Source organism: Actinocorallia aurantiaca, from assembly GCF_039533685.1.
Lineage (GTDB): Bacteria > Actinomycetota > Actinomycetes > Streptosporangiales > Streptosporangiaceae > Actinocorallia > Actinocorallia aurantiaca.
The window spans coordinates 217,525-317,417 of record NZ_BAAATZ010000034.1 but is presented as its reverse complement, the minus strand read 5'-3'; the positions used below and the strand labels follow the sequence as shown (position 1 = coordinate 317,417).

At 70.6% G+C, this 99,893-nt stretch carries 102 protein-coding genes and 1 pseudogene; 40 read left to right on the top strand and 63 right to left on the bottom strand.

Going from position 1 to position 99,893, the window contains the following annotated elements:
* The coding region (locus tag ABD327_RS34160) for an aldehyde dehydrogenase family protein (protein ID WP_344457150.1) at window positions 1–217 on the bottom strand (217 nt) is incomplete at its 3' end.
* A 354-nt stretch (window positions 218–571) separates the two neighbouring features.
* Between ABD327_RS34160 and ABD327_RS34155 the strand changes: the two genes are divergently transcribed.
* Window positions 572–1,732 (top strand): DUF5925 domain-containing protein, encoded by a 1,161-nt coding sequence (locus ABD327_RS34155; protein WP_344457148.1) that lies wholly within the window; start codon window positions 572–574, stop codon window positions 1,730–1,732.
* Between the two features lie 116 nt (window positions 1,733–1,848).
* On the opposite strand, the gene ABD327_RS34150 is transcribed toward ABD327_RS34155, so the two are convergent.
* On the bottom strand, window positions 1,849–2,142 hold the full coding sequence (locus tag ABD327_RS34150; protein WP_344457146.1) for a GlsB/YeaQ/YmgE family stress response membrane protein: 294 nt from the start codon (window positions 2,140–2,142) through the stop codon (window positions 1,849–1,851).
* Window positions 2,143–2,446: 304 nt separating this feature from the next.
* On the opposite strand from ABD327_RS34150, the gene ABD327_RS34145 reads away from it, so the two are divergent.
* Both ABD327_RS34145 and ABD327_RS34140 read left to right on the top strand, forming a co-directional pair.
* Window positions 2,447–3,862 carry a hypothetical protein gene (locus ABD327_RS34145; protein WP_344457143.1) on the top strand — a complete coding sequence of 472 codons (1,416 nt, stop codon included), beginning with the start codon at window positions 2,447–2,449 and terminating at the stop codon, window positions 3,860–3,862.
* Complete coding sequence (locus tag ABD327_RS34140; RefSeq protein WP_344457139.1) at window positions 3,859–5,040, top strand: ARPP-2 domain-containing protein; 1,182 nt, start codon at window positions 3,859–3,861, stop codon at window positions 5,038–5,040. The genes ABD327_RS34145 and ABD327_RS34140 overlap by 4 nt, the downstream gene beginning before the upstream one ends.
* Here ABD327_RS34140 and ABD327_RS34135 read toward each other — a convergent pair.
* From ABD327_RS34135 to ABD327_RS34125, 3 genes are all read right to left on the bottom strand, one after another.
* The gene (locus ABD327_RS34135; protein WP_344457137.1) at window positions 5,000–5,887 is read right to left on the bottom strand and encodes an LLM class flavin-dependent oxidoreductase; all 888 of its coding nucleotides are present in this window, start codon (window positions 5,885–5,887) and stop codon (window positions 5,000–5,002) included. The genes ABD327_RS34140 and ABD327_RS34135 overlap by 41 nt on opposite strands.
* Before the next feature lie 108 nt (window positions 5,888–5,995).
* Complete coding sequence (locus ABD327_RS34130; RefSeq protein WP_344457133.1) at window positions 5,996–7,153, bottom strand: cation:proton antiporter; 1,158 nt, start codon at window positions 7,151–7,153, stop codon at window positions 5,996–5,998.
* A 5-nt stretch (window positions 7,154–7,158) separates the two neighbouring features.
* On the bottom strand, window positions 7,159–7,638 hold the full coding sequence (locus ABD327_RS34125) for a cation:proton antiporter regulatory subunit (RefSeq protein ID WP_344457130.1): 480 nt from the start codon (window positions 7,636–7,638) through the stop codon (window positions 7,159–7,161).
* Between the two features lie 89 nt (window positions 7,639–7,727).
* Between ABD327_RS34125 and ABD327_RS34120 the strand changes: the two genes are divergently transcribed.
* Window positions 7,728–8,462 carry an SDR family oxidoreductase gene (locus ABD327_RS34120; RefSeq protein WP_344457128.1) on the top strand — a complete coding sequence of 245 codons (735 nt, stop codon included), beginning with the start codon at window positions 7,728–7,730 and terminating at the stop codon, window positions 8,460–8,462.
* Window positions 8,459–9,283, top strand: coding sequence for an SDR family oxidoreductase (locus ABD327_RS34115; protein ID WP_344457126.1), 825 nt, complete (start codon window positions 8,459–8,461; stop codon window positions 9,281–9,283). The genes ABD327_RS34120 and ABD327_RS34115 overlap by 4 nt, the downstream gene beginning before the upstream one ends.
* 112 nt (window positions 9,284–9,395) lie before the next feature.
* Here the strand turns inward: ABD327_RS34115 and ABD327_RS34110 are convergent, their stop codons facing one another.
* A complete protein-coding gene (locus ABD327_RS34110; RefSeq protein ID WP_344457123.1) occupies window positions 9,396–10,076 on the bottom strand; it encodes a TetR/AcrR family transcriptional regulator in 681 nt (226 codons plus the stop codon).
* A gap of 80 nt (window positions 10,077–10,156) precedes the next feature.
* Between ABD327_RS34110 and ABD327_RS34105 the strand changes: the two genes are divergently transcribed.
* Window positions 10,157–11,053, top strand: a complete 897-nt coding sequence (locus ABD327_RS34105; RefSeq protein WP_344457121.1) for an alpha/beta fold hydrolase — start codon at window positions 10,157–10,159, stop codon at window positions 11,051–11,053.
* A gap of 354 nt (window positions 11,054–11,407) precedes the next feature.
* On the opposite strand, the gene ABD327_RS34100 is transcribed toward ABD327_RS34105, so the two are convergent.
* Window positions 11,408–11,989: a TetR/AcrR family transcriptional regulator gene (locus ABD327_RS34100; protein ID WP_344457119.1), complete on the bottom strand. Its 582-nt coding sequence runs from the start codon at window positions 11,987–11,989 to the stop codon at window positions 11,408–11,410.
* 91 nt (window positions 11,990–12,080) lie between these two features.
* On the opposite strand from ABD327_RS34100, the gene ABD327_RS34095 reads away from it, so the two are divergent.
* Window positions 12,081–12,941 carry an NAD(P)-dependent oxidoreductase gene (locus ABD327_RS34095; protein ID WP_344457117.1) on the top strand — a complete coding sequence of 287 codons (861 nt, stop codon included), beginning with the start codon at window positions 12,081–12,083 and terminating at the stop codon, window positions 12,939–12,941.
* A gap of 311 nt (window positions 12,942–13,252) precedes the next feature.
* On the opposite strand, the pseudogene ABD327_RS34090 reads toward ABD327_RS34095, so the two are convergent.
* Window positions 13,253–13,841 (bottom strand): annotated as a pseudogene (locus ABD327_RS34090) (IS5 family transposase); the annotation flags it as partial.
* 295 nt (window positions 13,842–14,136) lie between these two features.
* Between ABD327_RS34090 and ABD327_RS34085 the strand changes: the two are divergent.
* A complete protein-coding gene (locus tag ABD327_RS34085; RefSeq protein ID WP_344457115.1) occupies window positions 14,137–14,724 on the top strand; it encodes a 3'-5' exonuclease in 588 nt (195 codons plus the stop codon).
* 83 nt (window positions 14,725–14,807) lie between these two features.
* Window positions 14,808–15,899: a hypothetical protein gene (locus ABD327_RS34080; protein WP_344457113.1), complete on the top strand. Its 1,092-nt coding sequence runs from the start codon at window positions 14,808–14,810 to the stop codon at window positions 15,897–15,899.
* 178 nt (window positions 15,900–16,077) lie between these two features.
* Here ABD327_RS34080 and ABD327_RS34075 read toward each other — a convergent pair whose 3' ends face one another.
* Complete coding sequence (locus ABD327_RS34075) at window positions 16,078–16,563, bottom strand: carboxymuconolactone decarboxylase family protein (protein WP_344457112.1); 486 nt, start codon at window positions 16,561–16,563, stop codon at window positions 16,078–16,080.
* Window positions 16,564–16,734: 171 nt separating this feature from the next.
* Here ABD327_RS34075 and ABD327_RS34070 point away from each other — a divergent pair, with 171 nt between their 5' ends.
* Window positions 16,735–17,673 carry an RNA polymerase sigma-70 factor gene (locus ABD327_RS34070; protein WP_344457109.1) on the top strand — a complete coding sequence of 313 codons (939 nt, stop codon included), beginning with the start codon at window positions 16,735–16,737 and terminating at the stop codon, window positions 17,671–17,673.
* A gap of 12 nt (window positions 17,674–17,685) precedes the next feature.
* Here ABD327_RS34070 and ABD327_RS34065 read toward each other — a convergent pair whose 3' ends face one another.
* Together ABD327_RS34065 and ABD327_RS34060 are read right to left on the bottom strand one after the other, a co-directional pair.
* Entirely contained in the window at window positions 17,686–18,381 is a 696-nt protein-coding gene (locus ABD327_RS34065; protein WP_344457107.1) for a hemerythrin domain-containing protein, read from the bottom strand.
* Window positions 18,374–18,718: a hypothetical protein gene (locus tag ABD327_RS34060; RefSeq protein ID WP_344457105.1), complete on the bottom strand. Its 345-nt coding sequence runs from the start codon at window positions 18,716–18,718 to the stop codon at window positions 18,374–18,376. Before ABD327_RS34060 ends, ABD327_RS34065 begins: the two co-directional genes overlap by 8 nt.
* 84 nt (window positions 18,719–18,802) lie before the next feature.
* Here ABD327_RS34060 and ABD327_RS34055 point away from each other — a divergent pair, with 84 nt between their 5' ends.
* The 3 genes from ABD327_RS34055 to ABD327_RS34045 all read left to right on the top strand — a co-directional run bounded on the left by ABD327_RS34055 (window position 18,803) and on the right by ABD327_RS34045 (window position 22,576).
* A complete protein-coding gene (locus ABD327_RS34055) occupies window positions 18,803–19,672 on the top strand; it encodes a LysR family transcriptional regulator (RefSeq protein ID WP_344457103.1) in 870 nt (289 codons plus the stop codon).
* A 104-nt stretch (window positions 19,673–19,776) separates the two neighbouring features.
* A complete protein-coding gene (locus tag ABD327_RS34050) occupies window positions 19,777–20,709 on the top strand; it encodes an aminoglycoside phosphotransferase family protein (protein WP_344457101.1) in 933 nt (310 codons plus the stop codon).
* Between the two features lie 316 nt (window positions 20,710–21,025).
* Window positions 21,026–22,576, top strand: a complete 1,551-nt coding sequence (locus ABD327_RS34045; RefSeq protein ID WP_344457098.1) for an AAA family ATPase — start codon at window positions 21,026–21,028, stop codon at window positions 22,574–22,576.
* A gap of 176 nt (window positions 22,577–22,752) precedes the next feature.
* Here the strand turns inward: ABD327_RS34045 and ABD327_RS34040 are convergent, their stop codons facing one another.
* From ABD327_RS34040 to ABD327_RS34030, 3 genes are all read right to left on the bottom strand, one after another.
* Entirely contained in the window at window positions 22,753–23,700 is a 948-nt protein-coding gene (locus tag ABD327_RS34040) for a MerR family transcriptional regulator (protein ID WP_344457096.1), read from the bottom strand.
* A gap of 70 nt (window positions 23,701–23,770) precedes the next feature.
* Entirely contained in the window at window positions 23,771–23,899 is a 129-nt protein-coding gene (locus ABD327_RS34035) for a DUF397 domain-containing protein (RefSeq protein WP_344457169.1), read from the bottom strand.
* 626 nt (window positions 23,900–24,525) lie between these two features.
* Window positions 24,526–25,371 (bottom strand): metal-dependent hydrolase, encoded by an 846-nt coding sequence (locus ABD327_RS34030; protein ID WP_344457093.1) that lies wholly within the window; start codon window positions 25,369–25,371, stop codon window positions 24,526–24,528.
* Between the two features lie 475 nt (window positions 25,372–25,846).
* On the opposite strand from ABD327_RS34030, the gene ABD327_RS34025 reads away from it, so the two are divergent.
* On the top strand, window positions 25,847–26,485 hold the full coding sequence (locus ABD327_RS34025; protein WP_344457091.1) for a class I SAM-dependent methyltransferase: 639 nt from the start codon (window positions 25,847–25,849) through the stop codon (window positions 26,483–26,485).
* Window positions 26,486–26,687: 202 nt separating this feature from the next.
* On the opposite strand, the gene ABD327_RS34020 is transcribed toward ABD327_RS34025, so the two are convergent.
* Window positions 26,688–28,202 (bottom strand): FAD-binding oxidoreductase, encoded by a 1,515-nt coding sequence (locus ABD327_RS34020; RefSeq protein ID WP_344457089.1) that lies wholly within the window; start codon window positions 28,200–28,202, stop codon window positions 26,688–26,690.
* Between the two features lie 224 nt (window positions 28,203–28,426).
* The gene (locus ABD327_RS34015) at window positions 28,427–28,759 is read right to left on the bottom strand and encodes a nucleotide pyrophosphohydrolase (protein ID WP_344457087.1); all 333 of its coding nucleotides are present in this window, start codon (window positions 28,757–28,759) and stop codon (window positions 28,427–28,429) included.
* 67 nt (window positions 28,760–28,826) lie between these two features.
* Here ABD327_RS34015 and ABD327_RS34010 point away from each other — a divergent pair, with 67 nt between their 5' ends.
* The 4 genes from ABD327_RS34010 to ABD327_RS33995 all read left to right on the top strand — a co-directional run bounded on the left by ABD327_RS34010 (window position 28,827) and on the right by ABD327_RS33995 (window position 31,843).
* Entirely contained in the window at window positions 28,827–29,300 is a 474-nt protein-coding gene (locus tag ABD327_RS34010; RefSeq protein WP_344457085.1) for a hypothetical protein, read from the top strand.
* The gene (locus tag ABD327_RS34005; RefSeq protein ID WP_344457083.1) at window positions 29,290–30,123 is read left to right on the top strand and encodes an alpha/beta fold hydrolase; all 834 of its coding nucleotides are present in this window, start codon (window positions 29,290–29,292) and stop codon (window positions 30,121–30,123) included. Before ABD327_RS34010 ends, ABD327_RS34005 begins: the two co-directional genes overlap by 11 nt.
* 129 nt (window positions 30,124–30,252) lie before the next feature.
* Window positions 30,253–30,828, top strand: a complete 576-nt coding sequence (locus tag ABD327_RS34000; RefSeq protein ID WP_344457081.1) for a Pycsar system effector family protein — start codon at window positions 30,253–30,255, stop codon at window positions 30,826–30,828.
* Window positions 30,829–31,078: 250 nt separating this feature from the next.
* A complete protein-coding gene (locus ABD327_RS33995; RefSeq protein ID WP_344457079.1) occupies window positions 31,079–31,843 on the top strand; it encodes a hypothetical protein in 765 nt (254 codons plus the stop codon).
* Window positions 31,844–31,898: 55 nt separating this feature from the next.
* Here the strand turns inward: ABD327_RS33995 and ABD327_RS33990 are convergent, their stop codons facing one another.
* Together ABD327_RS33990 and ABD327_RS33985 are read right to left on the bottom strand one after the other, a co-directional pair.
* Window positions 31,899–33,233 carry a lipase family protein gene (locus ABD327_RS33990; RefSeq protein WP_344457078.1) on the bottom strand — a complete coding sequence of 445 codons (1,335 nt, stop codon included), beginning with the start codon at window positions 33,231–33,233 and terminating at the stop codon, window positions 31,899–31,901.
* A gap of 170 nt (window positions 33,234–33,403) precedes the next feature.
* A complete protein-coding gene (locus ABD327_RS33985) occupies window positions 33,404–34,030 on the bottom strand; it encodes a TetR/AcrR family transcriptional regulator (protein WP_344457076.1) in 627 nt (208 codons plus the stop codon).
* A 77-nt stretch (window positions 34,031–34,107) separates the two neighbouring features.
* Here ABD327_RS33985 and ABD327_RS33980 point away from each other — a divergent pair, with 77 nt between their 5' ends.
* Window positions 34,108–34,515, top strand: a complete 408-nt coding sequence (locus ABD327_RS33980) for a RidA family protein (RefSeq protein ID WP_344457074.1) — start codon at window positions 34,108–34,110, stop codon at window positions 34,513–34,515.
* A 151-nt stretch (window positions 34,516–34,666) separates the two neighbouring features.
* On the opposite strand, the gene ABD327_RS33975 is transcribed toward ABD327_RS33980, so the two are convergent.
* Both ABD327_RS33975 and ABD327_RS33970 read right to left on the bottom strand, forming a co-directional pair.
* Window positions 34,667–35,917 carry an erythromycin esterase family protein gene (locus ABD327_RS33975; protein ID WP_344457072.1) on the bottom strand — a complete coding sequence of 417 codons (1,251 nt, stop codon included), beginning with the start codon at window positions 35,915–35,917 and terminating at the stop codon, window positions 34,667–34,669.
* Window positions 35,918–35,962: 45 nt separating this feature from the next.
* The gene (locus ABD327_RS33970; RefSeq protein WP_344457070.1) at window positions 35,963–36,991 is read right to left on the bottom strand and encodes a helix-turn-helix transcriptional regulator; all 1,029 of its coding nucleotides are present in this window, start codon (window positions 36,989–36,991) and stop codon (window positions 35,963–35,965) included.
* Window positions 36,992–37,055: 64 nt separating this feature from the next.
* On the opposite strand from ABD327_RS33970, the gene ABD327_RS33965 reads away from it, so the two are divergent.
* Window positions 37,056–38,261 carry an epoxide hydrolase family protein gene (locus tag ABD327_RS33965; RefSeq protein ID WP_344457067.1) on the top strand — a complete coding sequence of 402 codons (1,206 nt, stop codon included), beginning with the start codon at window positions 37,056–37,058 and terminating at the stop codon, window positions 38,259–38,261.
* 180 nt (window positions 38,262–38,441) lie between these two features.
* Here ABD327_RS33965 and ABD327_RS33960 read toward each other — a convergent pair whose 3' ends face one another.
* Together ABD327_RS33960 and ABD327_RS33955 are read right to left on the bottom strand one after the other, a co-directional pair.
* Window positions 38,442–39,185 carry a hypothetical protein gene (locus tag ABD327_RS33960; RefSeq protein ID WP_344457064.1) on the bottom strand — a complete coding sequence of 248 codons (744 nt, stop codon included), beginning with the start codon at window positions 39,183–39,185 and terminating at the stop codon, window positions 38,442–38,444.
* 53 nt (window positions 39,186–39,238) lie between these two features.
* On the bottom strand, window positions 39,239–39,463 hold the full coding sequence (locus ABD327_RS33955; RefSeq protein WP_344457062.1) for a hypothetical protein: 225 nt from the start codon (window positions 39,461–39,463) through the stop codon (window positions 39,239–39,241).
* A 233-nt stretch (window positions 39,464–39,696) separates the two neighbouring features.
* Between ABD327_RS33955 and ABD327_RS33950 the strand changes: the two genes are divergently transcribed.
* Window positions 39,697–40,428: a hypothetical protein gene (locus tag ABD327_RS33950; protein ID WP_344457059.1), complete on the top strand. Its 732-nt coding sequence runs from the start codon at window positions 39,697–39,699 to the stop codon at window positions 40,426–40,428.
* 284 nt (window positions 40,429–40,712) lie between these two features.
* A complete protein-coding gene (locus ABD327_RS33945) occupies window positions 40,713–40,916 on the top strand; it encodes a peptidoglycan-binding domain-containing protein (RefSeq protein ID WP_344457057.1) in 204 nt (67 codons plus the stop codon).
* Window positions 40,917–41,029: 113 nt separating this feature from the next.
* On the opposite strand, the gene ABD327_RS33940 is transcribed toward ABD327_RS33945, so the two are convergent.
* Both ABD327_RS33940 and ABD327_RS33935 read right to left on the bottom strand, forming a co-directional pair.
* A complete protein-coding gene (locus ABD327_RS33940; RefSeq protein ID WP_344457054.1) occupies window positions 41,030–41,608 on the bottom strand; it encodes a hypothetical protein in 579 nt (192 codons plus the stop codon).
* Between the two features lie 175 nt (window positions 41,609–41,783).
* The gene (locus ABD327_RS33935; RefSeq protein ID WP_344457051.1) at window positions 41,784–42,596 is read right to left on the bottom strand and encodes an SAM-dependent methyltransferase; all 813 of its coding nucleotides are present in this window, start codon (window positions 42,594–42,596) and stop codon (window positions 41,784–41,786) included.
* Between the two features lie 252 nt (window positions 42,597–42,848).
* On the opposite strand from ABD327_RS33935, the gene ABD327_RS33930 reads away from it, so the two are divergent.
* Entirely contained in the window at window positions 42,849–43,202 is a 354-nt protein-coding gene (locus ABD327_RS33930; protein WP_344457049.1) for a YidH family protein, read from the top strand.
* The gene (locus ABD327_RS33925) at window positions 43,199–43,537 is read left to right on the top strand and encodes a DUF202 domain-containing protein (RefSeq protein ID WP_344457047.1); all 339 of its coding nucleotides are present in this window, start codon (window positions 43,199–43,201) and stop codon (window positions 43,535–43,537) included. The genes ABD327_RS33930 and ABD327_RS33925 overlap by 4 nt, the downstream gene beginning before the upstream one ends.
* A gap of 217 nt (window positions 43,538–43,754) precedes the next feature.
* On the opposite strand, the gene ABD327_RS33920 is transcribed toward ABD327_RS33925, so the two are convergent.
* The 4 genes from ABD327_RS33920 to ABD327_RS33905 all read right to left on the bottom strand — a co-directional run bounded on the left by ABD327_RS33920 (window position 43,755) and on the right by ABD327_RS33905 (window position 47,179).
* Entirely contained in the window at window positions 43,755–45,116 is a 1,362-nt protein-coding gene (locus tag ABD327_RS33920; RefSeq protein WP_344457045.1) for a cytochrome P450, read from the bottom strand.
* A 12-nt stretch (window positions 45,117–45,128) separates the two neighbouring features.
* Complete coding sequence (locus ABD327_RS33915; protein WP_344457043.1) at window positions 45,129–45,320, bottom strand: ferredoxin; 192 nt, start codon at window positions 45,318–45,320, stop codon at window positions 45,129–45,131.
* Window positions 45,321–45,428: 108 nt separating this feature from the next.
* On the bottom strand, window positions 45,429–46,094 hold the full coding sequence (locus ABD327_RS33910) for a response regulator (RefSeq protein ID WP_344457041.1): 666 nt from the start codon (window positions 46,092–46,094) through the stop codon (window positions 45,429–45,431).
* On the bottom strand, window positions 46,091–47,179 hold the full coding sequence (locus ABD327_RS33905) for a sensor histidine kinase (protein ID WP_344457039.1): 1,089 nt from the start codon (window positions 47,177–47,179) through the stop codon (window positions 46,091–46,093). Before ABD327_RS33905 ends, ABD327_RS33910 begins: the two co-directional genes overlap by 4 nt.
* Window positions 47,180–47,499: 320 nt before the next feature.
* On the opposite strand from ABD327_RS33905, the gene ABD327_RS33900 reads away from it, so the two are divergent.
* Genes ABD327_RS33900 through ABD327_RS33890 form a run of 3 tightly spaced genes read left to right on the top strand, consistent with a single transcriptional unit; the run spans window position 47,500 to window position 49,733 of the window.
* The gene (locus ABD327_RS33900; RefSeq protein ID WP_344457037.1) at window positions 47,500–47,901 is read left to right on the top strand and encodes a DUF427 domain-containing protein; all 402 of its coding nucleotides are present in this window, start codon (window positions 47,500–47,502) and stop codon (window positions 47,899–47,901) included.
* On the top strand, window positions 47,898–48,752 hold the full coding sequence (locus tag ABD327_RS33895; protein ID WP_344457035.1) for an acyl-CoA thioesterase: 855 nt from the start codon (window positions 47,898–47,900) through the stop codon (window positions 48,750–48,752). Before ABD327_RS33900 ends, ABD327_RS33895 begins: the two co-directional genes overlap by 4 nt.
* Window positions 48,753–48,785: 33 nt before the next feature.
* Window positions 48,786–49,733, top strand: a complete 948-nt coding sequence (locus ABD327_RS33890; RefSeq protein ID WP_344457033.1) for a LysR family transcriptional regulator — start codon at window positions 48,786–48,788, stop codon at window positions 49,731–49,733.
* A 57-nt stretch (window positions 49,734–49,790) separates the two neighbouring features.
* Here ABD327_RS33890 and ABD327_RS33885 read toward each other — a convergent pair whose 3' ends face one another.
* Window positions 49,791–50,663 carry a LysR family transcriptional regulator gene (locus ABD327_RS33885; protein ID WP_344457031.1) on the bottom strand — a complete coding sequence of 291 codons (873 nt, stop codon included), beginning with the start codon at window positions 50,661–50,663 and terminating at the stop codon, window positions 49,791–49,793.
* A gap of 95 nt (window positions 50,664–50,758) precedes the next feature.
* Between ABD327_RS33885 and ABD327_RS33880 the strand changes: the two genes are divergently transcribed.
* Window positions 50,759–51,868: an FUSC family protein gene (locus ABD327_RS33880; RefSeq protein ID WP_344457029.1), complete on the top strand. Its 1,110-nt coding sequence runs from the start codon at window positions 50,759–50,761 to the stop codon at window positions 51,866–51,868.
* 167 nt (window positions 51,869–52,035) lie between these two features.
* Here the strand turns inward: ABD327_RS33880 and ABD327_RS33875 are convergent, their stop codons facing one another.
* From ABD327_RS33875 to ABD327_RS33855, 5 genes are all read right to left on the bottom strand, one after another.
* Window positions 52,036–52,626, bottom strand: coding sequence for a dihydrofolate reductase family protein (locus ABD327_RS33875; RefSeq protein ID WP_344457026.1), 591 nt, complete (start codon window positions 52,624–52,626; stop codon window positions 52,036–52,038).
* A gap of 29 nt (window positions 52,627–52,655) precedes the next feature.
* Window positions 52,656–53,387, bottom strand: a complete 732-nt coding sequence (locus ABD327_RS33870) for an SRPBCC family protein (RefSeq protein WP_344457024.1) — start codon at window positions 53,385–53,387, stop codon at window positions 52,656–52,658.
* Window positions 53,384–53,971 carry an ArsR/SmtB family transcription factor gene (locus ABD327_RS33865; protein WP_344457022.1) on the bottom strand — a complete coding sequence of 196 codons (588 nt, stop codon included), beginning with the start codon at window positions 53,969–53,971 and terminating at the stop codon, window positions 53,384–53,386. The genes ABD327_RS33870 and ABD327_RS33865 overlap by 4 nt, the downstream gene beginning before the upstream one ends.
* A gap of 105 nt (window positions 53,972–54,076) precedes the next feature.
* Window positions 54,077–54,913 carry a helix-turn-helix domain-containing protein gene (locus ABD327_RS33860; protein WP_344457020.1) on the bottom strand — a complete coding sequence of 279 codons (837 nt, stop codon included), beginning with the start codon at window positions 54,911–54,913 and terminating at the stop codon, window positions 54,077–54,079.
* 88 nt (window positions 54,914–55,001) lie between these two features.
* Window positions 55,002–57,359 (bottom strand): glycoside hydrolase family 3 protein, encoded by a 2,358-nt coding sequence (locus tag ABD327_RS33855; RefSeq protein ID WP_344457018.1) that lies wholly within the window; start codon window positions 57,357–57,359, stop codon window positions 55,002–55,004.
* Window positions 57,360–57,585: 226 nt separating this feature from the next.
* On the opposite strand from ABD327_RS33855, the gene mftR reads away from it, so the two are divergent.
* A complete protein-coding gene (gene mftR / locus ABD327_RS33850) occupies window positions 57,586–58,239 on the top strand; it encodes a mycofactocin system transcriptional regulator (RefSeq protein WP_344457016.1) in 654 nt (217 codons plus the stop codon).
* On the opposite strand, the gene mftG is transcribed toward mftR, so the two are convergent.
* The 11 genes from mftG to ABD327_RS33795 all read right to left on the bottom strand — a co-directional run bounded on the left by mftG (window position 58,165) and on the right by ABD327_RS33795 (window position 68,667).
* Window positions 58,165–59,691: a mycofactocin dehydrogenase MftG gene (gene mftG / locus ABD327_RS33845; RefSeq protein ID WP_344457014.1), complete on the bottom strand. Its 1,527-nt coding sequence runs from the start codon at window positions 59,689–59,691 to the stop codon at window positions 58,165–58,167. The genes mftR and mftG overlap by 75 nt on opposite strands.
* Before the next feature lie 138 nt (window positions 59,692–59,829).
* Window positions 59,830–60,312: a hypothetical protein gene (locus tag ABD327_RS33840; RefSeq protein WP_344457012.1), complete on the bottom strand. Its 483-nt coding sequence runs from the start codon at window positions 60,310–60,312 to the stop codon at window positions 59,830–59,832.
* Between the two features lie 11 nt (window positions 60,313–60,323).
* A complete protein-coding gene (locus ABD327_RS33835; protein ID WP_344457010.1) occupies window positions 60,324–60,929 on the bottom strand; it encodes a TetR/AcrR family transcriptional regulator in 606 nt (201 codons plus the stop codon).
* A gap of 195 nt (window positions 60,930–61,124) precedes the next feature.
* Window positions 61,125–62,291 (bottom strand): acyl-CoA dehydrogenase family protein, encoded by a 1,167-nt coding sequence (locus ABD327_RS33830; protein ID WP_344457008.1) that lies wholly within the window; start codon window positions 62,289–62,291, stop codon window positions 61,125–61,127.
* A 9-nt stretch (window positions 62,292–62,300) separates the two neighbouring features.
* Window positions 62,301–63,026: an enoyl-CoA hydratase-related protein gene (locus ABD327_RS33825; protein ID WP_344457006.1), complete on the bottom strand. Its 726-nt coding sequence runs from the start codon at window positions 63,024–63,026 to the stop codon at window positions 62,301–62,303.
* 109 nt (window positions 63,027–63,135) lie between these two features.
* Window positions 63,136–63,444, bottom strand: a complete 309-nt coding sequence (locus ABD327_RS33820; protein WP_344457004.1) for a hypothetical protein — start codon at window positions 63,442–63,444, stop codon at window positions 63,136–63,138.
* Entirely contained in the window at window positions 63,441–63,794 is a 354-nt protein-coding gene (locus tag ABD327_RS33815; protein ID WP_344457002.1) for a hypothetical protein, read from the bottom strand. Before ABD327_RS33815 ends, ABD327_RS33820 begins: the two co-directional genes overlap by 4 nt.
* Window positions 63,791–64,498 carry an ABC transporter ATP-binding protein gene (locus ABD327_RS33810; protein ID WP_344457000.1) on the bottom strand — a complete coding sequence of 236 codons (708 nt, stop codon included), beginning with the start codon at window positions 64,496–64,498 and terminating at the stop codon, window positions 63,791–63,793. Before ABD327_RS33810 ends, ABD327_RS33815 begins: the two co-directional genes overlap by 4 nt.
* Window positions 64,495–65,181: an ABC transporter ATP-binding protein gene (locus ABD327_RS33805; RefSeq protein ID WP_344456998.1), complete on the bottom strand. Its 687-nt coding sequence runs from the start codon at window positions 65,179–65,181 to the stop codon at window positions 64,495–64,497. The genes ABD327_RS33810 and ABD327_RS33805 overlap by 4 nt, the downstream gene beginning before the upstream one ends.
* Window positions 65,182–65,185: 4 nt before the next feature.
* Window positions 65,186–67,300, bottom strand: a complete 2,115-nt coding sequence (locus tag ABD327_RS33800) for a branched-chain amino acid ABC transporter permease (protein WP_344456996.1) — start codon at window positions 67,298–67,300, stop codon at window positions 65,186–65,188.
* Window positions 67,300–68,667, bottom strand: a complete 1,368-nt coding sequence (locus ABD327_RS33795; protein WP_344456994.1) for an ABC transporter substrate-binding protein — start codon at window positions 68,665–68,667, stop codon at window positions 67,300–67,302. Before ABD327_RS33795 ends, ABD327_RS33800 begins: the two co-directional genes overlap by 1 nt.
* Before the next feature lie 324 nt (window positions 68,668–68,991).
* Between ABD327_RS33795 and ABD327_RS33790 the strand changes: the two genes are divergently transcribed.
* From ABD327_RS33790 to ABD327_RS33760, 7 genes are all read left to right on the top strand, one after another.
* Window positions 68,992–69,522 (top strand): carboxymuconolactone decarboxylase family protein, encoded by a 531-nt coding sequence (locus tag ABD327_RS33790; RefSeq protein ID WP_344456992.1) that lies wholly within the window; start codon window positions 68,992–68,994, stop codon window positions 69,520–69,522.
* A 4-nt stretch (window positions 69,523–69,526) separates the two neighbouring features.
* A complete protein-coding gene (locus ABD327_RS33785; protein WP_344456989.1) occupies window positions 69,527–70,798 on the top strand; it encodes an aromatic ring-hydroxylating oxygenase subunit alpha in 1,272 nt (423 codons plus the stop codon).
* Complete coding sequence (locus tag ABD327_RS33780; RefSeq protein WP_344456986.1) at window positions 70,785–71,105, top strand: hypothetical protein; 321 nt, start codon at window positions 70,785–70,787, stop codon at window positions 71,103–71,105. Before ABD327_RS33785 ends, ABD327_RS33780 begins: the two co-directional genes overlap by 14 nt.
* Window positions 71,106–71,107: 2 nt before the next feature.
* Complete coding sequence (locus tag ABD327_RS33775) at window positions 71,108–72,316, top strand: metal-dependent hydrolase family protein (RefSeq protein ID WP_344456984.1); 1,209 nt, start codon at window positions 71,108–71,110, stop codon at window positions 72,314–72,316.
* The gene (locus ABD327_RS33770) at window positions 72,306–72,725 is read left to right on the top strand and encodes a nuclear transport factor 2 family protein (RefSeq protein ID WP_344456982.1); all 420 of its coding nucleotides are present in this window, start codon (window positions 72,306–72,308) and stop codon (window positions 72,723–72,725) included. Before ABD327_RS33775 ends, ABD327_RS33770 begins: the two co-directional genes overlap by 11 nt.
* Window positions 72,726–72,731: 6 nt before the next feature.
* Window positions 72,732–73,823 carry an acyl-CoA dehydrogenase family protein gene (locus ABD327_RS33765; RefSeq protein ID WP_344456979.1) on the top strand — a complete coding sequence of 364 codons (1,092 nt, stop codon included), beginning with the start codon at window positions 72,732–72,734 and terminating at the stop codon, window positions 73,821–73,823.
* A 121-nt stretch (window positions 73,824–73,944) separates the two neighbouring features.
* Window positions 73,945–74,757, top strand: coding sequence for an acyl-CoA dehydrogenase family protein (locus ABD327_RS33760; protein WP_344456976.1), 813 nt, complete (start codon window positions 73,945–73,947; stop codon window positions 74,755–74,757).
* Window positions 74,758–74,814: 57 nt separating this feature from the next.
* On the opposite strand, the gene ABD327_RS33755 is transcribed toward ABD327_RS33760, so the two are convergent.
* Together ABD327_RS33755 and ABD327_RS33750 are read right to left on the bottom strand one after the other, a co-directional pair.
* On the bottom strand, window positions 74,815–75,597 hold the full coding sequence (locus tag ABD327_RS33755) for an enoyl-CoA hydratase (protein WP_344456973.1): 783 nt from the start codon (window positions 75,595–75,597) through the stop codon (window positions 74,815–74,817).
* Between the two features lie 10 nt (window positions 75,598–75,607).
* Window positions 75,608–76,783 (bottom strand): acyl-CoA dehydrogenase family protein, encoded by a 1,176-nt coding sequence (locus ABD327_RS33750; RefSeq protein ID WP_344456970.1) that lies wholly within the window; start codon window positions 76,781–76,783, stop codon window positions 75,608–75,610.
* A 161-nt stretch (window positions 76,784–76,944) separates the two neighbouring features.
* On the opposite strand from ABD327_RS33750, the gene ABD327_RS33745 reads away from it, so the two are divergent.
* Both ABD327_RS33745 and ABD327_RS33740 read left to right on the top strand, forming a co-directional pair.
* Window positions 76,945–77,631 carry a TetR/AcrR family transcriptional regulator gene (locus ABD327_RS33745; RefSeq protein WP_344456967.1) on the top strand — a complete coding sequence of 229 codons (687 nt, stop codon included), beginning with the start codon at window positions 76,945–76,947 and terminating at the stop codon, window positions 77,629–77,631.
* Between the two features lie 48 nt (window positions 77,632–77,679).
* Window positions 77,680–78,519: an acyl-CoA thioesterase gene (locus tag ABD327_RS33740; RefSeq protein ID WP_344456965.1), complete on the top strand. Its 840-nt coding sequence runs from the start codon at window positions 77,680–77,682 to the stop codon at window positions 78,517–78,519.
* A gap of 452 nt (window positions 78,520–78,971) precedes the next feature.
* Here ABD327_RS33740 and ABD327_RS33735 read toward each other — a convergent pair whose 3' ends face one another.
* Window positions 78,972–80,420 (bottom strand): ATP-binding protein, encoded by a 1,449-nt coding sequence (locus ABD327_RS33735; protein ID WP_344456963.1) that lies wholly within the window; start codon window positions 80,418–80,420, stop codon window positions 78,972–78,974.
* Between the two features lie 259 nt (window positions 80,421–80,679).
* On the opposite strand from ABD327_RS33735, the gene ABD327_RS33730 reads away from it, so the two are divergent.
* Window positions 80,680–81,435, top strand: a complete 756-nt coding sequence (locus tag ABD327_RS33730; RefSeq protein ID WP_344456961.1) for an SGNH/GDSL hydrolase family protein — start codon at window positions 80,680–80,682, stop codon at window positions 81,433–81,435.
* Window positions 81,436–81,610: 175 nt separating this feature from the next.
* Here the strand turns inward: ABD327_RS33730 and ABD327_RS33725 are convergent, their stop codons facing one another.
* The 4 genes from ABD327_RS33725 to ABD327_RS33710 form a co-directional block, all read right to left on the bottom strand.
* A complete protein-coding gene (locus tag ABD327_RS33725) occupies window positions 81,611–82,099 on the bottom strand; it encodes a GNAT family N-acetyltransferase (protein ID WP_344456959.1) in 489 nt (162 codons plus the stop codon).
* Window positions 82,100–82,155: 56 nt separating this feature from the next.
* Window positions 82,156–83,055 carry a methylmalonyl Co-A mutase-associated GTPase MeaB gene (gene meaB, locus ABD327_RS33720; RefSeq protein WP_344456957.1) on the bottom strand — a complete coding sequence of 300 codons (900 nt, stop codon included), beginning with the start codon at window positions 83,053–83,055 and terminating at the stop codon, window positions 82,156–82,158.
* 303 nt (window positions 83,056–83,358) lie between these two features.
* Window positions 83,359–84,501 carry a thiolase family protein gene (locus ABD327_RS33715; RefSeq protein ID WP_344456955.1) on the bottom strand — a complete coding sequence of 381 codons (1,143 nt, stop codon included), beginning with the start codon at window positions 84,499–84,501 and terminating at the stop codon, window positions 83,359–83,361.
* Window positions 84,494–85,921, bottom strand: coding sequence for a class I adenylate-forming enzyme family protein (locus tag ABD327_RS33710; RefSeq protein WP_344456953.1), 1,428 nt, complete (start codon window positions 85,919–85,921; stop codon window positions 84,494–84,496). Before ABD327_RS33710 ends, ABD327_RS33715 begins: the two co-directional genes overlap by 8 nt.
* Before the next feature lie 78 nt (window positions 85,922–85,999).
* Between ABD327_RS33710 and ABD327_RS33705 the strand changes: the two genes are divergently transcribed.
* The gene (locus ABD327_RS33705; RefSeq protein ID WP_344456951.1) at window positions 86,000–86,761 is read left to right on the top strand and encodes an SDR family NAD(P)-dependent oxidoreductase; all 762 of its coding nucleotides are present in this window, start codon (window positions 86,000–86,002) and stop codon (window positions 86,759–86,761) included.
* A gap of 199 nt (window positions 86,762–86,960) precedes the next feature.
* Here the strand turns inward: ABD327_RS33705 and ABD327_RS33700 are convergent, their stop codons facing one another.
* The 11 genes from ABD327_RS33700 to ABD327_RS33650 all read right to left on the bottom strand — a co-directional run bounded on the left by ABD327_RS33700 (window position 86,961) and on the right by ABD327_RS33650 (window position 99,798).
* Window positions 86,961–88,514, bottom strand: a complete 1,554-nt coding sequence (locus ABD327_RS33700; RefSeq protein WP_344456949.1) for an AAA-like domain-containing protein — start codon at window positions 88,512–88,514, stop codon at window positions 86,961–86,963.
* Window positions 88,515–88,608: 94 nt separating this feature from the next.
* The gene (locus tag ABD327_RS33695; protein WP_344456947.1) at window positions 88,609–90,159 is read right to left on the bottom strand and encodes an AAA family ATPase; all 1,551 of its coding nucleotides are present in this window, start codon (window positions 90,157–90,159) and stop codon (window positions 88,609–88,611) included.
* Window positions 90,160–90,199: 40 nt separating this feature from the next.
* Window positions 90,200–90,967, bottom strand: a complete 768-nt coding sequence (locus ABD327_RS33690; RefSeq protein ID WP_344456945.1) for an enoyl-CoA hydratase/isomerase family protein — start codon at window positions 90,965–90,967, stop codon at window positions 90,200–90,202.
* 1 nt (window position 90,968) lies between these two features.
* Window positions 90,969–92,057, bottom strand: coding sequence for an acyl-CoA dehydrogenase family protein (locus ABD327_RS33685; RefSeq protein WP_344456943.1), 1,089 nt, complete (start codon window positions 92,055–92,057; stop codon window positions 90,969–90,971).
* On the bottom strand, window positions 92,044–92,955 hold the full coding sequence (locus tag ABD327_RS33680) for an acyl-CoA dehydrogenase family protein (RefSeq protein WP_344456940.1): 912 nt from the start codon (window positions 92,953–92,955) through the stop codon (window positions 92,044–92,046). Before ABD327_RS33680 ends, ABD327_RS33685 begins: the two co-directional genes overlap by 14 nt.
* Entirely contained in the window at window positions 92,933–94,336 is a 1,404-nt protein-coding gene (locus ABD327_RS33675; RefSeq protein ID WP_344456938.1) for a class I adenylate-forming enzyme family protein, read from the bottom strand. Before ABD327_RS33675 ends, ABD327_RS33680 begins: the two co-directional genes overlap by 23 nt.
* Window positions 94,337–94,489: 153 nt before the next feature.
* Window positions 94,490–95,683: a cytochrome P450 gene (locus ABD327_RS33670; protein WP_344456936.1), complete on the bottom strand. Its 1,194-nt coding sequence runs from the start codon at window positions 95,681–95,683 to the stop codon at window positions 94,490–94,492.
* 73 nt (window positions 95,684–95,756) lie between these two features.
* Complete coding sequence (locus ABD327_RS33665) at window positions 95,757–96,809, bottom strand: CaiB/BaiF CoA transferase family protein (protein ID WP_344456934.1); 1,053 nt, start codon at window positions 96,807–96,809, stop codon at window positions 95,757–95,759.
* A complete protein-coding gene (locus ABD327_RS33660) occupies window positions 96,806–97,762 on the bottom strand; it encodes an LLM class F420-dependent oxidoreductase (RefSeq protein ID WP_344456932.1) in 957 nt (318 codons plus the stop codon). Before ABD327_RS33660 ends, ABD327_RS33665 begins: the two co-directional genes overlap by 4 nt.
* Window positions 97,763–97,819: 57 nt before the next feature.
* A complete protein-coding gene (locus ABD327_RS33655; RefSeq protein ID WP_344456930.1) occupies window positions 97,820–98,221 on the bottom strand; it encodes a cobalamin B12-binding domain-containing protein in 402 nt (133 codons plus the stop codon).
* Window positions 98,221–99,798 (bottom strand): methylmalonyl-CoA mutase family protein, encoded by a 1,578-nt coding sequence (locus ABD327_RS33650; protein ID WP_344456928.1) that lies wholly within the window; start codon window positions 99,796–99,798, stop codon window positions 98,221–98,223. The genes ABD327_RS33655 and ABD327_RS33650 overlap by 1 nt, the downstream gene beginning before the upstream one ends.
* Window positions 99,799–99,893 lie beyond the last annotated feature (95 nt).

The window sequence follows — 99,893 nt, the reverse complement described above, 5'->3', positions numbered from 1 at the left end:
CCGCGGCCCGCCGGGGGTGCGGCAGCGCGGCCCACTCGCGCTGCGCGGCGGCGGCGCCCTCCGCGGCCCGCGCCAGGTCCGCGGCGTCGGCGATGCCGATCGAGCCGAGGGACGCGCCGGTGGCGGGCTCGGTCACCTCGGCCGTCCCGCCGGAGCCGGGCTCCCACCTGCCGTCGACGAAGATCTTGTCCTGCCACTGGGCCGCGTCGAGGAGCATCCCGGGTCCTTTCACTCGGTCGGAGAGCACCGATCGAACCGAATGTAGGCCGGGACGTTCCGGCTTTCAATCAAGCATTCCCCCTGCTCAGGCACGCTCGAGGTCACGGATGGAGATCACCTCTCGGAGCTCCTGGTCCTGCTGGAAGGACGCCTCGGCGGCCTGTGATCGCGGGACGTTCGCGCGCGGGGTCCCGCGCGCGTCAAAAGTCGTCTATTCTTATGGGAAATGTAGAGAAACCCCGCCACGGCGGAACAGACTCGGCCATCGGGCGAACGGCGCCGCCCGGTGGCCGTCCGCTTTCTCCGGAAAACAGCTGGACGGGCCGCCGCCTGCGGGGCGATCATCGAAGCCATGTCCAGTTCACAGGGGAATCTCCGGCTTCTTGATACGCAGCTCCCCCAGGACGAGCGGGAGCTCTCCTGGGTGATGAACGTCGACGACGCCGACTCCCCCCGTGACGTCATCGACGCGCTGGCGCTCCAGCGGTTCATCCGCGGGGAGCACCCGTACGCCAGGTCCACCAGGGTGGAGCGGGTGCGGGCCGACGCGCCGCTCCGCCCCGCCGACTCCACCGTGCTGCGGAGCGCGGAAGAGGACGGGGGCGGGTCCGTCCTGGCCGCCGGCGAGGGCTACTCGCTGCGGGCGGTCCGGTGGCCGGGAGGCTCCGCGCAGGTCGAGGTCACCGCGGTGAGCCGGGAACTGGCGGCCTCCGTGCTGGAGGAGGCGGTGCGCGACGCCGCCGAGCCCGTGCCCGAGGACGAGGACCGCGTGGAGATGGGGTTCTGGCACGCCGGGATGAACGGCTCCCCCGTCCGCAGGGAGCGTTCGATCTCCGCGCCCTCGTGGGCGGACATCCGCGGCAACTACCCGTCCGTGGCGGTGCCGGCCCTGGACCGGCTCATGGAGCTCACCGCGCGGGACCTGACCGGGCGGCTCCTGCTGCTGCACGGCCCGCCCGGCACCGGCAAGACCACCCTGCTGCGGGCGCTCGCCCGGGAGTGGTCCGACTGGTGCCAGGTCGACTGCCTGCTCGACCCCGAGCGGCTGTTCTCCGACCCCGGCTACCTCATGAGCGTCGCGGTCGGCGCGGACGGGAACGACGACGCCCCGCGCTGGCGGATGCTCCTCCTGGAGGACTGCGACGAACTCATCCGCGTCGAGGCGAAGCAGAACACCGGGCAGGGCCTGTCGCGGCTGCTCAATCTGACGGACGGGATGCTCGGCCAGGGGCGCGACGTCATCATCGCCATCACCACGAACGAGGACCTCTCCCACCTCCACCCGGCCGTCATCCGCCCCGGCCGGTGCATGGCCCAGCTGGAGATCGGACGCCTCCCCCGCGACGAGGCCTCCGCCTGGCTCGAGCGTTCCGAGACCGTCCTCCCGCCCGGCGCCCGGCTCGCCCCCGAGGGTTCGACCCTCGCCGAGCTCACCGCCCTGGCCGCGGCCTCTCAGCAGATCACCACGGCCCCGCCCGCCCCCGAAGCCCCCTCTTCGGGCAACTACCTGTAGAAACGGCGAGGCCCCGCTCTCCGGACTGTTCCGGAGTTCGCGGGGCCTCGCCGTACAGAGTCAGCAGCCGGATTCAGGCACTGACCCCGTGGGGGTCTGCTCGTCGTGCGGCCTGTTTAGAAGCGGCCGCGGTTGTGGGTGTGGGTGCGGCCACGGCCGGTCAGAGCGGCGGCGATACCGACACCCACGGCGGCCAGGATCACCTGAAAGGCGAGCTCGATCCAGTCGACGCCATTGGTGGTGGCGACGCCGACCTGCTGGGCGAGGACGGTGCCGATCAGGGCGGCGACGATACCCACGCCCACGGTCAGCAGGACGCCGATGGACTGCTTGCCGGGCAGGACCAGGCGGCCGAGCATACCGACGATCGCGCCGATGATGATGGCGGTGATGATTCCAGTGACGGTCATTTTTGCCTCTCCGAACGCGAAATCAAGTGTTGATGTTGACAATTTGAGATCTGCCCGCCCCGCCGAGTCCTGACGCAGAATTTACACAGAAGAGATCTATGTCACTTGACACGGGAAGGTGTTTACTGATCGCGGATCCTGGCAACCCCGCGCGTAATCCAGGTGAGCCGGGAGCTCCCGGAGTGCTAGCGTTCAGCGGCCGGCCGCGGGACTCCGGTGCGACTTCCGGAACCCGTCTATAAAGCGATGCTTCGCAGTTCGCGCCCCCATTCCCCGGCCGGCCCCACGCCATCGGGAGGGCTCCATGCAGGACGAGGACGACCTCGTCGCGGCCGAGGACGTGCTGCTGTTCGTCAACGCGGCCATCACCTCGACGGGGCAGCGCGAGTTCCACTCCGGGGGCGGTGAGCAGGGGCTCTCCCTGGACTTCCTGCACCGCTACCTGATGGGCAACTACCGCGACCTGTACGCCGCGGCGCTCGCTCTGGACGTCAACGACCACAACGCCGCACTGATCATCCGCAACCTCCTCCGCACCTCGCGCGAAGCGGCGGACCCGCGGGCCGAGGGGCGGCTCATCGCGCGGAGGCTGGAGGCGCTGCCGCCCCAGCGCGTCTACCGGCTGTTCCGGGAGCTGCGGCGGGCGAAGGTCAACAACCGGCGGACGCGGGCCGTCATGCGCGACTGGCTGGCAGGCCGTCCCGACCCCGCCTTCGAGGCGGTGAAGTACCGCGGCGCGTTCAAAAGTGCGGTGCGTCACATTCATCTCGCGCCTCAGGGCGAACTCGGTCCCTTTCTCTTCGACCCGCACCGCGGCGGCCCCTACGCCACACCGATTCTGAGCGCCTGGATGCGCGCGCACTATGAGCAGTCCGCAATTTATGAATTGCCTTACACGGTGGCGGAGGGGTTTGCGGCCAAGCACGGTGTGGGAAGGGATGCCTTTCTCGAGCGGATCGCGCCCCGGCTCACCCGCCTGGAGAGGCTGCGGTTGCAGGAGTCGGCGCGCGGCAGGGATGTGAAGTCGGTGAAAGCCGACCTCTCGACGATGCCGCTGACCCGGCTCGCGTCCTACGCGCTGTCCCTCGACCTGAACGAGCGGGCCCGCCGCCACGACGAGCTGGCCGGGGCGCTGCGCGCGGCCGCCCGCAGGTGCGCGGGCGGGCTCGCCGGGAGCTGGGGAGCGGTCGCCGCCGTCCTCGACGACAGCTTCTCCGCGTCCGGCTCGGCGCAGAAGCGCCGCCGTCCGCTGGCTGTGGCACTCGCCTGCCACTACCTGCTGGAAGCACTCGCGTCCCGCTACACGCCCCTGTGGCTGTCGGGGCGGAAGGACGCGCTCATGGTCCGCCCGTACGGGGCGACGCCGCTGGGCGAACGCGTCCTCGACGCGCTGGAAACGGGCCCCGACCGGCTCGTCATCGTCTCCGACGGGTGGGACAACTCCCCTCCCGGACTCGCCGGTGAGGTGCTGCGGGTGTGGCGTACACGGCTCGACCCGGCCGGCGCCTGCGCCGTCGTCCACCTCAACCCGGTGTACGACGCGGCCGACTTCGACGTGCGCCGCCTCTCCCCCACCGTCCCGACTGCGGGGATCCGCGACGCCGAGAACCTCGTCGCGCTGGTGGAACTGGCGGGTTTCGCCGAAGGACGCACCGACCTGCCCGAACTGCGCGCCCACCTGGCCCGCCGCGTCTCGGACTTCCTGAAGGAGAAGGCATGACCGGCCTCGCGCTGAAGGGCCTTCGCACCCTTCCCGCGCAGACGTGGGGCGGCGTCCGGCTCGTCCCCCTGGTCCGTGACGAGCCCATCACGGACCTCCGCCTGGACTCCCGCGTCTACGGCGGGCACGGCATCGTGGCCCTCGACGACCGGACCTCCTACTTCTCCTACATCCCGCACGGGTTCGTCGCCTCCTGGACGTCCGACGGCACGGCCGCCGCCGCGTACGGCACCCAGTTGCGCGCCCCGGACGAGCCCGAACGGCCGCCCGCCCACATGCCGTTGCACTTCCACCGGCGCATGGCCCGCCGCACGGACCGCAACCGCCTGCGTTTCCTGCCGCTGCACCTCTCCATGGAGGGTTACCTCGCACTGCACTTCGGCGGCCCCACGATCGTCTGGGAGGAATGGTCGCGTCGCGCCGTGACGCAAGGCCTCTCCCCGCGCGTGGAGGAGGCGTACACGGGCGCCGTCATCACCGGCCTGGAGGACGCCCTGCGCGTCTTCGAGATCCACCACGGCCAGTGCGGCGTCCTCGTCTACGCCGCGGACGCCCTGGCCGCCGCCTTCGTCGTCCCCCATCCCGCCGACTACCGGGCCCTGCACATCACCCTCGTCAACGACCTGTACGGCGAGCTCATCTACCACTACGCGATGCTCAGCGGCCCCGTCCAGGACTTCCGCGCCCGGCTGGACGAGACGAGGATCCGTTCCCTGGCGGACCTCCGCGCGCAGGTCCGCACCCAGCAGGACGGCTGGGCCCGCTTCCACGACGACCTCATGGCGGGCGCCCTCCTCACCGGCGAGTACACCCGCCAGACCGTCCACGACATGGGCCCCTACCGCCTGTCCCGGCTCCTGCCCTCCTTCGAACGCCGCCGCGAGAACCACCTGGCCGAGACCATCACCGACGCCTCCGGCGTCCTCGCCTACCTGAAGACCTTCCGCCTCTCGGAGAACCAGGTCCGCCGAGGCCACCTCCTGAGCAGCCTCGCCGCCTCGGACTGGCATCTCGCCGACACCGCCGCCGCCCTCGGCCTGACCCCGCCCGCCCTCGCCGCCCGCATCAAGTCCGCGGGCTTCGGCCACCTGCTCCGCCAGGACGTCCTCGACCGCTACCGCGCCGAGCGACGCCGGCTCACGTCTGAAGGGAAAGCGCGGCGTCGCGAACCTCGGTGAGCTCGGTCTCCCAGTCAGCGGGGCTGTGCACCGGGGCCAGGACGAACTTGGAGATCCCGGCGTCGACGAAGCGGCGCAGGTGGGCTTCGAGGCCGTCCAGAGACGGGACGAGATCGTCGAGAGGGGCCGGGCCGTGGACGGTGCGGGCCTTGGCCAGACGCTCTTCGGAGACGACCCCCCGGTGGTAGGGGATGGTCGCGCCGAAGTGCTCGGGGTCGATCTCGCGGCCGGCCTCGGCGGCGGCGCGGGCCACTTTCTCCCGCCCCGCCGCGGCTTCGGCAGGAGTGACGAAAGCCGCGAGCCAGCCGTCGGCCAGCCGCCCCGTACGCCGCAGTTCGGCGTCCGAGCTGCCGCCCATCCACACGTCGAACCCGCCCTTGACCGGTTTGGGAAGCACGTTCAGCCCGTCGAAGTGGAACCGCTCCCCGTGATGGGTGACGGCGTCCTCCGCCCAGAAGCGCCGCAGCAACGGCAGCAGCTCCTCGAACAACGCCACCCGCTCCTCACGCCGCACCCCGAACGCCTGATGTTCAGCCTCCCGCCGCTGCCCCAGCCCGAACGCGGGAAGCAGCCTCCCGCCCGCCAACCGGTCGAGGGTGGCGAGCTGCTGCGCGAGCAGCGCCGGCCGCCTGCCGGGAAGCGTCATCACCGCCGTCCCCAGCTTGATCCGCGACGTCACCGCCCCCGCGTGCGCCAGCAGCGCCACCGGATCCCCGCCGATCCCGGTCGCCCTCTCCGTCACCCACAGCGAGTCGAACCCCAGCCGCTCCAGCCCCGTCACCAGCGCGGTGAAGTCCTCCCGCTGCGGCTCCCTGGCCCCCGGCGCATACCCGATCCGAACTTTCATACCTTCGACGCTAAGCCCCGCGACCCCACCCGGCAAGAAGAGGCCGTCCCGTCCTCGACACGGCCCCGGCGCAGCGGTTCGCCGACGCTCCCTGATCCGGGTCCGCCGTCAGCGGGCCTGTTTCCGGAGGCCCGGGGAGAGGGCTCCGGCGAAGCGGGTCAGGAGGGGGCCGACCACGGCCAGGATGAGGACGTAGGCCGATACCAGGGGGACGAGGCGCTCCTCCTGGCGGCCGATCAGGCCGACGATGATGATCGAGAACTCGCCGCGGACGATCAGGGCGGTTCCGGCTCGAACGCGGCCGCGCCGGGCCACCCCGTCCCGGGAAGCGGCGTACCAGCCGGTCGCCACCTTCGTCATGGCGGTGAGGGTGGCCAGAACGGCGGCGGCGGGCAGCAGGGGGAGCATCTCGGAGAAGCTGACCAACAGGCCGATCGACACGAAGAACACGGCGGCGAACAGGTCTCTCAGCGGTTCCATCACCGCACGGGCTCGGTCGGCGGCCTCGCCGGTGAGGGTGAGCCCGACCAGGAACGCGCCGACCGCCGCCGAGACGTGCACGGATTCCGCCAGCGCCGCCACCACCAGGGTGATGCCCAGGACCCGGAGCATCGACTGCTCGGCCTCGGGATGCGTCACCACCCGTCCGACGTGGTGGCCCCACCGGTAGGAACCCGCGAACGCCGCCGCCAGCGCGCTGACGGCGACGGCCACCCACAGCACCGCCTGCCACCAGGCGCCCCCGGCGGCCACCACGGACAGCAGCGGCAGGTAGGCGGCCATGGCGAAGTCCTCCAGCACCAGCACCGCCAGCACCGCGGGGGTCTCCCGGTTGCCCAGCCTGCGCAGGTCGCTCAGCAGCCGGGCGATGATCCCGGACGAGGAGACGTAGGTGGCTCCCGCCAGCGCCAGGATCCCGACCCCGTTCAGACCCAGCACCCACCCGGCCAGGGCTCCCGGCGCCGCGTTCAGCACGATGTCGACGCCCGCCGAAGGGATGTGCCTACGCAAGCTGGTGGTGAACTCCTCGATGGAGAACTCCAGGCCCAGCGCCAGCAGCAGGAGGACCACCCCGATCGCGGCGCCGATCTCCACGAACTCCCCGGCCTCGGGGACCTGCACGATCCCGCCGTCCCCCAGGGCCAGGCCGGTGAGGAGGTAGAGCGGGACCGGCGACAGCGTCCAGCGCCGTGCCAGCGCGCCCAGCAGGCTGAGCACGACCAGGATCAGGCCGAACTCCAGCAGAAACGCGACCGAGACGCCCAAGCCGCTCAGCCTTCGAAGAGTCGTTCCACCCCGAGGATGCCCTCGGCGGTGCCGATCACCACCAGGACGTCGCCCGCGTTCAGCCTCTCGTCCGGTCCCGGGGAGGCGATCACCTCCTCACCCCGCACGATGGCCACGATCGACGCGCCCGTCAGGGTCCGGGCCCGGCTGCTGCCCAGCCGCCTCCCCGCGTAGGGACTGTTCTCCAGCACCTCCACCTGGCCCGCGTTCAGGCCCGGCACCTCGCGGGTCAGATCGGCGAACCGCTCGGCGATCCGCGGCGCCCCCAGGATCTGCGCCAGCGTCTCGGCCTCCGCGCCGCTCAGCCGGAACACCGGACGTGACTCGTCGGGATCTCCCTCGTCGTAGAGGACCACCTCGAAGTCCCCCGACCGCAGGGCGATCACCCCGATCCGGTCCCCGTCCCGGTTGGTGAACTCGTACCTCAGCCCCACCCCCGGCAGGAGCACCTCATTCACGTCCATCACCCCATGGTTCCACACGGCGTCCGTCTGGTTTCGCTCAGTGACCATCGGGGATGTCTGTGCCGGATGCGGAAGAACGGGGGCCGGGGATGCAGGTCGATCTGCGGGGCAGGAGCGCGCTGGTGACGGGCGCGGCGCGGGGGCTGGGGGCCGCCATCACACGGCGGCTCGCCGAGGCGGGGGCCATGGTGTGGGCCGCGGACGTCAGGGAGGGGGAGCTCAAGGAGCTGGCGCGGAAGCTCGGGGAGGACGGGTGGACGGTGCAGCCCCTGGTGTTCGACATCCGCGACAGCGGGCAGGTGGCGTCCGCGGTGGGCGACATCTGGAACGCCTCCGGGAACCTGCACATCCTGGTGAACAACGCCGCGGTCGACGTGAGCAAGCCGATCGAGCACCTGTCGGCCGAGGAGGCCGACCGGGTGATCGGCACGAACCTGCTCGGGCCGATCCACCTGTGCCTGGAGAACTACCGGCGGATGATCAAGCAGGGCGGCGGGCACATCATCAACATCCTGTCGACCGCCGCCAACCGCACCTGGACCGAGGCGGGCCCCTACTCCGCCAGCAAGACGGGTCTGCGCGCGTTCACCCACACCCTGTTCCAGGAGGCCCAGCGCGACTGCATCGGCATCGGCGTGACGGGCATCATCGCCGGGGGCATGGAGACGCAGTTCATCCTGGAGCGCTTCCCCGACGCTGACACCTCCAAGCTGCAGGACCCCGCGATCGTCGCCGACACCGTCATGTACGCGCTGTCCGTCCCGGCGGGGAGCGTCGTCGGCGAGCTCGTCATCGTCCCGCGCAACGAGCCGTCCTGGCCGTGAACGCACCCCGCGCACCCATCTCCGAGGCCCGCTACGACCGGATCGCGGTCATCACCGGGGCGGACTCCGGCATCGGCAAGGCCACCGCCGTCACCCTCGCCGAGCAGGGCTTCGACGTCGGCGTCACCTACCACTCCGACGCGCTCGGCGCCGAGCAGACGGCACGTGAGATAGCGGCGCACGGCCGCCGCGCCGCCGTCCGCCGCCACGACCTGACCGACCCCGTCACCGCGTCGGCCGCCGTCGACGAACTGGCGGACGAGCTCGGCGGCCTCGGCGTCCTGGTCAACAACGCGGGCACCGGCAGCAGCCGCCCCCTGCTGGAGATGGACTTCGCCGAATGGCGCTCCGTCCTGTCCGTCGACCTGGACGGCGCGTTCCTGTGCTCCCAGCGCGCCGCCCGCCGCATGGTCGAGCGAGGCGCGGGCGGCCGCATAGTCAACGTGACGAGCGTCCACGAGGAGTACCCCCGTGTCGGCGCGGGCCCCTACTGCGCGGCCAAGGGCGGCCTGCGTCTGCTCTCCCGGGTCCTGGCCCTCGAACTCTCGTCCCACCGCATCACCGTCAACACCGTCGCCCCGGGCGAGATCGCGACCCCCATGACGGGCCAGCACGACCAGCCTCCTCAGGACGACACCCGTCCCGGCTACCCCTTGGCCCGCCCGGGCGACGCCCGCGAGGTCGCCGCCGCCATCGCCTTCCTGGCCTCCCCCGCCGCCTCCTACATCACCGGCGCCTCCCTGTTCGTCGACGGCGCGCTGGGCCTCATGGGCCCCCAGGCCGCCGGCGCGCTCGCCTCGCCGGACTGGCGCGAGGGATAGCTCCGCTTCGGACGGCGGGCACCGCGAGCGGGACGCCGTCCCCTTCGCTCAGAACCTGCGCCCGGAGGCGGGCCGCCCGGAGACGGACCGGCCGGGGACTGCGGTCCTGGGATCAGGCGATCAGGGCGGTGATCGTGCGGTGGAGGACGTGGTCGAAGAGGGTCGTGCGGTCGTCGTGGGGGTGGGGGGTCTGGTCCGCGAGGGCCGCGGCCAGGCGGGGGCGGGTGCCGTCGGTGGCGGCGCGGGCCAGGTAGGCGGCCTGGGCGGCGTGGCGGGCGGGGGCCCGGGTGGCGGTGTCCTCCTCGCGGGCGAACTGGACCGCCAGGGCGGTGGTGACGCCGATGACCTCGAGTTTGGTGCGGTCGCCGGCGGGCGCGGGGGCCAGGAGGGCGAGCGCGTACTCCAGGTGGTCCAGGGCGTTCGGGCCCAGGCGCGCGGGGTCCGGCGGGAGGTCCAGCAGCCAGCGGTGGCGCAGGTGCAGGGCCTTGACGGCGCGGGCGAGGCGGACGAGGTCCGCGGCCCAGTCTCCGGTCGGGGCGGGGCGCTCGATCCGTCCGGTGAGGGCGTCGACCATCAGGTCGACGAGGTCGTCGCGTCCGGAGACGTACCGGTAGAGGGATGCCGATCCGGTGCCCAGGAGGGCGGCGACGCGCCGCATCGACACGGCCTGCAGGCCCTCCTCGTCGGCCACGGCGATGGCCGCGTCGGTGATCTGCCCGCGGCTGCGCTCGGGCGCCGGACCGCGTGCGCCGCGCTCCGGGCGGTCCCACACCGGCACGGTGTCACGGGTCACCGGGTCTCCTCGTCGTCGGCTCCTCACATCCTGCTGTAGTTTAATACTGCGATCAGCGATCGCAGTATTAGGGAGAGCACATGGACGGGATCTGGACTCCGATGCGCTTCGCCGACAACGGCGGGGTGAAGCTGGCCTACGACCGGTGGGGCGGGGCCGAAGGCGAACCGCTTCTCATGATCATGGGGCTCGGAGTGACGCGGCACTGGTGGCCGGACGGACTGTGCACGGCGTTCGCGGCCCGGGGCTTCGCCGTCGCCCGTTACGACCAGCGCGACGCCGGGGACTCGACGCGGCTGCCTCCGGCTCCGGTCGGCAATCCCGTCAAGGCCCTGTTCCGCAAGAAGGGCGAGGCCTACACGGCCGAGGACATGGCGGACGACGCGGTCGCCGTCATGGACGCCCTCGGCTGGCCGTCGGCCCACCTGTTCGGGCACTCGATGGGCGGCGCCGTCGCCCAGCGGGTCGCACTGCGCCACCCGTCCCGCGTCCGGACGCTGACGACCTCCGCCTCCGTCCCCTGCGACGCGGCGGGACTCGGCACCCTGCGGTACGTGCGGCTCGGAACGCTGGCCAAGTTCACCCGGCTCGGGTTCCCCGACACCCCGGCCGGGCAGGAGGAGGCCGCCGTCGCCGTGGCCCGCCTCCTGGCCTCGCCGGATTACCCCCTCGACGAGGAGCAGGTGCGCGCGGCGGCGCGCCGAGGCTCCAGTGGCGTCCAGGACAATCAAGCGCAGAGCCGTCAGATCGGCGCCCAGTGGAGCGGCCCGCCGCTGACCGAGATGCGGACGCCGACCCTCGTCCTGCACGGGGACCGCGACCCGCTCATCCGCCCCTCCGCCGCGCGGGCCGTCGCCGCCGCCGTCCCCGGCGCCAAGCTGGTGCTCCAGCCCGGGGTCGGGCACGACCTCCCCGCTCCGGTCTGGGACACCCTCGCGGACCACGTCCGCGCCCTGGCCGACGGGAAGACCGCTTAGAGCTCATAACACGACCGGACGTTCCGAAGTGCACGTCGCCGCAGACCCATCGCCTCGGCATCAGTCATGCCACCTGCGACAGGCCGCAGTGGTCACCCGGCCTCGAAGGGATTGAAGGCGGGAGGGTCTGCGACGAGGTGTTGTGAATCGATGGCGGTCTTGGCCCTCCGCTCGGGTTCGTGTCACCACCCGCAAAGTAACCGTGCGCGACGGCGGTAACGCTTCGTGTTCTCATAAATGGGTGATGATGAGAGTTCTGCGAGAGCTTGCTCGGCGGGACCGGATAGACCCGTGGCGTGTTGTGGCTGTGTCCGACCGGTGGTCGAGAGCCTGGGGAGGCTGCTGGACGGACGATCAGCGGTAGGAGTTGACGAGCCGGGCCAGATGCCTGCCGGCGAGTTGCAAGGGTGTCTCGCTCCGCGACACCTGGGCGGACATCTCCGCGCCTTCCAACGTGTTGATCACCGTGTGGGCGAGATCGCACGCGACGTCCTCGGGGAAGCCGGAGCGGTGGAGCTTGTCGCTGACCAGGCCACGCCAGTTCGCGAAGGCCTGTTCGGCGGCGCGCTGGATGTCCGGCACGCGCCCGGCGTTTTCCAGCGCGGTGGTGGTGATGGGGCAGCCGTCCAGCCATCCGGAGTCGCGTAGCCCTTCCGCCAACTCGTCGGCGCACGCGATGATCGCCTCTGCCGGATCGTCCACCCGCTCCAGCACGGCACGTAGGAGGTCGGCGAACTCCCTGTCCCCGTGGTGGATGGCCGCGACCGCCAGCTCCGTCTTGCCGCCCGGGAAGAAGTGATAGACCGAGCCGAGGGTGGCCTGGGCCTCCTGCGAGATCTGCTTGAGGCCGGTCGCCTCGTAACCCTGCCGCTGCATGAGGCGGGACGTGGCCCGGACGATCCGTTCTTTGGTGCCGATCTCGTGCGTGGTCCTCATGACGACACCCTACTAAATAAAGCGTTCGTTCTAGTAGCGTGCTAGCGTCTCACTGAGTAGAGCGTTCGTTTTATTTCTAAGAAGGAGATCCATGGCTGCCACTTCCGTAACCGTGATCGGCCTCGGCCCTATGGGGCAGGCGATGGCCGGCACCTACCTGGACAAGGGCTATGAAGTCACCGTGTGGAACCGCACGCCGGGCAAGGCCGACGAGCTGGTGGCTCGCGGTGCGAGCCGTGCCGGCACCGTGGAGGCCGCACTCAACGCCAACGACCTGGTGGTGCTCAGCCTGACCGACTACACCGCCGTGTACGCCATCCTGGAGCAGGCTCCCGCTGCCCTGGCCGGTCGGACCGTGGCCAACCTCACCTCCGACACCCCCGCCCGAGCGCGCGAGGCGGCCGAGTGGATCACCGCCCGCGGCGCGGTGCAGATCACTGGTGGCGTGCAGGTGCCGCCCCCGGGCATCGGCACTCCGGAAGCCCTGACCTACTACAGCGGCCCCAAGGAGGCGATCGAAGCCCACCGGACCGCCTTGGAGGTCCTGACCGGCATCGACTACCTCGGCGAGGACCCGGGCCTGGCCGCGCTGTACTACCAGATCGGGATCGACATGTTCTGGACCGGCCTGGTCGGCTACCTGCACGGCCAGGCGGTGGCGCAGGCCAACGGCATCTCGGCACAGGAATTCCTGCCCCACGCCATCAAGACCATGGACTTCCGGTACTTCCTGGAGTTCTACGCTCCGCGCATCGACGCCGACGACCACCAGGGAGACGTGGACAACCTGGCCATGGGCATGGCCAGTGTCGAGCACGTGCTGCACACCGCGCAGGCGTCCGGCGTGGACGGCTCCCTTCCTGCAGCAATCCTGGACCTCTTCCGCCGTGCCATCGCCGCCGACCACGGTCGAGACAGCCTGACCAGCCTGACCAAAATATTCAAGCTGTAACGTTCCGGGAGAAAGAGCCGGCACGCCCCAGGGCGTCGAGAACCTTATTGCCTTCCATCTGGATCGGCCCTGGGTTTCCTTCAGCTCCTGCAGGAGGCTGCGTATCCCGCTGACGGATGCGCCGTCGGGATCGGGGCATCGACCGAGGTGAGCTCACACAACTCGGTGATGCCCGACGTGGGCGGCGGCAGCGCGGACCCCGGCCGGGTCACGCCCGATTTCGAGATACCACTCACAGTTCGATTGCAGCCCAAACCCCAACAAACGGTCGACGGCCTTAACGGTGTAAGAGGTCCTAACAAAGTGCGGGCGAGGCGTCTCCAGCAGATCAGCGCCGCGGCCAGGAGCAGGAAGGCCTCGTGGATATCGTCGCGGATCTCCCAGCGGATGCGCAGACGGCGGAACCAGTGCAGCAGGCCGATCGTGCGCTCCACCACGTAGCGCTGGGTGCCCAGTCCGGAGCCGTGCGGGGTGCCGCGGAGGGCGATGACGGGCTTGATGCCGCGCTGCCACAGCAGGCGCCGGTACTTGTCGTGGTCATAGCCCTGGTCTGCCAGCAGCTTCTCCGGCCTGCGGCGGGGCCTGCCCACCCGTCCGCGCACCGATGGGACCTTGTCCAGCAGCGGGACGAGCTGGATGACGTCGCCCGCGGTTGCCGCCGGTCAGCGACACGGCCAGCGGGATGCCGCTCCCGTTGGTCAGGACGTGGTGCTTGGAGCCCACTCGGCCTCGGTCGACCGGGCTCCGGCCGGTTTTGGGCCGCCCTTGAGCGCCCGCACGTGGCTGCTGTCGCTTCCCCGCCCGCGACCAGTCCAGCTGCCGCGCGGTGTGCAGCTCCACCAGCAGGGCCTGGTGCAGGGCGTCCCACACGCCGGCCTCGTGCCAGTCCCGTAACCTGCGCCGCTCAACCTTCGGCAGTAGCGGCTCGATCTGCTCCCACAATCCATCGGAGACGATCCACGGGGGTTGCTCGCCCTTCTTCACGAGACCACCACACAGCAGACCGTCACCTGTTGTGGCGAGATAGATGCATTTTGTTATGGGCTCTTGGTACGACGGCGATCGGGAACGGTCGCCGAATCCCAGAGCAGTCTCACGAAAGCACCGCCCGCCCTCACGGGCCTCATCATCGACAGGGCGCCCTCTCGTACCGCCGCCCCGCTGACGTCCCGTCCCTGTCGAAAGAGAGAAATCCATGCGTGGTTACGCCGTGGTCGATGTCGAGACGACGGGTTTCCATCCCAATCATGGTGAGATCGCGGAGATCGCCATCGTGCACACCGATCTGAAAGGGAACGTCACCGAGACCTGGGACACCCTGGTCCGGCCTCGGGGCCGGATGGCGGGGACGAACGTGCACAGGATCACCGCGTCCATGGTCCGTTCGGCACCGTCGTTCGACGAGATAGCGCACGAGGTGCGGACCCGTCTCACCGGTCGCGTGGCCGTGGCGCACAACCTGCCCTTCGACGCGCGTTTCCTCACGGCGCAGCTGGACCGGGTCGAACTGCCCGCCCCGCAGGTCTCCTCAGGCGTCTGCACGCTCAAGCTGGCCCGTCGGCAGCTGCGCGGTCCTTCTTTCAAACTGGAGCACTGCTGCGACGAGCTGGGCATCCCGCTGTCCGGCGCGCACGCCGCGCTGGCGGACACCCTCGCGACGGCGAGCCTGCTCCAGCACCTCATCTCCTGGCAGGGCGCCCCCTCGGGAGAGACCGTTCCCGCTCTCTCCGTACCCGCCCCGCGCCACCCGATCCGCGTTCTCTCCCGGGCCGCCCCGGCCTGATCGGACGGTGGCCCCGACCGACTCCGATTCCTTCTGGAATGTCCTGAACGCCATGGCCGGTCCGAGACCACTACGATCCCCTGATGATCATTGATCTGGTGTCCCGCGGACGTCGGCGGGTGGCGCTCTGCGCGGGGACCGTGATGTTGTGCGTCGCGGGCGGCGGTGCGCCGGCGGTCGCCGCGCCCCATCGCTGGACGGACATGCGGCTGCCTGCGCTGGCGAAGAGTATGCGGGTGACGGCCGTCAATGCCTTCCGGCCGAAGGACGTGTGGGTGTTCACCGCCGACACCCGATCGGGCATGATCACGGCCGCCAAGCCGAAGGCCTTCCACTGGAACGGCGTGAAATGGCGGCGGTTCACTCTGCCGCGCCGGGGTCAGGTCCTCGAGGTCGCGGGGCGGTCCCGGGACTTCTGGACGACGGTGGACAGCGGCGGCATGTCAGCCTCCGGGTGGAACGGGCTCCTGCGCTGGAAGAACGGGCGGTGGACCGTCGCCAAGAGCCTGCCCCGGCCGATGGACGGCAGCTACCCCCACACGGGTCTGACGGTCCTCGCCCGCGACGACGTCCGCGTCTTCACCCGGCAGGAGCGGCAGAAACCGACCCGCGCCTGGCGCTACGACGGACGCACCTGGAAGAGCAAGGGGTTCGGCAGGTTCCTGACCGCGTTCGAGGTCCTGCCCGGCGGCAGGATGTGGGCCGCCGACACCACCGGGGGCGAGGACGAGTCCTTCCTGTACCGGTACGACGGCAAGCGCTGGAAGAGGCAGGCGGTGCCCTCGTCGCTCGGCTGCCCGAAGGACCACTGCTCACGACTCATCTGGTTCATCGAAGCGACGTCGGAGAAGGATCTCGTCGTCGGCTATGGCGACCGGCTCCTCAAGTGGAACGGCGCCGCACGGTCGCTTTTCGCCCGAGGCCCGCTCGGAGGCCCGGTATCCGACGGCGCCGGCGGGTTCTGGTCGGTCGAGACCGACGGCATCGATCTGACCTGGGACGGACTCGTGCGCGTCGCACCGACCGGCCGGCTCACCACGCACCCTTACAGGGGCCCGGCCAAGGGGATCTCCCTGCACGGCCTGGCCGTCGCGCCCAAGGGCCCGGTCTTCGTCTACGGCAGCGCCAAGTCTTCGACGGGTCGGCGCTTCCACCTCTGGCGGGTCAGCCCCTGAGACAGGACTCCGAGGCGGCTCGTTCCGGCTGCGGCCGCGTCTCCGCCCCGACTTCTGGGACCTCTTCCAACGGCCCGGGCCCGGCCGGGCGACCTCACGCTGATCACCGTGCGCGGACATGGAGCACGCGCGGGCCCGGCCCGGGTGGCCCCGGGCCGGGCCGTGGTCCGTCCGACGGTCAGCCGAGCGCGGCGGCGAACATGCCGGGCTCGTAGGAGCCGCCCGGGTTGCGCACGATCACGTTCATCCGGTTGGCCGCGTTGATCATGGCGACCAGGCCGACCAGCGTGCCGAGCTGGTCGTCGTCGTAGTGCTCGCGCGCACGGGCCCAGGTCTCGTCGGACACGCCGTGGTGGGCGTCGGCGAGCCGGGTGCCCTCCTCGGCGAGCGCCAGCGCGGCCCGCTCGGCCTCGGTGAACACGGTGGCCTCGCGCCAGACGGCGACCAGGCCGAGCCGGAGCGCGGTCTCACCGGCGGCCGCGGCCTCCTTGACGTGGACGTCGACGCAGAAACCGCAGCCGTTGATCTGGCTGACGCGCAGCTGCACCAGTTCCCGCGTGGTCTTCGGCAGCGTCGACTGCTCGAGGACCGACCCGGCACTGTGGAGCCGCTTGGCGAACTTCATGACGGTCTGGCTGTCGAACAGGTTGAATCGGGCGTCCATGGTCTCGTCCTCACTCACGGTTGCGTACCGGACGAACACGAGATGCCGGCGGCCCGATCCTTGTGACGGCGCAGCCATGTGACGTACGCCACCGGGCGCGGGTGTCACAAAGCGGCTGGGAGCGGCGTCTTGTGCGTGACACAGTCAAGAGCGCACAGGTAGGAGCCGGCCATGGGTGAGCGCAGCGAGCGGACGAGGGACACTGCCGGGCCGCCCGCTCACGACGGCCGCATGGACCCGGCCACCGAGGTGTTCGTCGCCCACCGCAACCTGCTGTTCACCGTCGCCTACGAGATGCTCGGATCGGCCGCCGACGCGGAGGACGTCCTGCAGGAGACCTGGCTGCGGTGGGTGGGCGTCGATCTCGACGCGGTGCGGGAGCCCCGCGCCTACCTGGTCCGGATCGCCACCCGTCAGGCACTGGGACGGCTGCGCACACTCGGCCGGCGCAAGGAGTCCTATGTCGGCCCCTGGCTGCCCGAGCCCCTGCTGACCGCGCCCGACGTGGCCGATGACGTGGAGCTGGCCGACAACGTCTCGATGGCGATGCTGCTGGTGCTGGAAACTCTCGCACCGACCGAACGGGCGGTGTTCGTGCTGCGCGAAGTGTTCGACCTGGCGTACGACGAGATCGCGGAAGCCGTCGACAAGAGCCCGGCCGCGGTCCGCCAGATCGCTCACCGGGCACGCGCCCACGTCGCGGCGCGCAGACCGCGCGGAACCGTTTCCCCGTCCGAGATCCGAGACGCGCTCGCGGCGTTCCAGCGCGCCGTCGAAACGGGCGACCTGCAGAACCTGCTCGACCTGCTCTCTCCGGACGTCGTCCTCCTGGGTGACGGCGGCGGAGTCAAGCAGGCCGTGCTGCGGCCCATCGTGGGCGCCGACCGGGTGGCCCGCCTGCTGGCGGCCGGCCTGCCCAAGGTCGACGGCAAGGCCTCGGTCGAACCGGTGCAGATCAACGGCCACCCCGCCCTGATCGTCCGCCTCGACGGGCAGATCGACGACGTCGTGGCGGTGCGGATCGACGACGGCATGATCACCGGGCTCTACATCGTGCGCAATCCCGAGAAACTGTCGCGTATCGAGCGGGAGACCGTCGTGAGCCGCTGAGTTCCGGGAGGGTCACGCGGACGCCACCTGGCTCTTGACCCGGGCGGCGGGCGTGCCGGCCCAGACGCTCGGTCCGGGAACACGGGCGATGAACGACAGCGGTCTCACCACCGACCAGTAGAGCGGGGCCGACAGACCGGTCCGCCGGCGGATCGGCTCCCGCCACTCGACGCCGTCGGCCATCCATGCGAGGAAACGGACGGATTGCGCCGCGGTGAACCCGTCGATCCACGCGCGCTGCTCGAACTCGTTCCACTCCTGGTGGCTGAGTACACGGGACACGATTGCCATGCCCTCGCCTTCCTCATGCGCCAGGTGCTTCATGAGCGGCTTGTCGAGGGCGTCCAGTGCGGTGAGCACCTCACTCGGTCCGATGCGACCGGCGATGAGTCCGCGGGCCCGGGATTCGAGCCGCAGCAACGGCTCGTCGAGCGTGTCGTGCTCGGATTTCATTGCGTCGAGCACAGCCGAACTGCCCGGGTCGCGTTCGAGGAGCAGCGGCCACAGATAGTGGTCCTCTCCTTCGTGGTGCCAACGGAGGTTGCCCATCAGCCAGAGAAGGTGGCGTCCGAGGCGGCGGATCCGGCGCGGTGAGAGCGTGCCAGGACTCTCCAGCAGAATCCGGGCACGCTCGAGGTCGCGGCGCAGCGCCGAATGGAACAGCGACATCGTCAGGGTGTCCGCAGGTCTCGTCAGGTCGTCAGCCATAGTTCCTCCGCAGCCTTAGCAGGCCGGCCGCCACGACCATGGCGCCCGCCGTCCGTCCGACGGCCGAGGGCCACCGGGTACGGTCCCGGGCGGCTTCGATGCCGCCGAAAACCGGTTGCAGCAGGGTGGCCAGGTACAGCGCCCACCAGCCGGTCGGCCGCCGGCGGGCCAGCGGCAGGGCGGCGGCCGCATACACGACCGCGTCCAAACCGAACGCCACCCGGTTCACTGCGTCGAGCTTCGGCCACTTCGCCACGACCACCCCGCTCATGGCGACGGCCCCGGCAGCCGAAAGCCACGGCAGCCCGGCCGTCACCCTGTTCTCAAGTTCTGACATTTCACTCTCCCTCGCGTGGGCCAAGTCTGGACGGCCGGGATCGATTAATCCAACCGATCAAATTGATTGCTAGGATCGAAAAACATGATGGATATCCTCAAGCTCGAGGCGTTCGTCGCGGTGGCCGAGGAGGAGTCCTTCGGCGGTGCCGCCGCCCGAATCGGCGTGGCGCAATCGACCGTCAGCTCCCGGATCAAGGAGCTCGAGTCCCACCTGGGGCAGCGGCTGTTCACCCGGACGAGCCGTCAGGTCCGGCTCTCGCCCGCCGGCGAGGCGGCGCTGCCGAGGGCCCGTGCGGCGCTGGCCGCGCTGGACGGCGTGCGTCAGGCCGTGGACGACGTCGCGGGAATCCGCCGCGGAAGGGTGCGGCTTGGCCTGGTGTCCGGTGCCGACATCCCCGAGCTGGGCGAGATCCTCGCCGCGTTCGCGACCGAGTTCCCCGGCATCGAACTCGTCATCACCTCCGCCTCGTCCTTCGACCTGGAGCAGGCGGTGTCCGACGGGACCCTGGACATCGCCGTCGTGGTGCGCACCGGCCGAACGCCGCTGCGCTGGAAAGAACTGCTGCGCGACCCGCTCACGGTGGTCGGCCTGACGGCCGCGACGGCCACCGTCCCGGTCACGGACCTGCGTGCCCGGCCACTGGTGGTCCTCGACGCCGGTGCGGGCTCGCGCACCGCCCTGGAATCCGCCGCGCGGCGGGCCGGCGTCCGCCTCGAGATCGCCGTCCAAGTCTCGACGCCCGGCATGGCATGGGACCTGCATTCCCGCGGCATGGGCCTGCTGGTCGTCCCGCGCAGCCTCGCCCCGAACGGCGGGACCGTGGTCGTCGACGCCGAAGGAGCCGAGACGGCCGTGCGGGTCGGCCTGATCAGCCACCCCGACGTACGCACCTCCGCCACCGAACTCCTCCTGGAACGTCTCGCGGCACTCATGAGCCCGACCACCGCGTGATCTTTCTCCAGCAAGGACTCGCTTTCGCCCACCATTTCCAGACGGCCTCGGTGGAACGCCTCCAGGCCGACGGCAACGGTTCACCCGGTGCGTAAGGTGCCCGGGTGATCGAGATACCGGAGGCGTTCTCGCGGAGCACCGTCGAGCGCGAAGGAGAGTCCGGAGCGGCTTGGCTCGGCGGGCTGGCCGGGATCGTGGAGGAACTGCTCGGGCGCTGGGAGTGCGTGCCGGACGGGAAGGTCATGCACGGGGGCGTCGGGATCGTCGTTCCGGTGCGGCGGCGGGACGGGGGTGCCGCTGTGCTGAAGGTGTCGTTTCCGCACCCCGGCAACGTCCACGAGCCGGACGCTTTCGCGGCGTGGGGCGGGCGGGGCGCGGTCCTGCTGTACGAGCGTGACGATGACCGATTCGCGATGCTGCTCGAGCGGGTTCGGACGTCGACCCTGGCCGAGGTCGAAGACGGCGACGAGGTCGTGGCGGTCGCGGGGCGGATCAGTCGCCGACTGGCCGTCCCCGCGCCGCCGGGCCTGCCCCGGCTGAGGGAGCAGGCCGACGTCTGGGAGGAGCGGCTGCGTGAGGACGCCGAGGAGCTGACACACGCATTGCCGCGCCGCGTGGTGGACGCCGCCGTGGCAACCGTCCACGAACTGGGCCGCGTCCAGCCGGACACCCTCGTCCATGGTGACCTGCACGCCGGGAACATTCTGCGCGCCGACCGTGAGCCATGGCTGGCCGTCGACCCCAAGGGATATGCGGGAGATCCCGCTTGCGACGGCGGCACGCTGCTCAAGTCACGCGCGCGGACACTCCTCGAGGCGGATGACCTGCGCAGGGCCGCCCACCGCGCTCTGGACGTCTTCGCCGAGGCCGCTGAAGTCGATCGCGAACGCGTCCGGCGCTGGGCCCAGTTCCACGCCGTCCAGGCCGCGTTCTGGGGCCGCCGCCACGGATTCCGCATCGCCCGCAGCGGACCGCTGCTGGACCGGTTCACCGAATTCGCCGACCGTCTGGCGGAGTCGCTCACCGAACGCCCGTAGGTCATGATCTTTCCATGCGGGCACTCGGGTCGCCGTCGAAGAAGAGTCCGCCCTCGAACTCCTCCTTTTCGACCTCGCCTGATACCGGTAGCCGAGCGCGGACGGGCTCACGCAACGATCACACAGATCCCGCAGGTGCTCGGATGCACCGGCGGCAGGGTCGGGACCGGGCGCCCGGCCGGAACAGTGCCCCTTTGGAGAGCCCGGCGTTCAGCAGCAGACCCGGCAGCGTGGAGCCGAACGCCAGGGATCCCCAGCTCTAGCCTCTTCCACAGACGCAATACGCTACGTTCTGTCGCCTTGTAGTGTGCAGAGCGTGAAGTACTTCAACACGACCGGCCGCTGCCGGGAGGAGCTGCACTACATGCTCCCCCCGGAGCCCCGGCTGCCCGAGGCGCGGAAGTACATCGAGCGGGGCTTCTACTTCGTCGTCCACGCACCGCGCCAATCGGGGAAGACCACGGTGCTGGAGACGCTGGCCCGCAACCTCAACGCCGAGGGAAAGTACGCCGCTGTCTGGTTCTCCTGCGAACAGGCGCGCATCGCACAGACCGTCGAGGCCGCAGAAAGCCAGCTCTTGGAGCTCCTCGCGAAGGCAGCCGAGAGACAGATCGCGCCGGAGTGCCGTCCGCCCTGCCCGTGGCCGGACGCGAGGCCCGGTAACCGGCTGTACGAGGGGCTGCGGGCCTGGGCGATCCGCTGCCCGCTCCCGCTGGTGCTGTTCTTCGACGAGGTCGACTCGCTGCAGGGCGACATCCTGATCAGCGTGCTGAGCCAGCTGCGCAACGGCTACCAGAGCGAAGAGCGGGAGGAGTTCCCCTACTCGGTCATCCTGTGCGGAATGCGGGATGTGCGCGACTACAAGGCGGTCTCAGGCGGCGACCCGAACCGGCTGGGGACATCCAGCCCGTTCAACATCAAAGTCGCGTCCCTTCGTCTCGCCGACTTCACCCACGCGCAAGTTGCGGAGCTGTACGAGCAGCACACCGAGGCCACGGGCCAGAAGTTCTCACCCGAGGCCGTCCAGCGCGCCTTCGAGGCCAGCCAGGGCCAGCCCTGGCTGGTCAACGCGTTGGCCTGTGAGGTCGTCGACGAGATGCGGGTGCCGGTGTCCGAGCCGGTCACCGACGAGCACATGGACGAGGCCGTGGAACGCCTGATCGTCGCCCGCGCGACGCATCTGGACTCCCTGGTCACCCGACTACACGAACCACGGGTCAAACGCATCATCGAACCGATGCTCGCCGGCACCGAGACCACCGCCGACCCCGCCTACGACGAGGACCTGTCCTACGTCCGGGACCTCGGCCTGATCGGATCCGGCCGCTACATCCAGATCGCCAACCCGATCTACCAGGAGGTCATCGCCCGCGTCCTCACCGGACACGTCGAAAGCAACATCAACGTCGACCCCCGCTCGTTCATCACCCCGCAAGGCCACCTGAACTTCCACAAGCTCCTGGAGGAGTTCCTCGGCTTCTGGCGGCTGAACGGCGAGATCCTCGCCCGCCAGCAGACGTATTCGGAAGCGGCCTGCCAGCTGGTGTTCATGGGCTGGCTGCACCGCGTCGTCAACGGCGGCGGTCTCATCGACCGCGAGTACGCCGTCGGCCAGGGCCGCATCGACCTCCTGGTGCGCTGGCCCCTCCCGGACCGCGCCGAGCAGTGGGAAGCCATCGAACTCAAAGTCCACCGCCCCGGCCGCCCCGACCCGCTTCCCCAGGGCCTGGCCCAACTCGACGGCTATCTCGACCGCCTAGGCCTGAGCCAAGGCACCCTCGTCGTGTTCGACCAGCGCTGCGAGCCCCCGTCCCTCACCGAGACCTCCAGCCCGTCCGGCCGCACCATCACCCTGCTCCGCATCTGAGTCCGCGCCACCGGGCGCTGGACGGCATCACCACTGTCCGAGCCCGCACGACACCTCCAAAGCGGTCAGCCTTCGGCGGCTGGTGGCGGCGTCGCTCACCGAACGCCGTAGGCCGTGATCTCGCCGATCGGGGCGTGTCCTGGAGTCCGCGAGGCGACGATCCGCTCTCCTCGGTGTCAGGGCGCCTTCGGCTGCGGGGGTGTCGTGGTGAGGGCGGTGTGGAACCAGTCGAGTTCGCGGCGGGGGTGGTCGGGCGAGGACCAGCCGTTGATGGTGGAGAGGAGTTCGAGGTAGCGCTCGCGGCGGGGGTCGTTGGCGGCGGCCACATAGGTGGCGAGGTCCTGGCGGAGAGCGGGGTCGTCGTGGCGGTTCCGGGAGGCGGCGTAGGCGGCGGCGACCTGCGCGACGATCCGTGCCGCTTCGGGGGAGGCAGGGGCGACGTCCGCCGCGAGGAGCGGGGGGACGGTTTCGGAGATCAGGCCGATGGTGTGTTTGCGGGGCGGGGCCGTGGGGGTGCCGCGTTCGGCGGTGTGGGTGGTGAACAGGGTGCGCATCAGGGAGCGGAACGAAGAGTCCTGGGCGAGTTCGGCGAGTTCCACCCAGGCCTCCAGTTGGGCGGAGGTGGGGTCGTCGGGGAGTTCGGGGGTGAGGGAGCGGTGGACGACCCGGGAGAGCGGGTCGGCGGCGGGGGCGCCGAAGGCGCTGTCGAGGAAGTCGGCGATGAGGGTGTCGCGTTCTGCGGCGGAGAGGTGCGCGAGCCGGTACATGAGGTTGATCTCCTCGGGGGTGGAGCCGCGGCGGGCGGCGGCCGTCAGGACCGCGTGGCGGAGCCGGAGCAGCCGCATCTGCACGGCGACGGCCTCGGCGTGGACGGCGGCGACCTCGGCGGCCGGCACCTCGCGGTCGATGATCCTGCTGATGGCGGCGAGGTCGATGCCCAGCTCACGCAGGGTGCGTACCAGGCCGATTCGGGTCAGGGCCTCGGCTCCGTACCGGCGGTGACCGGACGCGGTCCTGCCGGTCTCCGGCACGATGCCCCGGTCGGAGTAGAAGCGCACGGCCTTCACCGTGAGGCCGCTCAGCCGCGCGAGCTCGCCGATCGAGTAGAAGCCCTCACCGTCCATGCCCGCACCCTGACACCTCCCCTCGGGGGAGATGCAAATCCCGCGATGACGCCCGGGGAGGCGACCCGGTTCAGCCGTGCTCCTCGAGATGGCGGTTCAGCAGGGCGAACTGCTCGCGGGTCAGCGCGAGATGCCCGACTTCGGGGTTCTTGGAGTCTCGGACGCCGACGGCCGCCGGAAGCGGGCCGGCTCGACGCAGGTCTCGTCGTGCACACCGCCGCTGTGAGAGCTCTTACGCCACCGAACACTCATGTAAGGGTCTCCGGCTTCCTTGCCATCAAGGCTCGAGATTCCTCAATGGACATGGCCTTGTCACTGAGGAATTCCCAATCTAGAGCCACTTCGCGGACCTCGGAAAAATTCGATCAGGCACCCGCCACGTTGTGCACCGACGTATGCGACTTCCCTTTCCTCCAAGCTGACGAGCTGGATCGGGCCATCGGATCCGTTGTGCGCTCCAGCGGCTGCGCGGATGGGGCCACGACGTGCTGCTCGTGGCGAGCGAGCTGATCATCAACGCCGCCGAGGCGACCCCGGACGAGCGGATCCGCCTCCGGCTCGGCCGCAACACCCGGGGTGTCTTCCTCGGGGTGCGGGACTCCTCCCCCGCCCGTCCTCACGCGAAGCCCGTTGTCGTCCTCACCCCGAGGACCTCGACGCGACCGACGAGACCTTCGACCACGGCGGCGGCTGGGGCCTGCCGATCGTCCGGGCGCTCTCCACCGCCTGCGGGATCCAGGAGGACGGGCAGGGCGGCAAGTGGGTCTGGGGGATGTTCGACGCGCGGGCCTGAGGGCCGCGACCTCCTCGGCGGAGGCCGGGGGCTCAGGTGAGGCGGTCGAGGAGGGCGCCCTCGGGGCCGAAGAGTTCGGCGCGCCAGTGGGTCAGGGTCTCGGTGGCGTCGAAGTCGTCGGGGTGGAAGCCGGGGCGCTGGTAGGCGCGGATGCGGGCGCGGACCTTGCGGTCGAGGAAAGGGGAGCGGCGCAGGGCGCGGAGGCTCGCGGCCAGGCGGCGGAGGTCGTAGGTGGCGGGATCCGCGAGCATCGACAGGATCGTGGCGATGACGGTCACGCCGAGGAGGCCGGCGCTCGCCTCCAGCATGGTGCGGCGGCGCATGCGCTCGGTGCCGCCGACGGCGCGGTAGACGTCGAAGGCGACCGACTTGTGTTCCGACTCTTCCAGGGCATGCCAGAGCAGGACGTTGCGGACCTCGGTGTCGCCGAGGAGGGCCTGGGCGCGGGGGTCGGTGAGCAGGCATTCGGCGAGGGTCGCCGTGTAGTGCTCCAAGGCCGCGGTGTGGCCGAGGCGGGTCGCCGGCGACATCAGCCGCTCGCCGAGTGCCAGGCTGCGCTTGACGAAGGCGTCCACCCGGTGTGTCGGGTAGCCCATGCGGCGCAGCGCCTCGTTCAGTGTCTCGTGCTCGCGGCCGTGCACGACCTCCTGGCCGATGAACGCCTTCGTCTGCTTCTTCAGCTCCGGGTCGGCGATCCGGTCGGAGTAGTGGTGGACGGAGCGGATGAAGAACTCCTCGCCCTTGGGGAAGGTCGCCGACAGGACGGCCACCACATGGCTCATGATCAGGTCGCCGCCCACGTAGTGGCGGCGCAGGGAGCCTTTCGGGTAGCCGAAGTGAACGCGGCGGACTTTCATGGTGCGCTCGGGGACGGTCATACGGGCCTCGTCTCGCAGGTGTGGTCGTCCGGGGGGGGCAGGACGGCGGCCGCTCAGCCGACCCGGTGATCGCGACCTCGGACTCCGGGGTCGGCCGCCCTCCGGCTGCCGAAGAGCTCGCCCGATGATCGCCGCATGTAACAAATCTCGTCAATGTGAGAGATGCGACGCTTTCTCACCAAAGCCGACCCCCGAGACGGTCACCCCGCTCGACGACTTGGTCGGCCGTCGCCGCCTCATCGACCTGTACCTGGCTCCCTTCGTCTGCCACTTCCGCTCGGACGCGTGACCCGGCCACCTTCGAGGCACCTGCTCCCGAGCCCGACTCCCCGTCTTGGCCGTCCACGCGATCCCGACGGTGGGCCTCCGAAGCGGATCGGCACACGCGACGGCGGACGTCCGTGCCCCACCGCAGTTTTTGCAGAAACGGCAACGTTTCTTGCGTGAAAGAGACCGGTGGTCGCACCCTTGCGACATGAGCAACGACATGCAAGCCGCAGACGAAGCCGCACGGTTCTGGGAAGACCGCTATCGCAGCCACGGCAGGCGGTGGAAGGGCACGCCCAACGTGGTGCTCGCCGAGACCGTCGCGGGGATGGCTCCCGGCAGGGCGCTGGATCTCGGTTGCGGGGAAGGCGGCGACACGGCGTGGCTGGCCGCTCGGGGCTGGCGGGTCACCGCCGTCGACATCGCTCCCGCCGCCCTGGAGCTCACCGCGGAGTACGCGGCCCAGGCCGGGGTCGCCGACCGCGTCACCACCGAGTTGCACGACCTCGCCGCCGGGTTCCCGGCCGGCGTCTTCGAACTCGTCTCGGCCCAGTACCTGCAGACGCCGTTCGACCTGCCGCGCTCCCGCGTCCTGCGGCAGGCCGCGCACGCCCTCGCTCCGGGCGGCCTTCTGCTCGTCGTCGAGCACGGCTCGAGGCATCCCTGGTCGAGCATCGACCCCGACACCCGTTTCCCCACCCCGGAGGAGATCTACGCGGAACTCGGCCTCGACCCGGCCGGGTGGTCCCCCGAACGCCTCGGCACGCCACGGCGCGAAGCCACCGGGCCCGACGGGCAGACCGCCGTAGTCACCGACACCGTCATCGCCGTCCGCCGCACCGCCTGACTCCGCCCGGAGGAGCCTCCCGCCTCACGCGGAGCGGGCTCCTCAAAACGCCTGAAGTCGGAACACCGGCACCCGGCGAAAAACGAGGCGAGCGCCCGAATGAGCTCGCTGAACCGGGTGAGCAAGGCGAACGGCGCCGGGTGCACCGCCGGAGTGAACGACCCGGACGCGGCCCGAGGTACCAGATAGGCGAAGCGCGTCCTCAGGACGCGAGGTCCTCGGCGACGAGGGGTGAGCCGATGCTCTGGCCGTAGCGGAAGACGCCGGACGGGTCGTAGCGGGACTTGACCTCGGCGAGGCGGTCGTAGTTCGCGCCGTAGTAGGCGGTGTGCCAGCCGGGCAGGTCGGGATCGGGGAAGTTGACGTAGGCGGCCGAGGTCCGCAGCTTCCGGGCCAGGACGTCGTAGATGGCGCGGATCTGCCGGATCAGGCCGTCCACCACGTCGACGGAGGACTTCACGGACCAGGAGGCGCCGATGTCGATCACGAAGACGGCGCGGCGGTGGGGGAAGGCGGTCTCCGAGGGGGCGAGGGCGGAGACCGCGCCGCCCATCGCGAACAGCGTGACGTGTCCGGAGTTGCCGGGCAGGCCCGGCCGCCACCGGCCTATCCTCTCCATGACGGCCGTGATCGCCTCCTCGTCCGGCCACCGGGTCGGCACCAGGGACTTGGCGGCCATCGCCTCCCTGCCGGACTTCAGCGCCAGCCGATCCTGGGCCCGCCAGAAGCCGCGCTGCTCGATGAACCGCCGGGTGGGTGACAGCGCCAGCAGCGGGGCCAGGACCTTCCGCAGCCGGTCGTCGGTGCCGAGGTACTGTCCGAGCACCGCGATCGAGGCCTTCCCTTCGCCGGGGTGGGCGAACCCGACGCGGACGTCGAGGCGGCCCGCGCGCTCGTCCCGCTGGAGCATCTCGCGCACGGCGTCCATCACCTCGACCCCGCGCTTCAGGGAGAAGGACAGGTCGAAGACCGTGGAGACCTGGCGGTCGACCCTGACGGCGTCGAAGACGAAGGCCGTGTTGACGCCGAAGTTGCCTCCGGCGCCGCCGCGGCAGGCCCAGAACAGGTCGGCGTTCTCCCGCTCGGTGGCGCGCACCAGGGTCCCGTCGGACAGGACGACCCGGGTCTCCACCAGCCGGTCGCAGGTCAGCCCCCACCTGCGGTCGTTGAACCCCAGCCCGCCGCCGAGCGTCAGCCCGGCGACGCCCACTCCGGGGCAGCGCCCGCCGGGGAAGTACAGGCCGGTGCCGCCGGTCCCGGCCCGGTACACGTCGGAGTTGGTGGCGCCGCCTCCCACCGCGAGCCGGTCGCCCCGCGGGCTCACCGCCCTGATGCGCCGCAGGTCGATCAGCAGGCCGGTCGTGGTGGAGTACCCCGCGTAGTTGTGGCCTCCCGAGCGCGGGGCCAGCGGCATGCCGTGCCTGACGGCCCAACGCACGGCCGTCTGGACGTCTCGGGCGCTGCCGCAGGAGACGATGCCGGCCGGGCGCAGGGCGGAGTAGCGCAGGTTCTGCGGGAGGGCGAGCGCGGTGTAGCCGGCGGTACTGGAGAAGTACAGACGCGAGGCGGGACTGAGCGCCCGCCGAAGGTTCCGCCAGGCCGAGCGGTCGGGGACGGCGCGGCGGAGCGCGTCCGCGGCGGTGGGGTCGAACAGCCCGGTGGCCAGCCCTCCGGCGGCCAGCAGGCCTGCCCGCAGAAGATCACGTCGATCGTGCACGGGTCCACTCCTCGGGCATTGCAGGGACGCGTCGGCGGGCACCGACGCCTCCGGCTGCGTGGCGGCTTGACCATCTCCCCAATGATCACCTGATGTGATCTTTCGATAACTTTTCGTGCGAGAAAGTTCCGGTCATGGAACAGGACGCGCCCGGCAGTGGACGCGAGGACCGGCCAGGAGAGCGAGCAGGCCTGCCGATTCGCGCCCGCAGGCGAGAAGTGGCCTCAGTCCCCGTAATACCCCTCGGCATACCGGCGCGCCACGATGTCCGCTTTCTTGTTCGTCGCCTCGATCAGGTCGACGCCGAGCACGTCGGCGAGTTCCAGCAGGTAGCTGAATACGTCCGCCAGTTCCGAGCGGACGGCCTCGGCCTTCTCCGGCGAGTCCATCACCCGGCGCGACTCCTCCGGTGTCAGCCACTGGAACTCCGCCAGCAACTCCCCCGCCTCGCCCGCGAGCGCCATCGCGAGGTTCTTGGGGGTGTGGAACGGCGCCCAGCCCCGCTCGTGCACGGCCTGCCGCAGCCGGGCGGTCAGCTCTTCCAGTCCTGTCTCCATGGAGGGAATCCTTCCGAAGAAGTCACTACTTGACGAATCAGAGCAAGTACTTGCTATCGTTCGTCAAGTGAGTACGAGGGAACACGTCGCGCTGGTCCGGGAGCTGATCGAGCTGGTCGAACGGCGGATCGTCGATCCGCTGGAGATCCTCTTCGGGTCGGACGAGCAGGTGGAGCCGGTCCGCGACCGGCTGCGGATCGAAGCCGAGGTGTGGGCGGCGCAACTGCTGGGGCCCGACGAGGCGCTCGCCGTCCGGATGGCGGCGCGGCTGGTCGCGGCGGCCTTTCCGGGAGACGGGCCGTTCGACCCGCCCGACGAGTGGTGGCGCACGGCCTTCGGCCGGGCCGTCGCCCGGCGCGCGGGGCATCCGGGCAGGGACTCGGTGCCGTTCGCCACGGCGGGCGCGATGCTCGGCATCACCCGCCAGGGCGTCCACGACCTCGTCAAACGCGCGAAGCTCGACCGCCACCCCGACGGCGGGGTGACGACGCGGTCGATACACGAACGATTGAACCGACCCCGGGAGCGTCATGTCACATGATCTGACCATCACCGACCACGAAATCCCCCTCGCCGTGCGCGACTCCGGCGGAGACGGCGCACCCGTGCTCCTCCTCCACGGGCTCGGCGGAACCCTGGAAGCCTGGGACCCGCTCGACCTCGACGACCGCCGAACCGTGGCCGTGGACCTGCGCGGCCACGGCCACTCCGGCGACGGCCCCTGGGAGTGGGCGAGCATCCTGAACGACATCGAAGCCGTAGTGAAACACCTCGGACTCGACGAACCGGTGGTCGCCGGACACTCGCTGGGCGGCATGATCGCCGTACTGTGGGCGCTGCGCCACCCCGCATGTCCGGGCATCGTCGACCTGGACGGCCTGCGCTCCGCCGAGAGCGACCCCGGCAACTACCCGGGAATGGACCCCGCCGCACGGGACCGGGAACTCGCGAAGCTCAAGGCCGCGTTCGACGCGCAGGCCGCGGCCATGGGGCAGCCCCTCCCCGCCGAGCTCCGAACGATGTTCCCAGCCCGCGCCCTCACGAAAAGGGACGGGGAGACGTACGCGCGGCCGGACGTGAAGCTCCTCGAAGAGATCCGGTACACACCCGAGTTCCGCGACACGATCCCCCTGCTGCGTCAGGTCGCCTGCCCCACGCTGGTCGTGATCCCGACGCAGGACCCGCCCGGCATGTCGGGCGGAGAGCTCATGGAGGCGTTCCGCAGAGGCGTCCGCCGCGACCTCGCCGAACTGCCGCCCAACATCCGGGTCGAGGAACTCGAAGCGGGCCACGACATGCTCACCGCGCAACCGCAGGCCGTCGCCGCACTCATCACGGCCTTCCTCGGCCGCAGGACGGGCTGACGGCCGTTCCCGGTTTCAACCCGGTCTGTCCGCAGCAGGCCAGGTATTGCCGGAAAGGAACCTCGAGCCGCTGGCCGGAGGTCCAAAGGACGACACTCCTCGGACCTCCGGACAGTAGGGAGTTCTACGGTGACGGACCTTCGATCGTCCGATCCCGCCCGTTCCTCGCATCTGCCGGCGGCTCTCCCCGTCGAGGAACAGCTCGAAAGGGTGAACTGGCACATCCTGCGGAGCGATCAGATGCGTACCGGGGTCTCCGCCCGGGCGGGCGCGGTGCTCAGCACCAACGCCCTCCTGATCGCCGGGATCGCCCTGGCGTTCTCGTTGCGAAACCAGAAACCGGACACCGTCCTCGTGGTGATCGCCCTGGTCGTCCTGGGCTGCGTCGTCTTCTCCGTCGGCAACGCCGCGCTGGCCCTGGTGACCGTCCGAAACTGGGAGAGCCAGTTCGGGGAACCGGAGACGCCCGCTGCTTTTCTCTACTGCTACGCCGAACTCGACAAGCGCGTGAGCACGTTCGACGAGTTCAGGCACAAGGTGGTCACGACATCGCCCGAGGAGTCCCTGGAGTTCGCCCTCGCCGAGCTGTGGCGATGCGGACGCCTTCACGGATACCGGTACAGGAGGCTCCGCAGCGCCATGCTCTGGCTCCTGGCCGCCCTCTTCCTCCTCCTGGTCGCCGCCGCGGCCTCGGCACTCCGCTGAGCACGCGGTCCGGCGCCGCCCGAGCAGGGACAGGGGATGCTTGATCGGCGCCGACTCGGCCGATACCGACGGTGCGATCGGTCGCTCGCGTGCGCGTAGAGCGTGTTCCACGGGTCCCGGAACCGGGACATAGGCTGCCGGGGAAGCAACGCAGGTATGAACGGCGAACGTCATGAGGGGCATGAGGCTCTTTGCAGGTGTGCTCCTTCTCTCTTTGATCACCACGGCTTGCGGGTCGGAGACGTCATCCATGTCGGCTTCCGTGCCGCGTTATACGGCGACCGGAACCGTGCTCGAAGACGCGAGCCACGGTCCCCGGTTCTGCAAGATGGTCCTTAATTCAATGCCGCCGCAATGCAGTGGCACTGACCTCGTGGGCTGGGACTGGAGCTCCGTGAAGCATGAAGCCCGTGACGGCGTGAAGTGGGGCGAGTACGCCGTCGTCGGTACGTGGGACGGTACGCGGATCACGCTGACCGAATCCCCGAAGGCGCCGCGGCCTGACGATTCCGGCAACGAGTCCACCTTCGCCTCACCGTGCCCGACGCCGGAGGGGGGCTGGAAGCCGGTCGACCCGGCGAAGGCGACCGAGGAAGCGTTGCAGGCCGCTATGGAGATCGCCCGGAAGTCTCCCCAGTACGCGGGCACCTGGGTCGACCAGAGCTACCTCGGTGACGGCCCGATCAAGGAATCCGAAGCCAACGACCCCACGAAACTCGTGCTCAACATCAGGTTCACCGGTGATCTCGAAGGCCATGAGCAGCGGGTGCGGAAGGTCTGGGGAGGCGCGCTCTGCGTCTCCCCCGCGAAGTACACCGAGGCCGAGCTCCATGACATCCAAGGGGAGGTGAGCAAGGAGGTCCCGGGAATGCAGAACAGCAGCGTGAACGTCTTCGAGAACCGGGTGGGCGTGACCGTGTTCGTCGCTACCGAGGAACTGCAGCGGGAACTCGATTCCCGTTACGGCCCGGGGACCGTCCGCGTCTGGGGTGTCTTCGAACCCGTCTCCGAATGACGGAGCGGGCCCCGCCGTGGTGCTGTGGCGGGGCCCGCCGGGCCTGACGGGCCCGTCAGGGCTGGACGGGCAGCTTCCAGCAGCCGGAGGTCGTCGTCTTGCCCGCGAGGCGGTCGGCCATCCAGGCCACCGCGTCGCCCTGGTCGGTGAGGAGGGGGGCTAGGTGGTTCGTGAGGAGCTTGTCTCCCAGGTTCGGCAGGACGACCGGCACGTAGGTGACCTTGGCGCCCTTGCGGCACCAGTCCACGGCCAGCTGGCGGGCCTGCGCGTGCGGCACGATGTCGTCCTGGACGCCGGTCGTCAGCCGCACCGGGATCGCGGGCTTGAGCTTGCCGATGCGCTGCGCGTCCAGGACGGCCTGCGCTTCGGGCTCGGCCGCGATGACGGCGGCGATGGACTTGCCGCTGGTGGTCCACTGCGTGCTCGAGGCGAAGGCGTAGCGGAGGATCGCGTCGCCGACGCACATGGTGGACAGGTCCTTGAGCACGGCCCTGCCGGCGGCGCTGGTGTTGGCCTCGACGATGTCGCCCAGGGCGGGGTCGGACTGGACGAAGCCGCTGATCGACCAGCCCAGCGCGCCCACCAGGGCGCTGCCGTCGATGCCCTTCATGACGGCGGTCAGGTCGGCGGGCGGCGCGCCGACATAGGCGGCGGCCAGCTTGACGTCCGGCGCGTAGGAGGGCTGGACCTCCGCGGCCGCGGCACTGGCGCCGCCGCCCTGGCTGTAGCCGTACAGGCCGACACGGGAGGTGGACGTGATCGACGCCCCGGGCACGGCGCGCGCCGCGCGGGCCGCGTCCAGCAGGGCGTGCGCCTCGTCGAGGCGGTTGACGTAGGTGTGGAGCCGGTCGGTCGCGCCGAGGCCGACGTAGTCGGTGACGACCACCGCCGCGCCGGTGGACAGCAGGCGGTAGATCGCCAGGTCCTCGTAGGCGACCGAGAGTGTGTCGCCCGTCAGGGTCGCCGGGTGCTCCAGGGCGAACGAGGGCGAGCACTGGTCGCCCTGGCCCATGGTGCCCGAGCCCACCGCCACGAGCGGGCGGGGCCCTCCACCCTTCCAGGCCGCCGACGGCTCGATGTACGCGCCGGTCACCGCTACGGGCAGCCCGTTGGAGTCGGTGGACTTGTACATCAGCCGCGTCGCCGTGCCGGGCAGCGGACGTCCGTCCAGCCCCGGCAGGTTCAGACCGAGGGGCAGCGGCTCGGTGCGGATCAGCGCGCCGTTGGCGGAGGGCAGCTCGGCGGGCGGGTTGTAGAAGACGGGGATCGTCACTCCCCGGGAGACCACGGGCTCCGACTCCGGAGCCGAGGCCAGGGCCGTCCCGACGAGGGCGGTCGAAACGATGGCGACGGCCAGGGCCGAGCGCGCGAAGGGTACAGCGAGTCTCATGCTCACTCCAGGGGGTGGTCAGCGCTGCTCACACTGCCCGTCCGCCACCTGGAGGTCTATGGGTGGGGAGCACACTTGCCGCCCCTCCATCCACCTCTCCTTGATAAGGACATTCTCTCCAGAGGAGAGCTTCGCTTGGTAAGGGCATGGAAGGCTCAGGACTGATCTTTCTACCGGTCTTCGGGGAGGCGCAGCCGCTTCCAGCCGTGCTCGACCGATGAACGGCACCTGCCCGGGTCGTCTCCCACGCTGACGAACAGCGCGGCCAGCATGGGGGCGCAGTGGTCGAGCGTCCGGGGCGGCAGGGGGCCGTTGGCGACCAGGGAGACCAGCCCGTGGGCGATCGCCCAGCTCTGGATCGCCAGGTCCAAGGGGTCCGTGCCGGCGCGGAAGCGTTCGGCGTCCTTGGCCCGCCGAACGGCCTGGACCAGGTGTTCCAGGGTCGCGTCCGCAGCCTTGAGGTCTTCGAGGTCGAAGCTCGCGTCGAACATGACGCGGTACAGGTCGGGATGGTCCAGGGCGTTGCCGAGGTAGGCGGCGACCAGGGCGGTCAGGTCCCGCACCGGGTCCGCGGACTCCGCCACCGTCGTGAACCTGGCCGCCAGGCGGGTGAAGCCCTCCTGCCGCAGGGCCTTCCACATGCCGTCCATGCCGCCGAAGTAGGTGTAGACGGCCATCGTCGACACGTTGGTCCCGGCCACCAGCGAACGCAGGGTGATGGGCTCGCGGGTGCGGAGCATGTGCGCGGCCCGCTCGAGGAGCAGGGTGCGGATCGCCGGATCCTTCGTCCTCGCCATGGCAGCAGAATACATGGCATAGCAATGCTATGTTTTCTGGACCCCGAGCCCACGGGCTCTCACGACAAGGAGTCAGCATGGCCATCACCCTGGTGAACCCCGACGGACTGCCGAAGGTCGACCTCTACCGGCAGGTGGCGGTCGCCACCGGATCGAGGCTGGTGTTCGTCGCCGGCCAGGTCGCCCGCGACGCCGAGGGGAACAGGATCGGCGAAGGCGACCTCGCGGCCCAGGCTGAGCAGTGCTACCTCAACATCGGCACCGCCCTGGCGGAGGTCGGCGGCTCCTTCGACGACGTGGTGAAACTGACCGTCTACATCGTCGACTGGACCCCCGACAAGATGCCCCTGTTCATGGAAGGAGCCACCCGGGCCTTCACGAAACTGGGCGTCTCCCCTGTCCCGCCGCTCACCGGAATAGGGGTCGCCGCCCTGGCCGAGCCCGACCTCCTGCTCGAGATCGAGGCCACCGCGGTCCTCGGCTGAACGCGAGCGACCCCGCCGATCCGGCCGGTCGCCGTGATCGGACATCGTGCTCGGAAGAGGCCGCCTCGGCTTCGATGAGCCGGGGCGGCCTTCCTCCCCGGCCGCTCCGGCCCGCGCAGATCACCACTGCGCGCCGGTCTCCGTCGCATCGTCAATCGAGCAGGCGGGCCGGTGTCACGTGGCGGCGGTGGACGATGACGTCGAACCACTCGGCGGGCGAGCCGCCGGTCATGTGGTGGGCGGCGTCGTCGTCCGGGTCGTAGACGGGGCCTATGGCCCGGAATCTGGCCGTCCGGCCGAGCTGTTCGGCGACCGCGGAGGGGTGTTCCGCGCGGAGGTCGAGGAGGTAGTCACCGAGGCCGACGGCGCCGAGAACCGACTCGAAGAGCTCGGGTGCGGCACCGGGGACGTGGAAGATCTTCGATCCCGAGTAGGCGGCCAGTTCGCCTTCGCGGAAGGTGAGACCGATCGAGACGTAACCGGGCCCGAGACGTTCCCGTAGGAAGCTGCCCGCATTGGGCAGTGCCCGCGGAGGGGCGGGTGGGAAGCTCATCGCTCTTCCCGGGCCGTTGGAGGAGTGCGAGCTGGACGTCCACCACAGGACCTTCTGCCCGGTCTGCCGGTGCCACCAGGCGATGTTCTCGGCGAAGGAACGCTCGAAGCAGGCCATGTTGTGGGGGTCGTGCGGCAGGGAGTCATGGTCGTGGAGCTCGTAGAACTGGACGATCGTCCGCGCGGTCTGGATCGTCCGGGCATCATCGGTGAGGCTCCTCACCAGATCATGGGCAGTGCGGGCGCGGTCGACCCAGACCCTTCTGTCGGGAAGACTCCAGAAGCGGCCGATCTGGTCATGTATGTCTTGACCGGGACGAAGCTCGGCGTACAGGTCCTCCAGTTCTCGCGCACGGTGGGGCGCCGTCCTGCGTACCTGGCCGACGACCGCATCGTATGCCGCGTCTCTCGCCGGGTGCGGGCTGACACCGACGAGGCGCACGGGGTCTTCCGGGTGATCCCGGTTGAAGTCGCGCATCCACGCGAGGAGGCCGAGCACCTCCTCGGTGCTGGTGAAGGGCGCCGCGTCCTTCAGGAGAGCCCGCAGATCTCCCTCCCCCGTGCGGACGCATTCGTCAAGGCGGACGCCCCACGTCCAGTCCTGTTCGAGCGCGATGGCGCGGAAGCCGCCCTCCTCCACCAGGAGCCGGGCGATGCGCGCCTGCAGTGCGAACAGCTCGTGCGCGCCGCGCGTCCCGGCGCCGTAGCCGACGACCGACGCCTGGCCCAGCATGCCGAGCAACGGGCGCAGATCGTCCAGCGGCGCCGCCGGGTCCACCGTGGCCAAGGGATGGGACGTCTCTTTGATCCACTCGAGCACCGTCGAATGTTCGACCGAGGTGAAAGTCATGGCACGAGCATCGGACTTCAAGTGCGCTTGAAGTCAATCACACCGTTACCCGTTTCTCGTCTCCGTTTTGTCCGGACGGCGGAGAGGCCGCGGTACCGCCGTCAGGTGCGGGCGGGAGCTGTCGGCGGCGCGGCGGAGCCTCTCGGAGACCTCCTGAAGTACGGGGACCAGCTCCGGCGGGTCGAGCACCTCGAAGTCGAAGCCCTTGACCGCGACGTGGACGGCGATCTCCCGCAGGGAATTCGAGCCAGCGTGGAACACGCAGCTGTGTTCGTCGACCGCCTCCAGGCGGCCTGCGGTCGGCGAGGTGTGCGGGGCGACCTCCGCGAGAGGCGCGTGGAAGAGGATGCGTGCCTGGTAGGCGTAGGGGGCTGCGCTGATAGACGTGGAGACGTAGGCGGCGGTGTCCTCGTGCGGCGGGGGGCGCGGAGTGAAGCGGGCTCCCGGCTGACCGAGCGGGGGCGTGATCCGGTCGACGCGAAACGTCCGCCAATCCTTCCTGCCCGTGTCCCATGCCAAGAGATACCAGCGGTGCGGGGTGTGCACCAGCCGGTACGGCTCCACCTCGCGGGCCTGCTCCTGATCGCCTCGCCGGTAGCGCAGCCTGATCCGGCGGCGGTCACGGCAGGCCGCGGCGATCGCGGCGAGCAGGTCGGCGTCCACGCGCTCGGCGACCGTGCCGGTGAGCGGCACCACCGATGACTGGAACGCGGTGACCCGGTGGCGCAAGCGGGAGGGCAGTACCTGCTGGAGCTTGGCCAGGGCCCGCAGTGCCGCCTCCTCCAGTCCGGCGACGCTGCCGGTCGCCGCCATGCGCAAGCTGATCGTCACCGCCACCGCCTCCTCGTCGTCGAGGAGCAGGGGCGGCAGGGCGGCGCCGTGGCCGAGGCGGTAGCCGCCCGCGACCCCCGGGGTGGCGTCGACCGGGTAGCCCAGCTCGCGCAGGCGGTCGATGTCGCGGCGCACCGTGCGCAGGCCGACCTCCAGCCGTCCGGCGAGTTCCGCGCCGGTCCAGTCGGCGCGGGACTGCAGCAGTGACAGCAGGCGGAGCAGCCTGGCCGAGGTGTCCAACACGGGATTCATTATGCGCGGCCATTGGTGCCAGAAGCTGACACCAATCGTCGTTAGCGTCCGGGACATGGCAGACAACGCACCTTCCCCGATCACGCCGTTCCGCATCGAGGTCCCCCAGCGGGATCTCGACGACCTGCGCGACCGGCTGCAGCGCACCCGCTGGGCTCCGGAGGTCCCCGGAACCGGATGGAAACGCGGCGTGCCGACCGGCTACCTGCGCAAGCTCGCCGACCACTGGGCCGACGGCTTCGACTGGCGCGCGCGTGAGGCGGAGCTCAACGAACTCCCGCAGTTCACCACCACGGCCGGCGGCACCCGCCTCCACTTCCTGCACGTACGCTCCGCCGAACCGGAGGCCACGCCCCTCCTGCTCCTGCACGGCTGGCCCGGATCGTTCGCCGGATTCCACCACCTGGTCGGCCCGCTCACCGATCCGGCGGCCCACGGAGGCGATCCCGCCGACGCCTTCCACCTGGTGGTCCCGTCTCTGCCCGGCTACGGCTTCTCCGGCCCGCCCCCCGCCACGGGCTGGACCGACGGCAGCACCGCGGCGGCGCTCACCGAGCTGATGTCCCTCCTCGGCTACGAGCACTACGGCGTGCACGGCGGCGACGTCGGCGCGTTCATCGCCCCGCTGATGGGACGGCTCGCGCCGGAGAACGTCACCGGCGTCCACGTCAACTCCCTGCTCACCTTCCCCGTGGCCGACCCCCCCGTCATGGGGTCGCTGACCGGACGGGAACGCGAACGGCTCGACGGGATGAAGCGGTGGCAGGAGGAGCAGGGCGCGTACATGCAGCTCCAGGCCACCCGCCCGCAGACCATCGCCGCCGCGCTGCACGACAGCCCCGCCGGTCAGCTCGCCTGGATCGTGGAGAAGTTCAAAGACTGGACGGACCCCGCCGCCGAGACGCCCGACGAGGCGGTGGAGCTGGACGACATCCTCACCGACGTGAGCGTCTACTGGTTCACCGGCACCGCGGGGCCGTCCGCGCACACCTACTTCGAGCGGTTCAACGACCCCGCGATGTGGGCTCCGGAACCCCGGGGCTCGGTGCCGACGGCGGTCGCGGTGTTCCCCACCGACTTCTCGATCCGGCCCCTGGCCGAGAAAGCGCACCGCGTGGTGCGCTGGACCGAGTTCGAGCGGGGCGGCCACTTCCCGTCCCTGGAGACCCCGGACCTGCTGACCGACGACCTCCGAAAGTTCTTCCGCACCCTCCGGGAGCCGGTGTCGCGCGGCATCACGTACGGAGAGCCCGCGTCGTAGACGGCCTTCTCGTACGGCCAGGTCGGGTGGCCCAGACCGGACGTGTCGTCCACGGCCGGCCCGGCAGCCCCCGTCAGGTAGTACTCGCGGGAGGCGTCTCCGGTGAAGGGGTTCGGCCCTGCTCCGGCGGACCGGCGGATTCCGCCGCGAGGCTCCTCCACCGCTTGACCCAACGGCGGCTCATGCCGCCGGAGTCCGTCCGAAGGCGGCGGAGAGGGTCGGCGCGGGCGCGTCCAGAAGAGAACACCCCTGCTCGATGGCGGCCAGTGCGTCTTCGAGGCCGCCGTCGAGGTCGCGGAGGCCGGGTGCGAGGAGGCGCAGTGCCCGGGTGGAGGCCGAGCCCAGGCCGGGCAGGAGGCCACCCCGGAGGTCGTGCGCCCGGCCCGACCAGCCGGCGACCTCCACTCGCCCCGGATCGCCGACCCTGAGGAGATCGTCCGCGACGACGAGTTCCGCGGTCAGGCCCGCGTGGAACTCCATCAGGTGCCCCCGGGCCAGGACGGCTTCGGCACGGGCGTCGCCCCTGACCACCGTTCGTCCGAGTCCTCGAACACCTGCGATCGTCTGCGCCGCCTCCAGGCCGCCTTCGATCCGGACCTCACCGCCCGCGACGGCGAGGTTCTTCGCCCGGACGTCGCCCCGCACCCACAGGAACGGACCGGAGTCCCGCCCGGCGTTGATGATCCCGTCCGAGACGGCGAGGTCTCCGTAGACGGCCACGCCCAGGAACGCGCCCGGCCCCGCCTTCGGGACCCCCGTCCAGGCGTCGAGGGCGGAGAAGTCCAGCGGCAGGTTCTCCAGCCTGGTATCGCCCACGCAGACGATGACCGCCGCGCCGTCGTCGGCCTCGTCCAGGGAGAACAACGCCCGTAGGCCGAAATCCCGATCGGCATCGCGCAGGGAGGCGATTCTGATGTCGTTCATGGCAACCGGTGCTCCTTTCGTTTCGTCGACGGCGGACCCGCGGGCCGGCCAGGTCAGTCCCACCAGCGGGACAGGCGGAAGACCGCGCCCGTGAGCCTCACCTCGGCGACGGCGCACTCGCCGTCCTCGGCGCGCGCCCTCAGGCGGTAGAGGCGGACCCCGCCGGGGGCCTGCCAGGCGTCCAGGACGTGGACGCGGTAGCGGCGGCCCCGCCGGACGATGCACCTGGGCATCCCGGACGGGTCGGTCTCTGCGGTGATCGGTTCATCCCTCAGCACGCTCGAGAATCTACCCCGCGAACTCGATCACATGTTCGAATCACACAGGACATGCCGCACCGCTACCCGACCCTTGCCTCGGCTTTGCCCAGGCGGCACCGGCTACGGCGATGACACCGCGAAGGTCGGGGCCGAGGACCTGATCGTGTTGACGATGACGAAGAGGTGACCGGTTCCCCGTCTGAGTACGGGAGCGGATGGCGGGCTCCCCCGCGAACCGCGATCGTTGCACCATGCGCCGATTTCTGTTGGTCTCGTTGGCTCTGCTGCTGACCGGCGGGTGCGGGCTGGCGCCGTCCGCGGAGGAGCGGGCGGCCGAGGACGCGCGGGACAAGGCCCGCCGGGTCGGGCAGCAGCTCTACAGCGGCCGGGTCCGGGCCGCCCAGGACGTGGCCCACCTGGCGGGCGACATCGACGGCGTCGAGGTGATGCGGGTGAGCGGCACGACGACCGCGGGTGACGGGGCGGGAGTCGTCGTCCGGCTCTCCGGCACCTCGGCGCAGGGCCGGCCTTCGATGGAGAGCGTCACCGTGGTGCGCTGTTTCGAGCTGCGCTTCTCGACCGGGAGCGAGGGGGGCGACGAACCGCGCGACGTGGAGTGCCCGGCCGGCGAGCCTCTCGTGTTCGAGTCCTGGCCGAAGACTCCGGAGATTCCGGACGAGCGACTCCGGAAGGCCCTTCCCCTCGTGCCGCGTGACGGCGCGGTCGATGAGCGGGAGGTCCGCGAGGCCGTCGCCTCCCTCGGGCTCGATCCGGCGATCCATGCCGAGGTCAAAGCCGAGAACGGCGTGGTCGGGGTCCTTCTGCGGGTCAAGCCCTATATGAATGACGCCTTCGACTGCACCTTGGCCCGCGTCGCCCCGGGGCGTACGGACGTGTGGTCGCCTCCGCGGATCCAGCGCATGCCCGGAGAAGGGGGATGCTTCGTCTCCAGCGCCCTCCACCCGCTGCGGCCTCCGCACTGAACGCCGGCGGACGCGGTTCGGCGGACCCGGACCCATACCGCCATTGGCCGGGGTACCGAGTGGGACGGCACGGGTCGGCCATCGGCCGTGTTGCAGGTAAACACATTTATTGATCCATAACACTCATTTAACTGCAAAGCTTGATTGTCGCGTTCTGTGGGCATCTTGACTGGACAGGCGTGTCGTGTCCGGAAGAGGAGCCGTGTGAAGTGCTGATGTCCAGGGCGGCGAGAGAAACGCCGGAGCCGGCCGGTGAGACCGTGAAGGTGTCCCGGGAGTTGGAATTGAAGAAGCCGTTGATGCACGGTGAGGACGTCCGCGTCGTGCAGAGGGCGCTGAACGAGGCGGGAGCACGGCCGGAGCTGGTGGTCGACGGCCGCTACGGGGCGCACACGCGTGCCGCGGCGAAGGTCTACCAGGCCAATCACGGACTGCTCCCGGACGGGATCGTCGGCGAGAAGACCCTGGCCGGGCTGGGGCTCGCGTGAGGGGATCCTCTCGAAGGCGGATCCGGGTGTCCCGTTCGTCCAGGAACTCCGCCGCCCTCGTCTGAGAGCGGAACCGCGCCCGGGGCGGCGGGATGCCGCCGCCCCGGCGTCGTTCAGCGACGCGTGTAGTAGAACTCCGAGGCCATCGCCCCGTCGGGACCGTCGGCCTCCATCAGCAGGCTCATCATCTTGGACGTGCAGGAGAACTGCGCGAAGACCGGGATGAACGGGTTCACCTCGCCGCTGCGGTGGTAATTCGCGACCTTGATCGTGCTTATGGGCTTGCCGCCGATGAGGGTGGTGACGGTCGCCTTGCCGGTGGCCGACTTCGCCTTCAGCAGCAGGCTTCCCTTCTTCGCGCCCTTGAACGAGGACTTGAACGTCAGGCCCTTCTTGTAGGACTCCGCCATCCGGTAGGCCTTGCCGCCGGGCTTCTTGCCCTTGATGACGACCTTCTCGGAGCCCGCGAAGTCGAACTTCACCGACTTCTTGGTCACGGTCAGCTTGGTGCCGCCGCCGCCCTGCGAGGTGATCACCTCTCCGCCGACGTTGCTGTTCATCTTGTACTTGGTGAGCTTCCATTTGCCCACCAGGCACGACTTCGGCGCGGCCGAGGCCGAGGCCGGAACAGCGAGGACCCCGCCGGCCGCCACGGCGGCGGCCAGCATCAGACGGGCAGAGAGCGAGAACACGTCAACCTCCGTGGAAAAGAAAGATCAACTCAAGGTACAGCTTCCCGATCCACGGCAAATACCGAAATCCCACATGAAAAGACACCTCGTGCTCCGCCGTGCCCCTCAGCGCACCGACGAGTCACGAGGCTCGCCGCATCCGAGCACCCGGGGCGGCAGAACCCGCAGGAACCCGTCAGGGTTTTCTGGCCAGGGCGCAGGTGGCGTCGACCGGGGCGGGCGGGCCTGACGGGGAGGGCTCGGGACGCCATTGGGAGGTGGAGACGACGCCGGGTTCGAGGAGTTCCAGACCGTCGAGGAAACGGGCGACCTCTGTGGGGGTACGGGCCGCGTAGGGGCTGGAACCCTGTTCCACGGCGATCCGGATCCCCTCCTCGCGGCCTGCCCTGTCCAGTGCTCCGGTGCCGTCGTTGAAGGCGACGAGGCTTCCGGCGGGCAGCGCGTCGACCAGGTGGCGGACGATCGCGGCGGCCTCCTCGTCGTCGATCACGTTTCCCATGATCCCGAAGAGGATCAGGGCGATCGGGCGGGTGAAGTCGAGGGTCTCCTTCGCCGCCTCGATGACGCGGGCCGGGTTCCGGACGTCGCAGTCGACGTAGGCCGTCCGGCCTTCCGGGCGGCCGGCGAGCAGGGTGTGGGCGTGCGCGAGCACCATGGGGTCGTGGTCCACGTAGACGACGCGGCAGTCGGGGGCGGACCGCTGGGCGACCTCGTGGGTGTTGTCGCGGGTCGGGAGGCCCGAGCCGACGTCCAGGAACTGGCGGACCCCCTCCTCCACGACGAGGTGGCGCACCATGCGGCCCAGGCAGGCGCGGGACTGGCGGGCGACCTCGCGGATCGCGGGGAACGCCGCGCTGAGCTGGTCGCCGACCTGCCGGTCGACGGGGAAGTTCTCCTCGCCGCCGAGCCAGTAGTTCCACATCCGCGCCGGATGCGGCCGGGTCGTGTCGAGATCCATCCGCAGACCGTCCTCGTCAGTGAATTCCATGATGAAACCGCCGGAGACCAGCTTCGATCATGGACGTGCCGCCCGGCAAGGGGATCTTTCCGTACCCTCGCCCGCCTCCGGCTCCGAGCGTCCGAGCCCTGCGGGCCGACGGCGGGGCGGTAGGCAGCCAATTATTCCTATCGCGGTAATCGGATTACTTATAAATAGTGCGACAGGGCCGATGTCCTGGGCTTTTCACGGCGTGTGTAAAATTGTCTGAGGAAAGCGAAAAGTAACCCGAAAGGCAGATTGGTGAGCTCCACGCACGAGGTGGATCTGCAGGAGCCGGACTACCGTTTCTCGCTCGCCAACGAGCGGACCTTCCTGGCGTACGTGCGCACGGCGCTGGCGATGGAGGCCGGGGCCCTGGCGGTCGTGCAGCTCCTGCCCGACGTGGCGAGCGAGCAGTGGCGACGGGTCGCCGCCGTGGTGCTGGCGGTCCTGGGCCTGGTGGTCGCCGTCTCGGGATACCGGCGGTGGGCGTCGAACCAGCGCGCCATGCGCCGTGGCCGCCCGCTGCCCGACACCTGGCTGATCCCGGTCCTCACCGCCTCGGTCGCCGTCGCCTCCGCCTCCGCCGTGGTCGTCCTGCTGGTGAGCCGGTGACCTCCCGGGCCGAACCCCCCCGCCTCGCCGATCCGGGAGCCCAGCTGGAGCGCACCGCGCTGGCCTGGCAGCGGACGGCACTGCTGATCGCGCTGAACGGGGCGCTGCTCGCCCGGGCGACTCCGGCCCTGGGAGTACGGGCGATCGTCCTCGGCGGCGCCACCGTCGCCGCCGCCACGCTGATCTGGGCGATGGCCTCCCTGAGCTACCGCCGGGGCCGCGGCCGGCCGGCCTCCAGCGTGCTGACCGCGCACGCCCGCGCCACCAAGGCCCTGACCGTCCTCATCGTGGTGATCGCCTCCTTCAACCTCCTCGCCGTCCTGCTCCACCGCTGAGACCCGGCCGGCGACGGCTTTACGGAGACAAAAGCATTCAACGGCATGGAGAGGCGTTTCCGCCGCGCGGGTACGTCCTTTCGGGAACGAACCCGCCCCTGATTTCCGACTGGCGTTTCCAGCTCGGCCGTTCTCCACGGAGAATCTCTTTTATGGACGAGTGGGAAATCCCGTACCGGTGCGGGCCTCCCCCTCGTGGACGCCCGCACCGGTCGTGTCAGATCTTCGCCTTCGACTTCCGCGCTGTGACGGGTTCGGCGAGCCTCTGCTCGTCACAGACCCTCTGGAGCTTCTCGAGGGTCTCCTCCAGGCCCGCGCCCAGCCTGGAGGACGGGGTGAAGGTCGCCGGGAGGAAACGCATTCCGTTGATGACGCCGATCGTCTCGTAGTGCACCGTGCCCTCCGGCTCGCACACGTAGTCGGGCATCCGGTCGAGCACCTGGACGAGCATCCGCTTGAAGACCGTGCGCGCGACGTTCGAACCGATGCAGCGGTGTACGCCCAGGCCGAAGCCGGCGTGCCGGTTGCTCTCGCGGGCCAGGTCGATCTCGTCGGGGTCGGGGAACACCGCCGGATCCCGGTTGGCCATCGACCAGGAGACCCACAGGCGCTCTCCCTCCTTGAAGCGGGTGCCGGCGATCTTGCAGTCGGCGGAGAAGGTGCGGCCGTTGCCCACCACCGGCGCGTAGTAGCGCACGAACTCCTCGGTCGCGGAGTCCAGCAGGCTCTCCCGTTCCCGGATGAGGCGGTCGCGCTCTCCCGGGTTCTCCGAGAACCACTCGAGCGCGTGCGCGGTCAGCGCCGTCGTCGTGTCGAAGCCGCCGCCGATGATCAGGTGCAGCACTCCCAGCAGTTCCTCGTCAGGCGGCGTCTCGCCGTCGATCCTCATATCGGCGACCGCGTTGACCAGGCCCGGCCGGGGATTCGCCTTGATCTCCGCGAACTGCCGGGCGAGATCCCGCCGCATCCGCTCGTGCAGTCGCCCGACCCGCGCGAGGTCGGGTGAGTTCGGCGGCGTGTAGATGACGGCGTGCGCGGGCTCGTTGTAGATGCTCCAGTTCTCGAGCGGGACGCCCATCATGGCCATCGTGAAGACGGCGGGCACGATGTTGGCGAGGTCCTCGACGAAGTCGATCCGACCGTCCTCGATCTTCTCGTCGAGGCATGCCCGCACGATTTCGTCGATCACCGGGATCCAGCGGTCGACCGCCGCCGGGGACAGGTACGGGTTGAGCGCCCGGCGGTAGTAGCGCTGTTCCGGCGGGTCCATCTCCAGGAAGCCGCCCCTGCCGGCCCGGGTCGGCGGGGGGATGGAGATTCCCTTGTACCCCCGGCGCTCGCCCTTCACGTCATGGTCGTTCGAGATGACGTCGGCGGATCGGGCGGCGAGTTCGAAGACCTCGCGGTTTCCCGCGGCCACCCAGTGGCCGCCGTAGGTGTCCGACCAGGCGATGGGGCATCTGGCCTGCATCTCCCGGGTGACCGCCTCGAAATCGCGGCGGTATTCCGGAGTGTGCCGGTCGAAGTCGTACCGGTTCTTCTTCCGCTCGCCGTCCTCGGTGAATTCTTCCGTGCTCACGATGGGCTCCTTTCAGGAAACGGAGATCGCTCGCTCCGGGCAGGATCCGACGGCCTTGTTCGCCTTCGCCTCCTGATCGGCCGGGACCTTCTCCTCGACGGCCGAGGCGTGACCGTCGACATCGTCGAGTTCGAACATTCTCGGAGCGATCATCGAGCAGAGCGTGTGCCCCTGACAGCGCTCCGGATCAACCCGCACCTTCACGGCTTTCTCCCTTGTCGTGGATATGCGCCGATCGTGCCCGGAACCGGGCGTCCGGTCGTCCACCGCCGGGAGACACCCCGACTACGACACGGGGAGTACGGACCGCGCTCACACCGTCCATCCGGGCCGCACCAGCCCGGACTCGTAGGCGAACACGACCAGCTGGACGCGGTCCCGCGCGCCCAGCTTGACCATGGTCCGGCTCACGTGCGTCTTGGCGGTGGCGGGGCTGACCACCAGCCGCCGCGCGATCTCCTCGTTGGTCAGTCCCTCCCCGACCAGGACCAGCACCTCCGTCTCGCGCTCGGTGAGCGCGGCCAGGACGGACGTGCGGTGGGGCTCCTTGGCCCGGACCGCGAACTCCCCGATGAGGCGGCGGGTCACCCCGGGAGACAGGAGCGCGTCCCCTGCCGCGACGACCCGGAGCGCGCGGATCAGCTCGACCGGTTCGGTGTCCTTCACCAGGAAGCCGCTGGCCCCGTTGCGCAGCGCGTCGAAGACGTACTCGTCGAGTTCGAAGGTCGTCAGGATGATGACCTTGACGCCCTCCAGCCCGGACCTGCCCGTGATCATCCGGGTGGCCTCCAGCCCGTCCAGGGCGGGCATGCGGATGTCCATCAGCACGATGTCGGGCCGCAGCCTCTCGGCCAACTCGACCGCCGCTCGGCCGTCGTCCGCCTCGCCGACCACCTCGATACCGTCCTGGGCCTCCAGCAGAGATCTGAATCCGGCGCGTACCAGCGCCTGGTCGTCGGCGACCACCACTTCGATCATCGGGCGCCTCCGGCCAGCGGCAGCCGTGCCCGAACGCGGAAACCGCCGCCGGGCCGCGGTCCGGCCTGGAACTCTCCGTCCAGCGCCAGGGCCCGTTCCCGCATCCCCGGGATACCGCTCCCCTCTCCGCTCAGAGCGGGTGGAGCCGCCCCGTCGTCGTCGATCCGCACGGCCACCGCGGCGTCCTCGTACTCCAGGACGACGTGCACCGACAATCTCCCGGACGCGGGCGTTCCCGCGTGGCGTGCGATGTTGGTCAGCGACTCCTGGATGATGCGGAACACCGCCAGGTCCGTGCCCGCGGGCAGATCGCGGCGCCGGCCGGCCCGCTCCAGAGACACGTGCATCCCCGCGGCGCGGGCGGCCTCCACCAGGTTGTCCAGCCGGGCCAGCCCCGCCGTGGGGACGGTGGGTGCCTGCTCACCTTGGCGGAGCACGTCGATGACCGACCGCATCTCCATCAGCGCTTCCTTGCTGGCGGCCTTGATCGCGGTGAGAGCGGTCCTGGCCTGCTCAGGGTCGTCGTCCAGCAGGTGCAGCGCCACCCCGGCCCGCACATTGATCATGGAGATGTTGTGGGCCAGCACGTCATGGAGTTCCCGCGCGATCCGCAGCCGCTCCTCCCCGGCGACCCGCCGCTGCTGCTCCTTCACGATCCGGCGCGCCTCGACGTCCCGTTCGGCCCGGTTGCGCACCAGTTCCGCCGCGGCGGGGACCATGAACACCCAGGCCAGCAGCCCCCCGTCCAGCGAGAGCGAGGGACGCCGGACCGGGCCCAGGCCCGAGTCGGGCAGGAGGAGGACGGCCGCCAGGTAGCAGCCGACCACGCCGAGGACGGTCAGCCAGGCGGCCCGCCGGTGCCCACCGGACATGGCCGCCACGACCGCCGCGATCAACGCGAGGAAGAACGGCCCCACGGGATAGCCGCACACGTGGTACAGCAGCGTGACGGCGGCCACGGCGACCAGGACCTCCACCGGTCGGCTGCGGCGAGCCGTCAGGATGAGCGGCCCCAGGGCCAGGAGCCCATAGCCGAAGGCGTCGAGGTCCCGGGAGGCGGCCTGGTGGAGCGCGGCGCCGTACATTCCGAACACCTGGCAGGGCAAAAGCGCCAGCGGTACGGCCCAGGCGGGGAGGTCGCTCGGCCTCGGCCACCGCTCCGGAAAGTCAGTGATGGGCGCCACAGCGCTCACCGTAACCGGGCCCGACCGGGGTGTCACGTGGTCCGCGGGGAGTACCGGGCCCTACTCCCGAGGGCGTACGCCCCCTGTGCGGGCACGGGAAGCGGCATGAGGCGATCCGGCCGGCACCGATCCCGGGCGTTGACACCCGTGAACCGTCTCGACGTAGTATGAGAATGCCATTTTCAAAAACGAGAAGGCTATTGAAGTCGGAGGGTCCAGTCATGGGAGTGACGCCTGTGCGGTCCATGTACCGCGAACGGCCGGACTACCGGGTCGACCTGCTCTCCCGGACCAACGTCATGACGGCGTCGGCGGACGGGGTCCTGCTGGCGCGCAGCGACGCCTGTCTGATCGTCGACGAGCAGGACCACGGGCTGGTGGTGTACTTCCCCAGGGACGCGGTCGACTTCTCCCGGCTCGAAGCGATCGGCGATCGCAGCGTCTGCCCCTTCAAGGGGGAAGCCGTCTACTGGCGGGTGGCGGGCGGCGACGGGGACGGCGTCGCCTGGAGTTATCCGGAACCCTTTCCGCAGGTCGCCCGCCTGGCGGGATATGTCGCGTTCGATCAGGAGCGGGTAGACGTGACGATCGGCAAGGGCGTTTTCACCGGGGTGCGGCCGTGAGCGAGTCGACCCTCGAGCGGATGCTCACGATCTTCGACGTGGCGCCGAACGGCCCCGGGCTCTTCACAGGGGAGAGCGACGGCGGGGGACGGCAGGTCGTCGACGGCAGCCAGATTCTCGCGCAGTCGATCGTGGCCGCAGGCAAGGCGTACGCGGATCACACGGTGCGGTCCGTGCACGCGATGTTCGTCTCCGCGGCCCGGCCGGACGAGCGGCTCGACTTCGCCGTCACAGCCGTACGGGCCGGACGCTCGTTCGCCTTCGTCACGGTCACGGCCTCCCAGAGAGGCCAGATCCGCACGACCGCCAACGTGCTGCTGGACCGCCCTCAGCCCGACTTCATCCGGCACGACCGGTGGACCGGGCCGCCCGTGGGCGGGCCGGAGAACGCGCACCCCTCCCCCATGCCCCTGCCGGGCAGGGAACTGCGTCTCGAAGACGTCCGCGATCGCAACGATCCCGACGAGGTCGGACCGCCGGTCCTGGACGCCTGGCTCCACTACGACCCCGTGCCCGAGCGCGACGACCTGCGCCGGGCGCTGCTGGCGCATTTCACCGGCCATCTCTCCATCTCCGCCACGATGCGGCCGCATCCCGGGGTCGGCACCTCCCAGGCGCATGAGACGCTCTCGACCGCGCCCCTCGCCATCGCGGTGAACTTCCACGAACCCGTCCGGTGGGACGGCTGGATCCGCTACCACCACGAGAGCACCTACGCCGGGGCGGGGATGAGCCACGTCCGCGGCCAGGTGTTCACGGAGGACGGGCGCCTGATCGCCTCGTTCACGCAGGACGCCATGATCCGGGCCTTCGCGTCCGAACCGTCGATGCCGGTCGAATCCCGGCTGTAGAACCGCGCCACCCACCCTGAGTAAGGTGCGCTCATGAGGCTTCGGCAGCTGGAGTACGTGATCGCCGTGGCCGACGAGGGGTCGTTCACGGAGGCCGCGCGGTCGGTGCGGGTGTCGCAGCCCGCGCTATCGCACCAGGTGAAGGCGCTCGAGCTCGAGCTGGGGAACGCGCTCTTCGAGCGGCTGCCCGGCGAGGTGCGGCCGACCGGGCACGGAGAACGGTTCCTGCCCCACGCGCGGGCGGCCGTCGCCTCCGCGCGGGCCGCCGCGGAGGCGGCGCGGGCCGCGGCGCGGCTGGAGGGCGGGGAGCTGAGGGTGGCGGCCCTGCACTCGATGGCCATGGGCATCGTGCCTCCCGCGATCGGGGCGTGGCGGCGCGCCCACCCCGCCGTGCACGTCGAGCTGACCGAGTTCTCCCATATGGACCTGCTGGCCGAGGCGATGGAGCGCGGAGAGGCCGACATCGCCGTCGGGACGGAGCCGTACGGCTGGGCGGGGCCGCGGCACGCGCTGGGCGAGGAGGAGCTGCTGGTCGTGCTGCCGGTGGACGATCCGCTGATCGAACGGTACCGGCGGGACGGGATTCCGCTGGGGGCCCTCGCCGACCGGCCCTGGGTGCTGTACGCCTCGGACTTCGGGCTGGCGCCCCTGGTCGCGCGGGCCTGCGCGGACGCCGGGTTCGCGCCCCGGGCCGCGGCGCGGGTGCACCACACCGCGACCGCCGTCGAACTCGCCGCCGCCGGGCTCGGCCCGGCCCTGGTGCCCGGCGACGTGATCGTGCCGCGCTATTCCGGGTGCGCGCTGAGGCCCGCCGTCCCGATCCGGCGGCGGCTCATGGCGTTCACCCGCCCCGATCCCCCGCCCTCCGCGCTCGTCTTCACCGGCCTGCTCGCCGAGCACGCCGCGCCCGGCGCTCGAGCCACGGACCTCCGGCACGGCAGGACCGCGACAGAACCCGACGAAAGCGGCTCATCCAGCTGAACCGGCGGACGGCACCTGCCGCACGATCCGGCACGCGTTCGCGGCGTCCATCACCGCTCAGCCCGCGGGCGTCCAGCGGCGCAGAGCGGTGATGAAACCCGACACCGCGGGCGAGGGAGGGCCCGCCAGATAGGCGGCCAGCATCCGGCGGATGGGAGGACCCGGGCGCAGGACCGTCACCGGCAGGCCCGGCTCCAGGACGCTCTCGGGGATCAGGGCGGGCCCCAGACCCGCCGCCGCGAGCTGCAGGGCGGTCGCGGCGTGCCGGGTGCGGACCGCCGCGCGGGGCGTGAACCCGGCCTTCGCGCAGGCCTGGACGACGAGCGGGGCCAGCGCGTTGCGCTCGTCGTACAGCACCCAGGGACGGTCGGAGAGCTCACGCAGGTCGAGGGAGACGCGGCCCTCCACCGCGAGCGGGTCGCCCTCGGGGAGCACCAGCACGAGGTTCTCCTCGCCGAGCTCGTACACCGGGCCGTCCCAGCGGCCGGGCATCGGACCCACTCCCAGGTCGGCCGAGCCCGCCGCCACGTGGTTCTCCAGGTCGCCGCTCGAGACGAACTCGGAGACCTCCACCTCGGCTCCGGGCTCGGACGCCAGCCACGCCCGGACCGCCGGAGGCACGATCCCCAGGGCGAGCGAGTACATGGTCCCCACCCGCAGCAGCACCGGGCTCTCGGCTCCGGCTCCGGCGCGGCGGGCGCTCCGCGCGCTGCGCAGCGCGGCCTCGGCGTGGGGCAGGTACTCCCGTCCCATCGGGGTGAGCAGGATCCGGCCCGACGTCCGCTCCAGCAGCGGCGCCCCCACCTCCCCCTCCAGGACGCGGATCTGGTGGGACAGCGTCGGCTGGGTGACCCCGAGCCGCTGGGCGGCCGCGGTGAACGACCCCTCCTCCACTACCGCGACGAGGTACTCCATCTGCCGGAAGCTCATCCGGCCATCCTAGGCCGGGGGGCATACATGACTTCTATGGGAAGAGGTCAAATCGTGTCTTTGACGAATAGCCTAGGCCGGACCATCTTTGAACCATGACAGCCCTCGCCGACAGCCTCCAGGCCCGCACCGGACGGTTGCGCACCATGGCGCTGCCGATCGTCCAGTGCGCGTTCGCCGCGGCGCTCGCCTGGATCGTCGCCACGCAGGTCCTCGGCCACGCGCGCCCCTTCTTCGCGCCCATCGCCGTGGTGCTGTGCATCGGCGTGGGGCTCGGCCGCAGGTGGCGCCGGGTCCTGGAGCTCGTCGCCGGGGTCGGCGTCGGCGTGGGCGTGGGAGATCTGCTGGTCTCGGTGATCGGCAGCGGCCCCTGGCAGATCGCCCTCGTCGTCGCCCTCGCGATGACGGTCTCGGTGCTGCTCGACGGCGGCACGCTGACCTCCCTGCAGGCCGGCTCCTCCGCCGTCCTGGTGGCCACGCTGCTCCCGCCCGGGGACGGCGCCGGACTCGACCGGATGGTCGACGCGCTCTCCGGCGGGCTGATCGGCCTGGCCGCGATCGCCCTCCTGCCGGCCAACCCGTCCGGGCTGGCCGCCAAGCACGTCCAGGGACTCCTGGAGGAACTGTCCACCGCCCTGGAGACGGCCGCCACCGCGCTGCGCGACCGCGACCTCTCCCGCGCGGCCACCGCTCTGGAACGCGCCCGAGGCTCCCAGGGCACCGTCGACGGCTACCAGAACGCCCTCCAGACGGCTCGCGAGATCACCTCGCTGTCCCCGCTGCACCGCCGCGACCGGCTCGACGCCTACCTCACCGCCGCCGAGCCCCTCGACCACGCCCTGCGCAACACCCGCGTCCTCCTCCGCCACACCGCCGCCGTGATCGAGAAGAACGAGCCCGCCCCCGCCCTCCTCTCCGAAGGGATGGAGGAGCTCGCCCGCTCGGTGACCCGCCTGCGCGAGGAGCTCTCCGCGAGGCAGGACCCCGCCCTCACCCGCAAGGCCCTCCGCCGGGCCGCCGCCCGCCTCGACCCCGCCGTCCTCCCGCCGCTCGGCTTCTCCGCCCACGTCGTCCTCGCCCAGCTCCGCTCCCTCGCCGTCGACCTCCTGGAGGCCACCGGCGCCTCCCACGCCCAGGCCCTGTCCCTCCTCCCCCGATCCCGGACGGGCCACGACACCCCTTCCGGCCACGACCAGGCAGCCTGACCTGCGTCCGGGACCCGGAAGCACCGAATCTCACCGAGGGTGATCCGTGCTTTCGAGAACCCGTCCGCCATGAGCGATGCGAGCCCCGAAGGCGTCGCGGAACAGCCGTCCGCCGGAACAGGGGCGGTGATCCGATGCGGATCGCCGCCCCTGTTCCGTGTCGCCGGTTACGGCTTGGCCGGCTGGTAGGTGCAGACGTTCACGCCCGTGGGGCTGGTGACGGTGGAGACGAGTTTGAGGACGTGCTTCGCGCCGTCGGTGGGGAAGATGGACTTTCCGCCGCCGAGGAGGATCGGCTCGATGATGAGGCGGAGCTCGTCCACGAGGCCCTCGTGCAGGAGGGTGCGGGCGAGGGTGGGGCTGCCCATGACGACGAGGTCGCCGCCGTCGGCGTCGTGCAGCTCACGGATGCGGTCGAGTGCCCCGGCCGAGGGGACGAGCGTGGTGTTCCAGGCCATGTCGGACTCGGACAGGGTGCCGGAGACGACGTACTTGGGGATGGCGTTGATGTGGTCGGCGAAGGGGTCGCCGGCGCGCTCGGGCCAGGCCTGGGCCATCACCTGCCAGGTGCGGCGGCCGTACAGGAGGGCCTCGGCCCCGTTGAGGGCGGAGTCGAAGGCTCCGCCGACGATCTCCGGGTCGAAGAACTCGTGGGACCAGCCGCCGTGGGCGAAGCCGCCGTCGGTGTCCTCCTGGGGGCCGCCGGGGGCCTGCACGACGCCGTCCAGGCTGATGAACTCGATGATGACGATACGCATGGGTCTCTCCTTCGAAGTCGTGCTGCGGGTCAGGCGAAGTGCTCGGCGGTCCAGGCGTCCCAGGCGGCCTGCTCGTCGCGGCCCGCGAAGTTCTGGTGGCCCATGACGAGGGCGTCGCCCCGGTCGGTGCCGGAGTGGATGAAGCGGTACAGGCCCTCGGCGGTGCGGACGCCCAGGTTGACGGGCAGGTTGGCGTAGTAGACGACGCCGGGTGTGCCGTCGGGGAGCCGGACGTCGTCGCCCTCCGCCACGTCGGGGGTCGTGCCGAGCGCCTCGGTGACGCTCTTCCAGAGCGTGTCGGGGCCGCCGACGCCGGGGCGGAAGGCCGTGGTGACGGACGGGGCACGGCCCGCGAAGTGCTGGAGGTACTGCCTGAGGGTCTCCAGGTAGATGGGCCAGCCGGCCTTCATCGCCTCGAACTCGGTCTCCCAGTCGTCGCCGAGCATGCCGCTCTGGACGATCCGCAGGACGGTCGTGCCGCCTCCGCGTCCCTCGACGAGGTACTCCATCGCCATGAACCGGCCGTCGGGGGCCTCTTCGCTGCGGGTCTCCAGGCGGGAACCCGGCTCGTAGGCGGTGATCTCCGCCTGCTCGGTGTGGCCGAGCATCGTGAGGGAGGCGGGACCTCCGGCGGACGTGCCGAGCTCGGTGCGGCCCATGAACCAGGAGTCGACGCCCGGGCCGGTCGCGATCGCGTCCCAGACCTGCTCGGGGGTGGCGGCGAGCTCGATCTCCTGGCTCAGCTCGAACGGGTGGGTCATCGGTTCTCCTTGACACTCGGGTGGATCGCGACGACGACGCGGTGGTCGCGGCCCTTCTCGGCGGACTCGTCGTGGTACTTGGACACCAGGGCCGTGACGGCCCCGGCCAGTTCTTCCGCGAACGCGGCGCGGTCGGCGGCCGAGGCGAAACGCACCTCGCCGTCGATCGCGAAGGTCGCGACGCGCTTGCGGGCCTTCTCGGCCCCGATGATGAGCGCCCCGACGTCGCGGACCGTCCGGGCCGCGACGGCCAGCAGCCAGCTCGCCGACAGCCTGTCGGGGGAACGGTCCGGATCGGGGGCGACCGAGGCCAGCGCCGTCGGGGAGATCACGTAGGACGCCCCGGTGGCCCGCATGATGCGCTCGTTGACGTTGCCCTTGCGCCGTTCCTCGACCATTTCGACGAGGCCGTGCGCTTCGAGCGTCTTGAGGTGGTAGTTGACCTTCTGCCGGGGCAGTCCCACCTTGGCGGCGAGCATGGCCGCGGAGCCGGGCTCGCCCAGTTCGGCCAGCAGCCGGGCCCTGATGGGGTCCAGCGAGACCTCGGCCGCGGCCGGATCTTCGATCACCACTACTTCCTGCATGCCTCCAAGCTAGGGCCGACAAATTTTTTTGTCAAGGAGAAATTCATTGTCGGCGCTGGGCGTGGCGGTCCCGTCGACACGGGCCGTAGGCCCTCGCGGAGGAGGTCAGGCCAGGTCGGCCAGGAGGTCGAGCAGGTGGAAGCGGCTGCGGTCCGGCGCCAGCGCGGACCTCTCCTCGATGAACTCCCAGGTCCCGGTGAGGTCCGTGGGGCAGAAATCGGTGCCGAGGGCGGTGTGGGAGAGGCCGAGGCGGTCCCCCACCCCGGGGAATTCCAGCAGGTCGAAGGGGTGGGCACGCAGCTCGTAGAAGGCCGCCCGCTTCGGGATGACGCGGACGACGGTGTCCGGGTCGGCGCCCAGGTCCAGCAGGTGGCGGAGCTGCGCCGCCATGACGTCCGGCTCGACGTGGAGGGTCAGGGCGCGCTCGTCGACGATGACGTCCAGGACGCGGGGCCGCCCGGCGGCGCGGTAGGTCTGGCGGTGGTGGAGGAGGTCCCATTCCTCGTCGACGTCGAGGTCCGGGTGGATCTCGGGTTCCAGGCGGCGGAAGTACGTCTCGCAGCGGGCCAGCGCCGGGACGAGCTGGACGCCGAACGTGCGGACGACGGAGGCCTCGGACTCGGAGATGAGGATGTCGCGGGTCGAGGCCTTCATCCGGGGGGCGTGGCGGGCCAGCCAGGCCGGGCCGTCGGGGCGGGACGCCAGGTCGATCATGATGTCGGCGACCTCGGCCTCCCGGACGTCGTAGCTCGTCAGGATCCGCTCCACCTCCTCCGGAGCGGGGGACGCGAAGCCCGTCTCCACCCGGATCAGCCACTCGACGTCGCAGCGCGCCACGAACGCGGCCTCGTCATAGGTGAGCTCCACGAACTCCCGCGCCCGCTGCAGGTACAGCCCGAGGCGACGGGCGTTGATGTTGGGCGCACGATAGTCGACAGGCATCCCGACCTCCCGCCGACATCATCCCCGTCATCGGCCCTTCACACTCCGTTATCGGCGAAAACGGAGCACCTCGGCGACGGATTCCGGCTCAGGGGTGGGCGAGCGGGGTGGTGAGGGGGGTGTCGGTCAGCGAGTGGCCGGTGTGGAGGAGGTAGTCACCGGGGATGGGGCGCCAGGCGCCGTCGCGCCAGATGGAGAAGGCGCGTTCGGGGAGGGGCAGGGTGGCGGTGACGGGTTCGCCGGGGGCCGCTTCGACGACGGTGAAGGCCACCAGCCAGCGGGGCGGGCGGTTCTCGTCGCGGCGGGCGGGGGCCAGGTAGACCTGGACGACCTCGCGCCCGTGGCGGGTGCCGGTGTTGCGAAGGGTGACGGTCAGGGCGTCGCCGGTGTGGTCGGCCTTCTCGTAGGACCAGGTGGTGTAGCCCAGGCCGGAGCCGAACTCGTAGGCCGGCGGGGTGTCCGTGCGCAGCCAGGCGCGGTAGCCGACGAAGACGTCCTCCTCGTAGCGCATGACGCCGTCGACCGGGGCCACCTCGGTGACGGGGCAGTCCTCCAGGACGGCGGGCCAGGTGGTGGGGAGGCGTCCGCCGGGCTCGGCGCGGCCGGTGAGGACGTCGGCGAGCGCGTGGCCGGCCTCCTGGCCGGGGAACCAGGTGAGCAGGACGGCGGAGACGTCGTCGCGCCAGGGCATCTCGACGGGGGAACCGGCGTTGACCACGACGATCGTGCGCGGGTTGGCGGCGGCCACGCGGGCCACCATTTCGTCCTGGCGGCCGGGCAGTTCCAGGGAGGCGCGGTCGAAGCCCTCGCTCTCGACCTCCTTGGACGTGCCGACGACCACGACCGCCACGTCGGCGGCCGCGGCTGCGGCCTCCGCCTCGGCCAGGAGCACGTCGGGGTCCGGCGTCGGTTCGCGGTGCATCAGGCCGAACCCGACGAACGGCAGCGGCATCCGGCCCTTCGGCGGGCGGTGCGTCAGCTCCACCTCGATCTCCGTGTCCTTCTCCAGGTGGACGGGGAAGACCGTCTGCGGCGGGGAGAAGAACGCGGCGAACGGGTCCTCGCCGTCGTGGGCGACGGTCCCGTCGAACAGCACGTCGCCGCCGACCGTGAGCTCGAACGCGCCGACGCCCTCGATCGCGATCCGGTGTTCGCCGGTCGCCTGCGGGATGAGGGTGCCGCGCATCGCGACGGAGCCGAGTTCGGCGTGGTCGACCCCTTCGGGCATCTGGCCGACCCACTGCAGCGAGCCGTCCGGCTGGGCGTACTCGCCGAGGACCTTCCCCGAGGCGTCGCGGGCGGTGGTCCGCAGGGGGAACACGGCCGGGTTGAGCCGCCGGCTCGGGTCGGCTCCGCGCGCGTACACCACGTCGAGCCCGGCGCTCTCCAGCCCCTCCAGCGGGGAGACGACGTGCGACGGGAAGACCTGGGCGCTGCCGCCGCCCATCACGCGCGCCTCCTTGGCCAGGCCGCCGATCAGCGCGACGCGGGGGGCTCCGGCGAGCGGCAGGACGCCGTCGTTGCGCAGCAGGGTGAACGAGCGGGCCGCCACCTCGCGGGCGAGCGCCTGCCCGTCCACCGGCGGGAGCTCCGCCGGGGACTCCGGGGACCTCAAGGGCGAGGTGCGCTTCGCCAGGTCCAGGACCCGCTGGACGTGCTCGTCGAGCACCTCCTCCGGCACCGAGCCCGCGCGGACGGCCTCGGCCAGCGCGGGCCCGTAGACCTTCGAGGGGCCGGGCATCGCGACGTCCAGCCCGCCGAGCGCGGCCCGGACGGTGCGGCGCGCGCCGAACCAGTCGGACACGACGACCCCGTCGAAGCCCCACTCCCCGCGCAGGACGTCGTTGAGCAGCCTGCCGTGCTCGCTCATGGGGGTGCCGTTGACGCCGTTGTAGGCGGCCATGATCCCGTACGGGGCGGCCTCGCGGACGACGATCTCGAACGGCAGCAGGTACAGCTCGCGCAGCGCGCGTTCGGACACCACGACGTCCGCCGTCATGCGCTCGGTCTCGAAGTCGTTGGCCACGAAGTGCTTGACGGTCACCGCCACGCCGCCGGACTGCACCCCTTGGACGTAGGCCGCGGCCAGCTCGCCGGTGAGCAGCGGGTCCTCGGAGAAGCATTCGAAGTGCCGCCCGCCGAGGGGCGAGCGGTGCAGGTTGACGGTCGGGGCGAGCAGGACGTGAACCCCCTTGCGTCGGGCCTCCTGCGCCAGGAGGGCCCCGACCCGGCGGGCGAGGCCGGTGTCCCAGGTGGCGGCCAGGGCGGTGGGGCTGGGCAGCGCGATCGACGGGTCCCCCGCCGTCCACCGCGTGCCGCGCACGCCGACGGGCCCGTCCGACATGACGAGCCCGCCGAAGCCGAGTTCCGGCACGGCGGGCAGCGTCCACATGTCCTGTCCCGCCAGCAGGCGGGCTCTGGCCTCGACGGGGACGGGCCGGTCCATCAGAGAGCTCCTCGCGGTGTCGATCCCCCGCAGACCACAAGCACGATGCGAGGCATGCCGGAACAGTACGGTCGTCTACCGAGCGCCAGATAACTCACGTTACCATTCTGTTACCCACCCAGGGGGCGAGTATGCCCTCCGTTCCGGTTCCTCCCCCGGCGCGGAAAGCCGACGCGGAGACCTCCCGCCGTGACAGCCTGGTGTCCGTGAAAGAAGAGGAGGCCGTGTGAAGCCGACCATGGGAAGGCCGCGGGTGACGTCGCGGGCGGCGCTGGAGCGGCTGGCCTTCGAGTTGTTCGCGCGGCGCGGCTTCGACGACACGACGGTGGACGACATCGCGGCCGCGGCGGGCATCGGAAGGCGGACGTTCTTCCGCTACTTCCCCTCCAAGAACGACCTCGTGTGGGGCGACTTCGAGGAGCACCTGCTGAGGCTGCGGGAACTGCTCGCCAAAAGCGACCCGCGGGCGCCCATGGCGGACGCCCTGCGCCGGGCGGTCGTGGAGTTCAACCGCTTCGACGTCGCGGACGTGCCGTGGCACCGGCAGCGGATGGAGCTCATCCTGCGCGTGCCGACGCTGCAGGCCGACGCGACCCTGCGCTACGCGTCCTGGCGGGGCATCATCACGGAGTTCGTGGCGGAGCGCACCGGCCTGCCGCCGTCCGCGATGTTCCCCCGGCTCGCCGGGTACACCCTGCTGTCCGCGGCGATGGCGGCCTACGAGCACTGGCTCTTCGAGGGCCCGGAGAGCGACCTCTCGGTGCTGCTGGACGGGGCCATCCGGCAGGTGGAGGCGGGGCTCGGATCAGGAGCGCTCCCGGCGGACGGCGTCGGCGATCAGCTCGCCCAGGAGGACGGCGGTGGCGGCGGGTCCGCGTAGCGGGGCCGTCGGGAGGATCGAGGTGTCGGCGACGCGGAGTCCGGTCACGCCGTGCACCCTGCCCCGGGCGTCGACCGCGCCGAGCCCGCCCATCGGGACGGTGCCGCAGGTGTGCTGGGACGTGCCGAGGCGGGAGCGGATCCAGCCGTCCAGGGCTCGGTCGTCGTCGAGGGTCCGCGGTTCCGGCCCCAGCAGGCCCGCGGAGACCTCGGCGAAGGCTCCGGTGGCGGCCACGTCGGCCGCGGCACGGACGGCTTCCCGCATGAGGCGGCGGTCGTCCGGGGTCTCGAGGTAGCCGTAGTCGATGCGGGGAGGCACCGACGGGTCCGCGGACTCCGTGCTCAGCACGCCCGTCCTCCTGGGGGTCTGGACGGAGACGAGGAAGGGCAGCGGCGCGCCGGGAGGCGCCGCCTCTCCGACCAGAGCGGCCGGAGAGGCGAGGGACTGCAGGATCTCCAGGTCTCCCGGATGCTCCCCGGTCGAGGACGACAGGTGCAGGACGCCGCCCAGCCAGGACCCGGACGGCGCGGGCAGGGGGCGGCGGGGCGTCCACTCCAGCATCACCTGGGGATGGTCGCTGAGGGCGGCTCCGACGGCGGGGAGATCCTGGACGACGGGGATGCCGAGGCGGGTGAGCTCCTTCTCCGGGCCGATGCCCGACAGGTGCAGCAGGTGCGGGGTGGCGAAGGCCCCCGCGCACAGGATGATCTCGCCCGCCTCCATGACGGTCCGCCGCCCGCGGTGCTCGACGAGCACGCCGGTGGCGCGTCCCCGGTCGAACAGCACCGACAGCACCGCGTGGTCTCCGAGCACCGTGAGGTTGGGCCTGTCCAGCACGCCCAGCAGGTAGGCGAGGCCGGTGTTGACGCGGCGTCCGCCGACGGAGTTCGACGGGACGGGGCCGAAGCCCGGGGCGTCCTGAGCGTTCTTGTCGGGTTCGTCAGGGAAGCCCAGCTCATGCGCGGCGGCGCGGAACGCCTCGGCGGCGGGGTGCCGCAGGTCTGCGCGGCGGACCGGGATCGGCCCTTCGTCCCCGTGGAGGGGGCCGGCACCCAGGTCGAGGTCATTCTCCAGGGCTCGCAGGAACGGGAGCACCCGCTCGTAGGACCAGAACGGGTCGCCCGCCTCGGCCGACCAGCGGTCGAAGTCCGCGCGGCGGGCACGGACGAAGTAGCCGCCGTTCACGGTGGTCGATCCGCCGAGCACGCGGCCCCTGAGCGCGGCGTACAGGCGGCCGGGGATGAGGTGCGCGGCATGCGCGCGGGTGAACGGGTGGCCCGCACGCGCGCCGGGGACGCGCCGGGCGTCCAGCAGGTCCGGCGGGAAGCCCTCGCGGGGCACCGGACCGGCCTCTAGGACCACGACCTGGCGGTCGGCGTCCTCGCTGAGCCGGGCCGCCAGCACGGCCCCGGCGCCGCCCGCGCCGACCACCAGGACCTCAGGACGCTCCACCGCGGCCCCCTTTTTCGGCACTCGATGCGCTTAGTATGCACCGGCGAGGAGGCGCCGTCTCGCCCCGGGCGTTTTCACGCGCCCCTCGGAGCGGAGTCCGGAAGACCGCTCGGAAGCCGCCTTCCGGACCTCGGAGAATCAGGCGCTCCGGCTCTGGCGGGAGAGGCGGAGCAGCTCGCCGGGACCGAACAGCTCGATGACCTCGCCCCGGTCGGCCTTGACGGCGGTGGCCCCCAGCGCCTGGGCCTTGAACGCGCGCGCGGCGGCGCTCAGCCGGTGCCGCACCGCGCAGGCGCCGCCCGCTCCGTCCGTCGACCAGTACTCGCCCCAGAGCCTGATCTCGGTCACGCCCTCGTCGAGCACCTGGAGCACCCGGTCCTGGATGCGCTTGTCCGCGCCGTACAGCTCCGCGTCGATCGCGATGGCCTGGGGCCGGGGGCCCTCGAACCGGCAGGACAGGGCGGACTCCAGGTCCAGGGGGCGGGCGCCGAGGATCCGCAGCGGGCGGTCGTCCCCTCCGTCGGGGGTGAGGACCAGGACGTCCCACCCGGCCATCACCCGGTCGAACAGCCATCCGCCGGCGAACTTCACCACCTCGGCCTTGTTCGGGGCCGCCACCACCAGCCGGGGCTTCAGGGAACTGAAGGCCTGGCGAGCTGCCTCGCGAGTGAACGGGTGTACTCCCCGAACACCTCGGTCAATGGAATCGAAGGGTCGAGCAGCCATGATGCCTCTATCCCGTTGAGAAAGGCGATGATCTCCACGGCCTTGACGGCCGGATCCAGGTCTGTGCGGTAGAGCCCGGCGCGCTGGCCCCTGCGGATGTTCTCGGCGACGAGGTGGACCGAGAGCCGCTCCCTGGTCAGGAAGCGCTCGTGCAGGGGAGCTCCGGGATCGAGGTTCTCCATGCGGAGGACGGCGAACGTCCCGATCAGTTCCGGGGCCTCCAGGAACCGCTCGGCGACCTTCTCCAACTGCTCGATGATGTCGCCCGTCAACTCGGCACGGGCGTCGTCGTAGGCGTCCCGCGCGTCGATCACCGCATGGAGCAGTTGTTCTTTCGACTCGAAGTGGTGCAGCAGGCCCGCGGGGGTCACCCCGGCCTCCTTGGCGATCTGGCCGAGTGTCGTGTTGCGCCACCCGTTCCGGGTCAGGAGCCGCTGTGCGACGGCCAGGATCCGCTGCCTCCGGTCCTCTCCCTTGGCGAGGAGGGAGGCGTAGGGCCGCTGGTCGGACATCCTCTCCTCCTTCCCGGAACCTGCTGAACCCACATTAAGTCGGTTCCAAGACCGTGACAACCGTCACATCAACGTAATTTTTCACTTACTACTGATTTTTCAGGAGAAGCCGCTTCTCAGTGTTCATAACCCAGCGGACCCCCGATCGCAACCGACCGGGGGCCCGCGCGCCGAGCCCTCGCGAGAGGACCCTTCTCACCAGCCCAGACGCCCCTTGCCCGACACCAGGGACCTGGCGATCACCAGGCGCTGGACGTCGTTCGTCCCCTCCCCGATGGCCATCAGCGGCGCGTCCCGGTACAGCCGCTCGACGACGAACTCCGCCGAGTAGCCGTAACCGCCGTGGATGCGCATCGACTCCAGCGAGCACTTGATGGCGGTCTCGGAGGCGTACATCTTCGCCATGCCCGCCTCCATGTCCACCCGGCCTCCGCCCGACTGGGACCGCGAAGCCGCCCAGTACGTCAGCAGCCGCGCGGCCTGGATCTCGGTCGCCATGTCGGCCAGCTTCAACTGGATGGCCTGGAAGTCCGAGATCGGCTTGCCGAAGGCCTCACGCTCGCGCGAGTAGCCCAGCGCCGCGTCGTAGGCCGCCTGCGCCACGCCCACCGCCCTGGCCGCGATGTTGATCCGGCCGATCTCCAGCCCGCCCAGAACCTGCTGGAGGCCACGTCCTTCGACCCCGCCCAGCAGGTTCTCCACCGGCACCCGAACCCCGTCGAGGACGAGTTCGCTGGTCTCCGGACCCTTGTAGCCCATCTTGGGCAGGTCCCGGGTGACGGTGAAGCCCGGCGAGGAGGTGTCCATCAGCAGCACCGACATAGCCTCGTGCCCGCCGTCCGCCCTCCCCGTCTTCACCAGGACGGGGAACATGCCGGCGACCCTGGCGTTGGTGATCCAGGTCTTGGCGCCCGACACCACGTAGTGGTCGCCGTCCCGGACCGCCGTCGTCCTGATGCCCTGCAGGTCGGTTCCCGCCCCCGGCTCGGTCAGGCAGATGCCCGAGCGCACCTCGCCGGTCGCCATCCTCGGCAACCAGTGCGCCTTCTGCTCCGGCGTGCCGTTGCGGGCGACGATCCAGCAGGCGACCGAGTGCGGCCCGAACAGCCCGGCCGCGCCCAGCCAGGCGCGGGCGATCTCCTCGAACGCCAAGGCGTAGGAGACGCGGTCGGCCTCGAGGCCGCCGTACTCCTCCGGGACGTTCAGGCCGTACAGCCCGAACTCCTTGAAGCTCTCGACGATCTCCGCCGGGTACCTGCCGGTCCGCTCCCACTCGGGCGCTACCGGCATGATCTCCTTCTCGGCGTAGTCGCGGAGCGTCCGCCGGAACAGTTCCTGCTCTTCACTCAGCTCGAAGTCCACTGTCCCCTGCTACCTTCCCGTCCATGTCGGCGGCCTGCGTTCCGCGAACGCCCGCGCGCCCTCCTTCGCGTCGGCGCTCTTGAAGACCTCGTCGACCTCCGCGGGAGTGCACCACCGCTGCTCGCGCATCAGCTTCTTGGTCATGGCGACGCCGAGCGGGCCGTTCTCCGCGATCCGCCCGGCCAGCGCCATGGCCTCGGCCAGCACCCGGCCGGCCGGAACCACCCGGTTCACCAGGCCCGCTTCCAGGGCCCGCTCCGCGGTGACCGGATCGCCGGTCAATCCCATCTCCAGCGCCAGCGCCATCGGCACCCGCGCGGAGAGCGCGGTGCCGCCGCCCGCCGCGAACAGGCCGCGCCTGACCTCGGAGATGCCCAGCTTCGCGCCCTCGGCCGCGACGACCAGGTCGCAGGCGAGCATCAGCTCGAAACCCCCGCCCAGCGCGGAGCCGTTCAGCGCCGCGACGACCGGGGTGGCGACGCTGCGGTGGAAGAACCACACCAGCGCCTTGATGCTCCCGCCCGCCGCGAACGCCTTCAGGTCGAGCCCGGAGCAGAAGACCGTGCCGGAGCCCGTCAGCACGATCGCCCGGACCTCGGTGTCGGCCTCGGCGGCGCGCAGCACCGCCGAGAGCTCCTCCATCAGCCCGGGATCGAGGGCGTTGCGGACCTCTGGTCGGTTCAGCGTCACCACCAGCACGTTGCCGACCCGCTCGGTCAGCACCACGTCGCTCACCGGGCGGCTCCCGTCGCGGCGCGGGCGCACCGCCGGAAGCCTTCGGACTTCCTCTCGGGGGCGATCAGAATCATGTCGTCCTCGCTCATGGCTGTTCTCATCGGCCCGATCAGTCCGAGGCGGGCAGCGGCTTGGCCGCCTTGAGGGTCATCGGGACGCCGTCGCAGCTCAGCTCGCCCGTACCGGAGGAGGTGCAGAGCACCTCGAGGGTGTCGTCGGCGTTGACGTAGCGCTTGCCGATGAGCGTGGCGGCCTCCCCGCCGGAGGCGGGGACGGGCTGCGCGGAACCGGCGGGGACCATCGGGCTGCCCCCGCAGGCGAGCGCCGCGCCGCCCGCGGGAGCGCGCACGACGACGACCTTCGCGGCGCAGACGGTGCTGGCGAGCTGCTCCCCCACGCGCGGGTTCGGTGTGGTCATGTCAGTTTCTCCTTTTCCAGAAGGCGGTCCGCGAGGACGGACATGTCGTGGGACTGGCGGGCCATCCAGAAGCGCAGAAAGCCCGTCAGCGAGTACCGCAGGAAGAGCGCCGAGCCGACGACGCTCGCGCAGACCCCGCCGAGGCCGAGGGCGAGGGCGTCCCGCTGGGCGAGCGGGTCGGTGGTGCCGTGCGACATGAGATACGCCGCAGCTCCGAGCACCAGGCCCGCCGCCATCAGGACCGCGCCCGCGCGCAGCCACAGGGCCGCCCGCCCGGCGGACGGGTCGGCGATCTTCAGTTCCGCCAGCTCGCGGACGAAGCGGTCCGCGCGCGTCTCGGTCGAGGTCATCGGGCACTCCCCAGGTAGAGGTCGGAAAGTTCGGCGCGCAGCGCCTCGTCGGGGTCTCCGTGCCGCTCGATCCGGCCGCGCACCAGCACGGCCGCGTGATCGGCGATGTCGAGGACCGCCGCGGCGAACTGCTCGACGACCAGGACCGCCACGCCCTGCCGGGCGATCTCGGCGACCTGCTCGTACAGCTCGGCGACGATGAGAGGGGCCAGGCCCATGGACAGCTCGTCCAGCAGCAGGACGGCCGGATCGGTGGCCAGGCCCCGGGCGAGGGCGAGCATCTGCTGCTCGCCGCCCGACATGGTCCCGGCCGCCTGCGAGGCGCGCCGGGCCAGGATGGGGAAGCGCGCGAACGCGACCTCCTCGACCTCCTCGCGGCTGCGGCCGGTGAAGGTCATCATCAGCAGGTTGTCGCGGACCGACAGGTTCGGGAACACGCCCCGGCCCTCGGGGATCAGGCAGACCCCGGCGCGGGCCAGGTCGCGGGGGTTCGCGCCCGTCACGTCCCGGCCTCCCATCAGCAGCCGCCCGGCCTCGACCGGGTGGACTCCCGCGGCGACCTTCAGCGTCGTCGTCTTGCCCGCCCCGTTCGGTCCGAGCAGAGCCACCACCTGACCCGCGGCGACGCTCAGGGACAGGCCGTGCAGGGCGGTGATTCCGCCGTATCCGGCGCGGACCTCGCGCAGTTCGAGCAGAGCGCTCATGCGTCCCCCAGGTAGGCGGCCAGGACCTTCTCGTCCTGGCGGACCGCCTCCGGCGCGCCGGAGGCGATGATCTTTCCGAGGTCGAGCACGTGCAGGTGGTCGCACACGCTCATGACCAGGCGCATGTCGTGCTCGACGAGGACGACGGTGGTCCCGTCGTCGGCCAGCGAGCGCAGCAGCGCGGCGAACCGCTCGGTCTCCTCGCCGTCCTGGCCCGCCGCGGGTTCGTCCAGCAGGAGGAGCTTGGGCCGGACGGCCAGCGCCCGTCCCACCTCCACCAGGCGGGACGCGCCGGTGGACAGGTCGTCGGCGGGCGTGTCGGCCATCTCCCGCAGGCCGAGCCGTTCGAGGATCCCCGTAACGGCACGGCCGGCCACCCTCCGGTCGGGTCCCAGTTCCGCGGCGACGAGCAGGTTGTCGCGGACGGTCAGCCGTCCGAAGAGCTCCAGCCGCTGGAACGTACGGGCCAGCCCGTGCCGGGAGCGGCGGGCGGGCCCCATCCGGGTGACGTCCTTCCCGTCGAGGACCACCCGGCCCGCCGAGGGCCTGCGCAGCCCGGACACGACGTCGAACAGGGTGCTCTTCCCCGCCCCGTTGGGCCCGATCAGGCCGGTGACCCTGCCGGGCTCGGCGGTCAGGCCGACTCCGTCCAGGGCCCGGTGGCCGCCGAACGAGACGGTCACCCCGCTAACCTCCAGCGATCCCACGGGACAGCACCTCCTCGTCCTCCGCGCGCCAGGGGCGGCGCACACCCCACCACTCGACCGGGACCTCCGCCTTGACGTCCGCCGCCTCCTTCGACTGCGCCCAGGTCCGCAGCGCGAGCGCCAGGACCACCGTGCCGAGGAGGAGGACGGTGTTGCCGATGAGGTCGCCTACCCGCAGGAGCCACAGCACCGCGAACCCGCCGATCAGCGCGGACAGCGCGACGCGGCTGCGGGCCAGCGGCTCCCAGCCGCGCCGCTGCCCCGGGACGATGCCCTCGGGGTGGCGGGCGAAGCCCAGTCCGGCCAGGGCCGGCAGCAGCTGGACGATGTTGTGCGTCCAGGGCGCGACGGCGTTCAGCAGGTGGATGGGCCCCAGGTAGGCGGTTCCGGTGAACAAGCCGTTGCCCACCGCGCCGAGACCGCCGATCACCGCGATCAGGAAGATCGGGAGGCCCGCCACGAAGGTGAACTGGTCGGCGGTCACCGACTGCAGCTGCATCCCGTACAGGACCCCGCCGACCCCGGCGATCCCGGCGCTCAGCGCGAACACCAGGACCCGGGCGACCAGCAGGCTTCCGCCGAGCGTCGCGTAGGCGGCCTCGCTGTCGCGCAGCGCGATCAGCCTGCGCCCGAACCTGCTGAGGCGCAGCGCCGCCACGGCGAGGGAGCCGAGGGCCAGGCAGACGGCCGCGAACACCATCAGTTCCGCGGGCTCGTCCAGCCGGAATCCCAGCAGGCGGGGTCCGGCCATGTCCACCGCGCCCTGGTTGAAGACCGAGATCCTCACCCCCAGCAGCTCGAACGACGGCAGGGTGAAGATCCACCGGTCGAGGACGACGGCGAAGGCCGCGGTCGCCAGCGCCAGGTACACCCCGGACAGGCGCAGCGCGGGCACCGCGATCAGCGCCCCGGCCAGCGCCGACACCGCGAACGCGGCGACCAGCGCCCACGGCTGCCCGTCCGGCGCCAGCTGGCCCCAGACGACCGCGCCGATGCCCGCCATGCTCAGCTGGCACAACGAGATCTGGCCCGCGAAACCCGACAGCGGCACGAACGACAGCGCCACCACTCCGAGCGCGAACATCGGCCCGTAGGAGATGATGTCGACCTCGTCCAGCACCGTCACCAGCACCAGCGAGAAGACGACGATCACCGCGGCGAAGATCCAGGTCCCGCGCATCGTCGGCGTCGGGACCGGGCGGAGCTTGCGGTCCCGGCCGCGCAGCCGCCCGTGCGGGAACAGCAGCAGCGCCAGGAACAGCAGCAGCGCCGGCGCGGCGAGCCGCAGCCCCGGCAGGTACTGGTTCTGCGGCAGGTAGCCGGTCAGGTAGCTCTCCATGCAGCCGACGACGGCCGCGCCGAGGAAGGTCAGCGGCAGGCTCCGCAGCCGGCCGAAGATGGCGGCGGTGTAGGCGCTGACGATCAGCAGGGAGAGCTGGGCGGCGTCCAGGGCGATGGTCGGCGCGATGAGGATGCCGCCGAGCGCCGCGAGCTGGGTGCCGAGGACCCACGCGACGCGGTTGGCCTTGACCGGGTCGGCGCCGGTGAGCCCGACCAGGGCCCGGTCGTCGACGGCCGCCCGCATCTCGGTCCCGGTGCGGGTGCGGTTCAGCAGGATCCACAGGCCCACCGCGACCAGCACCGCGACGGCCATGGTCAGGGCCTGGTGCCAGGTGATCACGGCCGGGCCGATGTGGAGGGGCCGGCGCTCGAAGAAGAAGGTGGTGAGCGGACGGGGCAGGTTGGGGTCCCAGATCCACCGGGCGGCGGCGATGAGGCCGCTCAGCAGGGCGACCGTCATCACCAGCCGCTCGGCTTCCCCGAGGTTCTGGACCGGCCGCAGTACCACCTTCTCGACCAGGAGCCCGAAGGCCGGCGCGAGGACGAGCAGTACCGCGGCCAGTGCCAGGGGAACCGGCCATCCCCACCCGACGGCGAGCTGCCAGTAGGCGAATGCCGACAGCATGCCCGCCGCCCCGTGCGCGAAGTTGAACACGCCGGTCGTGGTGTAGGTGAGCACCAGTCCGCTGCCGATGACGGCGTAGACGGCCGCGGTGCTCAGGCCTACGACCCCGAAGATGAGGAACTGTTCCATTACTTGAAGTCGCTCAGGCTCTTGCCGATGTCGGCGAGGGTCAGCGGCTTGCCGTAGTCGGCGGTGAACTTGTAGGCGGGGGCGTCGCAGCGGTAGGCGCCGGTGTCGGGCTTGAAGTCAGCGGGCTTCCAGCCCTCCGGGGTGGCCTTCTCGACGTTGAAGCACTTCTGCGGAGCGTCCAGCTGCGACAGGTCGATGGGGGCCTGCAGTCCTCCTCCGCTCCAAGCGGTCTCCTTCAGGGCCGCCTCGTAGACGCACTTGCGGGTGAGGTCGTCACCGCAGCTCGCGGCCGACTTGGCGAACAGCGTCCAGGCCACGAAGGCGCGGACGACCTGCAGGGTCACCTGCTTGTCCGGAGCGTACTTCTTGAACAGGTCGAGGACCTGCTGGGTCGCCGGGTTCTGCGCGGCGTTCTCCAGCGGGAACACCCCGCCGAGGTCGGCCAGGTTGTTCTGCGCGGCGACCGCCGGGCCGGCGAGCTGGAGGAACGCCGGGCCGTAGGAGTTGCTGTTGGCGTCGATCCAGTCGAGCTTGTAGTCGATGTTGGTCAGGACCTGCTCCAGCTTGGCGAGGCTGGCGAAGTCGCCGAGGAACACCAGGCCCTTGACGCCCTTGCTCTTGATGGCCTGGGCGTAGGGGGTCCAGTCGGAGACGCCCTGGGTCGGGTAGAGCTCGCTGTAGGAGATCTTCGCCCCCGCGGCGGTGAGCATCTCCTTGGTCTGGCCCTCGAGGACCTTGGTGACCGGGGTGTCGCCGGAGATGACCCCGACGGAGCCCGCCGAGCCGGGGTATCCCTCCTTGATGATCCAGGTGTAGTACCCGGCGTACGGGCTGTAGGAGGAGCCGCCGGCGACCGTCTCGATCTGCAGGTCCGAGCCGGTGTTCTGCATCTGGCTCGCCTGCGCGGGGAAGGCCGGCAGCAGGCAGTTCAGCCGGTCCTTGACGCCCATGGCGTCGAGCGCGGAGCCGCCGCCGACGATGAAGAAGTCCTCGCGGCAGGACTCGAGCATCCGCTGGCGGACCTCCATGAACTTGGAGTCCCTGGTCTTGGGGGCGAGCTTGCGGCCGTTGATCCCGCCGGCCTCGTTGCACCACTTGGCGAACACCTCGGCGGCGTCCACGAACTCCGTCTTCTTGGTGAAGCCGATGTCGGTGAAGACGCCGAGCTGGATCTCCGCGCCGACGCCCTGGGCGGACTTGCTCTTGGCGTCTCCCGGCTGGCAGAGGCCCTTCAGATCACCGAAGTCCGCCGCGGCGGCCGGCGTGCCGCCGTCGGGTGTCTCTTCATCGCCGGAACCGCTGCGGCCGCATCCTGCGGCCAGAAGGGAGACCGCCAGAAGGGCGGCCAGCGTTTTCTTCGTTCTCATGGAGGGTCCTCCTCAGCGCTGTCCCCCGACCAGCTGATGGATGCGTGTTCTGCAAGGTGGGGTGAGCTCGGGACTGAGACGAGACGGCGCCTTCGGTTCCCGTCTAGCATTCTCCTCTCAGTGAGAGGAAACTAGCTTCTCCTGAGCAGAGAATCAACCATTCACCGGAACGTCCACGGCGGGCCCGCCTTCTCCCCCGCCCGCATTGACGCGGCACCCCTCCTCATGAAAACCTTCAACTCAGAAATGAGAATGACATTCTCTCAGGCGAGAAGGGGTTCACATGAGCATGCGGACCATGGACCCGCGCAGAGGGGGCCCGTGATGCGCACACCCCCGCTGCCCGGCGACCAGTGGGGCGAGGAGGAGGACGCCGCGCTGGCGGGCATGCTGCCCCGGCGGCTCCGCAACCCGGAGGGCGCCGGCAACGCCCTGGGCACCCTCATCCGCCATCCCGAGCTCACCAAGGCATTCCTCGGCCTGAACGTGCACCTGCTGTTCCGCTCCACGCTGCCGCCCCGCCTGCGCGAGCTGGCGATCCTGCGGATCGCCAAGCGCCGCGACTGCTCCTACGAGTGGCTCCACCACGTACTGGTGGCCGCCAAGGAGGGCATGACCGAGGCCGAGATCGAGGCCGCGGGCGAGGGCAGGGCCGACGGGGAGCTCGAGCGCGCCGTCCTCCGCGCCGTCGACGAGCTCGACGGCGACTCCAACCTGTCCGACCTCACCTGGGCCGAGCTCAGCGAGCACCTCGACGAGCGCCAGCGCATGGACCTGATCTTCACGATCGGCACCTACATCACGCTCTCCATCGCCTTCAACGCCCTCGGCGTCCGACCCGAACACGAAAGGTAGACCCGTGCCCCACTTCGCCAAGCCGCCGGCGGGCAGCTGGACCGAGCAGTACCCCGAGCTCGGCACCGCTCCCGTCGACTACACCGACTCCATCGACCCGGCCTTCTACGAGGCCGAGCGCGAGGCCATCTTCAAGAAGACCTGGCTGAACGTGGGACGGGTGGAGCTGCTGCCCAAGACCGGCAGCTACTTCACCAAGGAGCTGCCGGTCGCGGACACCTCGCTGATCCTGGTGCGGGGCAAGGACAAGGTCGTCCGGGCTTTCCACAACGTGTGCCGCCACCGCGGCAACAAGCTGGTGTGGAACGACTACCCGAAGGAGGAGGTCAAGGGCACCTGCCGGCAGTTCACCTGCAAGTACCACGCCTGGCGCTACGACCTCGAAGGACAGCTCACCTTCGTCCAGCAGGAGGAGGAGTTCTTCAACCTGGACAAGAGCGACTACGGGCTGAAGGACGTGCGCTGCGAGGTGTGGGAGGGCTTCATCTTCGTCAACCTCGACCCGGACGCCGCTCCTTTGAAGGAGTACCTGGGCGAGATGGGCGAGAGCCTGGAGGGCTACCCCTTCCACGAGATGACCGAGGTCTACACCTACAAGGCCGAGATCGGCAGCAACTGGAAGCTGTTCATCGACGCGTTCGCCGAGTTCTACCACGCGCCGGTGCTGCACCAGAAGCAGGCGGTGAAGGAGGAGGCCGACAAGCTCATGGGCTACGGCTTCGAGGCGCTGCACTACGAGCTGTTCAGCCCGCACTCCATGATCTCCTCCTGGGGCGGCATGGCTCCGCCGAAGGACCCGGGCATGGTCAAGCCCATCGAGCGGGTGCTGCGCAGCGGCCTGTTCGGCCCCTGGGACCGGCCCGACGTCCAGGGCCTGGCCCCCGAAGAGCTCCCGCCGGGCATCAACCCCGCCCGCCACCGGTCCTGGGGCACCGACTCCTTCGAGTTCTTCCCCAACTTCACCCTGCTGTTCTGGGCCCCGGGCTGGTACCTGACCTACCACTACTGGCCCACCGCGGTCGACAGGCACATCTTCGAGGCCAGCCTCTACTTCGTGCCCCCGAAGAACGCCCGCGAGCGACTGGCGCAGGAGCTGGCCGCGGTGACGTTCAAGGAGTACGCCCTCCAGGACGCCAACACCCTGGAGGCCACCCAGACGATGATCGCCTCCAAGGCGGTCACCGAGTTCCCCCTCTGCGACCAGGAGCTCCTCCTGCGTCACCTGCACAAGGTCGTCGGCGACTACGTCAAGGAGAACAACCATGCTGCCCGCTGAGTTCGCGGCCCTGAAGCCGTACGGCGACTGGATCCTGGCCACCGAGCCGGAGCGCTACGCCAAGCGCCTGGCCTCCTCCATGGAGGAGATGCAGGCCTTCTACGACGCCGCCTTCCCCCTGCTGGAAGACGCCATCGCCTACTGCGACAAGTTCCCGCTCACCGACCTCCCCGACGACGCCAAGGCGCTGATGCACCTCATGCAGTCGCTCGTCATGGTCTCCTTCCCCGTCGAGGTCTGGAAGCAGGCCCGCGTCCCCGACAGCGGCGCGGCCTACTGCGACCTGATCGTGGAACCCGTGATCTGACGATGCTGACGCTCAAGGCGGCCGGACTGCTCGACCTCGACACGGGGGAGATCGTCCGGCCCGGCATCCTGCGCATCGAGGGCGACCGGATCGTCGGGGTGGGCGGCGAGCCGGAAGGCGAGATCGTCGACCTGGGCGAGCTGATCCTGCTGCCCGGGCTGATGGACATGGAGGTCAACCTGCTGATGGGCGGACGCGGCGAGACCTTCGCGTTCTCTCCCGTCCAGGACGACCCGGCGCTGCGCATGCTGCGTGCGGTGGGCAACGCCCGCCGCACGCTGCGGGCCGGGTTCACGACCGTCCGCAACCTGGGCCTGTTCGTGAAGACCGGCGGCTACCTGCTGGACGTCGCGCTGGCCAAGGCGATCGACGCCGGCTGGATCGACGGCCCCCGCGTCATCCCGGCCGGGCACGCGATCACCCCGACGGGCGGCCACCTCGACCCGACGATGTTCGCGGCGTTCGCGCCCGGCGTGCTCCCCCTGACGCTGGAGGAGGGCATCGCCAACGGCGTCGACGAGGTCCGCAAGGCCGTCCGGTACCAGATCAAGCACGGCGCGCAGCTGATCAAGGTGTGCTGCTCGGGCGGGGTCATGTCGCACACCGGGCTGCCCGGCGCGCAGCACTACTCCGACGAGGAGCTGCGCGCGATCGTGGACGAGGCGCACCGGCGCGGCCTGAAGGTCGCGGCGCACACCCACGGCGCCGACGCGGTGAAGGCCGCGATCGAGGCGGGCATCGACTGCATCGAGCACGGCTTCCTCATCGACGACGAGGCCATCGAGCTGATGCTCGAGCGCGGCACCTGGCTGGTGCCGACCACCTTCCTGGCCGACGGCATGGACGTCTCCAAGTCGGCGCCCGAACTCCAGGCCAAGGCGGCCGAGATGTTCCCGCGCGCCCGCGAGTCGGTGCGCAAGGCCATCGAGGCCGGGGTGAAGATCGCGGTCGGCACGGACGCCCCCGCCATCCCGCACGGCAAGAACGCCAACGAGCTCGTCGCGCTGGCAGGCCGCGGGATGAGCCCGCTGGAGGTGTTGCGCGCGGCGACCGTCAGAGCCGCCGAGCTGATCGGTGTCACCGACCGAGGCAGGCTCGCCGAGGGCCTGCTCGCCGACGTCATCGGCGTCCCCGGAAACCCCCTGGAAGACATCACCGTCACGCAGAACGTGCGGTTCGTAATGAAAGGCGGAAAGGTCTTTGACCACTGACGACCTGGTGGAGATCCAGCAGCTGCTGGCCAAGTACGCGGTGACCATCACCAAGGGCGACATCGAAGGGCTGGTCTCCGTCTTCACCCCCGACGGCACCTACAGCGCCTTCGGCGACACCTACCCGCTGGACGAGTTCCCCGAGCTGGTCGAGGCCGCGCCCAAGGGCCTGTTCATGACCGGGACCCCGCTCGTCGAGTTCGCCGCGGACGGCGACACGGCGACCGGCACCCAGCCCCTGTGCTTCGTCGACCAGACCGACCACCACATGCGCATCGGCTACTACAGCGACTCCTACACGCGCACCGCCGACGGCTGGCGGCTGCGGACGAGGTCCATGACGTTCATGCGCCGCAGCGGGGACCACGACTCGGGGATCCCGCACGCCCACAAGCGCGCGGACGCCTGAGCCCCCATGGACGTCGCCGAATTCCGGGCGGGCGTGCGGGAGTGGCTCGCCGAGAACGACCTGTCCCCAGGGCCCGACCACTCCCTGGACGGGCAGGTCGCCCAGCTGGCGCGGGTGCGGCGCGCCCTCCACGACGCGGGCTGGATGCGCTACGGCTGGCCCGCCGAGGTGGGCGGGCTCGGAGGGCCCGCCGTGCTGCGGGCCGTGCTCGGCGAGGAGGTCGCCACCCGCGACCTCGCCGAACCGGGGATCTACTCGATGATCGAGGTCCTGGCCCCGACGATGATCTCCTACGCCCGTCCGGAGCTGGCCGCGGAGATGGTCCCGCGGCTGCTCAGCGGGCGGGAGCAGTGGTGCCAGGGCTTCTCCGAGCCCGGATCCGGCAGCGACCTGGCGTCCCTGAGCACCAGAGCCGTCCCGCGCGAGGACGGCTCGTGGACGGTCAGCGGCCAGAAGGTCTGGACGAGCCTCGCCCAGTACTCGGCCCGCTGCGTCCTGCTCACCCGCACCGCGCCGGGCCACGACGGGATCACGGCGTTCTTCGTCGACATGGACACCCCCGGCATCACCGTCCGGCCGCTGCGCACCATGCACGGCGTCGACGAGTTCGCCGAGGTGTTCTTCGACGACGTGGTGGTGCCCGCCGACCGGATGCTCGGGAACCCGGGCGACGGGTGGCGCCTGGCCATGGACCTGCTCCCCCACGAGCGCTCCACCTGCTTCTGGCACCGGATCGCCTACCTGTTCACGCGGCTGGACCGGCTGGTGGACGAGACGGGCATCCCCGACGACGCCGCGCTCGGCTCGGCCTATCTGGCCCTGCACACCGCCCGCTGCCGCTCCCACGGAACCCAGCGGCGGCTGGCCGCCGGAGAGCGGCTCGGCCCGGAGACCTCGGTCGACAAGGTGCTGCTGGCCACCGCCGAACAGCAGCTGTTCGACACCGCCCGGGACCTGCTGCCGGGCGTCCTGGAGCTCACCGACTCGCCGTGGCGCACGGAGTACCTGTACTCGCGGGCGGCGACCATCTACGGCGGCACGGCCGAGATCCAGCGCAACATCATCGCCCGCCGCCTCCTCGACTTGGGAAGGGAGTGACACGCATGGCCCGTGCCGTGAAACGGCCCGGCGGGCGGGGGCCGCTCGCCGGACCCCCGCGGAGGACCGCGCGGACGGCCGCTCCGAGCCTGAACGCGCGACCGGGAGAGGAGGCGGCGGCGTGACCGACGTCGAGATGGACGCAGGAGAAAGGGAGCTGCTCGCCGGGGCGCTGCGCAAGGCCATGGCGACGGCCGCGCACGGACGGGAACTCGACGAGGCCCTCACGGCCCTGGGCTGGCCCGACCTGATCGCAGAGGCGCCGCGGGTCGCCGTCCCGCTCGTCTTCGGGCTGCTCGGGGAGACCGGGGCGCACGCCCCGGTGCTCAACGACGTGCTGCTCCAGGCCGCCGGGAGCCCCCTCGGGGGGACGACCCCCCTCCCCTGCGCGGGAGGCTCCACGGTGCTATGGGAACGCGACGGGCGAGGCGACGGGAACCTGCTGGACGCGGACCTGCCGCTGCGGCACGCCACAGCCGGGGACGTCCCGGGTGGAGCGGCGCTGGCGGCCGGACGGCGGGCACTCGGCTGGTGGCTGCTCGGCGCCGGGCGGGCCATGCTCGCCCTGGCCCGGTCGCACGCGCTGGACCGGGCGCAGTTCGGCCGGCCGATCGCCTCGTTCCAGGCGGTCCGGCACCGGCTCGCCGAGACCCTCGTCGCTTTGGAGGGCGCCGAGGCGACCCTTCTGGCGGCCGACGACGAGCTGGGCTCGTTGCTGGCCAAGGCGGCGGCCGGGCAGGCCGCACTGACCGCCGCCCGGCACTGCCAGCAGGTCCTCGGCGGCATCGGTTTCACCGCCGAGCACGACCTCCACCGGCATGTCCGCCGCGCCCTCGTCCTGGACGGGCTGCTCGGCAGCGCGCGGGAGCTGACCCGCGAGGCCGGGGCACTCATCCGCGAACAGGGCTCCGCTCCGCGGCTCCTTCGTCTTTGAGCGGATCCGAAAGAGAAAGACCGGGCTGATTTCAGCCCGGTCTTTCCCTTTCGACGCTTACTTGAGCTTGGCCTTCATCTCGTCGAGCTTCACCAGGATCGGGTAGCCGCTGACGCTGAGGGCGTTGCCGTGGCCGGTCTGGTGGATGTCGAACACCGACTGGATCGCGGCGTAGAAGCCCTGCACGTCCTGGGTCTGGTTGACCGCACGCTTGGCCTGACGCAAACCGAAGGGAGGCATCTCCGCGATCTGCGCTGCGAGCTCACGGGACGCGGTGTCCAGGTCTGCGCGGGCCACGACGCGGTTGACCATGCCGACCTTCTCGGCCTCCTCGGCCGTCAGGGGACGGCCGGTGAACAAGATCTCCTTGGCCTTACGCGGGCCCAGCTCCCAAGTGTGGCCGTGGTACTCCACCCCGCCGATGCCCATCGTGACGACCGGATCCGAGAACAGGGCGTCCTCGGAGGCGATGATGAGGTCGCACGGCCAGCACAGCAGCAGGCCGCCCGCGATGCAACGGCCCTGCACGGCCGCGATCGACGGCTTGGGCACGTTGCGCCAGCGCAGGGAGTACTCCAGGTAGCGGCGGGACTCGGCGTTGTAGATCCACTCCAGGGTGATCTCGTCGGGGGACGGCCAGCGGTCGTTCAGGTCGTGGCCCGCGGAGAAGTGTTTACCCTCGGCCCGGAGGACGATGACCGCGACGTCCTCGTCCGCCGCGGCCTTCGTCCAGGCGGCGTCGAGTTCGTCCAGGAACTGCATGTTCTGGGCGTTGGCGGCTTCGGGACGGTTGAGGGTGATGGTCGCGATCTTGTCGGCGACCTCGTAGTCGATGTACACGTCGGGCTCCTCAGCCTCGGGGCAGGCCGAGCACCCGCTCGGCGATGATGGTGCGCTGGATCTCGGAGGCGCCGCCGGCGATGGTGCCGGAGAAGCTGCGCGCGTAGCGTTCGAACCAGCCGGCGTAGAAGTCCTCCAGGGTCATGGGGTTGAACGGGGCCGTCCGCGCGGGGTGGGCGAGCGCGTCGGGGCCCGCGGTCTCCAGGGCCGCCTCCGTGGCGCTCTGCACCGCTTCGGAGCCGAACAGCTTGAGGACGGACAGCGCGGCGACATCCTGCTCGCCGCGGGCCGCGCGGGCCAGGGCCGCCGAACCCATCAGCCGCAGGGCCTGGAGGTCCATGACGAGCGTGGCGTACCGGTCGCGGCCGAGCACGCCGTCGGGGCGGAAGTCCTGGGTGAGGTCTTCCAGGCGTTCGGCGAAGCCCAGCCACAGCAGGGTGCGCTCGTGGCCGAGGGAGCCGTTGGCGACCGTCCAGCCCTGGTTCAGCTCACCGACGAGGTTCTCCGCGGGGACCTCGGCGTTCTCGAAGAAGACCTCGTTGAAGTCCAGGTCGGCGGGGCCGATGAGCGAGCCGAACGGGCGGCGGGTCACCCCGGGCGTGTCCGTGGGGATGATCAGCACGCTGATGCCCTTGTGCTTGGGCGCGTCCGGGTCGGTGCGGACGAAGGTGAGGATGAAGTCGGCGTCGTGCGCGCCGGACGTCCAGACCTTCTGCCCGTTCACCCTGAAGCGGTCGCCCTCCAGCACCGCGCGGGTGCGCAGGGACGCCAGGTCGGAGCCCGCGCCGGGCTCGCTCATGCCGAGCGCGGCGGTCTTCTCCGCGCGCAGGACGGGGACGGCCCAGCGGTGCTTCTGCTCCTCGGTGCCGAAGGACAGCAGCGAGGCGGCGATGATGCCCAGCCCCTGCGGGTTGAAGCTGTGGTAGATCCGGCGCCGGGCCAGTTCCTCCAGGTGCACGTACTGCTGGAGGAGGCTCGCGTCGCGGCCGCCGAACTCCGGCGGGTTGCCGGGCAGCAGCCAGCCCTCGTCGAACAGCAGCCGCTGCCAGCGGCGCGCCCATTCGGGGATGTGGGCGGTGGAGCGGGGCCGCTCCAGGGACTCCGCCCCCCGGGGCAGGTGCTCGTCGAGGAAGGCCGCGAACTCGGCGCGGAAGGCCTCGACGTCGGTCTCAAAGGACAGCTGCACGGGTGGTCCTCCGCACGAAGAAGTCTCCTCGGTTCAGGTTTGGGGAAACGGCTTTGCGAGAATATCATTCTCATTTGATGAAAGTAAGGGTCTCGCCACGGTTCAACGACACACGACGAAGGCACAGGCGGCCTGCCGATACTGTGCAGTAAGGTTTACCTATGGCGCAGAAGACGGATCCGCCCGCGAACACCCTGAGTGAAGAGCCGGCCTGGAAGCAACGCGCGATCGAGCGCTCCACCAAGGCAGCCAAACTCCGCGCCGAGCAGAGAGTGGAGCGGTTCCTCGACGCGGCCCAGGCCATCATCACGGAGAAGGGCACCACCGACTTCACCGTGCAGGAGGTGGTGGATCGGTCCCGCCAGTCCCTCCGCAGCTTCTACCAGCACTTCGACGGCAAGCACGAGCTCCTGCTCGCCCTCTTCGAGGACGCCCTGCGGCGGTCGGCCGACCAGATCCACGCCGCCGCGGCGGGCCACACCGACCCCCTGCTCCGGCTCAAGGTCGCCGTCCAGCTGCTGTTCGAGCTCTGCCGCCCCGACCCCGACGCGCAGCGCCCCCTGTTCACCGACTTCGCCCCGCAGCTGCTGCTCTCCCACCCCACCGAGGTGAAGGTGGCGCACTCCCCGCTCCTCAGCCTGTTCACCGAGCTGATGACCGAGGCCGAGGCCGCCGGCGAGCTGCACCCAGACGCCAAGCCCCGCCGCCTCGCCGCCCTGACGATGCAGACCGTCATGTTCAACGCCCAGGCCGGCGGCGGCGCCCCCGAGGACGGAAGTGACGACGCCCACGTCATCACCGCCGACGAGGTGTGGGAGTTCTGCTCGCAGGGATTCTCGCGCCACTAGACGAGAACCCCATTCTCAAATTTCGACATTCCCCCTTACAATCGGGGCATGTCTCTCACCAGCACGCCCGAACAGCCCTCGCCTTCCCCTGAACTCTGGGGAGACCTCCTTTCCTGCCTGGAGCTGCGCGCGCCGGCCGAGGAGGCTTTCGCCTTCGAAGGACGCAACCAGCGCCTGAAGTACCACCGGCTGTTCGGCGGCCAGCTCCTGGCCCAGTTCGCCCGAGCCGCGGCCCTCACCTGTCCGGAAAAGGCCGTCAAGTCCCTGCACGCTCTGTTCCCTCGCGCCGGCACCTCCGAGGAGCCCGTCCGCTACGAGGTCGAGCGCCACCACGAGGGCCGCGCCTTCGCCACCCTGACGATCACCGCCCGCCAGAGCAAGGGCGCCATAGCCACCGCCTCGGTCTCGATGCACGCCGCCGAGAACGGTCTCGACCACCAGACGACCGAGCCCGTCCCCTCGCTCCCGGACGCCGAACACCGGGTGGACCTCGACTTGATCCCCTGGGAGACCCGCACCTCCGCCGACCTGGACTCCCCCAAGCAGGAGACGCCAGAACTCGAACTCTGGATGCGCACCCCGCAGGTCGACGAGGCACTGGCCCCCGCCCTCGCCGCCTACGCCACCGACCTGACCCTCATCGGCACGGCCCTGCGCCCCGTGGAGGGAGTCAGCCAGCGCGACTCCGGCACGGCCTTCGCCTCCGCCGTCACCTCCCACACCCTCTGGTTCCACCGCCCCTTCCGCACCGACGACTGGCTCCTCCTCCGCCAGCACAGCCCGATCCTCGCCCACGGCCGCTCCTTCGGCCGAGGCGACGTCCTCACCGCGACCGGCACCCTCGTCGCCTCTTACGCACAGGAGGCCTTGCTGCGTTTTCAGAGCTGAGGCAAGGAGGAACTTCCCGCCAGTCTCTTCAATGCGAGGCCCCAGACCCCGAGCGAGGAGCTCTACCCCTCCCGATCCACACCATGCCGAGTCTTTCTTCGGTCCCGTCCAGGAATGTTCGATCGTGTTCACCCAGGAGCGTCAGTGCGCTTCGTCGGTGCTCCCGAGCCTGGCGGCTCGTCCGTCCTGCTGTCAACGGGAGTCCCACCAGCGTGAGGCTTCGTCGTCCGGGGTCTCCGGGCTTGCGAAGTAGAAGGGCAGGCGGACGGTCCGCCCCTCTTCCTACGCCGGGCAACCAGGCCTCGGGCTCCGGCAACGTGGTTCGGCGTCGCATGCGACGCATCGACGGCGACACGATGGAAGAACAGCGCTCGCAAGCTTCTGGCAGCAGGGCTAGATCATGGTGATCGAACTGTCTACCCGAAGGTTTCTCCGTCTGCGGAGGTGAACGCTCAATCTCGCCAGGCGCCGACCATCTCCTCGGGGCCCCAGAGGAGGCCGATGTCGCCGGGGTCGATGTCCGGGGACAGGCCGGTGAGGGAGGAGACCGCCAGGGCTGTGGAGGCGGGGTCGTATCCGGGGATCTGCACGACGCCTCTGCGCAGGGCGGCCAGGTCGTGGGCGTCGAAGGGGGCCGCCAGCCATTTCACGGAGCCGGCGAAGAAGATCCGTCTGGCGACCGGAGCGCGGTCGGCGCCGACCAGATCTATCTCCGGGTCGAACTGGCGGTTCCACCAGCCGCCGACGGCCTCGGCTTCCGGCCAGGGGAGGTCGCCTGACAGGGCCGCCAGCTCCAAGGACTGTCGGACCAGGGGTTCGACCGCGCGGCCGCGCCAAGTCGTCCAGCGCCGTTCGATCAGCCGGAATCCCGCAGCGGGACGGCCACGACGCGCCTGTTCCTGTACCGCACGGAGCATTCCCAAATAGAGGCGGAGATTGCTGTCGGCCACCCGGTAGAGCGCCGGCTTGCCCGGCCGGGACGACACGGGTTCGTCCAGGGCCAGGATGTGCTTCTCCTCGGTCAGCCTGCGCAGCAACGGTGACAGGGTGCCGGAGGGCAGCGTGCTCTCCCGGCTTCCCGCCGTCGCGGCGATGTTCGCGTGGGTCCGGTCCCCCGCACCGATCGCCTCCAGGACCCGGCGTGAGACATCCGGGTTCGGGAACTCCGACATCAGTGCGGCCTCCGGCACACCGAACACGGCTGCGGCCGGATCCTCGGCCTCTTCGCGGAGGAAGTCCATCGCGGGCATCCCGTGCGGCCAGGTTCGTATGATGCCGGGCAGCCCACCGGTCACCAAGTGGGCGTCGATCGCGTCCGGTGGGGTGAGGCCGAGAGCGTCACCGACGTCGGCGGGGTTCAGCGGGCCGAGGGTCAGGTTGTCCGCGCGGCCGAAGAAAGGCCGGTCGTAAGCGGTCAACCGTTCCATCATGTGCAGGTCGCTTCCCAAGAGCAGCAGAAGGACCGGACGGGAGGACAGCAGGCGGTCCCACGCGGTCTGCAACGCACCGTCGAAAAGGCCGTCCTGCTCCGACAGCCACGGCACCTCGTCCAGGACCACGATGCACGGCCGTCGGGGAAGGGCTGCCGCCAGTATCCGGAAGGCATCCGGCCAGCTTCCGCCGACCGCCGTCGGCACCAGTTCCGCGTCGTCGGGAAGCCCTGACTCCCGCAGATCACCGAGGAACGAAGCGACCGCCTCGACCGGCGAGGCGCCCTTGGTCGCCGTCGAGAACAGGTAGGGCACCGTGGAGCGGTCGCAGAACTCCTGCACCAACCGAGACTTACCCACCTGGCGACGGCCGCGCAATGCGACGGCGACCCCTGATCCGGAGTCTTCGACACGCCGCAGTCTCTTGGCCAGCAGCGCCAACTCGGTCTTCCTGCCGATGAAACCGTTCACCGCGACTCCAGTGTAGGCAAAATCTATGTAGATGGAGTCTACATAGACTGGGCTCCCTTCTGCGGCGTTTGGCGTAGTCGCTCTGGTCGATCACATGCTTCTCCCCTGGCCTCGCATCGCCGGGAGCCGGATACTGGCCTGAAGATGATCCCGGGTCCGAAGTGACGCGCCGGGGAGATCATCGACGTGCGGGCGATTCCGTGCGGCGGGAGACGAGAGGAGGACGGGGGCCTCCCTCAGGGGTGGTTCCGCACCGGCCATGGGTCAGATCGGGATTCGCTACAGTCGGCCGCTCGCCTTCGCGATGGCGCCGGTCCTTCTTCCGCAGGGGATGCTGGTGCGCGGCAGGACGCCGAGGCTGCCCGAGGCCGGAGGGGAGCGCACCGGGGCCGAGGGCGCCGAGCACGCGGCCTCCGCCGAGCCGTTGTCGGTGCTCGTGTTCGGGGAGTCGACGGCGGCGGGGGTCGGTGTCGCGCGGCAGGCCGAAGGTCTCGCGCCCGCTCTGGCCTCGCGGCTCGCGCAGCTCAATCGCCGGCCGGTGAACTGGCGGGTGGTGGGCCGCTCCGGCTGCACCGCGCGGCAGGCGCTGTCCCGGCTCGTCCCCGAGATCGAAGGCGGGCCGTTCGACATCGTCGTGGTCGCGCTGGGCATCAACGACCTGCTGACGCTGCGATCGGCGGGGGCGTGGCGGGAAGACGTCGTCGAGCTCGCCGCCGCGTTGCGCCCGCGGCTCCGGCCGGCCGGCGTCATCGTGCTGACCGGGATCCCCGACGTCAGCGACTTCCCGGCGCTCCCCCAGCCGATGCGCGGCATCATGGCGCTGCACGCCCGCCGCCTCGACCTCGGCCTCGACCGGATCGCGCGGAACGACCCCGATGTCATCCACGTCATGGCGCCGGCCGTCCCCCGCACCGAGGGCTCGATGTACGCCTCCGACGGCTTCCACCCGGGGCCCGGGGGCTATCGGCTCTGGGGTGAGCACCTCGCCGAAGTGCTCACCGTCCTGCCCGCCTGAGTCCGCTCTCCGAAGCCGGGAAGTTCGGCGGGTGGTTCGGCTGGCGGTCTGTCAGGATCGTGGGGTCGAGGCTCGTTCGTCACGGAGATCCGCGGGCGTGGCGGGCCGGTCCTCTCGGAGAGAGGCCGCGGGGCTGGAGTAGGTCGCCCGGGTCGAGTCCGTTTCGCGGGGCCTGTCAGAGGGCGCGGTACATGATGTGCAAGCCGACGTAGCCCCTCACCGGGTGGAGGAAGCCCTCCGGGACGGTGCCGATCACCTCGAATCCGAGTCGCCGGTACAGCCGCACCGCGGTCTCGTTCGTCTCCACCACCGCGTTGAACTGCATCGCGCGGAAACCCGCCGTGCGGGCCCATTCCAGGGTGTACTCGCACAGCGCGCGGCCCACACCACGTCCGGAATGTCGTGGATCGACCATGTAGCTGGCGCTCGCGATGTGCGAGCCGTTGCCCCGCTGGTTCCTGTTCATCTTCGCGGTTCCCAGGACCGTGCCGTCGTCGCCGACGGCGACGACCGTGCGGTCGGGGTCGGGCAGCAGCCACCAGCCGCGCCCCTCTTCCCGGTCGAGGTCGAGCGGGTAGGTGAAGGTCTCACCGGCGGCGGTGATCTCGTGGAAGAACGGCCATATCGCGGGCCAGTCCTCCGCGGTGGCCTCCCGGATCAACATCCGCCCAGTGTGCCACGGCCCTGAGGCCGCCCGGATTCCGAACGGTGGGCGGCGGATCAGGATGGCGATATGGCCTCGTCGGAGGGGCGGCGCAGGAGAAGGTCGGCTGCGGTGTAGGCGTCGTGACGGCCCGCCGCGACGTCCGCGGCCAGGCGGGCGAGGACGGGGTGGGCACGCAGGCGGGTCTGGGCCAGGGAGAGGATCTGGGCGTGGGCGCGGGCCGTGCGGCGTTCCGGGGTGTCGGTGCGGTGGTGGGCGTCGATCGCCTCCACCAGGGCGGCCAGGCCCTCGCCCTTGGACGCCACGAGGGTGAGGATCGGGGTGTCGGTCTCCATGTGCAGGTCGCGGACGGTCTGCTGGGCGCCGTCGCGGTCGGCCTTGTTGACCACCAGGAGGTCGGCCACCTCCAGCAGGCCCGCCTTCGCGGCTTGGACGGCGTCGCCGGCTCCGGGGGTGAGGACGACGATGGTGGGGTCGGCCACGGCGGCTATCTCGATCTCGGACTGGCCTACTCCCACCGTCTCCACCAGCACCAGGTCGTAGGACAGGGTCGCCAGCACCCGGACGGCGGCCGGGACCGCGGCGGCGAGGCCGCCCAGGTGGCCTCGGGTCGCCAGGGAGCGGATGAGCACTCCGGGGTCGGTCGTGTGGGCGGCCATGCGGATCCGGTCGCCCAGCAGCGCGCCGCCGCTGTAAGGGGACGACGGGTCGACCGCGAGCACCGCCACCCGGAGGCCCTTCTCCCGGTACGCGCCGACCAGGGCCGCGACGGTCGTCGACTTGCCCGCGCCGGGCGGGCCCGTCAGGCCGATGACCCGGATGGAGGTCGTCTCGGGGGGCGGGCCCAGGGCCGCCAGCACCTCCTCCCTGCGCGCGTCCTCGACGAGGCTCAGCAGCCGTCCGGTCGCGCGAAGGGAACCGCCGCGCGCGGCGGCGAGGAGTTCGGGGATGTTCACAAGGCCTCATCGAGCGGTAGGAGTTCGCCGAACCTCATCAGTGGGCTCCATGTCCGTGCTGCGGAGGTCACCGTCTTCCGGGACAGGAGCGAGGACCCGGAAAGGGCCCGGCTCGGAGGACGGCGACATCTCCTCCTCGCACGTGTCTCCCAGGAGACTCAGCGGCCGGGCACGCGAGACGGGACGTCACGTTCCACGGCGGCCGGGTGAGGGACGTTCGTGAGGCATCGCCGGGGGAAAGGGTGGCTGGAGCGAGAACCGGAACCGAGGGGCCCTCACTCCAGCCGGGTGGGAATGACGGAATCACGGGGCGGGGACCTCGATGACCGTGGCCGAGCCCATTCCGCCGCCCGCGCACATGGCGGCGACGCCGATGCCGCCGCCTCGGCGGCGGAGTTCGTGGACGAGGGTGACGAGCATGCGGGAGCCGGTGGCGGCGACCGGGTGGCCGAGGGAGCAGCCGCTGCCGTTCACGTTCACGCGCTGGGGGTCGATGCCGAGTAGGCCGATGGTGGCGACGCACATGGCGGCGAACGCCTCGTTGATCTCGAAGAGGTCGACGTCCCCGAGTGCCAGGCCCGCGCGGGAGAGGGCCTTGGGGATGGCCTTCACGGGGGCCAGGCCCGTCTCGGCGGGGTCCACGCCGACGGAGGCCCAGGAGCGGATGGTGGCCAGGGCGGGCAGGCCGAGGCGGTCGCTGGCCACGACCATCGCGGCTGCGGCGTCGTTGGCGCCGCAGGCGTTGCCCGCGGTGATGCTGAAGCCCTCGATCTCGGGGTGGAGTGGCTTGAGCGAGGCGAGCTTCTCCAGGGTCGTCTCGCGGCGTGGGTGCTCGTCCACGGAGAAGAGGCCGTGCGGGGTGTCGATCGGGACGATCTCCGCGTCGAAGCGGCCCTCGTCGATGGCGCGGATGGCGTTGCGGTGCGAGCGCAGGGCCCAGGCGTCCATCTCCTCGCGGGAGACGCCCGCCTTGACCGCCGCGTTCCAGCCCACGGTGATCGACATGTCGAGGTTGGGGGCGTCCGGGCGGTCCGGGTGGGTGGGCGGGTTCCAGGGGTCGACCCACTCCCCGTCCACCTGGAACCTCGACCTCGGGCCGGTGGAGGAGGAGTTCACGCCTCCGGCGATGATGAGCTCGTCCATGCCGGCGCGGATGCTCGCGGCGGCGTGCTGGACGGACGACAGGCCCGCGGCGCAGTGCCGGTTCTGGGCCAGGCCGGGGGCCGAGGTCAGGCCGGCGGTCACCGCGGCGTGCCGTGCCACGACGCCGCCCCCGTAGAGGGCCTCGCCGAGGATCACGTCGTCTACCTGGGCCGGGTCGAGGCCCTTCGCCGCGGCCGTGACGATGTGGTGGGCGAGGTCGTAGGCGTTGGTGTCGCGCAGCGTCCCCTTCCTGGCGGTGCCGATGGGGGTGCGCAGGGCGGACACGATGACCGCTTCAGGCATGGGTGTTCTCCAACTCTGTCAGCAGGACGCGGCGCAGCAGCTTCCCGGTGTCGGTCTTGGGGAGTTCCTCGCGGGTGACGACGCTGTCGGGGGTCTTGGAGGAGCGGAGGCGGTCCTTGACCCAGCGCTTCAGCTCGTCCTCGCCCGGCACGGCGGCTCCCGTCGTGTGCACGACGAAGGCGACGATCCGCTGCCCCCACTCCTCGTCGGGGACTCCGACCACCACCGCCTCGTTGACGGCGGGATGGGTGAGGAGGACGTCCTCGATCTCGGCGGGGGCGATGTTCTCGCCGCCGCGGATGATGGTGTCGTCGGCGCGGCCCTCGATGAACAGGTAGCCCTCGGCGTCCAGACGGCCGCGGTCTCGGGTGGGGAACCAGCCGCCGGAGTCCAGGACGCTCCGGCCGCTGTACTCGCCGGAGATCTGGTCGCCCCGCACGAACACCAGCCCGATCTCGTCCGGTCCGAGCGGTTCGCCCTCCTCCGAGCGAATCTGGAACTCCACTCCCGGTACTGGACGGCCCACTGATCCCAGGCGCGCCCGTACCGCCGGGTCGTCCGACGACATGGCCTTGCGGTGGTCTCCGGGTCCGAGGACGGCGACCGAGGAGGCCGTCTCCGTCAGCCCGTAGGCGTTGACGAACCCCGTGGTGGAGAAGACTTTCAAAGCCCGTTCCAGGACGGGTTGCGGCATCCGCGAACCGCCGTACGCGAGGTTGGCCAGCGTCGGCGTCCGTGCGTCGTCGCCCTCCACCACGTCGACGATGCGGGCCAGCATCGTCGGGACGAGCAGCGCGTGCGTGACGGCCTCCCGGCGGACGGTCTCCAGCCACTCGACCGGGTCGAACGCGGACAGGTAGACGACCCGGCGGCCGGTGTAGATGTTCGTCAGGAGGTTCGCCAGACCGGCGATGTGGTACGGCGGAACCGCGACGAGCGCCGCCGCGCCCTCGTCCGCCGACGCGAACTCCAGGGTGTTCAGCACGTACGCGAGCAGGTGCTTGTGCCGCAGCACTGCGGCCTTGGGCTCGGAGGTCGTCCCGCTGGTGTAGAGCAGCACGGCGACGGCGTCCTGGTCCATGGGTGTGACCGGCTCCTCCCCCCGCGGGGCGGCGCCCGTGGTTTCGAGGAACCCGTCGAGGTCTCCGGACTTCAGGACGAGGGCGCCGGGGTGGCGGGCCTGGAGGCCGTCCAGCTGGTGCTCGCCCAGCCGGTAGTTCATGGGCACGAAGGGCACGCCGGCGATCGCCGCCCCGAAGAGCGCGACGGGGTAGGCCAGATGGTTCGTGCCCAGGTACAGGACGGCCGGGTAGTCGCGGAACCGGTCGGCGGCGGAGCGGGCGAGGCCCAGGAGCTCGGGGGCGGTGAGCGTGCGGCCGTCGGCCGTCACCACCGGCCGGTCTCCGGCCGATGCCGCCATCTCTAGGATCATGGTGATATTCATGAGAATGCTATTCTCTCAAATCAAGAGCTTGGGTTGCAAGAGAGGGAAACGCCAATGCAGATCAACGGATGCTCGGCGCTGGTCGTGGGCGGCGCGGGAGGCCTGGGCGAGGCCACCGTCCGCCGCCTCCACTCCGCGGGGGCGAAGGTCGTCGTCGCCGACCTCGCCGACGAGAAGGGCAAGGCGCTCGAGCAGGAGCTGGGCGTCCGCTACGTGCGCACCGACGCCACCAGCGAGGAGGACGTCCTGGCGGCGGTGGCCGCGGCCGAGGAGGCCGGGCCGCTCCGCATCTCGGTGGACACCCACGGCGGCCCGGCCATCGGCGGACGGCTCATCGGCCGGGACGGGCAGCCCCTGAGCCTCGACGGATTCCGGCAGACCATCGAGGTCTACCTGACCGGCGTCTTCAACGTGATGCGCCTGGCCGCAGCCGCCATCGGCAGGCAGGAGCCGGTCGACGGCGACCGGGGCGTCATCATCAGCACCGCGTCGGTCGCGGCCTACGAAGGCCAGATCGGCCAGCTCCCCTATGCCGCCGCGAAGGGCGGCGTGGTGGGCATGACGCTCGTGGCCGCCCGGGACCTGTCCCCCCTCGGCATCCGCGTCGTCACCATCGCCCCGGGCACGTTCCTGACCCCCGCCTACGGCAAGGCCGGCGACCAGCTCGAGGCCTACTGGGGCCCCCAGGTCCCGCACCCCAAGCGCATGGGCCGCTCCCCCGAGTACGCGTCCCTCGTCCAGCACATCTGCGAGAACGACTACCTCAACGGCGAGGTCATCCGCCTCGACGGAGCCCTCAGGTTCCCCCCGAAGTGACCCCGAACACGACGACGAAGGGCCGGTCCGGGAGCGCCGATCCCTGACCGGCCATACCGTTCACCCGTCGCCGCGAGTCCAGCGGTGGCGCGCACGGCGGAGCCCGTTCGTCGAAAAAGCGGAACGGCTTGGACACGGGAGGGTCCGGACCGTCCGGTACCGCTCACGTCCGCCCCCTGAAGGGCACCGTCGACCGGGTTCAGATGCGGAGCAGGATGATGGTGCGGCCGGACGGGCTGGGGGTCTCGGTTATGGACGGAAGTTCGGAGCATTGGTCGAACACGACGAGGGTTCCCGAGGGCAGGCTCAGACGGTCGAGGTAGCCGTCCAGCTGGACCAGGCCCTGGGTGACCGGATCGGGGCGGCCGGGTCGGCGGACCTTCAATTCGACGGCCTCCCATTGCTGGGAGCGGTCGGGCAGATACCAGCGGACGAAGATGTCGATGCGGCCGCTGCCGACGGCGTATTCGCGGTCGATGAGGCCGCCGCCATTGACGACGCGGTGCAACCACCCCATGAACACCAGCTGGCAGGCCGCTTCCGAATACGTCTGCTGACGGGCGAGGATCTCACCGTTCAACCGCCAGAAGTCGACGAACTCCGTGAGGCACTTTCCGAAGTCCAGTCGGCCCTGCGGGGTGACGAACGAGCGGGGGTCGACATTGATGTTGCTTTCGACGTGGCCGGTGAGGACACGTGCGATGACCTCCTGGTAGATCGGGTTGGCGATCTGGATGTAGTGGCTCTGTCTGATCAGGCCGAGGTCGCGAACGTAGGACAGGTCCTCGTCGTAGGTCGGGCCGGTGGTGGTCTCGGTGCCGGCGAGCATCGGTTCGACGATGCGCTTGACCCGTGGTTCGTGCAGCCGGGCGACCAGGGAGTCCAGATGCGTCGCGCGGGCGACGATCAGGCGCTCCACCGCCTCGTCCATGTGCCCGTCGGTGACCGGCTCGGACACCGGCACCCGCATCTTGTCGACGACCTCACGAGCCAACGCGTTCACCAGCCAGGGCTGGCCCTGGCTGGCCTCGAAGGCGCGCTGGACGGCCTCGGGTGAGAACTTCTGACCCGTGGCCTCGGTGTGCTGCTCGTACAGCTCCGCCACCTGAGCGTGGGTGAAGTCATCAAGACGGATGGAATCGACCTTGATGTTGAACGGACTGGACGTCCCCAACCGATCAGGATCGCCACCCGAGGCGGCCTTGTAGTCGCGGACGTCCCGCATCCCGCACAGCACGATGGAATGAGGGAACTTCCCCCGCGAACGCAGCCGGTGACCGGTTCGCAGCTGGCTCAGGACACTGACCAGGATGTCGCCGGTCAGTGTGTCGATCTCATCGAAGAACAGCACCAGCGGAAGAGGACAGCGAACCGCCCAATCCCGCAGCGCCATGCCCAGCCGGTTACCCGGTACCGTCTCCGGCCATGGGTCGGGCGGGCGGAACTCCGGCGCGAGTTCCGTGTTCTCGGCCGCTTCCGCAATGATCCCGAGGAGCTGCGCCTCCGCGTCCCCGACCGTCTCCGCGGTCCTCATCTGCTCGCAGGAGAACGAGACGACGACGTACTCCCCCTCGGCGTTGAGCGTCCTCGCCAGAGTCTCCAGCACCGTGGTCTTCCCCGACTGCCGCGGCGCGTGCACCACGAAGTAGAAGCCCCGCTCGATGTACTCCCGCGCCTCGGGCAGCCGGGGCTCCGGCGGGAGCATGTAGTGCTCGGCCTCAAAGCAGGGACCGGTCGTGTTGAAGTACCTCACGCTCCGCACACTACAGGTCGACGTTCCGTGGCTTATCGAACTCTCGTGCCGTCCGCAGCAGCCCCAGTACTTCCGGAGAGCGGAACGACCGGGTTCAGATGCGGAGCAGGATGATGGTGCGGCCGGAGGGTCCGTTGGTATCGGTGATGGACGGGAACTCGCAGCTCTGGTCGAACACCACCAGCGTGCCTTGGGACAAGCCGAGGCGGTTGAGGTAGCCGTCGAGTTGGATCAAGCCCCGGGTGGTGGGGTCGGGCCGGCCCCGGCGGTGGACCTTGAGTTCGACGGCTTCCCACTGCTCGGTGCGGTCCGGCAGGAACCAGCGGACGAGGAGGTCGATGCGGCCCCGGCCCACGGCGTACTCGCGGTCGATGAGGCCGCCGCCGTTGACGACGCGGTGCAGCCAGCCCATGAAGACCAGCTGACAGGCGGCTTCGGAATACGTCTGCTGACGGGCGAGGATCTCACCGTTCAACCGCCAGAAGTCGACGAACTCCTCCAGGATCTTGTCGAAGTCCAGGCGGCCTTGCGGGGTGACGAACGAACGAGGATCGACGTGGATCCGGTCTTCGACGTGCCCGGTGAGGACCCGGACGATGACCTCCTGATAGATCGGGTTGGCGATCTGCAGCGGGCGGCCCTGCTTGACCAGGCCGAGATCACGAACATAGGAGGCGTCATCGTCGTAAGCCGGATCGGTGGTGTCGTCCGTGCCGGCGAGCATCGGTTCGATGATGCGTTTCACCTGCGGCTCGTGCAGCCGAGCGACCAGGGAGTCCAGATGCGTCGCACGGGCGACGATCAGACGCTCCACAGCCTCGTCCATATGTCCGTCGGTGATCGGCTCGGACACCGGCACCCGCATCTTCTTGGTGATTTCGCGGGCCAGTGCGTTGACCAGCCACGGCTGGCCCTGGGTCGCTTCGAAAGCGCGCTGGACCGCTTCGGGTGAGAACTTCTGGCCGGTGGCCTCGGTGTGCTGCTCGTACAGCTCCACCACCTGCGCGTGGGTGAAGTCATCGAGGCGAAGAGACTCCACCTTGATGTTGAACGGACTCGACGTCCCCAACCGGCTCGGATCACCGCCCGAAGCCGCCTTGTAATCGCGCACGTCCCGCATCCCGCACAGGATGACCGAGTACGGGAACTCGTCCCGCTCTTCACTCTGGTAACCATTGCGCAGCTGGCTCAGCACGCTGATCAGGATGTCGCCCTGCAGCGAGTCGATCTCGTCGAAGAACAGCACCAGCGGGAGCGGGCAGCAAATCGCCCAGGCCCGCAGTGCCTCGTACAGCCGGTTGCCGGGTCTGGCGTCCGGCCACGGGCAGGGCGGGCGGAATTCCGGCGCGATCCTCCCCGCGGCGGCCATCGCGAGGATCTCCAGGAGCTGGCCCTCGGCAGCCTCAACGGTCTGCGCGATGCGCACTTGCTCGCAGGAGAACCAGACGGCGACGTACCTCCCCTCGGCGTTGAGCGCCCGGGCCAAAGTCTCCAGCACCGTGGTCTTCCCCGACTGCCGCGGCGCGTGCACCACGAAGTAGGAGCCCTCCTCGATGTACTCCCGCGCCTCGGGCAGCCGGGGCTCCGGCGGGAGCATGTAATGCCTGTCCTCCCGGCAGCGGCCGGTCGTGTTGAAGTACTTCACGCTCCGTACGCTACATGTTGACAGTATGTAATTACGGGGATCAGCCTTTACCCGCGGTCAGTTTCTCGATGATGGCGGCGAAGTCGTCCGTCTGGAACGACTGGTGTTCGGCCGTCATCGCGAAGTCGAGGGTGGCCAGGACCGCGCGTTCCAGATGGAGGTTGAGCAGGCGCTTGGTGCTCTCGACGGCCTGGCGGGGCAGGGCCGCGATCTTCTTCGCGCAGGCCAGGGCCTCGGCCATCGGGTCGGCCACGACATGGTTGGCCAGGCCCATCTGGACGGCGCGTTCGGCCGGGATGCGGGCGCCGGTGAGGGCGTACTCCTTGGCGAGGAGCAGGCTGGTGTGCAGGGGCCAGGTGAGCGGGCCGCCGTCGGCGGCGACCAGGCCGACCTGCACGTGGGGGTCGGCGAGGTAGGCGGTCTCCGCCATGTAGACGATGTCGCTGAGCGCCACCAGGCTGCAGCCGAGGCCGACGGCGGGGCCGTTGACGGCGGTGACCACGGGGACGCGGCAGCGGGCCATGCCCAGGACGAGGTCGCGGCCGTGCGCGATGGTGGAGGCGCGCAGGTCGGGGTCGTCTCGCAGTTCCTTCAGGTAGGAGAAGTCGCCGCCCGCCGAGAAGGCCTTGCCGCTGCCGGTGAGGACTGCGGCGCGGGCGGCGCGGTCCTCGCTGAGCTGCGGCCACAGCTTGGCCAGGCCGGTGTGCAGGGAGTCGTTGACGGCGTTGAGGGCCTCCGGGCGGTTCAGGGTGATGATCCGCAGGGGGCCGTCCTCGCGGACCTCGATCTCCTTGGGGACGTCGTACATGTCAGGCTCCCAATCCGAGGATGCGCGAGGCGATGATGTTCTTCTGGATCTGCGAGGTGCCGCCCATGACGCTCTGGGCGCGGCTGTAGAGGTAGGTGCTCAGGAGTTCCGGGTCGCCGGTGCCGGCCACGGCCAGCGCGGCGTGCCCGACGGACTGCTCGGTCCAGGTCATGAGGAGTTTGTCCAGGGAGCCGTCGGGGCCGTGTTCGACGCCGTCGAGCCGTTCGGACAGCCGACGCCGTACGTGCAGGCGCAGCATCTCGGCCTCGATCGCCGCCCAGACCAGCGCCTCCGGGGCCTCGCCCTGGACGCGGGACACCAGTTGGCGGACGGTCTTGCCGTAGCGGGCGGAGTAGCCCAGTTCGGCGGGTTCGCGCTCGTGTCCGACGATCGTCATCGCCAGTCTCCAGCCTTCGCCGGGCGCGCCGACCATCCGGTCGGCGGGGACGCGTGCGCCGTCGAAGACGACCTGGCCGAACTCGGTGGTCACCCCGTTCATCATCCGCAGCGGGCGCTGCTCGACGCCCGGCTGGTCCATCGCGACGACGAAGCCCGACAGGCCCTTGTGGCGGGGCGCGTCCGGGTCGGTGCGGGCCAGCAGGAGGCACCAGTCGGCGACGTCGGAGTAGCTCGTCCAGATCTTGTGACCGTGGAGGATGTACTCGTCGCCCTCACGGACGGCGGTGGTCGTCAGGGAGGCCAGGTCGGAGCCCGCGCCGGGCTCGCTGAAACCCTGGCACCAGCGCTCGGTCCCGTCGATCATCCCGGGCAGGAAGCGGTTCCGCAGTTCCTCGCTCCCGTGCCTGCCCAGGCCCTGCATCAGGTAGCCGAGGCTGGGCCGGGGCGGGGCGCCCGCGCGGGCCAGTTCCTCGTCCAGGATGACGTCGTAGACGGGGGGCAGCTCGTGGCCGCCGTACTCCTTCGGCCAGGACAGGCCGAAGAACCCGGCGGAGTAGAGCGCCTGGTGCCACTCGCCCTGCCTCCTCCAGTATTCGTCTCCCGAGGTGGGGAACCGTCCGGCCGTCTCCCCGAGCCAGGACCTCAGCCGCGCCCGGAAGGCGGCCTCCTCGGGCGAGTCACGAAAGTCCAAGGTCGATCTCCTTCAAGCGCACGGGGAACAGGTCGGTGGAGGTCAGCGCCCGCCGCAGATACACGTGGGCCAGGCACTCCCAGGTGTTGCCGATGCCGCCGTGCACCTGCACGGACGTCTCGCAGATGGTCCGAGCGGCGCGCGTGCAGTAGGCCTTGGCGATCCGGGCGGCGTTGACGGCCTCGGCGGGGTCCAGCTCGTCGACGGCCCACGCCGCGTGCCGCAGGACGCTCACCGAGCCTTCGATCAGGGCGAGGGACTCGGCCAGCAGGTGCGCCACCGCCTGGTAGGAGCCGATCGTCCTGCCGTACTGCGCGCGGACCTTCGCGTAGTCGCAGGCGAGTGCGTGCGCGCCGCGCGACGTGCCGACGAGGTCGGCGGCCGTGGCGACCAGCGCCAGCGCGTGCCAGCGGAGGGCGTCCTCCTCCGCGAGTTCCCCGGCGGGATCCAGGGGGCCGATGACCTCGGCGGTCCGGCGGGTCAGGTCGGCGCCGGGGACGAGCGAGCCGACGCGACCGGCGAGGAGCCGGGTGCCGTCCAGCGTGACGACCCGCTCGCTTCCCTTGGCGTCCAGGGCGGCGGCGCCCACCGCGACCGTCCACGCCTCGGAGGGGTCCACGGCGCCGGTGCGCCTGCGCAGGTCGTCGGCGAGCACCGGGCCGAGGAAGGGCGCGTCGACCAGCCCGCGCCCGAACTCCTCGGCGACGACGGCGACCTCCACGCCGGACGCGCCGTCGGAGCGCATGGTCCGCCAGCCCGTTGCGGCCACCGCCTTCTCCAGGCGGGCCGCCCGGTCGGCGTCGTCGAGGTCGAGGACGGAACCGGGCCCCAGGTCGTCGGCCAGCCGGGCGGCGGCGGTCCGCAGTTCCCGCTGTTCAGTGGTCAGACGTGCGTCCATGACGCTCCTTGAGGACTCGGCGCAGCACCTTGCCGGAGGGCAGGCGGGGGATCTCGGGCACGAGCAGCACCTCGCTGGGCCGCTTGTAGGAGGCCAGGCGTTCGCCGACGAGCGCGATGAGCTCCTCGGGTCCGACCGGGGCGTGCGTCGCGACGGCCGCGACGATCGCCTCCCCGCTCGCGGCGTCGGGGACGCCGAAGACCGCGCAGTCGGCGACGGCGGGATGCCCGTGCAGGACCGCCTCGACCTCGGCGGGCGCCACCTGGAACCCGCGCACCTTGATCATTTCTTTGGACCGGTCGGTGAGCCGTACCCAGCCGTCGGCGTCGACGCTGCCGACGTCGCCGGTGCGGTACCAGCCGTCGGTGAACGCGCCCTCCGTGGCCTCCTCGGGCAGGTAGCCGGCCATCAGCGACTCCGCGCGGGCCTGGATCTCCCCGGTCTCGCCGGGTGCGACCGGCTCACCCGTGTCCAGCGACACCACGCGCAGTTCCACGCCGGGCCCGGCGCGGCCCGCGCTGTCGAGCCGCGCTCCCTCGATCGGGTTGCCGGCGATGACGGGCAGTTCGCTGGCCCCGTAGGCGGGCAGCCAGGAGACCCCGGTGCGCCGGGTGACGGTCTCGGCGACGCTCGGCGTCACCGGCGTCGCGCCCCACATGATGTAGCGCAGTGACGAGAGGTCGTAGGACTCGAGTTCCGGGTGGGAGGCCATGGCCAGCGCGATCGGCGCGACCGCCATCTCCACGGTGATGCGGTCGGCCTCGATGTGGTGCAGCATCCGGTCCAGGTCGAACCGGCGGTGCAGCCGCAGCCAGGCGCCGGTCTGCAGCGCGGTGATGATGTTGAGGATGCCGAGGATGTGCGAGGGCGGCGTGGTGACCTGGATCCGGTCGTCCGCCGTCAGCTCGAGCACCTGCCGCCAGTGTTCGACGGCCGCCCCGAACGAGGCGTGCGTGTGCCGGACGGCCTTGGGCATCCCGGTCGTGCCCGAGCTGAACACCAGCACGGCGTCGGACTGCGGATCGTGCTCCACGGAGGGCGCGGGCCCGGACTCGACCGGATCGTCCAGGTGCAGCATCGGCATCAGCTCGGCCAGCACCGGATGGTCGCCCACCGCGTGCGACGGGCGCGTGATCGCCAGGGCGTGCTCGGCCTCGGTCCGCTTCCACGCGGGGCTGAACAGCACGACCGCGGCTCCCGCCCGCCAGACCGCCTGCACCGCCACGACGAACTCCGGCCGGTTCGACGACATGAGCGCGACCCTGTCCCCCGGCCGCACCCCCCGCCGCACCAGCGTCCCGGCCATCCCGTCGGCCATCGACCTCAGCTCGGTGAGGCCGTACTCCCGCTCCTCGAAGACGAGCGCGACCCGTTCGTTCATGTCGTGTCCTCGCCACACGCTTCAGGCATGCACACCATTGAGAGGCTCCCATTTCATCAATGAGAATTATGTTCTCATATAAACAGAACATTCATACCAGAACGGGTCCCCTCTGCCGAGACCTCCCGGCTCGGGAACCCGTTCCGTCGCGGGTCAGTCGATGAGGAGCGGGAGGGTCTCCCAGCCCCGGACCGTGGACGTCTGCCCGAGCTTCGCGTCGTCCCAGTCCACCTCCCACGTGGGGAAGCGCTTGAGGATCTCCTCCATCGCGACCCTCCCCTCCAGCCGGGCCAGCGCCGCGCCCAGGCAGTAGTGCCCGCCCAGGCCGAAGGTCAGCTGCTGGCCGGTACCGCGGTGGACGTCGAAGCGGTCGGGTTCGGCATGACGCCGGGGGTCCCGGTTGGCGGAGCCCACGATGAAGAGCAGGGCGCTGCCGGCGGGCACCGTCCGGCCGTGGAACTCCGCGTCCTCGTTGACGTACCTGGCGATGGAGTGCCCGGTCGGCTCGTAGCGCAGGATCTCCTCGATGGCGGCGGGCACCAGGGACGGATTCTCCACGAGCTCGCGGCGCTGGTCGGGATGCCGGGCCAGCACGGCTCCGATCCAGCCGATGAGCCGCCCCGTCGTCTCGTTCCCCGCGGCCGCGACGACCGTGACGTAGGTCAGGACCTCGTCGCGGGTGAGTCTGCGGATCTCGCCGTGCTCGTCCTCGAACTCGGCGTTCAGCAGGTCGGTCATCAGGTCGTTCGACGGGTGCTCCCTGCGCCAGTCGATGTACTCGCCGAAGGCGTCGCTGGTGAGGTTCTCGGACCCCTTGAAGTCCATCTTCCCGCCGTCCTCGGTGCGCAGGGCGTCGTCCGCCATGTCGCGGATGGCCGGCTGGTCGGCCTCGGGGATGCCGAGGAGCATGCCGATCACGCGCATCGGCATCTCGGCGCCGACCGCTTCGATGAGGTCGAAGCGGCCGGCGCCGACGAGCGGGTCCAGGACGTCGGTGCAGAACCGCCGCACCTGCGGCTCCAGCATGCCGATCCGCCGCGGGGTGAAGACCCGGGAGAGCAGGCGGCGGTGGATGTCGTGGACGGGCGGGTCCTCGAAGATGAGGGTGCCCGACGGGATCTCGAACCCCGACTGGATGATCTCGAGGATGTCGCCGCGGGACGAGGAGAACGCCTTCCAGTCCGGCAGGCCGCGCTCGCAGTCGGCGAAGCGGCTGACGGCGTAGAAGTCGTACTTCTCGTTGTAGTAGAGCGGCGCCTCTTCCCGAAGCCGCCGGTAGATCGGGTACGGGTCCTGAGCGAGCTTCGCGTCGTAGGGGTCCCAGTAGATCTCGTCTCCGGTCTCCACCTGACTGTACCTCCAGGAATCGTATGGATCGTGCCTTTCTCGACGTGCAAAGTCCGATCGCTCGCAGGGGCGGTCAGGGAGAGCCGGACAGGTCCCCGTGCTCGCCGAGGCGGGGCGGCGGCCGGTAGTCGGGCTCGTAGCCCGCGACCTTGATGGAGCTGCCGACCAGGCGGAAGCCGCCCGCCTCCACGACCATCTCGGGGGTGGCCTCCAGCGCCTCCGGCAGCGTCCGCACGGCCGCGGCGGGGACGCCCGACGGGCGGAGCCTCGCCTCCCAGGAGGCCGCGGTGTCGGTGGCCAGGGCCTTCGCCACCACGGCCAGGACCTCCTCGCGGCGCTCGGCGCGCTCGGCCATCGTGGGGAAGCCCTCGATGCCGGCCTCGGACGCGAACGACTTCCAGAAGCCGTCATGGGTGACGAACAGGGCCAGGTGACCCTCGGCCGTCGGGAAGAGCTGGGCGGGCACGTAGTAGGAGTGGGCGCCGAAGGGCAGGCGCCTGGGCTCCGAGCCCTCGTTGAGGTGGGCCGACGCGCGGTAGTTGAGCTGGGAGAGCATCACGTCCCGCAGGGAGACCTCCACCTGGCCGCCGCGTCCGGAGACGATCTGGGCGAGCAGGCCGAGCGCGGCGGTCAGGCCCGAGGAGTTGTCGGCCGACGAGTAGCCGGGCAGGGTCGGCGGCCCGTCCGGGTCGCCGGTGAGGGAGGCGACGCCCGTGGAGGCCTGGACGACGTAGTCGAAGGCCGGGTCGTCGCCCGCGTCCAGCCCGAAACCGGTGAGCGCGACGCACACGACGCGCTCGTTCCAGCGGCGCAGGGCCTCGTAGGTGAGGCCGAGGCGGCGGATCGCCGACGGCTTCAGGTTCACCAGCAGCGCGTGCGACTCCGCCACGAGCCCGCCCAGCCGCGCCTGCCCCTCCTCGGAGCCGAGGTCGAGGCTGATGCTGCGCTTGCCCCGGTTGAGGCTGGCGAAGTAGGCGTCGCTCACCTGACGGGAGATGTCCCCGCCGGGGGGTTCTATCTTGGTGACCTCGGCTCCGAGGTCGGCGAGCATCATCGTCGCGTAGGGGCCTGCCAGCATGTGGCCGACCTCCAGGATCCTGATGCCCGCCAGCGGTCCGGGGCTCACCGGAAGTCCTTCGCGAGCTCGGAGATCATCTCTCGGGTCCGGTACTTGGAGGCGACCAGTTCGTCCCGGGTGTCGCCGATCGGCAGCAGGCGCACCGACAGGTCGGTGACACCTGCGTCGGCGAACCGCTGGAAGCGTGCCGCGATCGCCTTCTCGTCACCGGCCGCGCACAGGTCACCCACGTCCCTGGCGTCGCCGTACTCCAGCAGCTTCTGGTAGTTGGGCGAGATCTCCGCCTCGCCCAGGATCCGGTTGGCGCGCTCGCGGGCCTCGTCGACCCGGGAGGGTTCGCACAGGCAGACCGGGACTCCCGCGACGATGCGCGGGGCCGGGCGTCCGGCCTCCTCGGCCGCCTTGGTGATGCGCGGCACGACGTGCTCGGCGACCGCCCGCTCGTCGGCCATCCACAGCACCGTCCCGTCGGCGTGCTCGCCGGCCAGCTTCAGCATGACCGGGCCGAGCGCGGCGACCAGCACCGGCATCGGGGACACCGGGCCGAGGTCCAGCGGGTTGTGCACCTTGAACGTGCCGTTCTCCACGTCCACCGGACCCGGGCCGTTCAGCGCCGCGCGCAGGACCTCCAGGTAGTCGCGGGTGTAGGCCGCGGGCTTCTCGTACGGCAGGCCCAGCATGTCCTGGACGATCCAGTGGTGGGACGGGCCGACGCCCAGCGCCAGCCGTCCCCCTGCCGCGGCCTGCGCGGACAGCGCCTGCCGGGCCAGGGCGATCGGGTGCTGTGCCTGGAGCGGCACGACCGCCGTCCCCAGTTCGATGCGCGAGGTCCGCGCGCCCATCAGGGCGACCGCGGTCAGCGCGTCGAAGTCGGTGGGGACCTGCGGGATCCACGCGCTGTCCATTCCCGCGGACTCGGCCCACTCAATGTCGGCGAGCAGCTTCGCGACCTTGCGTGCGCCGTCCCCCCGCTCCGCCCCGATCATCACACCGATCCGCACGGTTCCTCCAGGTTCTCAGCTGTTCTCGGTTTCGCTCCTCGCACGGGACGCGGAGGATCAGGGTGAGGCGGGGGCGGAGGTCAGCTCGCGGATCTCCGCGACCAGGACGTCCAGCGGGGTTCCGGTCGGGAAGACGGCGGCGGCGCCCGCCTCCTTCAGCTTCGGCACGTCGGCCAGGGGGATGGTCCCGCCGACGATGACCGCGATGTCCCCGGCGTCCGCGGCCCGGAGCGCCTCCACGGTCCTGGCGGTCAGGGCGACGTGCGCTCCGGACAGGATGCTGAGGCCGACGACGGCCACGTCCTCCTGGAGGGCGATCGCCACGATGTCGTCGACCTTCTGCCGGATGCCGGTGAAGACCACCTCGAATCCGGCGTCGCGCAGGGCGCGGGCGACGATCTTCGCGCCGCGGTCGTGGCCGTCCAGGCCGGGCTTGGCCACGAGGACTCTGGTCGGCATCAGAACACCACCGGCTGCTGGAACTCGCCCCAGACGTCCCTGAGCGCGTCGACCATCTCGCCGACCGTGCAGTAGGCGTTGGCGCAGTCGATCAGGGGGCCCATCAGGTTCTCGGTGCCCTCCGCCGCGCGGGACAGGGCGGCGAGGGTGTCGCGGACCGCCGCGGAGTCGCGTTCGGCCTTGACCTTGGCGAGCCGCTTCAACTGGCGTTCGCGGCCTTCGGCGTCCAGCTCGTAGGTCGCCAGGTCGGGCGCGGGCTCGTCGGAGGTGAAGCGGTTGACGCCGACGACCGGCTTCTCCCCCGCCTCGATCTGCCGGTGGACTTTGTAGGCCTCGTCCGCGATGAGGCCCTGCAGGTAGCCGTCCTCGATGGCGCGGACCATGCCGCCGTGCCGTTCGAGGTCCTCCATGATCTCGATGATCTTCTCCTCGGTGGCGTCGGTGAGCGCCTCCACGAAGTAGGAGCCGCCGAGCGGGTCCGCGACGCGGGTCACTCCGGTCTCGTAGGCGAGGATCTGCTGGGTGCGCAGGGCGAGCGTCGCCGACTCCTCGCTGGGCAGCGCGAACGGCTCGTCCCAGGCCGCGGTGAACATCGACTGGACGCCGCCGAGCACCGAGGCCATCGCCTCGTAGGCGACCCGGACGATGTTGTTCTGCGCCTGCGGGGCGTACAGGGAGGCGCCGCCGGACACGCAGCCGAAGCGGAACATCGACGCCTTGTCGGAGGACGCCCCGTAGCGCTCCCGGACGATCGTCGCCCAGCGGCGGCGGCCCGCGCGGTACTTGGCGATCTCCTCGAAGAAATCGCCGTGCGTGTAGAAGAAGAAGGAGACCTGCGGCGCGAACTGCTCGATCGTCATCCGGCCGCGCTCGATGACGGTGTCGCAGTAGGTGACGCCGTCGGCGAGGGTGAAGGCCATCTCCTGGACGGCGTTGGCCCCGGCGTCGCGGAAGTGCGCGCCGGCCACCGAGATCGCGTTGAAGCGCGGCACCTCGGCGGCGCAGAACTCGATGGTGTCGGCGATGAGCCGCAGGGACGGCTCGGGCGGCCAGATCCAGGTGCCGCGCGAGGCGTACTCCTTGAGGATGTCGTTCTGGATCGTGCCGGTGAGCTTCTCGCGGGGCACGCCCTTGCGTTCGGCGGCGGCCACGTAGAAGGCCAGCAGGATCGCGGCGGTCCCGTTGATGGTGAAGCTGGTGCTGATCCGGTCCAGGGGGATGCCCTCGAACAGGACCTCGGCGTCGGCGAGGGTGTCGATCGCGACGCCGACCCTGCCGACCTCCTCGCCCACCTCGGGGTCGTCGGAGTCGTAGCCGCACTGGGTGGGCAGGTCGAGCGCCACCGACAGGCCGGTGCCGCCCTGCTCCAGCAGGTAGCGGTAGCGCTGGTTGGACTCTTCGGCGGTGCCGAAGCCGGAGTACTGCCGGAACGTCCACATCTTCTTCCGGTAACCGGAGGGGAAGTTGCCGCGGGTGAAGGGGAAGCCGCCCGGGTCGGGCGGCTCGGCACGCCGGTCCGCCGGTCCGTAGACCGGCTGGAGGGGGATGCCGGACGAGGTCTGGGCGAAGTCGTTCATCGCTGGATACGCTACTTGCAAAAAACGAGAATGCCAATACCGCTCTAGAGAATCAGATGGCGTGAAACGCGGCGCCGACCTGCGCGGGGGAAGCA

Coding starts and splice junctions, on each gene's coding strand:
- ABD327_RS33710 (WP_344456953.1), bottom strand. CDS start 85,921: ATGGCGGCATCGGCCGGAGACCGGCCGGTGGTGACGGCCGACGGCCGC.
- ABD327_RS33910 (WP_344457041.1), bottom strand. CDS start 46,094: ATGATCGAAGTGGTGGTCGCCGACGACCAGGCGCTGGTACGCGCCGGA.
- ABD327_RS33690 (WP_344456945.1), bottom strand. CDS start 90,967: ATGTACGACGTCCCCAAGGAGATCGAGGTCCGCGAGGACGGCCCCCTG.
- ABD327_RS34100 (WP_344457119.1), bottom strand. CDS start 11,989: ATGAGGACCACGCACGAGATCGGCACCAAAGAACGGATCGTCCGGGCC.
- ABD327_RS33905 (WP_344457039.1), bottom strand. CDS start 47,179: ATGTACGGCGCCGCGCTCCACCAGGCCGCCTCCCGGGACCTCGACGCC.
- ABD327_RS33855 (WP_344457018.1), bottom strand. CDS start 57,359: ATGGACCGGCCCGTCCCCGTCGAGGCCAGAGCCCGCCTGCTGGCGGGA.
- ABD327_RS33680 (WP_344456940.1), bottom strand. CDS start 92,955: ATGGACGCACGTCTGACCACTGAACAGCGGGAACTGCGGACCGCCGCC.
- ABD327_RS34070 (WP_344457109.1), top strand. CDS start 16,735: ATGGGTGAGCGCAGCGAGCGGACGAGGGACACTGCCGGGCCGCCCGCT.
- ABD327_RS34080 (WP_344457113.1), top strand. CDS start 14,808: ATGATCATTGATCTGGTGTCCCGCGGACGTCGGCGGGTGGCGCTCTGC.
- ABD327_RS34005 (WP_344457083.1), top strand. CDS start 29,290: ATGTCACATGATCTGACCATCACCGACCACGAAATCCCCCTCGCCGTG.
- ABD327_RS33745 (WP_344456967.1), top strand. CDS start 76,945: ATGGCGCAGAAGACGGATCCGCCCGCGAACACCCTGAGTGAAGAGCCG.
- ABD327_RS34125 (WP_344457130.1), bottom strand. CDS start 7,638: ATGGACGTGAATGAGGTGCTCCTGCCGGGGGTGGGGCTGAGGTACGAG.
- ABD327_RS34150 (WP_344457146.1), bottom strand. CDS start 2,142: ATGACCGTCACTGGAATCATCACCGCCATCATCATCGGCGCGATCGTC.
- ABD327_RS33775 (WP_344456984.1), top strand. CDS start 71,108: ATGCTGACGCTCAAGGCGGCCGGACTGCTCGACCTCGACACGGGGGAG.
- ABD327_RS33740 (WP_344456965.1), top strand. CDS start 77,680: ATGTCTCTCACCAGCACGCCCGAACAGCCCTCGCCTTCCCCTGAACTC.
- ABD327_RS34065 (WP_344457107.1), bottom strand. CDS start 18,381: ATGGCTGACGACCTGACGAGACCTGCGGACACCCTGACGATGTCGCTG.
- ABD327_RS34055 (WP_344457103.1), top strand. CDS start 18,803: ATGATGGATATCCTCAAGCTCGAGGCGTTCGTCGCGGTGGCCGAGGAG.
- ABD327_RS34095 (WP_344457117.1), top strand. CDS start 12,081: ATGGCTGCCACTTCCGTAACCGTGATCGGCCTCGGCCCTATGGGGCAG.
- ABD327_RS33800 (WP_344456996.1), bottom strand. CDS start 67,300: ATGGAACAGTTCCTCATCTTCGGGGTCGTAGGCCTGAGCACCGCGGCC.
- ABD327_RS33815 (WP_344457002.1), bottom strand. CDS start 63,794: ATGACCTCGACCGAGACGCGCGCGGACCGCTTCGTCCGCGAGCTGGCG.
- ABD327_RS33960 (WP_344457064.1), bottom strand. CDS start 39,185: ATGAACGACATCAGAATCGCCTCCCTGCGCGATGCCGATCGGGATTTC.
- ABD327_RS33975 (WP_344457072.1), bottom strand. CDS start 35,917: ATGACTTTCACCTCGGTCGAACATTCGACGGTGCTCGAGTGGATCAAA.
- ABD327_RS33950 (WP_344457059.1), top strand. CDS start 39,697: ATGCGCCGATTTCTGTTGGTCTCGTTGGCTCTGCTGCTGACCGGCGGG.
- ABD327_RS33860 (WP_344457020.1), bottom strand. CDS start 54,913: ATGCCTGTCGACTATCGTGCGCCCAACATCAACGCCCGTCGCCTCGGG.
- ABD327_RS33820 (WP_344457004.1), bottom strand. CDS start 63,444: ATGACCACACCGAACCCGCGCGTGGGGGAGCAGCTCGCCAGCACCGTC.
- ABD327_RS33965 (WP_344457067.1), top strand. CDS start 37,056: ATGGCAGACAACGCACCTTCCCCGATCACGCCGTTCCGCATCGAGGTC.
- ABD327_RS33880 (WP_344457029.1), top strand. CDS start 50,759: ATGACAGCCCTCGCCGACAGCCTCCAGGCCCGCACCGGACGGTTGCGC.
- ABD327_RS33875 (WP_344457026.1), bottom strand. CDS start 52,626: ATGCGTATCGTCATCATCGAGTTCATCAGCCTGGACGGCGTCGTGCAG.
- ABD327_RS34060 (WP_344457105.1), bottom strand. CDS start 18,718: ATGTCAGAACTTGAGAACAGGGTGACGGCCGGGCTGCCGTGGCTTTCG.
- ABD327_RS33935 (WP_344457051.1), bottom strand. CDS start 42,596: ATGGAATTCACTGACGAGGACGGTCTGCGGATGGATCTCGACACGACC.
- ABD327_RS33865 (WP_344457022.1), bottom strand. CDS start 53,971: ATGCAGGAAGTAGTGGTGATCGAAGATCCGGCCGCGGCCGAGGTCTCG.
- ABD327_RS33980 (WP_344457074.1), top strand. CDS start 34,108: ATGGCCATCACCCTGGTGAACCCCGACGGACTGCCGAAGGTCGACCTC.
- ABD327_RS34030 (WP_344457093.1), bottom strand. CDS start 25,371: ATGACCGTCCCCGAGCGCACCATGAAAGTCCGCCGCGTTCACTTCGGC.
- ABD327_RS34120 (WP_344457128.1), top strand. CDS start 7,728: ATGCAGGTCGATCTGCGGGGCAGGAGCGCGCTGGTGACGGGCGCGGCG.
- ABD327_RS34040 (WP_344457096.1), bottom strand. CDS start 23,700: ATGGACGGTGAGGGCTTCTACTCGATCGGCGAGCTCGCGCGGCTGAGC.
- ABD327_RS34015 (WP_344457087.1), bottom strand. CDS start 28,759: ATGGAGACAGGACTGGAAGAGCTGACCGCCCGGCTGCGGCAGGCCGTG.
- ABD327_RS33705 (WP_344456951.1), top strand. CDS start 86,000: ATGCAGATCAACGGATGCTCGGCGCTGGTCGTGGGCGGCGCGGGAGGC.
- ABD327_RS34105 (WP_344457121.1), top strand. CDS start 10,157: ATGGACGGGATCTGGACTCCGATGCGCTTCGCCGACAACGGCGGGGTG.
- ABD327_RS34025 (WP_344457091.1), top strand. CDS start 25,847: ATGAGCAACGACATGCAAGCCGCAGACGAAGCCGCACGGTTCTGGGAA.
- ABD327_RS33810 (WP_344457000.1), bottom strand. CDS start 64,498: ATGAGCGCTCTGCTCGAACTGCGCGAGGTCCGCGCCGGATACGGCGGA.
- ABD327_RS33885 (WP_344457031.1), bottom strand. CDS start 50,663: ATGAGCTTCCGGCAGATGGAGTACCTCGTCGCGGTAGTGGAGGAGGGG.
- ABD327_RS33715 (WP_344456955.1), bottom strand. CDS start 84,501: ATGCCTGAAGCGGTCATCGTGTCCGCCCTGCGCACCCCCATCGGCACC.
- ABD327_RS33765 (WP_344456979.1), top strand. CDS start 72,732: ATGGACGTCGCCGAATTCCGGGCGGGCGTGCGGGAGTGGCTCGCCGAG.
- ABD327_RS33790 (WP_344456992.1), top strand. CDS start 68,992: ATGCGCACACCCCCGCTGCCCGGCGACCAGTGGGGCGAGGAGGAGGAC.
- ABD327_RS34155 (WP_344457148.1), top strand. CDS start 572: ATGTCCAGTTCACAGGGGAATCTCCGGCTTCTTGATACGCAGCTCCCC.
- ABD327_RS33650 (WP_344456928.1), bottom strand. CDS start 99,798: ATGAACGACTTCGCCCAGACCTCGTCCGGCATCCCCCTCCAGCCGGTC.
- ABD327_RS33990 (WP_344457078.1), bottom strand. CDS start 33,233: ATGAGACTCGCTGTACCCTTCGCGCGCTCGGCCCTGGCCGTCGCCATC.
- ABD327_RS33725 (WP_344456959.1), bottom strand. CDS start 82,099: ATGTTGATCCGGGAGGCCACCGCGGAGGACTGGCCCGCGATATGGCCG.
- ABD327_RS34135 (WP_344457137.1), bottom strand. CDS start 5,887: ATGAAAGTTCGGATCGGGTATGCGCCGGGGGCCAGGGAGCCGCAGCGG.
- ABD327_RS33985 (WP_344457076.1), bottom strand. CDS start 34,030: ATGGCGAGGACGAAGGATCCGGCGATCCGCACCCTGCTCCTCGAGCGG.
- ABD327_RS34075 (WP_344457112.1), bottom strand. CDS start 16,563: ATGGACGCCCGATTCAACCTGTTCGACAGCCAGACCGTCATGAAGTTC.
- ABD327_RS33995 (WP_344457079.1), top strand. CDS start 31,079: ATGTCGGCTTCCGTGCCGCGTTATACGGCGACCGGAACCGTGCTCGAA.
- ABD327_RS33870 (WP_344457024.1), bottom strand. CDS start 53,387: ATGACCCACCCGTTCGAGCTGAGCCAGGAGATCGAGCTCGCCGCCACC.
- ABD327_RS33780 (WP_344456986.1), top strand. CDS start 70,785: ATGCTGCCCGCTGAGTTCGCGGCCCTGAAGCCGTACGGCGACTGGATC.
- ABD327_RS33730 (WP_344456961.1), top strand. CDS start 80,680: ATGGGTCAGATCGGGATTCGCTACAGTCGGCCGCTCGCCTTCGCGATG.
- ABD327_RS33675 (WP_344456938.1), bottom strand. CDS start 94,336: ATGAACGAACGGGTCGCGCTCGTCTTCGAGGAGCGGGAGTACGGCCTC.
- ABD327_RS33900 (WP_344457037.1), top strand. CDS start 47,500: ATGGGAGTGACGCCTGTGCGGTCCATGTACCGCGAACGGCCGGACTAC.
- ABD327_RS33795 (WP_344456994.1), bottom strand. CDS start 68,667: ATGAGAACGAAGAAAACGCTGGCCGCCCTTCTGGCGGTCTCCCTTCTG.
- ABD327_RS34085 (WP_344457115.1), top strand. CDS start 14,137: ATGCGTGGTTACGCCGTGGTCGATGTCGAGACGACGGGTTTCCATCCC.
- ABD327_RS34140 (WP_344457139.1), top strand. CDS start 3,859: ATGACCGGCCTCGCGCTGAAGGGCCTTCGCACCCTTCCCGCGCAGACG.
- ABD327_RS33835 (WP_344457010.1), bottom strand. CDS start 60,929: ATGTCCGACCAGCGGCCCTACGCCTCCCTCCTCGCCAAGGGAGAGGAC.
- ABD327_RS33890 (WP_344457033.1), top strand. CDS start 48,786: ATGAGGCTTCGGCAGCTGGAGTACGTGATCGCCGTGGCCGACGAGGGG.
- ABD327_RS34145 (WP_344457143.1), top strand. CDS start 2,447: ATGCAGGACGAGGACGACCTCGTCGCGGCCGAGGACGTGCTGCTGTTC.
- ABD327_RS33655 (WP_344456930.1), bottom strand. CDS start 98,221: ATGCCGACCAGAGTCCTCGTGGCCAAGCCCGGCCTGGACGGCCACGAC.